The sequence below is a fragment of the Pantoea sp. MBLJ3 genome (assembly GCF_000816655.1).
Classification (GTDB): Bacteria; Pseudomonadota; Gammaproteobacteria; order Enterobacterales; family Enterobacteriaceae; genus Pantoea; species Pantoea eucalypti.
In genome coordinates, this window is the sequence record NZ_JSUT01000029.1 from 172,056 (window position 1) to 287,398 (window position 115,343).

The following is a 115,343-nucleotide window of genomic DNA, read 5'->3' on the forward strand; positions in this document are numbered from 1 at the left end:
GCAGATGCGAGAAGTCAGGTGCCTGACCGAAATTCCACGCCCAGCTACTCTGCCGCGCGAACTGTTCTGTGAAACCCGGCAGGTCGGGCAAGGCTTCAGGCGAAATCATCTCTGGTTCACAACGTTCTCCGTAATGATCGAAAAAGGCGTCAGTCACTGCTGAGCAGATCGCCTGATAGCTGATACCCGGTGCTAATTCTGCCAGATTGGTTACCCTTGCGCGGACCGACGTAATCCCTTTGGCCTGCAATTTTTTCACATCAGGATTAAGGTAGTCCGCCAGCCTGCTTAGATCGGCATCCATCAGGATAGTGCCGTGATGAAAACCCCGGTCCGGTGTTTCGCGGTAGGCGGAACCGGAGATTTTACGCAGTCCCTCAGCGGTGTTGACCACTAAATCGTTACGTCCGGACGCTTCCGCCGGGACATCCAGCGCGTTAAGTGCACGCAGGATAATGGCGGTCGAGACGCTTTTATCATACTCCGGCTTGCCAGCCATGAAGGTAAAACAGCAGTTGCCGAGGTCGTGAAATACCGCGCCACCGCCGCTGCTGCGACGCGCCAGCCGGATACTATCTTCTTCCATACGTCGCGTGTTGCACTCTTTCCACGGATTTTGCGCCCGTCCGATTACCACCGTTTCCGCATTACGCCACAAAAATAGCACGCGCTGGGTGGCGGGCATCTGCCGGAAAATGCACTCTTCTACCGCCAGATTAAACCAGGGGTCGTTAGATTCAGATAGCAGTAAACGCAGCGTGGACATCGGAGACTCCTGTTCCTTAGAGAAGCGGCCCATAGAGCAGGGCAGAAGGAAGAGTGTACCAGCAGGGACGCCGATCCACATGCCAGTTCATGCCGTGACGCGGCGGCAAAAAAATATAAAATGCCGTCTGTAACGCAATCACGGCAGATCACAGCATCGCATTGTGCCAGTATGGTGGTTGAGAGTGCTGATTCTCCTGCTAATTTTCCCCATGATGAGATCAAAAACCCTATGAACGCTTCCGCTGGCATAGCGATGAAGATCACAGCTGCGTTAAGTTCAACGCTGATGCTGGCTTGTGTTAAAGGACTGGATGGCGCAATCCCGGTCGGTGAAGTGATATTTTTCCGTTCAGTGCTGGCATTGGTCCCACTGTTAATCTGGCTGAGTTTTCAGGGCAGCATACTGGATGGCATTCGCACCCGGAATATTCGCGGACATTTTGTGCGAGGACTGGCCGGAACCGGCGGCCTCTATTTCAGTTATCTGTCGCTGCTCTACATTTCCCTGACCGATGCCACCGCGATTAACTATGCTGCGCCGCTTTTTACCGTGCTACTGGCGGCATTGTTTCTGCGTGAAAAAGTCCGGCACCATCGCTGGGTGGCAGTTTTCACCGGTTTTAGCGGCATCCTGGTGATGTTCTCCGGGCATCTTACCCTGACGAGTCAGGCCACATTCTCGCTCTCATCCTCAGTGGGCATTCTGCTGGCGTTAATGGCAGCCTTATGTACTGCCTGTGCACTGGTTCAGATTCGGTTTCTTAACGGGAAAGAGAAGCCCGGTGCTATCGCATTCTGGTTTGCTGTCACCACGGCGCTAACCTCGCTGGTTACGCTTCCGGGCGGCTGGAAAGTCCCTCAGGGTAACCAACTGGCATTACTGGTGGGATGTGGACTGCTGGGCGGTATCACGCAGATCCTGATGACCCTGAGCCTGCGGTACGCAGAAGCCTCACTGCTGGCGCCGTTTGATTACACGACGTTGATCTGGTCGGTGGCGGTGGGCTATCTGCTTTTGGGTAATCTGCCGGCTTCCACCACCGTTATCGGTGCAATTCTGGTGGTGATCGGCGGTCTCTATTCGGTGTTGTATGAGCGATATCGCTTCCGGAAAGCACGGGTGGTTGATGCCACCAGTTGACCTCCCGACACCATCGTCTGGCATCGTTGATACCCGGATGATAACGCTGCGTGAATAATTTGTGATCGGGGCAGGAGAACCTGTTACGGTAATCGATTACTTTCACACCATCAAAAAGTAATCGATTACTTATTCACGAGGTTTCCATGATTGCAACGGTGCAGGCGCGCGCAGGCCAGCGGGTGCAGCATAAGCTGCTGGTGCCGCGACTCTCTCTCATGATGTTTATGCAGTTTTTTATCTGGGGCAGCTGGTCGGTCACGCTGGGGCTGGTGATGACCCGACACAATATGCCGTTGCTGATTGGTGATGCGTTTTCAGCTGGACCTATCGCCTCAATTCTCTCGCCGTTTGTGCTCGGCATGCTGGTGGATCGCTTTTTCCCATCACAAAAAGTCATGGCCGTGATGAACCTGGCGGGCGCAGTCATCCTCTGGTTTGTGCCACAGGCGCTGATTGCGGAGAACGGCGCGCTGCTAATCGCGCTGTTATTTGGCTATACGCTTTGCTTTATGCCGACGCTGGCACTCTCAAATAACATCGCCTTTCACAGTCTCGCCAGCAGTGAGCGGAGTTTCCCCATCGTCAGAGTCTTCGGCACCATCGGCTGGATCGTGGCGGGGATCTTTATCGGCGTGACCGGCATTGCTGACAGCGTGGCGGTGTTTCAGCTGGCGGCGCTCTGCTCGATACTGCTGGCGATTTACAGCCTGACGCTGCCGCATACGCCGGCACCAGCCAAAGGTTTGCCGTTGAAAGTCCGCGATCTCTTCTGTGCGGACGCCTTCGCACTGCTGCGACAGCGTCATTTCATGGTATTTGCTCTGTGCGCCACGCTGATTTCCATTCCGCTGGGCACCTATTACGCCTTCACCGCCTCGTGGCTGGCGGATGCCGGTATCCGGGACGTCAGCACGCTGATGTCACTGGGACAGATGTCTGAAATTCTGTTCATGCTGATCATCCCGCTGCTGTTTCGTCGCCTCGGCGTCAAAACCATGCTGCTGATTGGGATGATGGCGTGGTTTGTTCGCTACGCCCTGTTCGCGCTGGGCATGAGCGATGAGACGCGCACGCTGATCTACCTCGGCATCCTGTTGCATGGTGTCTGTTACGACTTTTTCTTCGTGGTGGGATTTATCTACACCGATCGGATTGCCGGTGAAAAGGTGAAAGGTCAGGCGCAGAGCATGGTGGTGATGTTCACCTACGGCATTGGCATGCTGCTGGGATCCCAAATCTCCGGTTCTCTGTACAACCATCTGGTGGCGGGCAATGCCACAGCCCAGAGCTGGGCGTTATTCTGGTGGATCCCCGCGATTGCTGCAGCGCTGATTGCGATTATCTTCTTCTTCTCGTTCAAATACCGTGATTAGGCGATAGCAGGACACAGGAGTTAATGATGAGAACAATTAAGGGGCCGGGCATCTTCCTGGCACAGTTCATCACCCCGCAGCCGCCGTTTAACTCGCTGGAGGGGCTGGGGAAGTGGGCCGCCGGGCTGGGATATCAGGCACTGCAGATCCCCTGTCATCAGCCTGCTATTTTCGATCTTAAAAAGGCGGCGGAGAGTCAGACGTACTGTGACGAGGTGCGAGGGGTGCTGGCCGGTTTCGGACTGGAGATCAGCGAGCTTTCTACCCATCTTGAAGGTCAACTGGTAGCGGTTAATCCGGCCTACGACCTGGCATTTGATAATTTTGCCCCGGCGGCATTACGTGGCGATCCGGCCCGGCGCACTGAGTGGGCTATTGCCACACTGAAGAGGGCTGCGGCTGCCTCAAAGAAGCTCGGCCTGCGTGCGCATGCCACGTTCTCCGGCTCGCTCGCCTGGCCCTGGTTTTACCCGTGGCCACCGCAGCATGACGCGCTGTTTGATGAGGCGTTTGCTGAGCTGGCGCGCCGCTGGCTGCCGGTGCTGGATCTGTTTGACCATCACGGCATTGACCTCTGTTATGAAATTCATCCCGGCGAAGACCTGCATGACGGTGTCACGTTTGAGCGTTTTCTGGCGGAGGTTAATCACCACCCGCGCTGCAATATCCTGTTCGATCCCAGCCATCTCCTGCTGCAACACATCGATTATCTGCAATTCATCGACCTTTATCATTCGCGCATCAAAGCCTTTCACGTTAAGGATGCTGAGTATCAGCTTAACGGGCGCAGCGGCGTTTACGGCGGCTATCAGCCCTGGCTGGCCCGCGCCGGACGGTTTCGATCGCCTGGCGATGGTCAGATCGACTTCAGCCGTATCTTCAGCAAGCTGGCGCAGTATGGCTATGACGGATGGGCAGTACTGGAGTGGGAGTGTTGCCTGAAGGATAGCGAGACGGGTGCGCGTGAAGGCGCGGAGTTTATCCGCCGGCATATCATTCCGGTGTCTGATCGCGCTTTTGATGATTTTGCTCTGGCAGAGAACGGCCCATCAGTACGCCATCAGTTGGGCCTGGATCGTGACACCTGAGGCCATTTTGCAGATTCAGCGGCTGTGTTATGTGGGCGATCTGCACGGATTCAAACAGAAGGAGCGCTATGTCTATACAGAGAATCGCCCGGATGGCGGGCGTCTCGGTCGCTACCGTTTCCAGAGTGCTGAATAACAGCGACAGCGTGAAACCGGCTAATCGCCAGAAAGTCCTCGCGGCAATTGAAGAGAGCAACTACCAGCCCAATCTGCTGGCACGTCAGCTGCGTACAGCGCGCAGTTCAATGATCCTTGTGCTGGTTTCAGATATCTCCAACCCGTTTTGCGCTGAGGTTGTCAAAGGCATTGAGGAGCAGGCGGAGAAAAACGGCTATCGCATCCTGTTATGTAACTCCGGCGCGGACATCGCCCGTTCACGGTCCAGTCTGCAACTGCTCTCCGGCAAGATGGTGGATGGCATCATCACCATGGATGCCTTCAGCAAACTCCCGGAACTGAGTCAGCTGATAGGTTCGGCACCCTGGGTTCAGTGCGCCGAACATGATGATAACGGCCAGATCTCCTGCGTCGGCATTGATGATGAAGCCGCTGCGCAGTCCGTGGTGCACTATCTTGCCAGGCAGGGACGAAAGCGCATCGCGCTGATCAATCACGACCTGAGCTACCGTTATGCCCGCCTGCGTCAGCAGGGCTACACCACAGAGCTTGATGAACAGCAACTGAGCTGGCAGGCCATCGCGTATGCCAGTGCACTGAGTTTCAGTGCCGGTAAAGCAGCAATGAATCAACTGCTTGCTGCTGAAAGCCGGCCTGACGCGGTGTTTGCGGTTTGCGATACGCTGGCCGCCGGTGCGATGGCGGCGATTCAGCAGGCGGGACTGCGGATCCCTCAGGATATCGCCGTGGTGGGGTTTGACGGCAGCGAACTGGCCAGCATGGTCTCACCGCCGCTGACCACGCTGGCTCAGCCCTCGAAGGAGATAGGTCGTCGCGCCTGTGAGCTGGTGTTGCAGATAATTGCCTGGCCCGACGCGCCGCCGCAATCTGTGATTATGCAGGGTGAGCTGTTGGTGCGAGCCAGCAGCTGAACGCCTCACCCGCATACCCTTCATCGGGATATTGTCGCTCATATTGTCCACCTAAATGAGACAGTGATTGCCAGATCAGGTCATTGTGTGGCACTCAGGTTTACTTATATGCTGTTTCCATCGAAGGGCATTCGCACTTCCCGAATCAACGAAGGGGCAGAATATGATTGAGCAAAGATTGTCAGAGCAACGCGGTGTGGGCGATCACGGCTGGCTGAATTCACGTCACACCTTCTCTTTTGCAAACTACTGGGATCCGAAACAGGCGGGCTTCTCCGATCTGCTGGTGATTAATGATGACCGGGTTGCCAAAGGACGAGGTTTTGGCGCTCATCCGCACAGTAACATGGAGATTATCTCTTATGTGCTGGAAGGGGCGCTTGAGCACAAAGACTCAATGGGAACCGGTTCGGTGATTGTCCCTGGCGATGTGCAACTAATGAGTGCCGGTAGCGGTGTGACCCACAGCGAGTTCAACCACTCCGGCACCGAGGGTGTGCATTTCCTGCAAATCTGGGTGGTACCCGCAGAGAAAAACACTCCGCCAGGTTATCAGCAGATCTCCGTCAGCGAAGCAGATAAGCGCGGTAATCTGCGGCTGATTATTTCGCCGGACGGTGAAAATGGGGCATTACGGGTACGCCAGGATATTCGCATCTATGCAGGACTGTTCCAGGGCGATGAGCAGCAGACTATTACACTCCCGGACGATCGCTACGCCTATATTCATGTGGCGCGTGGCAGTGTCAGAGTCAATGGCCTGCAGTTTAATGCCGGAGATGGTGCGCGGGTTCGCGACGAGAAAACGCTGTCGTTCAGTCATGGTGAAGGCGCAGAGGTGCTGTTATTCGACCTGCGCCCGAATGAAGTGAATCATCCAACCCGATAAAACGAAAACTGCGCGGTGAAAGTCGCGCAGTTTTTTGCATCACTGCGCGTTAAGGAACGCCAGCAGATCCTGATTCAGCTGATCCTGATGCGTCACGGCGAAACCATGTGGCGCATTGTCATAGATCCTGAGTTCAGCACCCTCAATCATCTCCGCCGCAACCTTGCCGGTGGTTTCAAACGGCACGACCTGGTCGTTGCTGCCATGAATGACCAGTGTCGGCACATTCACTTTCGCCACGTCGGCACGGAAATCGGTCTCCGCGAAGGCGGTCACGCAATCCACGGTACTTTTGAGTGAGGCCAGCAGCGCGATGTTCAGCGTCTGCGTCATGACACCATCGGAGACGGTCTGTCCGGCATTAGTGCCGTAGAACGGCGTCGCGAACTCTTTGATAAACTGCGCGCGATCCTTGAGCAGGCCATCACGAATGCCTTCGAACACCGACATATCGACACCCTGCGGATAGTCTGCCGTTTTGCCAAAGATAGGTGTAACGGCACCGAGCAGCACCAGCGCCCCGACGCGATCGCTGCCATAGCTGCCGATATAACGCGTGACGTCACCGCCACCCATAGAGAAGCCCACCAGCGTCACGTTCTGCAGGTCAAGATGGGTGATCAGGTCGTTGATGTCCGACGCAAAGGTATCGTAGTTATTGCCGTTCCAGGGCTGATCTGAGCGGCCAAAGCCACGGCGGTCAAATGCAATCACCCGATAGCCATGGTCGGCCAGAAAGTTCATCTGGCTGTCCCACATGTCGGCATCCAGCGGCCAGCCGTGGCTGAACAAAACAGGCTTACCGGTTCCCCAGTCTTTAAAGTAGATCTGTGTACCGTCGGTCGTTTTAAAGGTGCTCATGGTATTGCCCTCTGTATGACGTGATGAATGATGAGAAGGTGTAGCCAGTCACACTGGCGCCACCAGATAGCGAACCTCGGGGAGATTTTCACCCTGATGAAAAGCGAAAACCCGCCGCTCTATCTTTTTGTCGTTGATGGTGTAGCGCTCTTTCTGACGCAGATGCTCGACCCAGGAGCCGACCACAAACGTCTCGACGAAAATACCGGGCTGCAGGATATCTTCATAAAGTGACCAGTTGATGGCGCCACCACGACGTCTGACCCGCCGCATATCCTGCATGCAGACGGTAAAGGCATGTGCATCATCAATAGTAATCCGGTATTCGTAATTTACCATCACTGGCCCTCGTTCATGACGGATATCCAGTGCAGGCGCATTAACGCCATCGCCAACCATATCGAGATTGAGATCGGGATCCTGATCGAGACGCCAGCGCCAGACGGTGCTGCTGGCGAGCACCATCCCCAGCGCGGCGACGCAGAGCGACAGCGGAATGCCGAAGTGCGAGGCGAGCTGTCCCCAGAGGGCGCTGCCTGCGGTCATCGATCCAAAGAACACTGTCAGATAGACCGCCAGCGCACGCGCTTTCACCCATTTCGCGGCGCTCCGCTGTGCGCCAAGATTCAGCGTCGACAGCACCGCGATCCAGGCAAAGCCGGTGAAGAACTCAAAGGCATTCAGCAGCCAGAAGTGCCGCACAAAGGCCAGCGCCAGCATGGTCAGGGCGAAGAGAAGACTGGCGAGCACCATCAGGCGATCGGAGCTTAAGTGACGACGCAAACGCGGCAGCAGCACCGCGCCGGTAATCGCGCCGACCCCGATGCAGGCCAGCATGATGCCGTAGCCGCCAGGGCCGAGGCCCAGTTCACGACGTGCCACCAGCGGCAGCAATGCCCAGCCCGCGCTGCCAAACAGGAAAAACGAGAAGGTTCGCACCAGTACGTTACGCAAGACCGGTGCCGCATGAACGTAGCGAAGACCGGCCCGTACCGCCGGGAAGAAGTGTTCTGGCGGAAGGCGCTGCACGCTCGGATCCGCTTTCCAGCGCCAGAGCACCCAGGTGACACCCAGCACTGACAGCGCATTAAGCAGGAAGACCATCCAGGGGCCGGCGAACGACAGGATCAGGCCACCCAGTGCCGGTCCGATAGCGCGACTGATATTAATGCCCAGGGAGTTAAGGGCAATGGCAGGCCCGAGCTCCGGTTTGGTCACCAGATCCGGCACGATCGCCTGGAACGGCGGCGAACTCATCGCGGCACCTGCGCTCAGTAAAAAGGCAGCGGCCAGCAGCACGCCGGGTGTCACATGACCGGTCCAGGCCAGTACAGTCAGCCCGGCGGCGGCGGTAAACGTCCACAGTTGGGAAAACAGCAAATATTTACGGCGGTCAACGATGTCCGCCATCACCCCGGAGGGCAGTGCAAAGAGAAACATCGGCAGGCTGCTGGCTGCCTGCACCAGCGCCACGGCCAGAGGATCGGCACTCAGCGTCAGCATGGTCCAGTTCACGCCGACATCATTCATCCATGATCCGATATTTGAAACCACAGTGGCGATCCATAACATACGGAACACCGGCTGACGCAGTGGCTGTAACGGCGAAACCTCATTAGTGGGCCGCACATCAGGCTGTTCCTGCTCAACCTGATGAATATCATTAACCTGTGCCATAACGCCTCCCCTTAGGTTTCGCTGCGCCGATGCGCCAGCCGCCTGGCCCGGTCAGCGCCAGCGTGGTAAAGATAATCAGCAGCAGCCAGCCGAACTGGCCTTCCGCCAGTGACCAGCCAGGGTGGACTACCAGCATCGCAACCAGCAGCACCGCGATGATCGGCAGGCACGCAATCCGGGTTCCCCAGCCGAGAATGATAAAAATCGGGCAGATGACTTCCGCCACGATAGCGGGCAGCAGGCTCATCATCGGTCCCAGCCCGAAGGGATCTTCGATGCGCGTCAGTTCTTCGCTGAAATGCAGAATTTTCGGCAGCCCATGTACCTGTAACAACAGCAGGCTGCCGGTCAGGCGCAGGAAGAACAGCCCCGCGTTGATGCGGGGCGAAAGAGCGATAGCATAGTTCATGATTAAAACGCGAAGCAGCTGCAGCCGAGCGCGCCCCAGAAGGCGTTATCTTCGGCAACGGGTACGCTGGATCCACGGGCGATCTCATGCGAGTGGCGATGAACACCGCACGGGCCGCTGCAGTGGTGGACGGCGGGCATCATGCCTGCACGGCTCTGCGCAACCGGCGGAGCACTGCGATAGTGACCCGGCACATTTACCACCGGTGACCACTCCGGCAGGATCGGAATCGCAGGCGGCGCATCTGCGCTGAACGATCCGGCGGCATAGACGATATTGCCATCCACCACGGTCAGCACTGACTCAATGCCTTTGATCTCCTCTTCCGGGACGCTGAAAAAGTCTTTACTCAGCACCGCCAGGTCCGCCAGTTGTCCAATCTTAAGCTGGCCTTTTTTGCCTTGCTCGCTGGAGAACCAGGCGCTGCCCTGCGTCCAGAGCATCAGCGCCGTTTCACGATCAAGGCGGGCACTGACATCATACATCTGCATGCCGCCCACGGTGCGGCCAGAAACCAGCCAGTAGAGCGCGGTCCAGGGGTTGTAGCTGGCAACGCGGGTCGCATCGGTGCCCAGCCCGACCGGCACGCCGGTCTCCAGCATTTTCTGAACCGGCGGGGTATGGCGGGTGGCTTCTATGCCGTAGCGCTCAGCAAAGTATTCACCCTGGAACGCCATGCGATGCTGCACGGCAATGCCACCGCCCAGCTCTTTAATGCGATCGATATTACGCTGAGTAATGGTTTCCGCATGGTCAAAGAACCAGTGCAGGCCATTGAACGGAATATCACGATTCACTTTTTCGAACACATCCAGCATCCGGCTGATCGACTCGTCATAGGTCGCATGCAGACGGAAAGGCCAGCGATGCTCAACCAGATGACGCACCACGCGCTCCAGCTCGTCTTCCATGCCAGGGGCTAAATCCGGACGAGGCTCCAGGAAATCTTCGAAGTCAGCTGCCGAGAAGACCAGCATTTCCCCTGCGCCGTTGTGACGGAAATAGTCGCTGCCCTGACCTGGCGTCAGCATGTCCGTCCACTTTTCAAAATCTTCCAGCTCATGGCCCGGACGCTGCGTGAAGAGGTTGTAGGCGATACGCAGCGTCATCTGCTTTTTCTGATGCAGCTCAGCAATCACTTCGTAATCTTCGGGATAGTTCTGGAAGCCGCCGCCCGCATCAATGGCGCTGGTCAGACCCAGACGGTTCAGCTCGCGCATAAACTGGCGGGTGGAGTTGACCTGCTGTTCCAGCGGCAGTTTCGGTCCTTTCGCCAGGGTAGCGTAGAGGATCATCGCGTTGGGACGGGCGATCAGCAGACCGGTGGGATTGCCGTTGCTGTCGCGCTGGATTTCGCCACCCGGCGGGTCTGGCGTCTCTTTGGTGTAGCCCACCACTTTCAGAGCGGCGCGATTGAGCAGGGCGCGGTCATAGAGGTGCAGCACGAAAACCGGCGTGTCCGGTGCTGCTTCGTTGATCTCATCCAGCGTCGGCATCCGGCGCTCGGCAAACTGGAATTCAGTCCAGCCTCCTACTACGCGAACCCACTGCGGCGAAGGGGTACGCAGCGCCTGCTCTTTCAGCATCCGCAGCGCATCCGCAACCGATGGCACGCTTTCCCAGCGCAGTTCAAGGTTGTAATTCAGCCCCCCGCGAATCAGATGCAGGTGTGAATCGTTCAGGCCGGGCACGGCCGTGTGGCCCTTAAGATCGACCACTTTGGTGCCGTCGCAGTGAAATTCCATCGCCTCTGCCAGCGTGCCGACCGCCACGAACTTGCCATCGCGAATCGCAACCGCTTCTGCCACTGGATTACTGCGGTCAACGGTATGAAATTTGCCATGGGTCAGTATCAGTTCTGCTTTACCGAGCGTAACCATAGATGCTCCTCATCGGGGGTGTCCGGCTTAGCGCGGGACAGGAAGTGCCGCAGATAACAGGGCACGAATAAGCCGGATTATGGTGAGCAGGCTAACGGGGCGTCTAGTTATACAGAGGGATACCTATACCTTCGTATAGTTATACGCAGAGATAATAGTTTGCTGTTGCAGGTCGCTCTACACTGCGACCAGACAGCCAGCAGCAGGGCGATAAACCTGCACTGACCGTCATTTTGCACACGCCGGTTGGCGGAAATTTCGTTACATAACCTCTATGGGTGAACGCATGTCCAACGCTAAGCTTGAAGTCCTCACGCCACATAACAGCCAGATCATCTTCATTGACCAGCAGCCGCAGATGGCCTTTGGGGTGCAATCCATCGATCGCCAGGTGCTGAAAAACAACACCGTTGCGCTGGCGAAGGCGGCGAAAGTCTTCAGTATCCCCACCATCATCACCACGGTAGAAACCGAAAGCTTCTCGGGTCACACCTATCCGGAGTTACTGGATGTGTTTCCAGGGCTGGATATTCTGGAACGCAGCTCAATGAACTCCTGGGATGATCAGAAAGTGCGTGATGCGCTGGCCGCCAACGGGAAGAAAAAAGTCGTGGTTTCTGGCCTCTGGACCGAAGTGTGCAACAACAGTTTTGCGCTCTGCGCGATGCTGGAAGGCGGCTACGAAATCTACATGGTTGCAGACGCGTCTGGCGGCACGACTAAAGAGGCACACGACTACGCGATGCAGCGCATGATTCAGGCGGGTGTGGTGCCGGTAACCTGGCAGCAGGTGATGCTGGAATGGCAGCGTGACTGGGCCAATCGTGACACTTATGATGCGGTGATGAACATCGCCAAAGAACATTCAGGTGCTTACGGCATTGGTGTCGATTACGCCTACACCATGGTGCATAAAGCACCATCACGTCAGAAAAGTGAACACCGTACCCTGGCACCGGTTCACGCACCGATACGCTAAGGCATCCAGCTGATCGGCGGAAAATCGCCGATCAGCTGAGTGGCATAACAGGAGCTGGTCATGAATCCTCTACTTGTTTCCCTGGCTGCCGGGGTGCTTATTGGCCTGCTATATGGCCTGCTAAAGGTGCGGTCACCGGCACCGCCCGCGATTGCGCTGCTGGGTCTGCTGGGGATGCTGTTGGGTGGGGCGCTGGTGCATGCGGTATCTCCCGCACAAAAGCCTGCAATTGCCTTGCTTCAGCCTGATGTTCATCCCGTTTCATCCTTATTGCGGATAAGCTGAACATGTTGAAATCCTGCGTTATTTCTCTCGCGGTGGGCCTGCTCGCCGGGGTAATCTATGCCCTGATCAACGTCAACTCTCCGGCGCCGCCCGTCATTGCTTTGGCAGGGCTGTCTGGCATGCTGGTGGGTGAACAGTTAATACCGCTGGCTAAACGTCTGTTCAGGCGACAGCCGGTGACGCTGAAGTGGTTCCGCCATGAATGCATGCCAAAAATCAGTGGGACACCGCCACCCGAGGGTGATAACACGCCTTAAGTCCTCGCATGCCACGCGGTGAGGCGTTCCAGAGGATACCTGCATGACGTTTCCCCAGCGTATTGTCATCGTCGATGATGAACGCGCGGTCCGCAGTGGACTGAGCAATCTGTTGCATTCGGACGGCTACGTAACCCGATCATTTGAATCCGGTGAGGCATTACTGGCCGATGACGATGCGCTGGTTGAGGCGGGTATGCTTATTATTGATGTTGGCCTTAAGGGCATGTCCGGGTTTGAGCTTTTTACCCTTCTCAAGGCGCGGGCTGATCTGCCGCCGGTAATTTTTATCTCGGCAGATGTGGAAGAAACCACGCTGTGGTATGCCATTGGGCTCGGGGCCATGACTTTTTTGCGAAAGCCCATTGATGTTGATACGCTGCTGACACTGATCCGATGCGAGTTATCTCAGGGAGATGTGCGCTGATGAGCCTTCTTTCAGTTACTTCCCTGGAGAGTGATGACGCAGGGATCGCGATTGAAAATTTTGACATCCTGATGCCGCTGGCACAGGAGGGATGTCTTCTCTGGATGCTGGCGCGCCGCCAGTCGGGTGAGTCACTGATCATCGCCACGGGTAAAAGTGACGACGTCACTTTTCAGGCCACCCAGCGGCTCAAAAATGAGCGTGCTCTGGCTGCGTATCTGTCACCACGCTGGGCCATCACCGCCACCGGCACGACCCGTTATCTTGATCGTTATGCGCTGATTTATCCCACCTTCCCATTTCGCACCCTGGCTAACAATCTTGCTACGCCTCCCGAAAAAATCGCCGATTTCCTGCAGGTGGCATTGCAGCTTTGCGACACGCTGGGTCAGGCACATCATCAGGGCATCGTGCACGGGGATATCAAGCCAGGCCATTTTTTTATTACTGACGATGGCCGGTTCCGGCTGGGCGGGTTTGGACTCGCCTCCCTGGCGGCGCAGTCGGCTGAGAAAAACAGCCTGCGTGCCTCAGGCGGCACGCTGGCCTATATGTCCCCTGAGCACACCGGTCGCACGCCACATCCGGTCAGCAGCCTCAGCGATCTCTACAGTCTGGGCGTGGTGTTATATGAGTATCTGACCGGCAAGCTACCCTTTGGCTCACCTGACGCAGGTGAAGCAGAGTGGATTCATCATCACATCGCCAGCGCGCCCCGGCCAGCTGAACAGGTCAGAGACGATGTGCCGCCGATGCTCTCGGTGATTCTGCTACGCCTGCTGGCAAAGTCACCCGCTGACGGTTATCAGAGCGTGCAGGGGCTGATGGCCGACCTTCGCCGCTGTCAGGCCACATTGACAGGTGAAAACACCATTGCGCCGTTTACGCCCGGACTGCAGGAGCGTTTTAACACCAGTTTCCGGCCTGAGACTCTGTTCAGTCAGCATCCGCAGGCTCGCGTATTGCTGACGACGCTGGATACGGTCATCCGCACTGGAACACAGAGCCTGGTGATGCTCAGCGGTGTGCCTGGTTCGGGTAAGTCCGCGATTATCGCGAGCGCCCTGAAAACCCTGCAGCACCGACAGATTTTACTGGCCGCCAGCAAGGCCGATCAACATTCGCCGACCGCACCCTTTGCCGCTGTGGCTTCCGCGTTTCGCACGGTCACGCTTTATCTGCTGGGGTTGTCAGCGCCAGAGGTCAGAAAATGGCGGGGCCGGTTGCTGCGTCTGCTGGGCGGCTATGTCGATTTAGCCATTGAGCTGGTGCCTGAATTAAAACAGCTGCTCAATATTGGGAATTTACAGCCAGTGGTGCGCCATGCACTGGACGCCCGCGAGCAGTTCACGCAGATGGCCTCTGCGCTTGTTCAGGCTTTCGCCACGCCGGGCCGTCCGCTGGTTATGCTGATTGATGACGTACATTGGGCAGACCCTGCCACGCTGCAACTGCTGGAAAACCTGATAACCCGAAATGAGCATTTGCCCTTTATGCTGGTGCTCGCCTTTCGGGAGGGTGAATCAATGCCCTGTCCGATGATTGCCGGATTTCTGCTGCGCATCAGGGCCGCCGCACCGCGGGTAGTGGCGCTGACGCCGCAGCCGTTGAGTGTGAAACGCATCGGCCGCTGGCTGGCGCAAATGCTGCATACCCGTCCTGGCGGTAATCGCGAGCTGGCGCAGATCCTTTTCGAGAAAACCGGCGGCAATCCCCTTTCGATGCAGGAGTTCTTCCGGCAGGCGGTAGAGGATGGGGTGATTAACTTTCGTCAAAATCCGCCGAAATGGCATTACGACAGTCAGGCGCTCATGGCGCGTCGTTACACCGACAATGTGGCCACGCTGGTGTTAAGCCAGCTGGCACGGATGCCAGAGACCACGCGGCAGCTCATGGGTTCGCTGGCCTGTTTGGGGGCCAGTGGCGAGCTCTCGCTGTTAGGTCAGTTGAGTGCGATGCCTGTGACGCTGATTCAGCAGCAACTTGAACCGGCTGTCAGCGGTCGTTTTGTCACCCTGACCGGTGGGCACTACGCGTTTACGCACGATCGCGTGCACAACGCGGCGTTATTATTGCCTGACCTGCGGCAGCAACAGCATCTTCATCAGCAGGCAGCGGTCTGGCTATCCGCAGCGGTCGCAAGCGGGGATAACAATGAGACGCTGTTCCGCGCGGTTTATCACATTGGGATGATTGCTGAGCTGCCACTGACTGTGACAGATCGTGAACGTTATTATCCTCTTTGTCTGCGAGCCGCGCAGGCGTCGAAACGCGCCGGAGATTACCTCTCAGCGCTGCGCTATCTGCGCACCGCCCAGCGACTCAGCCTGCGAATGGTGACCGGTAATGACTTTATGCTGGGGTTTGATGAAGCGGAGTGCGAGTTTCTTAACGGTAATCTCACGTCAGCGCAAACGCTCTGTACCCGGCTGCTACGTGAGCCAGGCACGCTCAGTGAAAAATCAAAGGCAGCCTGTCTTTCTGCTGAAATCCATATGCGCCAGTCTGACAACCATCTGGCGCTGGAAACCGCGCTTGCCTGGCTGGCAGTGTTTGGTGTGCATCTCAAAAGGGATCCGGATGATGTGGAGATCGACGCCGCCTGCCTGGCGATTCGGGCGCGAATCGGCGATTCACCGCAGGATACGTTGAACCGGCTGCCGCTTAACAGCGATCCTGATGTTGAGTCGGTGCTAAACCTGATGGCCAGCACCATATTTGTCTCCGCCTATGACTGCCCAAAGCTCCATTTAATCCTGGTCTGTCAGATGCTGCAGATGACGCTGGACCACGGCATAACCGGTGCCTCTGCGTTTGGTCTGGCCTGGTTCAGCGTGCTGACAGGAGAACGGTATCAGACCTGGCATTTTAGTTATGCCTGCGGTCGGGTGGCCCGCGAGCTGGTGGAGCGGTATGACTTTACCCGTTATAAAGCCCGTACTCTGCTGCCGCTGGATCAGGTGGGGATCTGGACACAGCCGCTGGACGTCGCCATTGAATGTGCCCGTGAAAGTTTTCGCGTCGCGGTGAAGTATGGCGATCGCTCTTTTGCCTGTCTTTCGTTGCGTCATCAAATCATGAACACGCTGACACGCGGCGATCACCTGGAGTCCGTGATGACCTCACTTGAGCGCGGACTCGCCTTTACGCGTAAAACGGGTTATCCCGACGTTGAGAACGTGCTGCTGATGCAAAAGCAGCTGGTGATGCAACTGCGTAACAGCAGTGGGTTCAGAGCAGGCGAGCGCGACCAGGCTTTGCCGCTGGTGGCCGGCAGTGAGCCAGGTCCGAACTCCGGCCATAAGGCGATGGTGCAGTTCTGGGCGGGCCTGTATCGGGGAATGGCCCATTACTATGCCGGTGAATATCGTGATGCGCTGCGCTGTCTGGAAGAAATCCAGCCATTGATCAGCGCGGTGCCTGCTTATATCTATATGATGGATATGCATTTTTATACTGCACTCTCCCTGAGTCAGCTGTCTGAAACCACTGATAGCAGCGCGCTGCGCATTCATCTCCACAAGTTTGCTGGCTGGACGGAGCTTAACCCCGGTTTATTTGCAGACAAATATGCCTTGCTGAGGGCAGAGTGCGCCCGGCTTGAGGGCGACACGGGTGAGGCGCTGAAGCAGTATGAAAATGCCATTCGTCTTTCCCGGCAGTCTGGATACCTGCACATTCATGCGCTGGCCAATCAGCTGGCGGGCCGCTACTGCAAAGCCTTGCAACTCGATACCGCGGCAGATGCCTACATCAAAGTAGCAATGACAGGCTGGGACAACTGGGGAGCGCAGGCGATGGTGCGCCAGCTGGAGCAGCACTATCCGCACCTGGCCGCACCGGTGCAAAACAGTGCGCTGGCGACGATTCCGTTTACGCAGGATGCCGCTTTCTACGATCTGGAAAGCGTGCTGACCGCCGTGCGCGCTCTGACGGAAGAGATCAATCTTGATCGGTTGATTCACACCCTAATGCGGATGCTGCTGGAGCGGGCAGGTGCCCAGCGCTGTCGCCTCATCCGGATTCTGGATGGCAACCTGCCAGAGACACAGGCCTGGGCAGAAAGCACGGCTGATGGCGTGCGGGTTCAGATTGTCAAAGAGCGGCCTGACGCAAATGACCTGCCGCTATCGGTGCTGTCAGCAGTGATCCGCACGGGTCAGGAGATTCGCACCAGTAAACCGGAGGTATTCAGTCCGTTCAGTCAGGACCCCTATCTGGTGGCTTCAGGCGCGGCGGTGCTTTGTGTGCCGATGTTCAGGCAGGCCAACATGGTCGGGGTGCTCTATCTGGAAAATCGCCTGATGCCCGATGCGTTCACCGCTGAGCATTCCCACATTGTTAAAACCCTGAGCGCGCAGGCGGCTGTTTCCCTGGAGACGGCGCGACTCTATGCGGAACTGCTGGAGGAGAACAACCATCGGCGTCGGGTTGAGAAACAGCTGCGTGCCAGCAAGACTTCGCTGATGCTGGGCGAGAAAATCAGTCATACCGGCACCTGGCGCTGGGAAGTAGCCGAGGACATGATGATAGTCTCTGAAGAATATGCCCGGATACTGGGACTGCCAGCCGAACAACATGGACTGTCGATGGCAGACTTCCTGACCCGCGTTCATCCTGATGATTATGAATCTATCAGCGAACTGGTGACGCACAGCGTCAGTCAGGGACGCAGCATGCAGGCAGAGTTTCGGGTAATCAGGTCAGACGGTGAATGTCGCTATATCAAAGGTATTGGGGAGCCGGTAAACAATTTCCCTGAGGTGAAAGAGTACTTTGGCACCATTTCAGATATCACCTCGCAGCGTATGGCGGAAGACAGTGCGCGCATGGCGCAGGCGGACCTGGCGCGTGTTACGCGCGCCACGACCGTCGGGCAATTGACAGCCTCCATCGCTCACGAAATCAGCCAGCCGCTGATGTCTATCGTGGCTAATGCGGGTGCCAGCCTGCGCTGGTTGAAGCGTGAGCCGCTGATGCTGGAAAACGCCAGCAGCGGTTTAGATGAGATTATTAAAGAGGGCAAACGTGCCGGGGAGATTATTCGCGGCCTGCAGGCGCTGACCCGTAATCATGAATCGTGCTTTGCTTTGGAAAACCTCCATCTGATCGCCCGTGACATTCTGGCGCTTTCCCGTGTAGAGCTGGAACGGCGGGGTGTCTCGCTGGAACTTAAATTCAGGGCTGCTAAAGCAGAGATTTTCTGCGACCGCGTTCAGATCCAGCAGGTGCTGCTGAATCTGGTGATCAATGCGATCGATGCTATGTCCGACGATCTGCCGCGCGCGGCGCTATTGCGCCTGACGTCAGAGAATCCCACCCCAGATACGCTGCGGTTTGAGGTGCTGGATAGCGGCTGCGGATTAAGTGATGACGTGCGGGAACGGCTTTTTGAGTCATTCTATACCACCAAAAAAAGCGGTATGGGCATGGGATTAACGATCAGCAAAGGGATCATCAAAAAGCATTCTGGTGAGTTAGGCGCAGAAAACCGGCCGGAAGGTGGCAGCCGTTTCTGGTTTACTCTGCCATTGGGTTGAGCGAGAGGAACAGGTCGACTGCCGGGTTTCAGCGGCGTCGGCTATGTTCAATATTGAGCCGCTCTGCCGCCCGCACAAGATCGGTGAGCGAACGCGCATTCATTTTTTCCATTACCCGTCGCTTGTGGACTTTAGCCGTAATTTCACTGACGCCCATCTCTGCAGCAATCTGTTTATTCAACAGACCGCTAATCGCCAGCAGCATCACCTCGGATTCACGCGGCGTCAGGGTCTGATGCCGCTGCACAATTTCCCGCCGTTCCTGAGAAGAGGCCAGATTCTGCTCTGCAATCTCTAAGGCTTCCGCGACCGCCTGCAAAATACGCTCAGGTTCGACGGGCTTAGTCAGGAACTCATAAGCGCCAGTTTTCATCGCCCGCACGGTGACCGGAATGGTCCCGAAGCCGGTCAGGAAAATCGTGGGAATAGCATAGCCACGATCGATCAACGCCTGCGCGACATCAAACCCATCTGCGCCAGGCAGATTAATATCCAGAATCAGGCAACAGGGAAGGGGCGTTAACGCGTGAGACAGGAAATCATCAGCTGAAGAGAAAGAGATAACCGTGTAATCGTCGGCGATGAGGAGATTAGTGAGTGCAGAAGTCACCGCGGCGTCGTCATCAACGATATATACGATGGAATTCATAAAGACCTCATTTCAGCCAGCGTTTTAATGGTCACGGAATTAAGCATGACGCGCAAAGAGACCCGGATAAAAGGGCATCGGGCGGGGTTAAGAGGATATTACCATAACGAAAATCATTATCATCTTATAATTAACAGCTTGTTAAAATTCGGATAACTCACTGATTGAAATGGCTAAAATATACACTAATTACCGTGGCGTGGCTCAGGGCTTTCCGGGTAGAGAACCCATACGTTTTTATTAAAACGCCATATCATTGCAATGTATTCATGATCGGATAATGGCCAGAAGAACTGTGCAGGTCAGGTGCGTAATTAATCCATAAGCTGTTCAAACGGGTTAAACCGTTTCAGCATGCCTTAATACCCAATTCAATGGGGACGGCACTGAATGGATTCAGATATTAACTGGTACAAATTCCAGAGGGATTCGATAGTGGATTAATCGACAGGTTTAATGAGAGAGAACCAGGTTAATGCTGATGTTTGTACGGGGTCAGAAAGGAATATCAAACTGCTCACCATATAGTTACAACATACAAATCATTTCATAGTTAACCTTATCATCAGCCATCGGGTGCTTATCGCTTAGCAATACAAAAATGCCGATAACGGTGATTCCTGCCGTCCTGCCGTAAGGTAAAACATGACGTGGTTCACGTGGTAAGAAGTCATTACATTTAAAAAACCCTTAACAGTCAGTAAGTAACCCTGATAAGCGTAGCGGTATTCATGGCGCGGCTGCTAATCCTCACTAAGCTTGTGAAGCAACCCTCTAAATTCAGGGATATTTTTCCAGCAGGACGCTATTCGCAATGACGCCATGAGGCTTATATGAGTGAAAATTACTGCACCATTCTCTTTAATGGTGAACGGTTAAAAGGGTTAGCTAATCAACCGCTAATCGACTTTCTGGATGCTCACGGGAAAAAACTACCTCATGTCTGTTACCACCCGGCGTTGCCGCCGCTGCAAAGCTGTGATGTCTGTTGGGTGGATGCCAATGGCGAGCGGGTTCGCGGCTGCACGCTTCGCACTGAAGAGGGGCTCTCGGTACAGAGTGAAGGTACTGCGCTGAGGGCCGCGCAACAGGAGGGAATGGATAGACTGCTCAACCGTCACGAGCTTTACTGCACCGTCTGTGAACACAACACCGGTGACTGCACGCTGCATAATACCGTGGCTGATATGCACATTCCGATTCAGTACTATCCTCATCAGCCCAAACCCTACGCCAAAGATCACTCTAACCCGTTTTATACCTACGATCCTGACCAGTGCATTTTATGCGGTCGCTGCGTCGAGGCGTGCCAGAATGTGGAGGTCAATGAGACACTCTCTATTGACTACACCCAGGCACATCCCCGCGTGCTCTGGGATGGCGGCACAGAAATCGCCGGTTCCAGCTGCGTCAGCTGTGGACACTGCGTCACAGTGTGTCCGTGTAATGCATTACTGGAAAAGACCATGCAGCCTGATGCGGGTCCGTTCACTGCAATGGATGAGGGGTTGAAGCGCCCGCTGATCGATTTCGTCAAAACGATGGAAAACAGTATCGGCATGGGGCCGATCACCGGCGTCTCCAACATCGATGTGGCGCTGAGGCAGTCGGAGATTAAACGCACTAAAACGGTCTGCACCTATTGCGGCGTGGGCTGCAGCTTTGAGATCTGGACCCGCGATCGTCACATCCTGAAAATTCAGCCGGTGGCGGACGCGCCCGCTAATGGCATCTCTACTTGTGTTAAGGGTAAGTTCGGCTGGGATTTTGTTAATAGCCCGGCGCGTCTGACGACGCCCTTGATCCGCGAAAATGGCCGGTTCCGGCCCGCCAGCTGGGATGAGGCGTTGCAGCGGGTAGCTGAAGGATTGCAGGGCATCGCGCAGAATTATGGTGGCGATGCGATTGGCTTTATTGGCTCCAGCAAAGCCAGCAACGAAGAAGCCTATCTTACTCAGAAAATCGCCCGCTTAATCTTCGGCACTAACAATGTCGACAACTCCTCGCGCTATTGTCAGAACCCGGCGACAGAAGGGCTGTTTCGCACCGTGGGCTACGGCGGTGATGCGGGAACGATAAAGGATCTGCAGGAGAGCGAACTGATTGTGCTGGTCGGCAGTAATCTGGCCGAGAACCATCCGGTGATTGCGTCCCACATCAAACAGAGCCACAAACATCGCGGTCAGAAACTGCTGGTTGTCGATCCGCGTCGTCATGAAATGGCGGAACGGGCGGACTGCTATCTGCGCATCCGACCTGGCACGGACCTGGTCTGGGCCTCGGCGATGGCGAAATATATGTTCGACCACGGTTATGCCGATGATGCGTTTCTGGCACAGCGGGTTAATCAGCTAGAAGAGTATCGCACCTCGCTTGATACCTTTACGCTCGACTATGCCAGCGAGATTTGCGGTCTGAGTGAAGCCGAACTCAAAGAGTCGGCGGAGATGATCGGACACGCGGGTAGCGCCTGCATATTGTGGGCGATGGGGATTACCCAGCACAGCCACGGAGCAGACACCAGTACCGCGCTATCGAATTTGCTGCTGGTCACCGGCAACTATGGTCGGCCTGGCACGGGCGGCTATCCGATGCGCGGTCACAACAATGTGCAGGGCGCCAGTGATTTCGGCTGCCTCAGCAATCGCTATCCGGGCTATGAAAAAGTCACCGACGCGTCGATCCGGGAAAAATGGGCGCGCGCGTGGGGCGTCTCTCCTGATGCGCTTTCCGATAAGGCTGGCGCCGATAACTTCAAAATGGTGCAGCAGGCCGGTGAAGGTAAAATCCGTGCAATGTACATCACCGGGGAAGAGACAGCGTTTGCGGATGCCGACGCCACATCGGTGCATGCCGCCTTCAGCAAGCTGGAATTTATGGTGGTTCAGGACATCTTTATGTCGCGTACCGCCGAATTTGCCGATGTCGTGCTGCCCGGTGCGCCCAGCGTGGAGAAAGAGGGCACCTTTGTGAATACCGAGCGGCGCATTCAGCATTTTACTCCTGCCATGAAGCCACTGGGTGATTGTCGTCCTGACTGGCAGATTTTTACCGATCTCGCGGCGCGTCTTGGACATCCATGGCATTACCCGAATCCCGGCGCGATTATGGCGGAAGTGGCGGGCATTGCAGAGATTTTCGCGGGTGTGAGTTATGAGCAACTCGCCGGCTGGCAGTCGCAACTCTGGCCGGTCAACGCTGAAGGTGAAAGCACACCCCGTCTCTATACAGAACGGTTCAATTTCCCGGATGGTAAAGCGCGCCTCTATCCGCTGAGCTGGCAGCCGCCCGCTGAGCAGGAGGATGCCGAATACAATCTGCTGCTGAACAATGGCCGAATGCTGGAGCATTTCCAGTCAATGAATCAGACCGGGCAGGGTGGCCGCATGATGTCATTGTCGCCTAATGCCTTTGTTGAGATCTCACCGGAACTTGCAGCCTCGCGCGCGCTCATTGAAGGTGAGTGGGTACGGATTACCTCGCGTCGGGGATCGCTGGATGTGCCAGTGGTTATTACAGACCGTGTGGCGGGTAACGTGCTGTTCATGCCAATTCATCATGGTACTGATGGCGTTAATGCACTGACTGGTGAACATCACGATCCTGACGTCAACACGCCCGCTTACAAAGAGATCGCTGTCAACATGACGCGCGTCGATCGACGCCCGCAGCCTAATCCGGTGCCGCTACACAATTTCCGTCATGGTAGCCGAACACCCCTGGATCACCTGCCGATTGAGCAGAAATGGCAGCAGGCAGGCTATCGTGAACCGCCTGAACATGTCGAAAAACCGGAGAAATTTTAATGGCAGAACGGATGAAGTATCAGGTCCCGCCCACACGCACCGAGCCCACTGCCCGGGAGGCAATGGACGAGTTGCTTGAAAATCTCCACCAGCACGGTTTTCTGCGGCTGGCGAACGATCTCGTTAAATCAAATAACGACGTAGGGAAAATTCTGGTCTCAGGTCTCAATCAGCCCGGCACCCAAAATGCGCTGCAAAACCTGTCACTGTTGATGATGACGCTGGGCAGCGTGCCGCCAGAGCGTTTTAATCACTTACTGCTGGCGGTGCGTGATGCTGCAATGGCCGTTAAGCCGGCTCGGGATGAGGCGCGGCAGGAAAAAGCCGCGCCGGGCATCCGTGGCATCATCCGCTTACTTAATGACGAGGATCTGTGGCGTGGACTGCGGCCACTCTTCGCGGCACTCGAGGTTTTCTCTCAGCAGATTGACCGTGAAGAGGAGAAGCCAATCATACGCTATAGCGGCAAGCCCAGCCGGGAGTAGTAAAGGCAGCGGTGGTTCAGGATTGCGTGGGGGTATAGACCAGATGACCGGCTACACCGCCCGCGCCGCCATCTTTAGGGTGGTTGATACCATCAGAGACCGGCACATCCGTGAAATCAAACGGTGAAACGCCCTCAAGACAGGCGACATTAACCCCAAACTGATCGGGCTGTGAGCGGCTCTGATGAAAAGTATAAATGCCGCAGATGGAGCAGAAGTAGTGGCCCACCTCTTTGCTGTTGAAGCGATATTCAGTGAGGTCCGCTTCACCCTTCGTCAGCTCGACGTTGGTAGCAAACACCACAACCGCACCGCGCATCCGGCAAAACGAGCAGTTGCATCGGCGCACCGTGTTAAAGCCATCCTTTAGCGTCACCTTATAGGCAACGGCACCACAGTGGCATTGCGCTGTCATTTCATTCTGCATCATGATCTCCTGTGTAGTGAAACACCCAGCTTTCAGCCTACGCCAAAGCCCGGGTTTTAGCAGCATCGGAGGCGGATTTGTCCGCATTTCAGACAAAAGGTGTCAGCAGTCTGATCTGGATCTAAGTAAAAACGGTGGGGATGTGAAAGGGTGCTAGCTGAATTTTCTGACCTTTAACCTCAGCAAGGAGCATGACTCACGATGGAATTATCTACCCACACTCTTCCGGAAGGCATTGTGCTGACGCTGCGACAGCCCACAGCGACCACTAAATCCCCGGTGATTATTCTGTGTCACGGCTTTTGCGGAATCCGTGAGATTTTACTGCCTGCGTTCGCAGAGGCGTTTACCCAGGCAGGTTTCGTGACACTGACATTTGACTACCGTGGATTTGGTGACAGCGAAGGCGAGCGGGGTCGTCTGGTGCCTGCGATGCAGATCGCTGATATTCTCTCGGTCATCACATGGGCAAAACAGCAACCGGCGCTGGACCCGAGCAGAATAGGTTTATGGGGCACGTCTTTTGGCGGATGTCACATCTTTGGCGCGGCAGCGAATAACCCGGATGTGAAATGTATTGTCAGCCAGCTCGCCTTCGCGGATGGGGAAGAGATTGTCACCGGGCAACTGGACGCGACGGAGAAGGCGGGCTTTATTGCTACGCTGGAGAAGATGGATCAAAAGCGGCAGAACAGCAGCAAAGAGATGTTTGTGGCCATTACTCGCGTGCTGAACGATGAAGAGTCAAAAGCGTTCTTTGAGGAGAACCGGCATAAGCATCCGAAAATGGACATCAAAATCCCGTTTTTAACCGTACGGGAAACGCTGCACTACAAACCCGCGATCAATGCCGCGAAGGTCACCTGTCCGACACTGGTCGTGGTCGCCGGTCAGGATAGCGTGAATCCGCCGGAACAAGGGCGTGCGCTGTTTGATGCGGTAGCCGCAACCAATAAGCAGCTCTTTGTAGCCGAAGAGGCCCGTCACTACGATATTTACAGCGGTCAGCACTTCGCGTCAGTGATTAAGGTGCAGACGTCGTGGTTCGCGGCGCATTTGTAACCTGAAGCAGGCTCGCTTTTGCGTGGTGTTCGCAGACCTCTGTCGCTCGCCGGCAGGAGCGAGTTGATTCCGTGCTGAACATTGCGCAGGTTCACACCCCTCTCTTCAGCCTCAAACACCTCATGCCGTTCTTTATCACGCTTTTATTCCACGACCCGCGTTGCGATTTCATGCCATTTAGCCACGATAAATCGCGCCGTTAAAACCGGTCAGCCCGGCCTCCGGATTCATGGCACAGCCGCTAATAAATGCCTGATCAGACAGAATTCCCGGGATCTGGTCGATCGCGGTTTGTCCGGCCACGCCGTCCGTGATCTTCTGTCTCTGCCCGCCCGGCATAATCCTGACGGAAACCTGATTGAGCTGGTTGCAGAGTAATAAACAAAGTCATTACTTTCCCAACTGAATCCAGCGGCGTCCGGCCAGCACCGTCAGCGCCACAATAGTAATGCCTGCGGCCAGATGCATAGAGAAATCAATAATATGCAGATGAGTGTCATGACACAGCGACAGCAGCATTGATGAGGTAAACGCGCAGCCGCAGCCGCTCAGCGCGAGACTGCGCGCGGGATAAAGTGAACGGGTGCGTTTCAGGGCGATCACCGACATCAACATCATCGGCACGCTTGCCGACAGCATAAACAGATAGCAGTGTATCCCCTCACCAAACCGACCAGCACCTGCTGGCGGGGCTTCAGGTGACATATTGATCAGATTTAGCCCCAGCCACAAAACAGCCAGCAGTAGCGGCCAGCGCGGACTGATCGGTTTCCTGCCTGCAATGCTCAACGTAAAGGCTGCCGCAAGTGTGCTTCCCGCGATGATGAGAGACAGCAGTACGGCAACCAGCGCGAAAAACGCGCCGGGCTGCGACCAGTCAGTAAACCGGCTGTGAAACGCCCAACTGGTCAACGCGCCACAAGGGAGGGCAAGCGCGATCCAGCCCGCGACGCGCCAGGCCACAGGCCAGACGCGCTGCACCGGCTGCGCAGAGGCGCTGAGCTGATCAATTAACTGGTCATGATTTCTCATGCACACCCCGTCCATATTTTCTAAGATTGACCATTGCGCGATGCAACAGGGATTTAACCGCTGAGAGAGACTGATGGGTTTCAGCAGCTGCCTGCGCCAGACTCTGCTCACGCAGATGTACGGATTCGACAATTTCCCGCTGGCGTAGCGGAAGGATATCCAGATAACCGGAGAGGATATCGTTATCAGACTGGAGTTCACTGCTTTCAGCCGGGCGTTTTTGCAGCGCTTCCTCATCCTGTACTTCCTGACGTCGACCATGCTGACGCAACGTATCAATGGTCCGTGCAGAAGCAATTGCTGCGACCCAGGGCAGTATCGGGCGCTGCGGATCGTAGGTGTGGCGAACCCGATGGATCGCCAGCAGCGTCTCCTGAATCACATCTTCGACCAGCACCTCGTCACGGATTTTTTTGCACACTAATGCACGGATGGCCGGAACCATCGCTTTCAGTAACTGGTTATAGGCTGCTCTGTCGCCCGCCTGCGCCCGTGCCATCAGGGCAGGCCACTGCTGTGCGCGTGGATCAGTCTCTGACATTCGTCATCAGCAGTTCAGCACACAGTGACAGTGGCCTGGAAACGTCCCAGGAAATCGCTTAGTCAATCGTCTCAGGTTTTCTTTCCTTTTTCCGTTGCCTGATCGAGCGCTGAAATGACAATGCCCGGCGTCAGGACCTGCGGTAGTACTACCGGTTTTCCGCCGTCAGCCGGGTAGACCACGTAGAGCGGCAATCCGCCGCGTCCGAAATCACTCAGCGCCTGTTCAACATCAGGATTATATTTGGTGGAGTCTGCAACCATGTAAATGGTATTCGTCCGCGCCATTGCGGCCTTGACCGCCTGCGTCGAAAGTGAAGTGCGATCGTTTACCTGGCAGGTAATACACCATGACGCCGTAAAATTCACCAGGATAGGCTTGCCCTGACCTTTAATAGCGTCGACATTCTGCGGCGACCAGGAGACAGTCGCTGCAGCCTGTGAAGCGGTTTCCGTTTCAGCAGGCGCGCTGGCAAAACGGTTCAGGTTCAGCAATGGCACGACGACGAGAGCCAGGAAGAACACAGTTGCAACATGCAGTACAACATGGCGCTGTCCCATCATACGGCGTTTCTGTGCCATGCCATACAGCCAGGCGGCAAAACTAAACAGCAAACAACAGACCAGAATCGCCGCCAGCGCTGCCGAGCCAGCCTGACGTTCCAGAACCCAAATCAGCCAGCCCACCGCGCCCAGCATAGGAAACGCCAGGCCCTGTTTCAGCGTGATCATCCAGGCCCCCGGTTTAGGCAATATGCGCGCCAGCACCGGGAAGAACGATATCAGGGTAAAAGGCGCAGCAAAGCCCAGCGCCAGCGAAATAAAGATAATGAGACTAATCAGCGGAGGCTGGGTGAGGGCATAACCCACCGCGCTGGCCATGAATGGCGCACTGCAGGGCGTCGCGACGATGATGGCCAGTGCACCGGTCAGGGCTGAACCCATTAACCCTGCACGATTGCCGCCCACTTCGCCCACGCGTTGAACCGACAAGCCGACTTCAAACAGACCGAGCAGATTCAGTGCTGAACCGAGCATCACCAGAATTAACGCGGCGATGACCAGCGGCGATTGCAGCTGAAATCCCCAACCAACGGACGCACCACCTGCTCTGGCCAGCAGTAATAGTGCTGCCAGGGCGACCATCGTCAGGACCACGCCCAGCAGAAATGCCAGGCCCTCTGCGCGGGCGTGAGAGGGCGATTCGTGATGGCGGATCAGGCTCAGTGCTTTCAGCGAGATTACCGGAAACACGCAGGGCATGAGGTTCAGAATAATGCCACCCAGAAAGGCAGCTGCAATCGCAGTCAGCATGATATACCTGCTCAGAAGATGAAGTTATGCCGGATTGGCCTGACGATATTTTTTAACAGCATCCATCGCTTTCTGAATATGCGTATCAGGATTTTTGTCGGTGAAGCTCAGCAGAATCTTGCCATCCGGCGCGATCACATAAGAGGTGCGGTCGGACAGTTTCTGACCTTTCATCTCCATGGTGCTTTTGTATTCAGCCGCCACTTTAGCGCCAGGATCGGCTGCCACGGTGAACTTGTCACGGCATTCCAGCTGAGAGAATTTAGCAATCTGATCGGTATTGCCGGCGGTGACACCAATCACGGTCGCCCCCTGTTTTTTAAATTCATCGGACGCTTCGGCAAAATCATGCGCTTCAAGCGTGCAGCCAGCGCTGAACGCCGCCGGGAAGAAGTAGAGTACAACCGGGCCTTTCTTCAGGGCCTGCTGCAAAGAGAAGGTGGTCGATTTACCCGCCAGTGCGGCGTCAAGTTTGAAGTCTGGCGCTTTTTCACCGACCTGTAACGCCGCAAAGGCAGATGTTGCCGGAACACTCAGTGCCAGCAGTGTAGCGACGGCCAGGGTTTTCAGGGTGTTTTTCATTGGCATTTCTCTCTCCATTGACGAACAGACGGGGTTGCCTGACGTCTCTGATAAAAGGTTCGTTCAAAAATGGAAAAAGTTGCGGGGTTTTGAAATTTTTTTACGATTTATTCGATTTAGGTGGTCTGGCTGAAAGGGTCAGGGAAATGCTCTAAAAGCTGAATCGAATACAGCTAAGTCCGGATTTAACATTAAATTGGTCGCGGTTATTCCTTTTTGGCTGCTTATTTATGTGATTTAACCCGCATTTATTCCTCTGGACGCTGCCGATTTACCGGCAGGTGAGCGTCGTCACGTTTCTGGTGAGCCTCAACCAGTAAATTCCGCTTAACGTATGAAAAAACGATTCAGCAAATGAGGTAAATAATGAAAATTAAACTGGCGTTAACGGTAGTAGCGGTTCTGGTTTCAGGTTCTGCAGCCGCAAAAACATGGGTGCTGACGAGTGCTGAACAGGGCACAGATCAGGGAAACTGGCAGATTTCCAGTAGTGAGCTGAAGTTTCAGGGCAAGCCGTTCAGCATCGAGCAAAAAGTTCTGCACGGCGGCAAACAGGAAGGCAGTAAAACGCTGACGATTCGCAGTCAGGATGGCCTGACTATCACGCTCAGTCCCACCCGTGGCATGAACCTGCTGCGCGTCGAAGGCTTTGGTACGCGTATGGGCTGGGATTCACCGGTCAAAGAGGTGGTCAATCCTGCTTACATCAATCTGGAAAGCCGCAACGGCCTGGGCTGGCTGGACGGTTTCAATGAGATGATGGTGCGCTGCGGCTACGAATGGACCGGTCATCCGGTGACTGACCAGGGCCGCATCTATACCCTGCACGGTAAAGCAGGTAACACGCCGGTTTCACAACTGGAAGTTGAAGTGGCAGATGCAGCGCCCCATGAAATCCGTATTCGTGGCCTGATTAAAGAGAGCACCTTCAAGAAAACCGATTTGCAGACGATGACCGAACTGCGTTACGTGCCGGGCAGTAACAGCTTCAGCCTGCATGATGTGTTAACTAATCACGCTGACTATCCGCACGATTACCAGATCATCTATCACAGCAACTTCGGTAAGCCTATTCTTGAAGAGGGTGCACGTTTCCTGGCACCGATGTCCGGCATCAGCCCGTTTAATGATTACGCAAAAGCCGGATTAAAAGACTGGCAGACTTACAAAGGGCCGACCAAAGACTTCGATGAGATGGTATTCAACATCAAACCCCTTTCTGACAGTAATCATCAGACCGTGGCTGCAGTGATAAATAAAGCCGGAAACAGCGGCGCATCCATTCAGTTTGATACCCGCCAGCTTCCAATGCTTACGCTGTGGAAAAATACCGACACCTTAAAACAGGGCTACGTGACCGGTATTGAGCCGGGCACCAGTTATGCTTATCCGGTCACGATTGAGCGCGAACAGAAACGCGTTAAGCAATTGCAGCCCGGTGCCAGCACCTCGTTTGATCTGACCTATACCTTGCTGCATAACAGCCAGCAGGTGAATGACGTTGAGAAACGCATTAAAACTATTCAGGGTGAGACAAAGATTGATGTGAGTGAGACGCCGATAGCGAAAGAGTAATAGCAGAACGCCCCGGCATATTGTGTCGGGGCTTTTTTCAGGAGAGGGTCAATGATTTCTGTAACTTCATAATTACTACTGCTGGAAGATTCTGACCCGCCATGGTGTATTGTCGCCGCTATCAAGTTTGGATGGCTGCATAATTAACCGCCATTTTTGCACTTTTAAAGACCTGGATCGTGTAAAAGGACGCACCGGTGCCTTGCTGCCCGTTATTAATAGGGCTCATTCATCACAGCAGGGCATTCATCATGTTGTTCAGAGCAGCGTTTATCGCATTATCGGTTTTAATCATCTCTTTGCAGGCTCATGCAACGCCAGGCTTCCGCCAGGTGACATTAAAAGGGGATCAGGGAGTGCCCCTGAACGTAGCCGTTTGGTATCCGGCGGCGGTGCAAAAAGGAGTCAGTGAAACGGTTGGAGGGAACGCCGCCTTTGTCGGCACGGACATTATCCGAGATGCTGTACCCGCATCTGGAAAACATCCACTTTTACTCATTTCACATGGGTTTAATGGCAGCTGGAGGAATCTCTCCTGGCTTGCTTCAGCAATGGCCGCGCAGGGATATATTGTGGCTGCACCTGATCATCCCGGCACGACGACTTTTAACCACAATCCCGAATATGCCAGAAAACTATGGCGGCGCCCTGGTGAAATTTCACGGGTAATTGATTTCGTCAGTCAATCTTCAGAATTAACTGGCACAGCAGACCCGGCGCGCATAGCTGCAGCAGGTCATTCACTTGGCGGATGGACAGTCATGTCGCTGGCTGGTGCACGTTTTGATCCTTTACGCCTCCTGCATGACTGTCAGCGACACGTACTTCGCGGAGACTGTAAACTGACAACCAGGCTTGGAATAGATGACGCTTCAGCCCGCAACGTTTTTTTATCTGACTGGCAAGATAAAAGAATTAAAGCCGTCGTGTCACTTGATGCGGGGTTAGCACCAGGTTTTACGCCCGTAAGCCTTAGCAAAATTAACATACCCGTACTTATTCTGGCGGCAGGCAACGATATGGTGGGCGAACTTCCAGCGCCTGAGGAATCTGAATATCTTGCTAATCAAATGCGTGAATCATTGCGGAAATACATCCTCATTAAAGGCGCAACACACTTCAGTTTTATGCAGATATGTAAACCCGGGGCAGAGAAAATTATTGATGATGAATCTCCGGGCGATGGCATTGTTTGCCATGACGATAAGGACGCGGACAGAACCGCGCTGCATCAGACGATAACGACTGAAATTACAGTTTTTCTGAATTCTGTACTGAATTATCAAGCGCCTGCTGGCGAAATAAACGCGGGGAAAGTCCTGAAAGCCGCTGAAACTCACGATTAAAATTCGATTTAGTCATAAATCCGGACTCCAGCATGATATGGGTAACGGGTAATGATGTGCTAAGCAGGAGTTCTTTTGCCCGTTCAACCCTGAACCCATTGATCCACTGAGAAACGTTGCATTGTTTGACAGAGTTAACCGCTGCAGAAAAATTGCGGGCGGGTACGCCGGTTTTTCTTGCCAGAAGAGCCAGGGTCAGATTGGGATCAAGATAGAGCTCAGATTCATGGATCTTTTTTTCCAGCACAATATATAACTCAGTCATATCAGCTGCTGGCGCTTTTTCATCGGTGGTATCTTTTTCCTGCCTGATATCTGGCTCAAATTGTTGATGCGAATTTATGAAGTTGTAAATAATCACACCAACAATCGGTAAGAGCAAAAGTTGAGTGATGAGAATTATTAAAGCGGCATGCTTTCCGCCACTGATATCAAAATCAATTGCGATGAGAAGATCTGTCAGTGCCGACAGGCAGAGAAAGCTTCCTGCGAAGAACGTCAGGCTAGCTTGCTGAGGGATCTCTTTCAGGCGATTGAATTTTAGTTTTTGCTCATTCACAAAAGCTTTTTTGAGCAGTCCAACGCCGTAGCTGAAAAAAAGCAGGCTGAGAATGAAGTCAGTCACAGGAGCCCAAACCAATCTGATCGCCAGCGATACGAGGACTGGCACAATCATGACGAATAAGTCATGTTTGCGTTTGTTGTCGTTAAGTGGGACAAAAGTGTGCCATGCAATCGCAGGTAATAGCATGGCCATAACAGACTGCAAATCCCTCAGAAAGTGAGAATCGTATTCCCAGCGAATGGTATTCAGTGAAACCAGGATGATGCAGGCCGAAAGGAAACGCAGTGCGCCGTTATTGCATGGTTTGCCAGAAAAGACTGTTGCCATCAGCAAAAATAAAGCAAGCAGGGTAATGACAGGAAAAGGCACTGAGAGCATAGGTACAGAACCAGAGCTGTAAATTTCCTGAATCATTACATAATCGACCACAAGTTGTCTTGTCTGGCCTTGGATGTTAAGTAAGGTCCTGACTAAGAAGAAACCGGCCTTAGTCAGTTTTGAACGTCATTGAGCTATTCAGGTATGGAAGGGTAACAGGAGTCACGCTGGCATCTGTAATTTAACATAAGATAGATTGTGCGCATCAATGGTATAGAGGCAAAGCTGACCTGGCCATCCTGGGCAACCTGCTGATAACCCCCGAACATGAGCTCTGAATGCCCTCTGAAAAAGATTCGTTTTTAAATCCTACTTTCTGCGTAATCTATCTGCTTTGGTAAATCCGCTGCTGCCTGACAAAACAAACCTCTTCTAAAACCAGAATTCTGAATCAGAGCTTTGATTTTTGCTGTCGCCTGACCTGAGCAGGCCCAGACCCTCATCCCGATTTATATCTGAAATTACCATCAGCATTAAGCAAAATTTAACGCCGCACAAAGATTCGCTAACTCACTTAATATTATAAGATTTTACTCTGGATGAATGCTGCTTATCTCTGGTGGGAAATGAACCTGCATGTTATTTGATTAAGGTGTCGTGCTTAAATTCACCAGCCTTCGGAAAATAAAACATGAAAAAGAGCTTATCTCTCGCATTACTGTTTTCGCTTACCGCATTCACCCAGGGTGCATGGGCACAGCAAACGCTGCGCTTTGGTGTGGACCCTACATTCCCGCCGTTTGAATCTAAAGCGGCTGATGGGTCATTACAGGGTTTTGATATCGATATTGGTAATGCCATCTGTGCTCAGGCAAAGGTGAAGTGCCAATGGGTGCAAATGGGTTTTGATAGCAGCATCCCTGCTCTTCAGGCGAAGAAATTTGATGCCATCCTGTCGGCGATGTCGATGACCGATAAGCGCCGTCAGCAGGTGGCGTTTAGCGACATGTTGTATAACACGCCAAGTGCCCTGCTGGCGCCGGCTGACAGCAAGCTGACGACCGACGTTGCTTCTCTGCGCGGTAAGACCATCGGTGTGGCTCAGGGCACCATCCAGGAAACGTACGCCAAAACTAAATGGGAGTCACAAGGCGTCAAAATCGTCTCGTATCCTAATCAGATGGAAGTCTATCCCGATTTGGTCGCCGGACGTCTTGATGGCAGCCTGGCGAATGCGGTCTCCGCTGAACAGGGATTCCTTACCTCACCGGAAGGCAAGACGTACGCCATTAAAGGAACACTGGTGGATAAAGTCATTTTTGGTGATGGCGTAGGTATTGCGTTACGCAAAGGCGATGAAGCGAATCTGAAGATGATCAACACGGCACTGGCCGAGCTTCATAAAAACGGAACTTATGATCAGCTCACTAAAAAGTACTTTAAATTCAAGGTTTATCCCTGATTACTGTTGTGTGACGAATTCTGGAAGGTAGAGACTATGGCATTGCCCGACTACCGGGTTCAGCGTGAACGCTTTCTGGCCGCAGTGGAGCGCAAAGGTGCTGCGATAACCTCATATCGGCATCCTCTTCCGGGTCCGCAGGGCGAAGCGCTATATACGGATGTGGCACGACTGGGACCCGCCAGCGCATCGCGTCTGATGCTGGTCGTCTCTGGCACACATGGCGTTGAAGGCTATTATGGTTCGGATTGTCAGATAGCGTGGCTCAATTCGCTGGATAAAATACCTGCTGACACCGCATTGCTGCTTGTTCATCTGCTCAATCCATGGGGTGCGGCGCATTTACGGCGCGTGAACGAAGACAACATCGACCTCAACCGTAACTTTATCAACTTCAGTCAACCGGTTCCTGATAACCCGGAATATGCGCAGTGGCACGGTATTTATCATGGCGACCGTGTCAGCGCAGACCGGCAACTGGCTGAGGCGATGGACAACGTGGGCTGGCAGTCAGTTAAACGCGTGGTGGAAGCGGGACAATATACGTTTGCAGATGGATTTTTCTTCGGCGGGCATCAGCCCGGCTGGTCTCATCTTACGATGAAGGCGATCATCGAACAGCATCTCTCGGTTGCGAAAATCATTGTCAGCTTCGATCTTCATACCGGCGCTGGCGCATGGGGCCATCCGATGCTGCTCTCAATTGCAGAGCAGCGTTATGCTGCTCACGACTGGGGCAAAGTCATTTACGGGGAGTGGCTGACGTTGTTATTCACCGGTGCCGGACGTGACAGCGTAACGGGCGTGACGGCAACGGCGACCGGATATCTGTCGCAATATCTGCTGACGTCGCTGGCGGAGACGAAAATATTGCCGCTGGTCGTGGAGTGTGGAACTTACGAGGGCCAGGATATGCATCAGCGGGTGCGTGAAGATCACTGGTTGCATCTCTATGGCGAACCCGCCAGTGCGGCAGGTCAGGCAGTGAAGCAACAACTGGTAGAGGGATTCTGGCCCGCCGATGAGGACTGGCGTGCGTTAGTGGCGTTTCGTACGCAGCAGATTTTCCAGCGTGGCTGGCGTGCCCTTACAGACACGCCCCGAGGTTATAATTTGCCGTAGAAAGTCATACGCGCAGTTTCGGATAAAGCAATGTCGGGCTGGGTATTGTAGGCCAGTACCGCCAGCATCCGGGTGACCTCGCCTTCAGTTGGGGTCACCCGGTGCAGTGAATTACGGCCACGAAACAGCACCAAATCCCCGGCATCAATCTCCAGCTCATTAACCGGCTGGCGTTCATCAAGAACGGCTTCAACCCCTGCAAAGTTCATCTCACCGGCATCGGCATCCCGCAAATCTTTCACGTATTGAAATATGCCGCCCGCCAGCGGTTTCTGGACCAGCAAGGTGATAGCAAAGGAGGAGTTGTCGAAGTGCCAGCCCAGCTCCTGTCCGTGAGGCGCATAGTGCAGGTTGATCGAGGAAAGTGGGTCAGCGTAGGGATAGAGCGCGTCCTCACCCAGCACATCGCACAGAAAACGCTGGAACAGGTCATCATTATAAAGCTGACGCAGCGGCGAATCGGCAGCGATTAGATCATCAGTAATACAGCCTTTGGTGCTGAGCACATCCCGATTACGCGGGTGATTGGCTGAGAAAGCCTCATCAGGCTTCATCAGATACACATTGTGTTTGCTGCGGGTATGATAGGCCAGATGACGTTGCGCATTGCCCTCTTCGATGATCGCCTCTAAAGCCTGTGGTTTTAAAAACTGACGCAGTACCAGCGCGCCAGACTGGTTTAATTGCTCACGACAGCGTTGACGCCAGCCGTGGTCGGCCAGCGGATGAAGATCGAGACGAACAAGGGAACCAGACATAGCAACATTTCTCACGATGGGCAGGTGTAATGTTACTCTACCTGTCGCCTGCCACACTGCGTAACGATAAAAATTTACTGCCCTGATAAGGAAGCGTTAATGCCTGCCCAAATGCCAAGGTTGCCAAAAATCAGCGTCATACAGTCATTCAAGGTGGCCGCCGAGCTGGGAAGCCTGGCAAAAGCCGCCGCCCAGCTGGCCTTAACGCCGGCGGCGGTCAGTCAGCAGATTCGCCAGCTGGAGGAGCAACTCGGCAGCGCCCTGTTTTTACGCACGCAGAGCGGTGTCATGCTGACCGAAACCGGAAAAGAGTATCTGCGCTATGTCACCGAGGCCTTTGATATCCTGCATCTTGGCCAGCAAAATATTCGCCATGCGGCCAGTGCACCAAAACTCACGGTTTACGCATTACCGGCGCTGGCATCCAAATGGCTTTTGCCTCAACTGGCGAGCTGGCGCGATCATTGCCCGAATATTGATCTCTCATTACATGGCACGCATTCTCAGGTCGAATTCACCGCCATGCCCGCTGATTTCGTGATCTGTTTCGGTGAAGATCGTTACCCGCAACTGGATAAGCTGAAACTGTTTCATGATGAGGTGCTGCCGGTGGCAAGTCCGGCGCTGCTGCAACGCTTTGCGCCGGAAACGGTTCTGAGTCAGGCACCGCTGATCCATCTCGACTGGGGAAATGAAGGCCGTTTTCTGCCGGACTGGCCGGGTTGGTTTCAGACCAAAGGCATGGACGAACCGCTGCCGCAGCCCGCCTTTAGTTTTAATCTGACTTCACTGGCGATTGATGCGGCTGTTGCGGGTATGGGATTGCTGCTGGGACAACGACGCCTTATCGCGCCCGAACTGGCGCGTGGCGATTTGGTGGTAGTGGATGATCTTTGCCTGCCACTGAGCAAACCCTATTTCCTCGCCTGGCCACAACGCACGATGAGCCAGCCTGGCAGTGAAGCACTGATCGGCTGGTTAAACGAACAGGCTGCAGGTCACTGATAGCCGGTGAACGTAAATGCCTGCGCCCGCCAGAGGTAACCGCCGGCGGGCGCAGGATAGGATTGTCACACCTTTATGTCACTACGCTATAAGCATTGTTACGCATTGTCCTCAGTGATGACTGCCACGCGCTGCCCTGCACGGACTGCGCTGCCTGGCTGTACGCTGACCTGCTGAACAATACCGTCGCACGGGGCCAGAAGCGGGATCTCCATCTTCATCGACTCCAGCACGACCAGGATATCCCCTTCCCGAACCCTGCTGCCCGCCGTCGCCTGTACCTGCCATAAATTGCCGGATACCGGGCTTTCAACCCCCTGCTCACCCGGCTGCAGCGGTGCATCGCCGCCTTCATCCGCCACCGTTTCCTGACTGTCGAAATGCGCCTGGCCGCTGGCTATCCAGCGATCCCGTTCAGCATTGAATGCGTTTTGCTGATGATCGCGAAACTCGCCGATACTCTCCGCTTCACGTATGAGGAAGTCCTGATACTCCGCCAGCCGCAGCGTGCTGTGCTCAATACGCAGCGGATAGCGACCAAGTGGAAAATCGCGGCGAATCTGCAACAGTTCCTCCGCAGAGACCGGATAAAAACGGATCTGATCAAAGAAGCGCAATAGCCAGGGTTTGCCACCGAAATCGGCGACTTCATGATAGCGATTCCACATCTGCAGTGTGCGCCCCACAAACTGATAACCGCCCGGCCCCTCCATGCCATACACACACAGGTACGCGCCGCCGATGCCAACCGAGTTTTCCGCCGTCCAGGTGCGGGCCGGATTATATTTCGTCGTCACCAGACGATGGCGAGGATCCAGTGGTGTGGCGACTGGCGCACCCAGATAGACATCCCCCAGTCCCATCACCAGATAGCTGGCGTCAAACACCGTGTTCCAGACAGCCTGCTCATCCGGCAGATCGTTTATCCGGCGGATAAACTCAAGATTACTCGGGCACCAAGGCGCGTCCGGGCGCACGGTAGTCATATATTTTTCGATGGCTTTCTGACAGGCCGGGTCGTCCCAGGAGATCGGCAGATGCACCACGCGTGTGGGCACCTGCAGGTCATCACTCATGCAGACCGTCTCCCACTCACCCCGCACCCACGTCAGCAGTACGTCAAGCGTGAGCGTTTCCGGCTGGAAGTGGATTTGCAACGAGCGGATCCCTGGCGTGATATCAATAATGCCCGTACGGGATTGCGCTTCCAGCGCCTGCATTAATGCATGAATGCGAAAACGCAGCACCAGATCCAGCTCAGGCTCGCCGGCCTCCAGCAGCAGATGCGTATCGCCAGAGAGACGCGCCACCAGACGTTTATCCGCTTCGCCGCAGGTCATTACGATGGGCGACGTCAGCGGCGCAGGCTGCCACGCTGTCTCGTGTGGCTTAAGCGTTGCGAGCTCGCTGAGACGGCTCTGGGCCAATCGACGTGCTGTCGGGATATCCACGGCTACAAACTGCACTTTGTCACCGGCTTTGAGCTGTCCCAGTTGCCACAGATCCGCTTCAATGACCGTCACCGGACAGACAAACCCGCCGAGACTCGGGCCATCCGGCCCCAGGATTACCGGCATATCGCCGGTAAAATCGACTGCGCCGATGGCGTAAGGGTTGTCATGAATATTCGAGGGATGCAGCCCTGCCTCGCCGCCGCTGTCGCGGGTCCAGATCGGCTTTGGCCCAATCAGACGTACGCCGGTGCGGCTTGAGTTAAAGTGCACTTCCCATTCTGTGGCAAAGAAGGTCGCGATATAATCCGGTGCAAAGAACTCCGGTGCACCGTGAGGGCCATAAATGACACGCAGTGTGCGTACTTTGGCGAGATCTGTGCGCAGTGCAGCGGGCAGTTCTGCGCCGTCTGGGATTGCGGCTTGCGGAGCCAGATGCAGCACGTCGCCGCTACGCAGCGCACGTCCTGCGTGTCCGCCAAACTGGCCCAGAGTAAAGGTGCTTTTGCTGCCCAGATAGTCAGGCACGTGAATGCCACCACGCAGGCAGAGATAGCTTCTGACGCCCCCGGCTTTCATCGCGCCCAGCTTCAGGGTCGAGCCAGCCGGGATGGTAAATGCAGAGTCCATCGCCTGTTCAACACCATCCAGCGTAACACTCAGCGATGCGCCACAAATCACCGCCTGAATCTCTGTATTAAATTTCAGTGTGGGTCCGTTGAGGGTGATCTCCAGCGCGGCGTCACCTTCTGCATTGCCCAGTAGTCGGTTGCCGAGACGCAGAGCACGATCATCCATCGGTCCCGACGGCGGCACGCCGACCGCCCAGTATCCCAGACGTCCGGGATAATCCTGAACACTCGTCTGGGTTCCGGCACTCAGCACTTCAACCGTTGCCGCCTGATAGCTGAGTTGCTCCAGGCAGCGGGTCCAGGGTTCCCCCGCTGTGAAGGGAGAAAAAACTAAAATCTGTAACAGATAGAGGCGGTTGGTTTCAACACCATAGAGACGGGTTTCCGCGAGTGCCTGTGCCAGGGTCGCGATGGCTTCATCGCGTGTCGGTCGCCAGGCGATGGCTTTTGCCAGCATCGGGTCGAAGAATGGCGGAACTTCGCACCCCGCCTCCACCCAGCGGTCAATGCGCAGGTTTTTACCGTCTGCCGCCGGAAAGGCGACCTCGGTTAACAGGCCAGGCGATGGCTGGAACTGGCGGCCCGGATCTTCCGCATAGATTCGTGCCTGAACGGCATGGCCCTGTGGATTCAGCGTGGCGGCTAAAGCAGTCAGTGAGGGGAGATCGCCCGCGGCCAGTTCAATCATCCACTTCACCAGATCAACGCCCCAGACCTGCTCTGTCACGCCATGTTCAACCTGCAGGCGCGTATTCACTTCGAGGAAATAGAATTGCTGCGCCGCGCTGTCATAAACAAACTCCACTGTGCCGGCGCTGCGGTAATTCACCGCTTTTCCCAGGGCGATGGCCGCCGAACACAAGGCCTCAGCCATGCCTGCGGGCAGATTCGGGGCTGGCGTCTCTTCAATCACTTTCTGATTACGTCGCTGAATCGAGCAGTCGCGGACGCCCAGCGCGATGACCTCGCCCTTGCCGTCACCAAATATCTGCACTTCAAGATGCCGGGCACGTTCGATATATTTTTCGAGAAACACCCCGGCATCGCTGAAGTTGTTCTGGCCCAGCCGCTGTACGGTTTCAAACGCATCTGACAGCGCCTGCGCATCACGACAGACGCGCATACCAATGCCGCCGCCGCCCGCTGTGCTTTTGAGCATCACCGGATAGCCAACACTCTCTGCGGCATGATGCGCTTCGCTGACATCTGCCAGTAATTCACTGCCTTCCAGCAACGGCACGCCTTCTGCTCTCGCCAGTTCGCGGGCGGTGTGCTTCAGGCCAAACGTCCGCAGCTGCTGAGGCGCAGGACCGACAAAAATCAGTCCCGCAGCTTCACACGCTTCGGCGAAGGCGGCGTTTTCTGACAGGAAACCGTAGCCAGGATGAATCGCTTTGGCCCCGCTTTGCTTCGCGGCGGCGATAATTTTATCCGTCAACAGATAAGTTTGTGCGGCAGGCCCCTCGCCCAGGCTCAGCGCCACATCGGCTTCGCGGATATGTAAACTGCTCAGGTCAGCTTCGGAGTAAACAGCAACGCCTTTCACCTGCATGGCACGCAGCGTGCGCAGAATACGACAGGCGATAGCACCGCGATTGGCAATCAGTAAGGTATCAAACATAAGCGAACTCTCAGGGATGCGGGTCGTCCCGCAACATTCGATATTCCCTGGGGCCGTCCCCGGGGCTGACTGGCTCAAAACGTGCGGCCGGCAATATGCTCAGCCTCAGCAGGCTGGCTTAGTTCCAGACCAGCACTTCGGCGGGTGTCGGGTTCCAGCCGTTGCAGGGGTTGTTCAGCTGCGGACAGTTGGAGATCAGCACCATCACGTTACACGCCGCCACCAGTTCAACGTATTTGCCGGGCGCAGATAACCCATCCTCAAACGTCAGGCCGCCTTCGGGTGTCACCGGAACGTTCATAAAAAAGTTGATGTTGGCGCCGATATCGCGCTTATGCAGACGACCATCGTGCAGGCAGGCGCAAAGGAAATTATCCCGACAGCTGTGCATATAGCGCTTATCCTGGGCATAGCGCACAGTGTTGCTCTCCTGCGAGCAGGCACCGCCGAGGGTATCGTGGCGACCACAGGTATCAGCAACGATCGTCAGCAGCGGATTACCCAGATTTGAATAGAGTACGCTGCCGGTAGTCAGATAGACTTTTCCCTGACGACGCAGAGTGCGCTGAGGATCGTAGCGTTCCCGCGGGTTATCAGTGTTATAGAAAAGAGTATCAATCGCCTGATTGCCTTCGAGATCGAGCAGGCGCAGCGTTTGCCCTTTTTTCACTTCAAACAACCACGGCTCGCCTGCCGGGATCTCGTGGCGATAGACAGCATCTTCAGGACGACGATCAGAGTGGATTAGTGTCATCGCAGCCTCCTTACAGGGCAAAAAATTGGGTATTTTGAAATGCGCGCTGGTTTTCACCGCGAGTGACCATTGCTTTGCTGACAGTCTGTATATCGTCAGCCTGATACCAGCTCAGCTGGACCGGGCGCGGAAGATAGTCCGTGGCGGGATCCTGCGGATGTGGCACCGCCGTCAGCACCATCAGCACGTCCATCGGCGCATAGAGTTCGACGAAGTCGCCTGCCTGGCTGTTGCGCGCGCTGAACCGAAAGCGGCCCTCTTCATCCACTGTGACCTTGCTGAAAAAGTTAACGACCATCAGCAGGTCTTCAAGGCCCAGATCCCATTTGCCCATTTCCACCAGCAGATTATCTGTACCGTTGCGATAGAAGCCGTTGCGCAATTCCTGGTAGCGGCCTGCTCCATACTTATCCTGTGTTTCCGCCGCGTTGAGTACGCCGCCAAACGGGTCGTGCCAGCCGCAGCTATCCGCGACGATCGCAGCCATCACACGTCCCATGTCTGAATAGAAACAGTGACCGGTGGTCAGGTGCGCGGTGTGCTGACCTTTCAGGGTATCAGGCAGATTCAGCCGTTCACTTTTTTCGTGCGGATTGAGCATCATCATGCTGACGTTCGCGCCGCCCTCGATGTCGGTCAGGCGCAGAATCTGCCCTTTACGCAGAATCAGCGAGGTATGCGCTCCGCCTGGCAGCAGCTCTTCGCGCAGGCTCGGGGCTGAATGAAAAAGTTCTGTCATTGAGCGATCTCCTTAAGGGGATAAATGTTGTTTTTGCTGCCGGTGGCCAGCTGAGAGAGGCGCGTTTCATTGAGCGGGATGTCATAAGTGATACGCGCGCCCCATGCATTGGGGGCTTGTGGATCGATTCGCACTTTGTCGAACACCAGCAGCCGGGTACCCAGATTGAAGCCTTCGGCCAGATCGTGCGTGACCATAAACACCGTCATCCTGGTTTCGCTCCAGAGCTGCAGCAGCAGTGCATGCATATCTTTGCGAATGCCGGGATCCAGTGCGCCAAACGGCTCATCCAGCAGCAGCACGCGCGGCTGCATCACAAATGCCTGAGCAATCGCCAGTCGCTGCTGCATTCCGCCGGAAAGCTGAGCCGGATATTTATCCAGTGAATGGCCCAGACCGACTTTCTCCAGCATCTGTTTTGCCTGGTCACGGGCCTGGCGTTTCCGTGCGCCAAAAAGCCGTCCGGTAAAAGGTGACGCCGGAAGTTCGAGGCCAATGGCGACGTTATCCAGCACGTTGAGATGGGGGAAAACCGAATAGCGTTGAAACACCACGCCACGGCTGCGATCGGGCTCCGCGGAAAGCTGCTCGCCATCCAGCGTGATCGACCCTCGCGTTGGTTTTTCCTGACCAAGCAGCAGGCGTAAAAATGTCGACTTACCGCAGCCGGACGCGCCCACCAGCGAGCAGAACTCACCCTCTTTCACCTGCAGATTGATGCGTTCCAGCACCACGTGATCGCCATACTCCTGCCAGATATTTTTGATATCGATAAAACTCATTCCCGGCCTCCTTCCGCCCAGGGGAAACAGGCTTTGTGCAGCTGACGCAGCGCGAGATCCATCAACCACGCCAGCAGCGTGATCCAGATGACATACGGAATAATGACATCCATCGCCATATAACGGCGGACCAGGAAAATGCGGTATCCCAGCCCGGCGGTCGCGGAAATGGCCTCAGCGGAGATCAAAAAGAGCCACGCGGATCCCAGCAGCAGACGCAGTGAGGTGATCAGTCGTGATAAGAGTTGCGGCAGTACGACCCGCAGCACCACCGTCCAGCTGTTCGCCCCCAGGGTTTGTGCTTTAATAAACAGCTCCGCGGGGATTTCCCTGGCCCGGTGTTCCAGATCGCGCGCCAGCATGGGTGTAATGCCGATAACGATCAGCATTACTTTTGACAGCTCATCCAGCCCGAAGACGATAAACAACATCGGCAGCAGCGCCAGCGGCGGGATCATCGACACGACGGTCATGAACGGTGACAGCGCCGCGCGGGTCATCGGGAAAACGCCCGCCGCAATCCCGATGCAGAGACCAATGAGCGACGAGATCGCCAGGCCTGTCAGTAAACGACTTAAACTAATCCATGTATCCACCCACAGCAGATACTCCCCGCTGCGCTTGTCCGGGGTAAACGCCATCCGGTCTATGGCCGCAATCATCTGCGACAGGCCGGGCAGCAGTTTGTCCTGAGGATTCGCTTCCAGACGCACCGCCGAACTGATAAACCAGACGGCGATTAGCAATACAAAAGGTAACAGCATCAGCGTCAGGCGCATTCCCTGCCGGGGATAGCGGTTGATGTGGCGCATGGCAAAAACTCCTGATATCGGTGATTACAGCTTGCCCGCGGCGGCCATCTTCAGATAGCTGTCGTCGAAGCGCAGTTTGATGTTTGCTGTATCACCGACGGTGATGTTGCCGGGGAAGCTCATGCCGATGAAGTCGGCACTTTGTGCGCCCTCGCCCAGTAATCCCTTATCAAAGGAGAATGCGGCGACGCGCTGCATGGTTTTCGCCAGATCGGGAGATGAGACAAATGTCTCGGTTTCGGCAGGCGTCCAGAACAGATGGGTGGTTTTCAGCTGCGCCTTGTATCCGGCGAGGTCAGTACCGGAATCGGCGGCCATTGCACTCAGCGCCTGTGTATCTCCAGACTGCATTTTCGCCATCATCTCAAACCAGGCGCCGGTCAGCGCCTTGCCTAGCGCGGGGTTGTCTTTCAGGGTGTCGGTATTGACCACCATCATGTCAATCAGTTCGCCTGGTACGGCCGAGGAGCTGAACACTTCAGTGGTTTGCGGGGTTTTCTTAATCACCGAGAGCTGCGGGTTCCAGGCCACGGCGGCTTTGACGTTGCTGGTGCCGAAAGCTGAGACGATATCCGCATCAGAGGTGTTCACAACTTTGACATCTTTCTCCTGCAGTCCGGCTTTTTCCAGCCCGCGAACCAGCAGGTAATGCGACACCGACAGCGCAGGAAGATAGACTGACATTCCTTTCAGATCGCTGAGTTTCTTATTTTCCCCTTTCAGCACCACACCGTCGTTGCCATCGGAATAGCTGCCGGTGATCAGCGCCGTCGAGTCAACGCCACCTGCCGCAGGAATGGTCAGCGCATCCATGTTCGTCATGGTGCAACCATCAAACTGTCCTGCGGTGTACTGGTTAATTGACTCAATATAATCGTTGAGCTGGGTGATATGAATTTTAATGCCATATTTGCTGGCCCATTTATCAATGATCTTCTCATTGCTGATGGTGCCCCACGGCATCCAGCCTGCGTAAATGGTCCAGCAGATGTTGAACTCTTTTTTGACTGCGGCGGAAGACGGCGCGCTGACCAGCAGCGCCAGAGACATAACAAGCGTCAGGAGTGGTGATTTCTTCATGGTTGACCTCTGGTTGGCACAAAAAAACGGGAGCAGCGCAAGACACCAGATGGTGCCGCTGTCTCCCGGGCTTTTGTCCCGCCGTGTAACCTCGCAGAGGTCGCCAGCTCTCGGACCAGCCATTCACCTGCGTGAACCGGAACCCTAGCCAGCTATTTCAATCAATTGTGTCTGACGCTGCTTACTGCTAAGAGTCAGGCAAATGGCGTGCCAGAAATTAAATACTGAAATATCAGCAAAATAGACGAGAAAAAATCCATGAGGCACCGGGATGGTGAGCCAGTAACGGGCGTTGCACATAATCAGTGCTGAGGTGAAAGGCACAATAAAATTTTGACGTACGCCCTTTTGATTATTCCTGCAAAAGATGAGGTGTAACACAGACGGTGACGTCTGCTACGTATCGCTATATAATTCTCTGTATAACGATTTTCGAGGATAGTTAATGAAGCGCTTCTGGCAGGCATGCACACTGAGTTTACTTATACTCCTTCCACTCTCTTCCCATGCGTCACGCCAGATAATCGATCAGACTGGCCGTCAGGTCACGATTCCAGACCATGTTGATCGCGTCGTGGTGCTTCAGCATCAGACGCTGAATCTGCTGGTGCAGATGAACGCCACGGATAAAATTGTGGGTGTAATGGCGAACTGGAAGCAGCAGCTTGGCGATAGCTATGCCCGTCTGGCACCCGGGTTAAACCAGAAAACCACGCTGGGCGATCTGACGCATGTCGATCCCGAAAAACTGGTGGCGCTGCATCCGCAGGTGGTTTTTGTCACCAACTATGCGCCACATGAGATGATCGACAGCATTACTGCACTGGGCATTCCGGTGGTTGCTATCTCGCTGCGTCATGACCAGCCGGGTGAAAAGGCCAAAATGAATCCGACCCTCAGCGATGAGGAAATAGCCTATGACAAAGGGCTGCGGGAAGGTATTACGCTGATCGGCGAGATCATCAATAAACCTGAAGAAGCGAAAGCACTGATTGAGGCTACCGATCAGGGCCGCAAAATCGTCAGCGATCGCCTCCGGGATATTCCGGTGGATAAACGTATTCGCGCTTATATGGCTAATCCGGATCTCACCACCTACGGCTCCGGCAAGTATACCGGGCTGATGATGCTGCATGCTGGTGCGGTCAACGTCGCTGCGGCGACCGTAAAAGGTTTTAAAACCGTGTCTATGGAGCAGGTGATCGCCTGGAATCCACAGGTGATTTTTGTGCAGGATCGTTATCCTTCCGTCGTTAATGAAATCAACAGTTCACCGCAATGTCAGGCGATTGACGCAGTCAAACATCATCGCGTTTATTTAATGCCGGATTACGCCAAAGCCTGGGGCTACCCAATGCCTGAAGCGATGGGGCTCGGCGAATTGTGGATGGCAAAAAAACTCTATCCGCAGAAGTTTACAGATATAAACATGAATAAGCTGGCTAACAGGTGGTATCAACGCTTCTATCGCACCACTTATCAGGGACCAGAGTGATGCGCGTACTGGCGGCGGGTAGCCTGAAAACGGTCTGGCCTGCAATGATGGCGCATTTCCCTCATCCTGTCGAAACCCACTTTGGTCCCGCCGGCTTGCTCCGCGAACGGATCGAGGCGGGTGAGCGCTGTGACCTCTTTGCTTCAGCCAGTGAGGAGCATCCACAGAGACTTCTGGCTGCCGGACGAGCACTGGCGCTGATGTCGTTTGCGACCAATAAGCTCTGCCTCACTGTGCGCAGTGATTGCATTCAGGTGGGGGATGACTGGTATCAGCTGCTCACCCGTGACTCGCTGCGAATCGCAACCTCTACGCCATTAGCCGATCCTTCAGGCGATTATGCTCAGGTTCTTTTTGCCCGGATGGGCCCGGCTGGAGAGGCCGTGCGCCAGCGCGCACAAACGGTGGTGGGCGGACGTGACTCAGCAGCCATTCCCGCAGGCAAGCTGCCGGCGGAGTGGATTATCCAGAGTGATCAGGCGGATCTGTTTATCGGCTACGCCAGCTATCGAAAAGCCCTGAGCCAGATTGCCGGCCTGCGGGTAATTGATATCCCCGAGGCTTTTAATCCTGTTGCGCGTTATGCCTGTGCCGTAATCACGTCTGAGGCAGGACAACTGGCTGCATTTTTAAGATCGGAACCGGCAAAAGCAGTACTTCGGGAAGCGGGGTTTGGTTGTGATTGAAATACCCCTATTGTTCGCAACCTGGAGCCTTGTCACTCTCACTTCAGGTGTGTAAGCAATCGCGAAGGCGAAATGGATTCGGTCTGCAGAGTGGCAGCACGGCAGTGTTTTACGTTGCCGTGCTGTTTCAGGATTTAAAATTCCTCTGGCTCACCCGGCAATGGCTCGGTTAACTCCTGCCCTTTTACACCCGCATAGGTAATCACCAGTTCAGCTGGCTCATTCAGGGTATAGCCCCGATGCGCGCTGTTGACCGTCTCATTGAGGGCTTCACCTGCATGGAAAGTCCGTTGCTCACCGCTCTCTTTATCTTCCACGATCAGTGTGCCGGAAAGAATAAACGCCGCATTTGGCATGGGATGGGTGTGCCACGGCAATGACGTGTGGGCAGGCAGTGACAGCCGCATGACGGTCAGTTCTGGTTCGCCAGCAGGATAGGCTTCGATAACTTCACCGTTCCACGCCTGACTGCTGCGCATCACTTCAACTGCGTTAATCCCGCTATCTTGCTTTGACATGGTTAATCCCTGTTAATAATCAATAAAATGCCAGTTACGACCCATGCCTAAGCGTAGAAGAAAATCACATGGCTGCGTAATACGCGGGTACACAGAAGATTTCATCCAGCAAAATCAGTAATCCAGGCAACCCATTATTGAAAGGTAAGAAGCTGGTTAATTTGTGTTCGAATTACGCGTTGTGGTTATAAGATATATTCCGGCGTCAGTACGCAACCTGTGATTTCTGTATTATCTTTGATTCCATCTACTACCTGAGGGATTTCTGATAATGAAAGGTCTGTTTACGGCATTACTTGCCAGTTCTGTTTTATTATTGTCCGCCTGCTCAAAAGATGACGATAACAAAGTTAAAGTCGCGATCAATACCGGCCCGGACGAAGCGATCTGGCAGGTGGTACAGCAGGTTGCTAAAGATAAATACAAACTTGATGTTGAAGTGCTTAACTTCAATGATTATGTGCTGCCAAATGAAGCGCTGAATAACAAAGAAGTCGATGCCAATGCGTTCCAGAGCCTGCCGTATCTTGAGTCTCAGTCTAAAGAGCGCGGCTATAAATTTGCTGTAGTCGGCAAGACATTCGTTTTCCCGATTGCGGCTTATTCGCACAAAATCAAAAACATCAGTGAACTACAGAATGGCGCCACGATCACCATTTCTAATGAAGCCACCACGCTGGGACGCAGCCTGCTGCTTCTGCAGGCGCAGGGCCTGATTAAACTGAAAGACGGAGTGGGATATTTACCGACTTCGCTGGATATCGTCGAAAACCCAAAAAATCTGAAGCTGGTTGAGGTGGACACGCCCCAGCTGACCCGCACGTTAGATGATCCCAATGTAAGCCTGTCGATTATCAATACTAACTTCTCGGCTCAGGCTGGATTATCAGCACACCGCGATGGCTTATTCATGGAGAGTGCCTCATCGCCTTACGTGAATGCACTGGTATCTCGTGAAGATAATAAAGACAGCGATAAAATTCAGAAGTTAAAGGCTGCGCTGCAGTCACCTGAAGTCGCGGCAAAAGCAGAAGAAGTTTATAAAGGTGATGCGATTAAAGGCTGGTAATTCATCCTGCAATCCATAACGTCGAAAAGGCCGCACTCTGTCGCGGCCTTTTTTGTCTCTGTATTTCAAGCCAGGCTTCAGTTATCGGTACATTTTATATATTTGTCCCTCTGCTCCACCTGCTAAACCAAAGGCGCGGTTATGCGGCTGCGCCTTTAAGTTGAGCAGAAAGATGACCTGCCCAAAGGCTGGCGACCCATTTCACCCCTTTCGACGTAAAGCGAGCCTGAGAGAACGCGTGCTGGTTTTCGCCCGTGCCGGAGTGCAGCGTAAAATAGCCCGCCTGAAGATGGTAGTGCTGCGGGGTAAGTGTTCCCCTGGCACGATACATGATGTTTCGCTCCAGCAGGAACTGGCGGAACGCCGGTTCTTTCACTTTTAACATTTTGCAGAGCTGACGAAAGCCAAGACTCTCATCAACCTCAACGAAATTATCGAAGAACGCTGCCTTGGGTGCTGAGAGAGCCAGTTGCTGCTCAGCCGCCTGACGCTGTTCGAATTGCTCGGCCCAGGCGCGAGCCGCTTCAGCCGGGTTAGTGAAGTCAGGCAGATGTGAGGTTTTTTCGCGATCCTGCCAGCGATCCAGCACCTCAGCTGTGAAGCCTGGCGACAGGCGTGCCACGGCCAGCAGCGAGTCTCGCTTGTTGAGACGGTACTCCTGACGCACTTCCCCTTCCCGCTCATATTCATTCACGCTAAGTGGCTGGGAGAGACGCGCGGCCGTCTCCAGACTTTTGATTAAACGCTTCACTTCTCCATGTGTGATACCGGTCATCTGAGCCAGCTCACGACTGCTCATTGTGACCGATTGTTCCAGAGACCTGAGGCTTTCAGTCGATATCATCATGGATTCACCCCTCACTATCGCTTCCAATACCCGGCGGGCAGTCCATTTATTATACAAATACCTGTTCGGATATCCAGTATTTTATTTAAGCAATTCCGTAACTGGAAGCGGTTACGCAGATCAGGCAATAAGAGGCGGGTGTTGAACGAATAAGTGCGATGGCGTTGAGATTGTCAGCGCGTTATCCGCCTTTGCTGCAGCATATGAGGGTAATTTTCCCTTTGGTTATTTACATATAATCACAATGGTGGACACAGAATCTTTACATTACAGTATAGTGATGATTGTCAGCAGGTTAGTTGCCTGCCAGACTCACTATTTTGATTCGGGGTGCAGGGGCGCAAGCTGGCTCGTTACCACTGGATGTCACCTATAAATGGAGAAAGTCATGCAGCCGTTGAAAGTCGCCTTTATTAAAGCCAACTGGCACAGCGAAATCGTTTCGCAGGTTCTGACAGGATTTGAACAGGAACTGGAGAGCCGTGGGACCTCATACGAAATGAAAACCTGGGATGTGCCAGGGGCTTTTGAAATGCCGTTACTGGCGCAACGCCTTGCGCAGACCGGCAATTTTGATGCCATTGTCTGTGCAGCACTGGTGGTAGATGGTGGCATCTATCGTCATGATTTTGTCGCCCAGGCCGTGGTCAGTGGTCTGATGCAGGCGCAGCTGGCAACCAATGTGCCGGTTTTCTCCGTTTCCCTTACGCCACATAATTTCCAGCCTTCAGCCGAGTTTATCGACTTCTATACACAGCACTTCGTGAAAAAGGGTCAGGAAGCGGCACGTGCTGTCTGCCAGATTCACGCTCTCGAACTCTGATCATCCCGAATAATGATGGGGCTGCAGCCTGCGCGATAAAAGGAAACAACATTGGAAAATTCACGTCCGCCTCTACCGCCCTTTACCCGGCCTGAACAGGCAATTGAAAAAGTCCGTCTGGCCGAGGATGGCTGGAACAGCCGTGATGCTGAGCGGGTCTCTCTGGCCTATTCAGCGGATAGCCAATGGCGTAATCGCGATACCTTCCTGACCGGCCGGGCAGAAATTGTCGCTTTCCTTCAGCAAAAATGGCAGCGGGAGCAGGAATATCGGCTGATTAAGGAGCTGTGGAGTTTTGACCAGAACCGGATTGCGGTTCGGTTTGCTTATGAATGGCATGACGAGCAGCGTCAGTGGTATCGCTCCTATGGCAACGAGAACTGGGCCTTTGACGAGCAGGGATTAATGATGCAGCGCTTTGCCAGCATCAACGATCTTAAAATCGATGAAAAACAGCGATTGTTTCACTGGCCACAGGGGCGGCGTCCGGACGACCACCCCGCGTTGAGTGAGCTCGGTTTATAGTGTGAACGTACCAGCGGAGAGCGCGGCTCTCCGCCGTCATCAAATCAGCCCTGCACACCCTTATTTTCGACAAAGGTAGCTTTGCTGTTTGTAACCGTGTAAGCCACTTTTTTGACATCCTCAGGTGACGTGGTCACTTCTACAGGTGCGATTGTCACTCGACCCATACCAAACAGGGTTGGCACATAGCCGCCAATCTGGTGCTTTCCGGCAGGAACGTGCAGCAGCATGCTTTCGCCATTAGGTAATCTGCCGGCGTCTTTGCCATCTACGGTCAGGAACACACTGGAGCCATCATCTGCACGGGTCTTGATGTGTGAGACATCAATCTGCGTCGGACCAGCCGCAAATTCATCTGGCGCATCGCTGGCGGCATGTTTCGCACAACCAGTCAGTACAGCCGCAACCGTTACCACGGCGAGAGTAAAACGATAACGCATGGGACACTCTTTCTCCTGATCATCAGAACCCGCTATTTTAACGATTTGCCGGGTGGATGTAAGGGGTTAAGCAGTCAGCATGCTCTTAAAAAGGTAACAGGAGATCCGTTCCCGGTATATTTGCGTAAAGAATCTTTACTGAATAAATACACAGTTCTTTTCAAACGGTCCTGGACACTTTTAACTCTCTGATCATCATGAATTTACCGTCAGAATAATTACGAATAAGCGAAGCGTCACGCGGCTTTCTCGCCGATTTTACACGGCTTTTCCCTGTTAATTCGCTGTTATAAGGTTCATAGTAGCTACTCATCCCCGGTTCAATACGGCGGCCTTTCCCTCAACAGAGGGCACGATATGCATTCTTTTACTACCGATACTATTTGCGCATTAACGGGTACGCATCCGGCTAATCTTAAGCGCTGGATTAAACAGGGTTTACTGACGGCGCAGCAGAATCCCGACATCTGGAACGATGATCATCTCAGCGAAATTTATGCCTTAGTGGGATTAACCGCTACTGGCGCGACGCCTGAAGAGATCAGAGAGGGACAGCTGGCCGCATCAACGGTCACGACCTATGGCTGGGCAGCGCGTAAAGGCGACATGCTCTGGCAGCTTGAATTTGGCACACCCTTGTCGCTTGCCCGTCAGATGCACAACATGTCCAGCAACTACAGTGGTGATGATTTTATCATCAATCTTTTGCGACCTCTGAGCGTCTGGCTTCATGCCGATCAGCGTCAGGGTGCATCGCGACGCCTGGCGCGTTTTGAGCAATCTGTGCAGCAGCAGGCGGATAAAGTGATGCGCCTCTCATCGCGAAATAAATCATCAGTCCCTTTATTTCTGGAAGCGGTGAGTGTTCTGGATAAGACTGAAATCTGGCTCGAAGCGATTCGTCTTACTGCCATGGGCTTTAATGTCGAGGTGGATTCACATGCAAGTGGAGAACCTGCACTTAAGACCGAGCTTTACCAGCATCATGTCATGTGGTGTGGTGCCGGGATTTCTCAGGAAATGCAGGACTACTTTGAACAGCAGCATCAGAATGGTCACCCGGTAATGCTCAGCGGCCCGGATCGTAACCTGCATTACTTCCACTCTTCTGCATCATCAGCTGCCTGAAGCAGGCAGCCCTCCATTTCCCTTCTTTTCTTCCACCGCCCGTAAATTTTTTTTCGTTAAGAATCTCATAAGCTGGCTCCGTATACTGGTGCCACGATTCTGACTCATTGACGAGACGATAATGAAAAAGACCTTACTGACCTTCTGCCTCTATCTGTTACCACTTAGTTTGACTGTGGCTCATGCGGCCACGGCCCTGACAGGGTGTGCCGCCAAAAAGCAGGCGATCAAAACTCAGCTCTCTTATGCGCGCCAGCACAATAATACTCATCAGGTTGCTGGCCTTGAAAAGGCGCTGCGCGAAGTCGATCAGCACTGTAGCGAAAGCAGCCTGTCAAAGGAACGCCACGAAAAAGTGACAGAGAAAAAGCGCGAAGTACAGGAACGGGAACAGGAACTGGCAAAAGCAAAAGCAGAAGGACGCAGCGCCAGCAAGATCCAGAAGCGTGAAGATAAACTGGCCGAAGCGCGTCAGGAACTGAATGAAGCTGAACAGGCCCTGAGCCGTTAACCATCTTTTGGGTCAGCCCTTTTACTGGCCCGCTATTTTTGTCTTTTCTGCACGACTCCCTCCCTCTTTTCTAAATCACTGATTAGCCAGCGCTATTAGCGCATGACTCATTACTTTATGTAATACTTTGATTACTTATTCTCATGCACTTAATTGGTGCAACAAAGTCAACACAGATGCGATCAATTATTTAACTTTTTGAGCACCCTCAAAGAATTGAAAGATAGCGATATTTCCCGCCCTATGCAGAAAATACGCACTTAAGCCGCATCATTATTCGCATTAAGCCAGTAACTATAACTAATCTATGCACTCGGGTTGCCCCAAAACAGGGCGTCGCTGCACGTCAGCATGCCTGGCACCGCATCTTATTTGTTTCAGGAGTGTTAGATTATGTCCGCGCAATACACTGCGTTTAACGTCCACGGCTCCACACAATAAATAACTTCATTAAGAAAGGTTTTTTATGGATAAGTTATCTTATGCGTCTGAAAGTAGCACATCTGCCTGGTCCACCTATCTGCAACAAATCGACCGGGTTGCGCCTTATCTGGGCGATCTTTCACGTTGGATAGATACTTTGCGTCATCCAAAACGTGCGTTGATTGTTGATATTCCTCTCCAGATGGATGATGGCTCAATTCGCCACTTCGAAGGCTATCGCGTTCAGCACAACCTGTCGCGCGGGCCAGGTAAAGGCGGTATTCGCTACCATCCGGACGTCGACCTTAATGAAGTCATGGCCCTTTCCGCCTGGATGACCATCAAGTGTGCGGCAGTTAACCTGCCCTATGGTGGTGCCAAAGGGGGTATTCGCGTTGATCCTTTCAAACTGTCCGATGGCGAACTTGAGCGACTGACCCGCCGTTATACCAGCGAGATCGGCATTATAATCGGGCCGCAGAAAGATATTCCGGCACCGGATGTTGGCACCAACAGCAAAGTGATGGCATGGATGATGGATACCTACTCCATGAACCACGGTACAACGATCACCGGCGTCGTCACGGGTAAACCTATTCATCTGGGCGGTTCACTGGGACGTGAAAAAGCCACCGGTCGCGGCGTATTCATTACCGGACGCGAAGTGGCGCGTCGTGCCGGTATCGAAATTGAAGGCGCGCGCGTTGCGGTTCAGGGCTTTGGTAACGTGGGTAGCGAAGCAGCACGCCTGTTTGAAGAGGCCGGCGCACGCGTGGTCGTGATTCAGGATCATACCGCCACGCTGTTTAACGCCGATGGTATCAATATGGCCGCACTGACTGAATGGCAGATCGCCAATAAGCAGATTGCCGGCTTCCCTGGCGCTCAGAACATTGATAAAGAGGCGTTCTGGACCACCGGGATGGATATCCTGATTCCGGCCGCACTGGAAGGACAGATTACCCGCGAGCGTGCTGAAGTCCTGAGTTGCAAAATCGTGCTGGAAGGGGCAAACGGACCAACTTATCCGGATGCCGATGACATGCTGGCAACGCGCGGCATTATCGTGGTACCGGATGTGGTCTGTAACGCGGGTGGCGTAACGGTCAGCTACTTTGAATGGGTGCAGGACATGGCGAGCTTCTTCTGGAGCGAAGATGAGATCAATCGTCGCTCAGATAAAATCATGACGGAAGCGATGGTTCACGTCTGGGAGAAGTCGAAGGAGAAAGATTGCTCGCTCCGCACCGCAGCCTATATCGTGGCGTGTGAGCGCATTCTGATGGCGCGTAAAGATCGCGGTATCTATCCAGGTTGATACGAAAGGCGCTGTTGCCAGCAACAGCGCCTTTTTCCTTGCCTACTTCATCAGCACCTGAAACTGCGGGTTAAATTCATCGAAAATCGGCAAGGCTGCAGCACCCAGCGCAGCGGTATCGCTGCCGGTCATACCAATCTTTAGCCGCATATCAAACAGATAACGACCTCGCACCGACTGATAAAGCGGTGGCAATCGTTTTATCATCTGCTCCAGCAAGGGCGCAGGCATCATCCCACCAATTATTACCGCTTCAGCATCAAACACCGACTCCAGAATATTGATCGCCTGACGCAACGGCGTCATTACACTCTCAATCCAGGCAGTAAAGCGCGCGGGTTCAATCTGCAACAAATCTTCTGGTAACGCTCGCATCGGATCGAGGCCGCAGAATTCATACGCTGCCTGCAATGAGACATACCGCTCCAGACAGCCCTGATTGCCGCAGTAACAGTCCCGACCGCCCGGCTCCACCACGATGTGTCCGATCTCGCCCGCATTTTGAGCGTGGCCGGTATAGATATGGCCATCGGTGAAGATGCCTGCACCCAGACCGGTGCCGATGTAGAGATAGATAAAGGAATTAAGATGCCGCGCCGTGCCGTGAAAGCGCTCGCCGATAGCGGCCACCGTGGCGTCATTTTCCAGCGTGACCGGTAATCCGCTGATAGTGGCGAGCTCCGCCTCGATATCGACCTGCTCCCAGCCGTTCAGTGTCGTGGGGCCTGTTGATGAAATCCCCTCCACGCCAAAAGGCCCCGGCATCACCACGCCAATACCCAGCACTTTTTGCCATTGTGTGCCAAGGAAAGCGCGCATCTCTTCCAGCACGCTGGCAATGCACGCCAGAGTGGCAGCAGGCTGTGGCTTTTGCACCATAAGGAGGCGGCGGAAATGCACTTCGCCGCTAAGATCGACCAGCACCAGTAATAGTGTCTGATGATCAAGATGAATACCGATCGACCACGCACTGGTGGGATTGAGCGTGACCGGAATCGAAGGCTGACCACGGCCGCTGCGGCGCGGCTGTCGGCTGGTCAGCAGCTCGGCCTGCTCAAGCTCCGCTACGATATTCGAGACAGTCTGCGGCGTCAGCGCTGTCATGCGAGCCAGTTCTGCGCGGGTCAGCTCACCGTGAAGTCGAATGGCTTCAATCACCACACGTCGGTTGTGCGCCCGCGCATGTTCAAGGTTGGTACCCGAGGTTTTCATGTTGTTTTCCATTACAGCGGGGCCTGACAGTATTGGTCCCCAGTGTCATTCGGGCAAACAATATCTTTGATGCTGCACGCAATTTCTGCACATCAGAATAGGCAATTTTGCCATAAAGGCGCAGTCTGAGTGTTAGCGTTGTTACGGCTTTGTTGCACAGATCTTCACCACTGTGGCATGCCGTTTGCTTAACTCCTGACAGGTCAGTTTATATGCTGACCAAATTACGCCCCCGATTAAATCAATCAAATTGATTTAATTAACCGACAGCCTGTTGCTGCATAGTGGAGAAGACCATGTCACAGCATTATACCCCCAAACTGAAAGCCGGTTTTGCTGCCTTACTGATGTTAAGCGCAGGCAGCGCGGCGGCGGCCAGCCAGATCAATGCCCTGTTTATGACTCAGGCGGCTTACAGCGAAAACGATATCCGTGCCATGACGCAAAATTTTCAGAAGCAACATCCGGATGTCACTGTCAATCTGGAGTTTGTTCCTTACGAAGCGCTGCACGATAAAATCGTAGCGGCGCGCGGTGCAGGCGGTAATGGCTATGATGTGGTGCTCTTTGATGCCATCTGGCCAGCAGAGTTCGCCCGATTTGACCTGCTGCAGGATGTCAGCGCACGCATTACGCCAGAGGAAAAAGAGAAGGTCTTTCCGGGCGCGATGAACACGGTGGTTTACAAGGGTAAGACGCTGGGTATGCCGTGGATTCTGGATACCAAATACCTTTACTACAACAAAGCGATGCTGGCTAAAGCGGGCATCACCACCCCGCCGCAGACCTGGCAGCAGGTGCTGGATGACGCGAAGATCATCAAAGATAAGAAGATCGTCAACTATCCGCTGGTCTGGAGCTGGTCTCAGGCTGAAGCACTGGTGTGTGACTACACCACGCTGGTGTCAGGCTTTGGTGGAAAGTTCTATCAGAACGGCAAGCTCGACTTCTCCAGTCCTGCCTCGCTTAAGGCGCTGAACCTGATGAAAAGTTCGCTCGATGATGGGCTGAGTAATCCAGCATCCCGTGAATATCTGGAAGAAGATGTGCGTAAATCGTTCTCTAATGGCGATGCGGCTTTCGCGCTGAACTGGACCTACATGTACAACATGGCGAACGATCCTAAGCAGAGCAAAGTGGCGGGCGATGTTGGCATTATGCCAGCGCCGGGCGATGCGCCTGGAAAAGTGGGCGCAGTGAACGGCTCAATGGGACTGGGTATCACCAAAGGCAGTACGCATGCCAATGAGGCGTGGCAGTACATTCAGTACATGACCTCACAGCCTGTCCAGAATCAGTATGCCAAGCTTAGCCTGCCGATCTGGAAATCTTCTTATCAGGATGAGGCGGTGAAAAAGGATCAGGAGAGCCTGATTGCCGCAGCGGATAAATCATTAAACGTGATGCTGTCACGTCCAGAGACTGCTGATTATTCTCGTCTGTCCAATCAGCTACAGCAGCAGTTACAACAGGTCTTGCTGGGAAAAACCCCGGCGCAGGACGCGATGGCAACGATTGATAAAAGCGCTGCCCGGCTGCGTTAAGGAGTCATGATGCTGAGTTTGCGTCAACGCGAACAGCGTCAGGCATGGGTGCTGCTTGCACCCATGCTGCTGGTGATGCTGTTGTTAACCGCCTGGCCTCTGCTGCGCACTATCTGGCTGAGCTTTACTGATGCTGCGCTGATTGGCAGCGGTGAGTCACCCGCCTGGATTGGCCTGGAAAACTATCTCTATGCGCTTACCGATCCCGACTTTCGGGCGTCGATCTGGCGCACGCTCTACTTCACCGTTGTATCCGTCACCTTCGAAGGCATCATCGGTGTGCTGGTCGCGCTGCTTTTGAATCAGAAATTCATCGGGCGAAACGTGCTGCGGGTGTTGGTAATTCTGCCATGGGCGCTACCGACCATTGTCAATGCCATGATGTGGCGGCTGAACTTTAACCCTGATTACGGCAGCATTAACGCCCTGCTCAGTCAGCTCGGTATTATTGATGGCTATCGCAGCTGGCTTGGCTCGCCGGATGCGGCACTCAACGCGGTAATGTTCGCGGATATCTGGAAAAACTATCCACTGGTCACGCTACTGGTGCTGGCGGCACTGCAATCGATCCCTGAGGATCTGTTTGAAGCGGCACGGCTGGATGGCGCATCCGCCTGGCGTCGTTTCCGGGCGATTACCTTCCCGGCAATTGTTGCCCCGCTTGGCGTTGCACTTGTATTACGCACCATCGATGCTTTTAAAATCTTCGACATCATCTATGTCATGACGCGCGGCGGCCCGGTGGACAGCACCAAAACCTTAAGCTTTTTCGTCTATCAGGAGTCGTTCAGCTACCTGCGTGCTGGCAGTGGTGCGGCCTACGCAATATTGATGACCCTGATGTGCGCCCTGCTTATTACGCTTTACCTGCTGATGTTATGGCATCAGCGTCGCCGGAGTTCCGCTTATGAAAACTAAACTGCGGGGTATGCTGCGTTATATGGCGGCGCTGCTGGTCGCCATCAGCATTCTGGCGCCAATGGGCTGGCTGTTTTTAATGAGCGTCAGTTCTGCCAGTGATCTTTCACGCGTTCCGCTGGAGTGGCTGCCGCGTCAGTGGGATTTCAGCCGCTATCAGGGACTGGTTTCACTGGCACCAAACCAGCCGGGCAACATTTTTCTGCATGCACTCGGCAACAGTTTGCTGGTAGCAACGGTGGCAACGGCGATTTCGTTGCTGCTGGCAATACCGGCGGCATTCAGTTTCTCACGCTACAGCGGACGTGATGCCTGGCTCTCCGGTGCACTGGCGATCTATATGGTGCCGCCGGTGGCGTTTGTGCTGCCGCTCTATTTTCTGCTGCAACAGCTGGGGCTGCTCAACACACGCCCCGGTCTGGTGATGGTCTACTGCTCGCTGATCCTGCCGTTTCTGACCTGGATGCTGAAGAACCAGTTTGACTCGCTGCCGCGTGATATCGAACAGGCAGCGCGTCTGGATGGTCTGCGCTTCTGGCAGGTTCTGCTACGCATCACACTGCCGCTGGCGAAACCAGTGCTCGGTGCCGCAGCACTGTTTGGCTGGCTGCTGGCCTGGGATGAGTTTTTCTACGCGCTGCTGTTCACCAGCAACATTTCAGCACAGACACTGCCAGTCGCGATTGCCGGTTTCACCGCCGGACGTGCGACCGATGATGGCCTGATCGCGGCGATTGGTATTCTGGCTTCGGTGCCGCCACTGTTTATTGCCATCTGGTTGCAGAAGACGCTGGTCAGCGGTCTTACCAGCGGTGGAAGTAAGGGATAATTATGGATAAGACCATTGCGTCCACACTTTATGTGGTGGGCAACATTAATGTCGATTTAATCATGGGTACACTCGGCGACTGGCCGGCACGCGGAACGGAAGTGATGCTGCAGCACAGTGCGTTACGTCCCGGTGGCTCAGCGGGTAATTGTGCGCTGGCGCTGGAGGCAATGCAGGTGCCGCATCGGGCTATTGCCAATCAGGGTGACGATGGCTTCAGTCACTGGCTCGCCAGCCATTTTCCCCACAGCGCCGCACACTGGCCACGTTACGCCTGTGAGACCTCGCTCACGGTGGGCATAACCCATCCTGATAACGAACGTTCGTTTTTGAGCAATCACGGTCATATTACCGTGCTCACCGCTGACGATGTGCTGGCGCAGTTACCCCAGCAGGCGACGCAGGGCGATATTGTGCTGCTGTGTGGCACCTTTCTCTGTCATGAACTTTATCGCCGCTATCCGACGTTGCTGGCCGCGCTACAGCACCGAGGCTTTTGTGTCGCCGTGGATACCGGCTGGCCGCCTGCGGGCTGGAGTGATGAGCTTCGCCTGGAAATGGGTAACTGGTTGCCTGACTGTGACTGGCTGTTGCTGAATGAAGTGGAAGCATTGGGTCTGGCGGGCGCAGACCTGCTGGAACAGAGCGGTAAACGGCTGGCGGCTCAGCTCAGTGGTCGCGGTGGTTGCGTGATTAAGTGTGGCGCAGAGGGCGCGCATCTCTGGTCTGCGGCCTCGGTGCAATTTGCCGCCGGTCAGCCGGTGACGGTAGTCGATACCATTGGGGCCGGTGACAGTTTTAATGCCGGTTTTCTGACTGCACTGCTTTACCGCCAGTCATCGCATACCGCGCTGCGCTGGGGCATTGAAGTGGCCTCACAGGCAATAAGCAGCTCTCCGCGCCGCTATCCCAGCTGGCAACAACTCCAACTATCAAATGAGGTGCGCTGAACATGGCCAGTGTTGAACTTGTACAGGTGGCGAAGCGTTATGGTAAACAGAGCGTGCTGCACCCGCTGGATTTAACCATTCCTGATGGCAGTTTTACTGTTCTGGTCGGCCCCTCCGGCTGCGGAAAATCGACGTTGCTGCGGCTGCTTGCCGGGCTTGATACCGTCTCTGATGGGGCGATTATGCTGGATAAAAAGCGGATTAACGATCTCGATCCTGCCGACCGGGATATCGCCATGGTATTCCAGAGCTATGCGCTCTATCCGCACCTCACCGTTGCAGAGAATCTGGCGTTTCACATGCAGGTAAAAAAGGTGAAGCGCGAGGAGCAGAAAAGCAAAATCGCCCGCATCGCCGGCATTCTCGGCATCGATCAGCTCTTACAGCGTTATCCACGGGCCTTGTCCGGCGGACAGCGGCAGCGTGTAGCGATGGGACGGGCCATGGTCCGCAACCCACAGGTATTTCTGTTCGATGAGCCGCTCTCAAACCTGGATGCCCAGTTACGTATGGAGCTTCGTGCCGAAATTAAATCCCTCCATCAGCGTTTCAACACCACGATGGTTTACGTTACCCACGATCAGGTCGAGGCGATGACGCTGGCGGATCAGATTGTGGTAATGAAAGAGGGCGTGATTGTGCAACAGGGCGCGCCGCTGGCGATTTATGATCGGCCGGTTAACACGTTTGTGGCGCGGTTTATCGGTTCGCCGCCAATGAACCTGATGGATGCCTGCTTCCAGTCACGGGATGGCCTGCCTGGTGTTTGCTGTGGTAAGCAGTGGCTGCCATTGCCGCCTCGCTGGCACCGTGCCGCGCAGCAGCAGGCTGGCCAGGCGGTTACGCTGGGCGTGCGCCCTCACGATCTGATTTTTGATGCCAGCGGACAACCCGCTGCGGTAAATATTGTGGAGATCACGGGTGAATCAACGCTGTTGCATCTGAACTGGCAGGGTTTCCCGCTGCATATGCAGTTGAGCGGTCGTAGTGATGCCATGCCTGGCGGTACGCTACCGGTCACCGTAAACCCGGAAAAAATGCACCTGTTTGATGCCAGCAGCGGTGAGCGGCTGACGGAGCAATGATTAATCTGAAGTCAGTAGTGAATGCAGGGGGCAAACCCGCTTAAAGCGGTGGGAGCATACGCCTGTAGCAATGCATCGCGGGCTACGGACAAAAAACTCCCGGCGCTTTTTGAACGACGTAAAGCGTTGGCCCGGCTAAGGGCGCACCTCAGGGCTGAGGTGCGTCATCGCCACGTTGAGTCGCCAGGGATGGCGCTCTTGCGTCTTTGCGTAAGGCGTATGCTCCCTGAGCTGCATCCTTATGCCAGATGGAACTGCTCCACCGTCTGTGACAGCTGCTGCGCCTGATCTTCCAGTGAGCTGGCGGCCGCCGACATCTGCTGCACCAGCGCGGCGTTCTGTTGGGTCACGCCATCCATTTCATTGACGGCAATCGTCACCTGGCTGATGCCACGCGCCTGTTCGCTTGATGCAGTAACAATCTCACCAATGATGCCCTGCACTGAATTGACCGCGTGCATCATCTCCTGCATGGTTTTACCGGCATCGTTTACCAGCCTGACACCACTCTCGACTCGCACGCTCGACTCTTCAATCAGTGCACCAATCTCCTTCACCGCGTTCGCGCTGCGCTGGGCAAGGTTACGCACTTCAGAGGCAACTACCGCAAAACCGCGGCCCTGTTCACCGGCACGTGCGGCTTCCACCGCCGCGTTCAGCGCCAGAATATTGGTCTGAAAGGCAATGCTGTTGATCATCGTGGTAATGTCGCCGATCTTTTTCGAGCTGTCATCGATCTGCGCCATCGTCTGCACCACCTCACCCACCAGCGAGGCACCGCGACTGGCAATATGCGTCGCGTTTTCAGTCAGGCTGGTTGCCTGCTGTGCATTGTCGGCATTCAGACGAATCGTGGCGCTGATCTGCTCCATACTGGCTGCGGTCTGCTCCAGCGCAGCAGCCTGTTCCTCGGTGCGTGATGCCAGATTGAGGTTGCCGCTGGCGATCTCGCCCGCGCCCTGACGTACTGATTCACTGGAATCTTTTATCTGTCCAACAATCTGTCGGAGCTGGCTTTGCATGGTGCTAAGCGCGAAGAACAGGCTGCTGCTATCACCCCTCTTCACCGGGATCCGGTTATCCAGCTTGCCATCAGCAACGGCCAGGGCAATATGCGCCGCTTCAACCGGCTCGCCCCCAATTGGACGCAGCACTTTACGGCTGAACAGCATGCCCAGTACCGCGCCGACCAGCAGAACGCTGACGACCATCAGGATCACCGCCCACATCAGCTGCTGGGTGGATGCGGCCATCACCTGACTGACCGGTGCAACAACGCCCAGATACCAGGCTTTGTCGCTGTTCCCAATCACTACTGGCTGCCAGGTAACCAGGGCATCTTCACCCAGCACGGCATCAAAATGCTGTACGACTTTCGACGTAAAGCCATCTTTTTCCCCTTTCCACGGTTTCCCAGCCTCATCTTTCACCGGCGAGGAGACAACGTTACCGTTACTGGAGAGTAGCAACGCATAGCCGCTGCCCTGCCAGGGTTTAATCTGATTCACTTTCTGTTGCAGTGAAGCCAGGGATATATCAGAGGTGACAACTGCTTTTAAGGTGCCCTGATCCATAATGACGGCCGCTACGGAGGTGAGCAGGGTCGGCACGCCGTTATAGGCATAACTATAGGGTTCGGTAAGCGTGTCTTTTTGTGATTTTTGCGGAACCAGATAGTAATCGCCCTGACCCGGCGTCAGATAAGAGAGCAGCGGATGCATGGCATATTTACCTGCTGCGTCACGATCCACAAAAAAGGCATAGCGCCCCTGTGGCGCCTGTCCCGGCTGTGAGGCGAACTCTGCATCACGGCCATCAAACGCATTCTGTTCAAAGATGACTGACATCGACAGATAGTCAGGATTCGCGCGTAACGCATACTCCATCACTTTATCGACCGCTTTGCGATCGGTAATACCGGCGCGGGGTAACGCGATCAGACTTTGACCGAGAAGGCTGGCAACATCGCGGGCATGGCTCAGCTCCTGCTGCACCTGCAAGGCACGGCTTTGCGCAATCTGCTGCAGATATTTTTCGGCCAGTTGTTTTTGTTCTTTACCTGATTGCCAGCTGAGGACCCCAATTGTCACGGTAAATCCCAGCACTATCGTTAAACCACCCATGATTAACATCTGCGCACGGGTACTCATTTTTTTCTTATGCGTTACCTGACCGGCCATAGTGATTCCCCTGGAATTTACCTGCCTCAATACCTCCCTGTGTTCATGGTGCTCCTGAGATCATTTATCGGCGGCGTTTTTTTGAACTTTAATGGGGCTTATCCTGCCGTGATGGGGGTCTCAACGTGCGCGGTACAGGAAAGTTGATCGCCAGGGGAAGATGGCAAAAAGGCAGAACGGGCTTTTTTTTGATCTGCAACAATATCGCCGTCCGCTATTACTGTCAGTTTATGTCAACAGTTGCTGTAGCCCCCTTATCGCAGTGGAGAGAGAACAATGATCGGTAAATCAGGATTGGCTGTTGGGATGGTTGTCTGGCTAGCGTATATCGCCTGGATCGTTCACTACTATTCAGACACTTTTATGCAGTTCTCCCGCTAGCAAACAGGACCTTCGGGTCCTTTTCTTTGCCTGCCATTCCGCACGGTTGGCCTGTGAGCCAAATATCCGCTATTATCGACTCATCTCATGAGCCGATTAATCACACTTATTCGGCTCATTCTCTTTAACCGTGAGTGGATGATGAGCGTTGACTGGATCTGGCAACAGCCGGAATGGCCCCAATTTCACTGGCAGGATAACGAGCTGCTACCACGCCTGCGCCATTTGCAGCAGCAGCGCGGTTTGCTGCTTGGCCGCGCCAGCCTGCAGTCAGACACTGAATCACAGACGCTGGATACCCTGTTGGGTAATATTCTTTCCTCTTCGGCAATCGAAGAGGAGCGGGTCAACGTGCAGTCAGTTCGCTCGTCTCTGGCGCGCCGGTTAGGCGTTACGGAAACGCAGCCCTATCCGGTCTCCGATCGGTCAGAAGGACTGGCCGCGATGATGCTCGATGCCATCAACAATCGCAGCCAGCCATTAACGCTTGAACGGTTATTTCAGTGGCATCACTGGCTCTTCCCGGCAGATGAATGGACAGTACAGCGCCTGAGCGTCGGGACGCTGCGTGGCAGTGAACCGATGCAGGTGGTTTCAGGACGCATAGATCGTCCCACGGTACATTTTGAAGCCCCACCGCGACACGGACTGGAGCAACAGCTGGCACAGTTCATCGCGTGGTTTAACAGCAGTCAGCATGATGTGATGCTGGACCCGCTGCTGCGGGCCGCCATCTGCCATCTGTGGTTTGTCACGCTACACCCTTTTGATGATGGCAATGGCCGTATCACGCGAGCATTGACCGATTTCGCCCTGGCACAGGCTGACAGCCAGAGCATCCGCCTGTACGCCATGTCTCCGGCAATACTGGCGCAGCGTGCCGGGTATTACCGCATCCTTGAGCAGACGCAGAAAGGCGGCCTTGATATCACCCGTTGGCTGGTGTGGTTTCTGGATATCCTGGATGAGAGCCTGAAACAGGCATTGGATGTTATCGATCGCACACAGTTGAAAGCGCGATTCTGGTTACGACATCAGGGGATGGCATTAAGTCCGGAACAGGTAAAAGTCCTTAACCGGCTGTTAGACGGTGGCGAGCAGGGTTTCGAACAGGGGATAAGCGCCAGCCAGTATCAGAAAGTCGCGAAAGTAAGTAAAGCCACGGCGACCCGTCATCTGGCGGATCTGGTTGAAAAAGGCTGTCTGTTCCGGCTTGAGGGAGGCGGCAGAAGCACCCGCTATCAGGTTAAAACCCGCGAGATACTTACAGATTAATGGGATGAAAGCGGTGATCAAACCGTTATTCAAAAACAGCAACGCCGGAAGGTTCGCTTCCGGCATTGTGGCAATTACGCGGCTTTAACAGCGCGCACTTTCCTGGCCGCAGGCTCTTCAGCCTGATCATCCGCGCCAGCGTCTGACACAGCTTCCGGTTGAGAGACGGAGACTGCCGCTTCCGGCAATTTGCTGGTGCGCAGAATATGCTGAACCGCATCTTTCTGTTCTGCAATCAGCAGGCCCAGGGTTTCAGCCTGAGATTCATCCAGTGCAGGTTGATGCTGTAACAGCCAGTCAGTGAAAGCTTCGGCCATATCGAGCATTTTGTCGTAGGCATCGGCCTCTTTCTTATTGGCAAACGTCATCTTCTCTTCACCCTTTCTGACTACAACAAATTTTGTTTCAACAGCCATCTTTTCGCCCTCAGGTACTGTGTATACATACAGTATATCATGCCGGTTATGCTTTGCCAGCAGAGAATAGAGTTTATCGGTTATGCACCGGCTAACCTTAACCGGGCGCAGGTTTTTTTTATTTTCCTGAGACTTCTCTGCCGGAAACTGCGCTGACTAGACCAGCAGCTCTTCGAGAAACATCGCCAGCGCCTTGCGTGGATCGTCTTCTTCAGAAACGATCACCTCGATCCCCCACTGCCCCAGCACCTCTTTGGCGACCGGGTTATTACGGTTAGTGAACAGATACGATTTTGGTCGCGCCGTCGCCAGCCCGGTGCGGCCCCACATTTTAGTCAGACGGTAAAACAGCAGGCGAATGTTGAAATCACTGATGCTGTAGCCGACAAACAGCACAGAATTGCCCATCACGTCATGGGTCAGTTTAATGTCGAGCGGCGAGTCAAAATAGAGACGTTCGAAATAGCTGCTCTCATCAAGCACGATTGAGGTGTCATCATCGAAGTCACCGTGCAGTTTGATGATGTGGCGCTTATCTTCGGTCAAAGAGACCAGGTCGGCAGCATTGGCCACTTTATAATAGGGTACGCCGTGCGCGTCGTGCGCCGCTTCCAGCCAGCGATCATAGTTAGTAGTGTAAATGCGGGAGAAGTTACCCTGGGTAATCATGGTATGAATTTCAGAAGACCGGACATCGATATCCGGACGGTGCCACTCGCGATCCATCCAGCTGCGCAGCGGGCCTAACGAACCTTTCTTCTGCTTGTAATACTCCGCCAGCGACAGATGCGTGCCATAGGTATTAAAGATTTTGGGATCGTAACCCAGCTCGTTTGCAAGATGCGCAATCAGTTCGTGCCACTCGGGAAGACCAAAATTGCGCGAAATACCGGCACCGGCAAATAGAATCAGTTTGCCGGAATCATAGGCGCGCTTAAGTTCAGGTTTCATGCCACTCCCCGCGAGGTTTTTAAAAAGGTAGCGAAGCGATCCAGCGCAATGCGCCGCATCGAAATCTCATTCTTGAGTTCACCCATTTCCGCAAAGGTCTGGTCATAGCCTTCGGGAATAAACACACAGTCCCACTGAAAGCCACGTGTCCCGGCAGGTTTCGCGGCAATGGTGCCACGCAGTTCGCCAGAAAACTGATACATTTTACGGCCATCGCAATAGCCCAGCACCGTTTTAGCCGTCACCGCCTGGCTGTCGAGCCCCTGTACCAGCGCGGTAAAGCGCTCAGCGTCCAGGCGGTTCCAGAAGATGCGGGTCAGACCGGCGGGGAGACCATTGAGGCCATCCAGATAGAGGCCGGTATGCTCCACAAACAGCGGTCGCCCAATCAGCGAAAACGCCTTGGTGAGTTTGTCGCGCACCAGGTCAAGCTCGTTTTCAGTCTGAATTTCTTCGATGCGACGGGCAATGGGCAGCACTTCGACCCCGATGGGTTCGAGTATCTTGCGCACCTCAGCCAGTTTTGGTTCATTGGCAGAAAGGAATCTGATTTTCATGGGGCTTCCAGGTTAATTACTCCACCAGGCACTGAATGTTAACGGAAACAGGCGGGCAGGATAAATCACTAACGCTGAAGAGTGTAGCTCAATTCGGTGAGGCGCTGCGAGCCGGGGGCGGTCAGACGAGAGAGGCGCGGGAGGAGATCCAACATTGTTCTGGCTCACTTTTTTAATGAAAAGCCGGAACAGCGCCGGCTCTGTGGACTCAGTAAACAATGCCCGGTGGATTTACTGTGGAGTGCGTAATAGCTTCATCCTGTTCGCCCCAGCGGGCCAGCACCTGCTGATACTGACCGCCCGTAATGGTGCCGTCGAGCGCAGCCTGTAGCGCCGGGGCCAGACCATTGCCCTTTTTGGTGGTCACGGCAACCCAGGCGCGAAACGGCCCACTGCCCACCAGCTTTGTCTGACCGCGTGACGCCACTTTCCAGGCCGCCATGGAGTGAGGTCCAAACATCGCATCGGCCCGCCCAGACAGCAGCGTCAGCGTCGCCGATGCATCATCAGTAAGGTAGATCGGCGTTAACGCAGGCAGACCTTGGGTCCGGTTTTGCTGATCCCAGCTCAGCAATATGCGCTCCTGATTGGTGCCCGACGAGACGATAATTCGCTTGCCGGCAATATCCGCCGGGCTATTAATCCGGCTGATTTGACTGTCGCTTTTCACTGCAAAGGCGTGGTTGTCGGCGCGATAGGTCGCAAAATCGAACTTCTTCTTGCGCTCTTCAGTAACGGCTATATTGAACATCGCGACATCATAGCGTCCGGCGCTGATGCCCAGCGGCCAGTCCTCCCATGAAGCCGGAACCAGCTTCAGCTTTAAACCCAGGCTGTCCGCCAGCAGTCTGGCAATATCCGGGTCACTGCCAATCCGTGTCACGTTGTCTGACGCCAGCAGTGACAGCGGCGGTGAGTTGGTGGCTGAGGTCGCAACCGTCAGCGTACCAGCTTCGATAAAATGAAAACCAGCGGGAATTTTAGCGATCGCCTGCGGATTAGCCGGGGCAGGGATCGGCACCTCATTTTTAAGCACATCAAGCTTCTCTGCCGCTGAACAGGTCAGCGCCGGAAGAAGCATCAGCGCGGTAAACGTTAGCCCTCTCATAACACGCGCGCCAGGAAACGGCGGGTGCGTTCATGACGCGGATGATTGAGCACCTGCGTCGTGCTGCCCTGCTCCACAATCCGGCCATCCACCATAAAGACCACGTTATCCGCCACTTCCCGGGCAAAGCCGATCTCATGCGTCACAATCACCAGCGTAGTCCCGGAACGTGCAAGCTTTTTAATCACGTCGAGGACTTCGCCGACCAGCTCCGGGTCCAGCGCCGAGGTCGGCTCATCGAACAGCATGACACGCGGATTAAGCATCAGCGCACGCGCAATAGCGATGCGCTGCTGCTGCCCGCCCGACAGATGTCGTGGCCAGGCATCCGCTTTATGGCGCAGGCCCACAATATCCAGCAGTTCACCGGCGCGCTGTATCGCTTCCGTTTTCGTTAACTGCCGATGCGCAATCGGCGCTTCAATCAGGTTATCCAGCACGCTGAGGTGTGGGAACAGATTGAAATTCTGGAACACATAGCCGACGTTGATGCGCTGGCGCAGAATCGCCTTCTCTTTCAGCTCATAAAGCTTATTGCCGCGTTGCTGATAGCCGATGTAGTCACCATCAATCTGAATAAATCCCTCATCGACCCGCTCCAGATGATTAATGGTGCGCAGCAGCGTGGATTTACCGGAACCGGAGGGGCCAAGAATCACGGTTACTGAACCGGGTTCCAGCGACAGCGAAACATCATCCAGCGCTTTATGTTTACCAAAACGTTTACTGACCCCGGTGATACTGATGGCTCCGGTGGTGTGTGAAGTGCGGTAATCAATGGCTTCTGACATGGCTGATCTCCTCGGTTGGATGAAGGGGTGTGACGCGGTTGCGCCACTGTCGCCAGCGAGAGGGTTGCGGTTCACGCGTGACGCTGCGGGCCATCCAGCGTTCAGCGTTATACTGAATCACGGACAATACGGTGGTAATAATCAGATACCAGGCGGCCCCCACCATCAGTAGCGGGATCACTTCCTGATTACGGTTGTAGATCATCTGGATGGTGTAAAACAGCTCCGGCATCGCCAGCACGTAAACCACGGAAGTGCCCTTCGCCAGGCTGATGATCTCGTTAAAGGCGACAGGAATAATGGCGCGCAGTGCCTGCGGCAGAATGATGCGGAAGGTGCGGCGCGTGGCGGAGAGACCCAACGCGGACGCGGCTTCTACCTGACCGTGATCGACACCGAGGATCCCGCCACGAATAATCTCCGCACTGTAAGCCGCCTGCACCAGCGTCAGACCAATAACGGCAGCCTGGAACTGGCCCAGTACGTTAATCGTCTGATACGCGCCCCACGACAGACCGGTGAACGGAATGCCTATCGACAGGGTGTCGTAGAGATAGGAGAAGTTATAAAGAATAATCAGCACGACAATCAGCGGCAGTGACCTGAACAGCCAGATATAACCCCACGCCAGCGTGCTCAGCAGCCATGACGAGGAAAGTCGCGCCAGCGCCAGCAGACCGCCCAAAAGCAGGCTGAATACTGTGCCCAGCAGGGTCAGCAGCAGCGTCTGACCCAGGCCATGCAGGATCACAGGATCAAAGAACCAGCGGGCAAACACGCTCCACTCCCAGCGTGGGTTAAAGGCCACCGACTGCACCACGCCCGCCAGTATAAACAGCGCCACGATAGCCCCGGCGGTGCGGGCCGGGTAGCGCGCTGGCACCACCTGTAGTTGTTGATGCTTGCTCATCGTCACTCCTTAACTCGCTTCGGCGACGTTATAAACGCCGATGACTTTACTAAAACGCAGTCGTCCGTCATGGGGCGGCTGGCCGTAACGCTCCAGATCGCCGCTGAGATCAAAATGAGGCTGATAGCCGTGGCCGGTATAGAGCCGTACCGCTTCCGGCTGGCGAAAGCCGGTGGTGAGAAACAGCCGCTGATAACCTGCCTGCAGCGCACGCCGCTCCAGCTCCTGCAACACCACCAGTGCCAGCCCCTGACGACGCAGATCGCTGCGTGTCCAGATACGTTTCAGCTCGGCGGTTTGTGGATCACAGGGTTTGTAAGCGCCCATCGCGATAATCTCGCCGTCACGCTCCAGCACAATAAACAGCCCCTGCGGCGGCAGATACCATTCGGTCAGTTCCTGCTCTTTATGCCGGGCAAAGTAGTCACCGTAGCGCGCGGAATATTCATCAAATAGCCCGCCGAGAATCGGCTGGAGCGCTGGTGCATCGGGTGAAACATCGCGAAAAGTGGATTCACTCATGGTCAGCTCCTTAGTCGCCCAGCCCGGCGGGATTGATTTCTGAACGGTCGATCTTCTCAACACCTTCACCCCAGCGGTTCAGCACCTTCTGATAGTCGCCATTGCCGATCACGCCGTTCAGCGCAGTGCTGATCGGTTCCGCCAGGCCGCTGCCTTTCTTCACGGTAACGGCGATGTGTGCCGCTTTTGGCCAGCCACCATCGACACTGCCCACCAGGCGGGTTTTACCCGTCAGTGCCGCTTTCCAGGCTCCAATCACGTTGGGACCGAAGTATGCATCTGCGCGGCCTGCCTGCAGCGCCAGCGTTTGAGCCGCATCATCTTTGGCGTAGATCGGCGTAAAGGCTTTGAGTCCTTTTGCCTGATTCTCTTTATCCCATGCCAGCAGAATCGCCTCCTGATTGGTGCCGGATCCCACGATGATCCGCAGCCCGGCGATATCCTCTGCTTTAGTCAGTGATTTTATCGGGCTGCTGGTTTTGACATAAAAACCCAGGGAGTCTTTACGGTAGGTAGCAAAGTCGAATTTCTCTTTACGATCTTTGGTCACGGTGATGTTGGAGATCGCCGCGTCATACTTGCCTGAGGCCACACCCAGCGGCCAGTCTTCCCACGACGCAGGCACGACGTTGAGTTTCAGTCCCAGGCTGTCAGCGACAAGCCGGGCAATGTCCACTTCACTGCCGAGCAGGGTTTTGTTGTCGTCGGAAAACACGGTGAGCGGTGGCGAATTCAGTGCCGCAACCGCCACGGTAAAGGAACCTGGCACCACAAAGTGATGACCGGCAGGCAACTGAGCGATGGCATCCGGATTCTTCACGGTATTGACTGGCGCTTTATTCGCTTCAAGACTGACCCGCTGGCCGTTATAGGAAACGCGGGTATCTTCCGCCAGCGCATGGCTGCTTGCCGCCAGAATAAGCAGGGCGAGAAGAGGTGATGTTTTTTTCATGGCCTGTGCCCTATTGTGAGGTGAACTGATTAACGGGTTGTTTCAGGGCAAAGCTGTCGCGCAGGGTGCTGCCCGGATAGTCGCGACGCGTCAGCCCGCGAGCCTGCAGAATCGGCACCACGCGGTCGACAAAGCGTTCAAAGGTATCGGGCGTGCCGCCATTGATGATGAAGCCGTCAGCGGCCTGGGTCTCAAACCACTGCTGAAGACCATCGGCGACCTCTTCCGGTGTACCGTGGAACAGCGGGCGCGGCGTGGCGGCTTCCAGCGCCGCCTGACGCAAGGTGTGACCGTGCTCGCTGGCTTTGCGTTTGATCTCGTCGGTGGTGCTGCGGAAACTGTTCTGACCTACGTCGCCAATGTCCGGAAACGGCTGATCCAGCGGGTATTGTGAAAAGTCGTGATGGTCGAAGAAACGCCCCAGGTAATTGAGCGCATCGGTAATTGATACCAGCGCCGCCGTGGTCTGATACTGGCGCTCCACATCCTCTGCATCATCGCCAACAATCACGCTGACACCCTGGAAGATGTGCAGATCCTCTGGCTGACGGCCATTCGCCTCCAGTTGCTGCTTCACATCCTGATAAAAAGCCTGCGCCTCTTCGCGGGTCGGCTGATGGGTAAAGATGGCGTCAGCGTGACGCGCCGCCAGCTTTTTACCGTCCTCAGAGGCCCCGGCCTGGAAGATAATCGGACGGCCCTGCGGCGTGCGGGCAATGTTCAGCGGCCCCTGCACCTGGAAGAAGTCACCGTGATGATCGAGCGTATGTAACTTTGCCGGATCGAAGAACTGCCCACTCGCTTTGTCGCGCACAAAAGCATCCTGCTCCCACGAATCCCATAAGCCTTTCACCACCTGCAGATACTCATCGGCAATGCGGTAACGCAACGCATGCTCAGGATGTTTCTGGCGGGAAAAGTTTTTTGCGGAACCTTCCAGCGGCGAGGTCACCACATTCCACCCCGCGCGACCGCCGCTGAGGTGATCAAGGCTGGCAAACTGACGCGCCACGGTGAACGGCTCGCTGTAGGACGTGGAAACGGTGCCGACCAGTCCCAGATGTTCCGTAACGCCCGCCAGGGCAGACAGGAGTGTCAGCGGTTCAAAGCGATTGAGAAAGTGTGGTATCGATTTCTCATTAATAAATAATCCGTCGGCGACAAACAGGAAGTCGAGCTTGCCCTGCTCCGCTTTACGGGCGATTTTTTTGGCGTAATCCAGGCTGATGCTGGCATCAGCCTGTGCCGCAGGATGGCGCCAGGCGGACATGTTTCCCGATGCGCCATGCAGAATAGTGCCCAGCCGAAGTTGTCTTGTGGTCATGATGCTCTCTCTTTTTTTAGTCGTAGCGGTGCCCGACGACGGTGTTCAGAACCGTCGTGCGTTAGCGGGCTGCAGATGAATTCAGTTCAGAATGGATTCCCGACATCGCGCATTAAGATGTTGCAGCGCCTGGCGGGCCAGTCGGGCAAAGTAGTCGGCGGCGGGGGCAATCAGCGCTTCATCAGGGGTAAAACTGGCGTGATGCAGACCAAAATCACTGGCGCTGCCAATGCTGACAAACGCACCGGGCACCTGTTGCAGATAAAAGGCAAAATCTTCGCCCAGTAGATGCAGATCGGCCGTCTGCACCCGATAACCCGCCTGCTGCGCCACTTCAGTGCTGAAGTTCGCCCAGTGCGCGTCATTGATCAGCACCGGCGGGCCAGGATGCCAGCTCAGGGTTGCCTGCGCGCCATTGGCTTCGGCAACGTGTTCAACCAGCACCCGCACCCGCTGCTCCAGTTCCGCGCGCACCTGTAAATCATGGGTTCTGGCCGTGCCGCCAAACTCAACGCCGCCGGGTAACACGTTCCAGCTTTTACCGCCGTCGATACGCGTAATGCTCAGCACCAGACTGTCCAGGGCACTGAAGCTGCGGCTGGTGAGTCCCTGTAACGCCTGAATGATCTGGCTGGCGGTGACAATGCTGTCGACGCCCTGTTCCGGATACGCAGCGTGTGCGCCTTTGCCAGTCACGCAAATAATAAATTTATCCGTATTGGCGTAGAACGGCCCGCTGCGGGTAGCGAATGTGCCAATGGGCAGCGAGGGTTCATTGTGCATGCCGAAAATGGCCTGTACCTCATCAAGTACACCCACCTCAATAAACTGTCTGGCTCCTCGCGCGATCTCCTCTGCGGGCTGAAACAGAATACGTACCCGGCCAGGCAATTGATCGGACAGCGTGTTGAGCTGCAACGCTGCGCCCAGCATCACCGCGCTGTGCAGGTCGTGACCGCAGGCGTGCATGACGCCAGGATGACGGGAATGAAACCGCACACCGCTCGCCTCATGGATCGGCAGCGCATCGATATCCGCGCGCAGCGCAATCACCGTCTCTCCACTGCCAATCTCCGCCACCACGCCGGTCTCGAGGGGATAATCCAGAATCCTGATGCCCGCTGCGGCTAACCATCCCCGCAGTCGCGTCGTGGTCGCAAACTCCTGACCCGACAGCTCTGGCCAGGTATGCAGTTCACGTCGCCATTCGATCAGTTGTGACTCATGGTTCATGATGACTCTCCACTGAGATTCAGGCTGCGACCAGATGATGCGTAGCCAGCAGTTCAAGTGACGTCAGGCGGGCAACCGGCTCGGTAATCGGCGTGTCGATCACGAACTCATCAATATCAAAGTTATGATGCAGTGCATCCAGTTGAGCATGAACCTGCGCTGATGTGCCTTTTAGCAATGACGGTGTGCGCGGCTCTATTTTGTAATCCTTGTAACCGCCCTGACGCACATAGCGTTCGGCCTGCTCAAGACTGGCGACATTGACGCCTGGGCCCTCTTTCACTGCGACGTGATAATGGCGCAGACCGGAAACCAGCAGGTCTGCGCCGGCGGGTGAATCGGCCACCACCACCTGTACAGCCACCAGTGCGCGCTGACCGTGACTCAGGCGGGAGAAAGTACTTAACGCGCGCTCCAGTAACTGACGATCGCCATTGAGGTGGGCCGCAAACACAAACTGCCAGCCCAGACTGGCGGCGAGCCGGGCGCTCTCTTCACTGGCACCCAACAGAAAACGATTGGCCGGACGTGACGGCAGTGGCGAGGCGGCTAAGCCTTCGTCATCAACATGAGGTTGAGCGGCCGTGAGCCAGCTATCCAGCAGCTGAAGCTGATTAGCAAAGCTCCCTTTTTTAGCGGCATCGACACCCTGTTGCAGTGCATGGGTGGAGAGCGGTAATCCACCTGGCGCTTTGCCTATACCGAGATCGATACGTCCGGGAGCCAGAGAGGCGAGCAGATTAAAGTTTTCTGCCACTTTATAGGGGCTGTAATGCTGCAACATCACTCCGCCCGATCCGACGCGAATATGACGGGTCTGAGCAACGATCCACGCAATTAACACTTCCGGTGAAGGACTGGCGAGCTGCGCGGTGTTGTGATGTTCTGCCAGCCAGAAACGGTGATATCCCCACTCCTCTGCCAGCTGGGCCAGCTGCAGGGTGCGCTGCAGCGCCGCGGTGGGCGTTTCGCCCTGCAGCACGGGTGCTTTATCTAACAGACTCAATCGATATGCCATTCACCTGGTCCTTGTTAATTCCGGTTGCTGACCAGTGTGCTGCGCAGGTGATTATTGGTAAAACATCATATTGTTTTATGCTTTATTGAATTCGTCATAATGGGGAGGGATGAAAGGATAAATGAGGATAACGGCGCTGAAACAGGATTTGATAGCCAGATCTCACGGATAAAACGGCCTGTTACCTGAAAAAAAGGCGATTGAAACCAGCGAGCCGGCAAAGTTATGCAGAAAATCGTCTTAAGTATGGAAAGCTGTTATGCGTTCTGCCGCGGCGCTGCCTTGATAACAGACATCGGGAATACAACACACTGAAGTCCATTCTGTACTGGAGGAAGAAAGCGCAGAACGTCGGGCAATTAAATAAGCATACTGAGCTTTCAATTGAGGAAAGATAAGTGACTAAAACATTATTTTAGTTAAGGTCGCTGCGAGTTTTGTTTCAGAGGAAAATACCGGGTATTGATAATCGCCACATTGACTTCACAGGGAATGCCGTCGTCGAGATAAACCGTTTCATTAAGCTGAATGACCGCATCGCCTTCCGCTAAATTAAGTAACGTAAGTGATTGTGTATCCGCAAGATTGACGGCTGTTAAATGCTGGTCTCTGAGCTGAACTTTTTTACCTGTCACCTCTTCAATATAGGCATATTTGGAGATTTCCAGCTTGCTGAATTCCATGCTGTTGAACAGGTTTACTGGCAGGTGGATATGTTCCAGTGCCACCGGAATATCGTCAAAACACATCAGACGTAAAATTTTATAAATCTGATCGCTGCTCTTGATACGCAGTGCCTGGGCCATGTCCGCTGAAGGAACCCTGACGATACTGACAGAGATAATTTTTCTGACACCTTTATGGCCATTTCTCTGAGCCTGATAATCAAAAGGTGAAAGCACATGATATCGGTGAGCCTGGCTACTTATCTCCGCGGAACCCACAAAAATACCCGATCCTTTTACCCGATATATTCTCTGCTGTTCTACCAGAATACGTGTCGCCTCACGCACCGTTGCGCGTGTAATGCCGATATTTTTGGCAATTGATATTTCGGTATCCAGCTTTTCTCCGGGTTGAAGGCCATCATCCTTAATTTTATTGAGGATGTAATTAACCACCTCTTTTTGCTTTTCAGTAATGCCATCAGCCATTGGCTTTCTTCCCATTTGCGTGAAGGACGGTCTCCCTCTAATCCGTGTCAGTACAGTTCTGCCTGACATTGCCGGATGAGTACCACTACGGCTCGCTGAATATGTGATCAACTTATCAAATTGGCACTGATGTTAAGCCTGTTCAGCCAAATTTTAACTTTACATGTTGTGTCAGTACACGTCGAAGGACATTATCGAGATGACTAGACATCTTTAACATGTACAGATGTACCGGTTAAAGTGAAATTTAATTTTATGTGCACGCTAAGAAACGCGTTATTTCTTAACGGCTTGATAAAACGTTCTTTTACGAATCGGACTGCCTTTATTTTCCCGCACAGTGAGTGGACGCAGGTTGCCTGCAGGTTCAGTCAAAAAGGGATGAAAGGCGTTTTAATAAAAAATGACTGTACATATTCAGGCATTTTCAGCAGGAGCAAGGCGATGTCACACCTGGCTAAGTGGTTAAACAACGAGAAAATCCAGTATGTCGAAAGCGTTGCTGACTGGCAGGAAGCACTCGTCATTGCGGGGCGTCCTCTGCTCAGTGAGGGCGCAATCTCGCAGGATTACATTGATGCGATCATTCAGCAAAAAGAGGAGATCGGGCCCTTTTTCGTCATCGCTCCGCAGATTGCAATGCCTCACGCCCGTCCGGAACAGGGCGCGCACAAACTGGGGTTGTCGATTGTGCTGCTGGGCACAGCCGTGAAATTTGACTCTGAAGAGAACGATCCGGTAAAGGCCATTTTTATGTTTGCCGCGCCGGACAGCAATAGCCATATCGAAATGATTTCTGAGCTTGCAGAAGTTCTGTCTGATGAAGCGATCATGGCCCAACTCTTCAGGGTGACCAGTAAAGAAGCGCTGATAACGATTTTATCGGGCGTCTGAATTGCCCGCTAAAACACGACATGTGATCAACAGTGAATGAGGTGAGATATGAAAATTATGGCGGTTTGTGGTTCAGGTCTGGGCAGCAGCTTCATGATGGAAATGAACATTAAGAAGGTGCTTAAAACTATTGGTGTTGAAGCGGAAGTTGAACATTCTGATCTCGGCTCTGTTACGCCCGATGTGGCGGATGTTTTTGTGATGGCAAAAGATATTGCCTACAGCGCCAACCTTCCTGAACAGAAGGTTATCATCATTAACAACATTATTGACCTGAAAGAAGTGGAACAAAAAATACGCGAGTATTTTGAGAAAAACTGACGCTAATAATTAGATAAACACCTTACCCTCGAGGTTAATATGTTTACTCAAAATCTTTTGCAGTTCGTCGTCGACGTGCTGAAAGTGCCCTCAATATTAGTCGGACTGGTGGCATGTTTCGGACTGATTGCGCAGAAGAAGCCGTTTCCTGACGTTATTAAGGGCACGGTTAAAACCATTCTGGGCTTCCTGGTGCTGGCAGGCGGAGCGACCGTCCTGGTCGGTTCCCTGACACCACTTGGCGACATTTTTAAACATGCATTTGATGTTCAGGGCATCATTCCTAATAACGAAGCAATGGTCTCTATCGCACTGGCAAAATATGGTGCGCCAACCACGATGATCATGGCCTTCGGCATGGTCGCCAACATCGTTGTTGCCCGATTTACCCGACTTAAATATATCTACCTTTCCGGCCATGTGACCTTCTATATGGCCTGTATGATCGCGATTATTTTATCAGTTGCCGGTTTTGAAGGTGTGCAGCTTATTTACACCGGCTCACTGCTTCTGGGTATTCTGATGGCCACCTTCCCGGCAATTGCACAGCCTTATATGCGTAAGATCATCGGGGGCGACCATGTCGCGCTGGCGCATACCGGGACCATTGGCTATGTCTTATCTGGCTGGATCGGCTCTTTAGTGGGTAAAGGTTCTAAATCCACCGAAGAGATGAACATGCCAAAAAACCTCAGTTTTTTGCGCGACAGCACGATCTCCATCTCGCTAACGATGATGATTATTTACTTAATCCTGTCGGTGTCAGCAGGTAAAGAGTATGTAGAGGCCAACTTCAGTCATGGTCAGAACTACCTGGTTTACTCGTTTATTCAGGCCATAACTTTTGCGGCGGGCGTCTTTATTATTCTGCAGGGTGTGCGCTTAATCCTGGCTGAGATCGTTCCGGCCTTTACCGGCTTTTCAGAAAAACTGGTACCGGATGCAAGACCCGCGCTGGATTGCCCGATTGTTTTCCCTTATGCCCCGAATGCGGTGCTGGTCGGCTTTATCTCCAGCTTTGTTGGTGGCCTGGTTGGGCTGTTTGTCCTCGGTCAGCTGCATTGGGTATTAATTCTGCCGGGTGTTGTGCCCCACTTCTTCTGTGGCGCTACGGCGGGCGTATTTGGTAATGCCACCGGTGGCAAACGCGGGGCGATTTGCGGTGCCTTTGCACATGGCCTGCTGATTACCTTCCTGCCCGTCGCGTTGCTACCGGTACTGGGACAGATCGGCCTGACCAACACGACCTTCTCGGATACCGACTTCGGCGTGACCGGCATTCTGCTTGGCAATATGGCTCACTTTATGGACAAGGGAACCATCACAATGATCATCACCGGTATTTTTGGCTTGTTAGTGATTTATAACTTCATGGCCAAAAAGAAGGCACCTGCTGAAACGAATGCAGGGTAAAAAGAAAGTGTACTAACCCAGAAAGGGCGATTAGCCCTTTCTGGGCGTGTGTTTCATCGGCTCTTCATTCCCCTCCTGGTCCTTATCAGAATCCCCCTCACCTGTGCCGACAATAGCCGTAATTTACGCTCGTTACGCTCATCCCTGACCTGAAACGCCTCATCGTCACACAGATTCACTGACATCTTCTGGCACTAATCACACTAAAAAAGGACTATTCCGAACACAAAATGTGATCTATATCACATTTACAACATTAGTCCGGCTAATAGATAAAATTTAACAATAAAACAATTGAATGATAATGATTAACATTTACACTCTCATCCGCATATAACAAAGCGTTAAACGCTGCAAAGTCCACAAATAATATGCGGTATTTATTTTTTTAAGGTTAAAACCCTGGCGTCTTTGGTTGTCAGGATTTTTATCTGGTTAGTCAGATTTATGTTTACTGGAGTTGTTGAGCGCACATCCAACGCTGCTGGCTTAATGCCGGCAGGGTCACTGGTATTAACGCACAGGAACTGAACATGCTTTTACGCTCATCCACACAGGCGGCTCTGGATCTCGCGCCAGCCTCCAACGCCAGCGGTGCCGAAACGGCCATTTTTAACGATCAGCAACTGGCGGCCTGGTCGCAGCAGACTCAGGAAGTGCTAACGCTGATGACGCGCACCGTTACCGGCGTAGAGAAGCCCTTCAGCGGCATTCTGCCCCACGAACTGGCGGCGGAGTTCAGCGAGGTCAATCTCGATCACCCACTCGGCAACAACGAGGATGCACTGGCGGAGCTGAGCCAGCTCTATCTTCGTGACGCCGTCTGGTTTCACCATCCTAAATACCTGGCGCACCTGAACTGCCCGGTGGTGCTGCCCTCGCTGATGGCAGAGCAGATTATGGCGGCAGTCAACAGCTCGGTCGATACCTGGGATCAGAGCGCAGGCGGCACCCTGATTGAGCAGAAGGTGATCGACTGGACGCTTGGCCGTATCGGTCTGCCAGCCGGATCGGATGGGATCTTCACCAGCGGCGGTACCCAATCCAACCTGATGGCAATGCTGCTGGCGCGTGACAGCTGGTGTGCCGCACATCATCCGGGACATTTGATTAAGCATCGTGGCCTGCCTGAAACTGCCTCGAAATGGCGGGTGTTTACCTCGAAACTCAGCCACTTCAGCATCCAGAAATCGATGGCGATTCTCGGTCTGGGCTATGACGCGGTTATCGCCGTCGATCACGATGACCATTACCGCATGGACGCGGGATGTCTGGCACAGGAGATCGCGCGTTGCCGCAGTGAAGGGCTAATCCCGATTGCAGTGGTCGCCACCAGCGGCACCACAGACTTTGGCAGCATCGATCCACTGCCGGAAATCGCCGGTCTCTGTGACGATTACGGTTTATGGATGCACGTTGACGCCGCGTATGGCTGTGGCCTGCTGGTCTCTGAAAATCATCGTTCCCGCCTGAATGGCATTGAGCGCGCGGACTCCGTGACCGTTGATTATCACAAATCGTTCTTCCAGACCGTCAGCTGTGGTGCCTTCTTTGTGCGGGACAGCCAGAATCTGAAGCATGTCACGCACCATGCGGACTACCTCAATCCGCTCAGCGCCCAGCAGGAAGGCACGCCGAACCTGGTCAACAAAAGCATTCAGACCACCCGCCGTTTTGATGCGCTGAAAATGTGGCTGACACTGCGCGTCATGGGCCCGGCGGCGCTGGGTGATGCCTTCGATACCCTGATCGATCTGACACAGGCTGCGCATCAGCTATTAACGGCGCATCCGGCCATTGAAGTGCTGCACGCGCCTGAGCTGACTACCCAGATTTTCCGCTACATTCCCGGCAAACATGCCAGCGACGCGCAGATCGATGAGATCAACGCCGCCATCCGTAAAGCGCTGTTCCGCTCCGGTAATGCGGTGATCGCCGGAACCAAAGTGGATGGACGTCAGTATCTGAAATTCACCCTGTTAAATCCCACTACCACCATTGCCGACCTCGAAGATGTGTTGAGCCTGATTGCGCATTACGGCCGCGAACAGGTTCGTGCTTCTGCGCTGAGCGCGGCGAATCAGGGAGCGATCTGAAATGAATAATCCTGTTTACGATTTTATTGGCATCGGCATTGGCCCTTTCAACCTGAGCCTGGCCTGTCTGAGTGAGCCGGTTGAGGGATTAAACGGTATTTTCCTGGATGAGAATCCCGGCTTTGACTGGCACACCGGCATGATGCTGGAAAACGCCCATCTGCAGACGCCGTTTATGGCCGACCTGGTGACACTTGCCGATCCGACCAGCCCGTACAGCCTGCTTAACTACATGAAGGAGAAAGGAAAACTATACTCTTTTTATATCCGTGAAGACTTCTTCCTGATGCGCAAAGAGTATAACCAGTACTGTCAGTGGGCCAGCTCTCGTCTGTCTAATCTGCGCTGGAACAGCCATGTGGAGTATGTCAGCTACGATGAAGCGGCCGGCATTTATCACCTCCAGGTGACCGACACCCGAAGCGGAGAGAAACAGCGCTATCAGGCGCGTCATCTGGTGCTCGGCACCGGGCCAAAAGCCTGGATGCCGGCGTGCAGCCAGCCGCACCGCCAGCGCCTGACCCACTCCAGCCATTATCTGGCCAACAAAGCGGAGTTGCAGCAGAAGCGTTCGATTACCGTGCTGGGGAGCGGCCAGAGTGCAGCGGAAATCTACTACGATCTGCTGACCGATATCGACCGCTTTGGCTATCAGCTCAACTGGATCACCCGCGCGCCGCGCTTCTATCCGCTGGAGTACACCAAGCTGACGCTGGAGATGACCTCGCCGGAGTGGGTGGACTATTTCCACGCCCTGCCCGCCAGCACACGTGACGAGCTGAATGCCCGTCACAAGAATCTCTACAAGGGAATTAACAGCAGCTTAATCAATGACATTTACGACCTGATGTATGTGAAGCAGCTCGACGGCGATCTCAACGTCAATCTCTTTACTCACTCGGCGCTGACCGCGATGCGCTGGCTGCCACAGGGCGAATTCGAACTGACGCTGCATCAGGAAGAGCAGGATTGCACCTTCACCCGTCGCACCGAAGGACTGGTGATGGCGACCGGTTATCACTACCAGCCACCGATGTTTTTAGAGGGTATCCACGCCCGCCTGCGCTGGGATGACAAAGGCCGCTATGACGTTCAGCGCAACTACAGCATCGATCATCACAATCAGATCTTCGTGCAGAACGCCGAACTGCATACCCACGGTTTTGTCACGCCGGATCTCGGCATGGCCTGCTACCGCAACTCAGTCCTGCTGCGTGAACTGACCGGACGCGAGGTGTATCCCATCGAGCGTCAGATCGCCTTCCAGACTTTCCCGGCTAAATCGGAGCACTGAGATGAGTTCACCAATACTGTTCAGGGCCGATCGTCCCGCAGGCCAGTTTACCCTGAGACCGATCCTTGAGCGCGATGCGTCACTCATCCACAGCTGGGTCACCCGTGATTACGCGCGCTTCTGGGGCATGCAGCAGCAGAGTCTGGAACAGGTCGCGGCGTTTTATCAGACGCTGACCGCATCCAATCCTCATGCCGCGCTGATTGGCTGCTGCAATGACAAGCCCATCTGCCTGATTGAGTGTTATCGCGCCCGCGACGACGAGGTCGGCACGTTTTATCCGGCCGCGCCTGATGATTACGGCATGCACATTCTGATTGCCCCGGCCAGCCAGCCAATCAAAGCCTTTAGCTGGCAGGTCTTCACGCTGGTGATGGACTACATGTTCAGCCGCCCCGAGGTAAACCGTGTCGTGGTAGAGCCGGACGTACGCAATGAAAAAATCCACGTGCTGAATAAACGCGCCGGATTCCGCTATCAGCACACCATCGACATGGGCCATAAAACCGCCTGGCTGGCCTTTTGCCAGCGGGACGATTATCAACACGCGTTACTGCAGGAGTCGCAGACCATGAATACCTCCGCTTCACTGACCGACGGCACACATCTGACGGGCGACAACTGGACACAGGCCAACCGCATGCTGATCCGCAAAGCGATTGCCGAGTTCACGCATGAAAAAATCATCACGCCGCAGGCATCGCAGGATGGCAGCTATCAACTGGCGGTGCCGGGCGGTGAAGCAACGTACCATTTCCAGGCGGCGCGGCTGGCGCTGGATCACTGGGAAATCGACGCGAAGTCACTACGCAAGCAGGAGAACGGTCGCGATCTGCCGCTGGATGCGCTGAAGTTTATTGTGGAATTCAATGGCGAGATTGGCATTCCGCAGGCGTTGCTGGCGACCTATATGGAGGAGATCAGCAGCACACTGTGCAGCAGCGTGTATAAACTTCAGAAGAATAATCCCGACAGCCAGGCGCTGGTCTCAGCCGATTTCCAGACCGTGGAAGCGGCAATGACCGAAGGCCATCCCTGCTTCGTCGCTAACAACGGACGTATCGGTTTCGATGCGCAGGATTATCTGGCCTATGCGCCGGAAGCCGCCGCGCCCGTACACCTTATCTGGGTCGCTGTTCACCGCCGCAATGCCCATTTCTCCAGCCTTAGCGGGCTGAGTTATGAACAGTTGATGCGTGATGAGCTGGGCGACACCACCCTGGAACACTTCAATACGCAGCTGGTGAATAAAGGGCGGGCGGTTGAGGACTATATCCTGATGCCTGTGCATCCGTGGCAGTGGCAGAACAAACTGCTGACCGTGTTTGCGGCGGACATCGCTAATCACGATATTGTTTATCTTGGCAGCGGCGACGATGCTTATCAGGCGCAGCAGTCCATCCGCACCTTCTTTAATCGCAGCCAGCCTTCTAAGCGTTATGTGAAAACCGCACTGTCGGTGCTGAACATGGGCTTTATGCGCGGTCTGTCACCCTACTATATGGCGACAACGCCTGCTATTAACGGCTGGCTGGAACAGCTGGTGGCGGGGGATGCGTGGCTTCAACGCTGTGATTTCCGTATCCTGCGCGAAGTCGCTTCCGTCGGCTATCACAACCGCTACTATGAGCAGGCGATCAAAGGCGATTCCGCCTACAAAAAGATGTTTGCAGCGCTGTGGCGGGATAATCCCGCGGCCAGCCTGCAACCTGGCCAGCGTCTGATGACCATGGCCTCATTCCTGCACGTTGATCACCATCAGCAGGCTCTGCTGCCTGCACTGATTGCCGACTCCGGTTTGCCAGCGAAGCAGTGGATTGATCGCTATCTCACCTGCTACCTCAGCCCGCTGCTGCACTGCTTCTATCAGCATGACCTGGTGTTTATGCCGCATGGTGAAAACCTGATCATGCTGCTGGAGAACAACGTGCCAGTCAGTGCTTACATGAAGGATATCGGCGAAGAGATTGCCGTGATGAACCCGGATGCCGTGCTGCCGGAGGGCGTGCAGCGCCTGGCGGTGGATGTGCCGGAGAACCTCAAATTACTGTCGATCTTTACCGATGTATTTGACTGCATCTTCCGCTTTATCAGCGCGATTCTGCATCAGTCAGGAACGCTGCCGGAAGAGGATTTCTGGCAGGCGGTGGCGCAATGCGTGAAGGATTATCAGCAGGCGCATCCCGAGCATGCCACTAAGTTCGCCCGTTATGACATGTTTGCGCCGGAGTTTACCCGCTCCTGTCTGAACCGCCTGCAGCTGGCGAATAATCAGCAGATGATCAACCTTGCCGATCCCGCCGAGAATCTGAAGTTCGCGGGTACGCTGGTCAACCCGATTGCCCGCTGGCGCTAAGCGTTACACTGTCACTCTGATTTAATGCGGTCACTTCGGTGGCCGCTTTTTAATGGTTATATTGCAGGTATTCATCATGGCTTCTTTTCTGCCGGTGGCGCAACTGACCCGCCGACATCTGATCTTTCCGCTCTCGCTGGTCTTATTCGAGTTCGCCACCTATATCGCCCATGACATGATCCAGCCCGGCATGCTGCTGGTGACACAGGAATTTAAGGTCGGGCCTGAATGGGTTTCTACCTCGCTGACCGCCTATCTGGCGGGTGGCATTCTGCTGCAGTGGCTGCTTGGACCGCTCTCGGATCGCATCGGGCGGCGTCCGGTGCTGCTCAGCGGCGTGGCGTTTTTTATGCTCTCCTGCATCGCGACCCACTGGGTACAGAGTATTGAACAGTTCATCCTGCTGCGGTTTCTTCAGGGGATGAGCCTCTGCTTTATCGGGGCGGTAGGTTACGCGGCGATACAGGAGGCGTTCACAGAGTCGCTCAGCATTAAAATGATGGCGCTGATGGCCAACGTCGCCCTGCTGGCCCCACTGGCCGGGCCGCTGGCGGGCGCAGCTTTTCTTACCGTGGGAGAATGGCGCACCCTGTTCTGGTTGATTGGGGCTGTCGCGGCGCTGGCGCTGGCCGGGCTGTGGTATGCCATGCCTGAAACGGCGGGCGATCGTCAGACACCGCTGTCGCTGCGTTCGATTATTGGCGGTTATGCCTTATTGCTAAAAGAACCTCAGGTGATGCGCGGCTCGCTGGCGATCGGGCTGGTCACCGTGCCCTGCATTGCCTGGGTAGCATTGTCGCCCGTGATTTTGATCCACGGTGCGCAACTGAGCCGCATCGACTATGCGCTGTTACAGCTGCCGGTTTTTGCCGCCATGATTGCAGGTAATCTGACTCTGGGTCGATTATCCAGCCGTCTGCCCATTGAACAGCCTGTAAGACTCGGTGCATGGCCTGTGGTCTGCGGACTGACCATTGCAGCGATCGCCACCATGATTAACCCAGACAGCTATCTGTGGCTGACTGCCGGAATGAGTCTCTACGGTTTTGGCACCGGACTGGTCAACGCCGGGCTCTATCGCATGACGCTTTTTTCCAGCAACGCAGGCAAAGGCAGTGTGGCGGCGATGCTTGGGATGGTGAGCATTCTGATCATTGCACTCGGCATTGAAGCCGCCAAAACCGCGTATTTCAGCTTCGGCAACGGTGGTTTTAGCATAGTGAATCTGATCTGCGGTCTGCTATGGCTGGGTCTGGTCAGCGCATTCCTTCGTGCAGGACAGCGAAAATTATGCGCGGAGTAGTCATTACCCAGCTATAAAAAATTGCGGGATGGCAAAACAGTGTTTGTCATTCCGCACGCTCAGAACACTGATTAAATCTCCTTCACTTCCGCATTGATTTTATTCAGATAAGCTTCGACCAAATCGTTACTTTATCTGCGTGTTGCGTCATTCGATGATGATTCCGCCTGCTGAGGCAATGGATAAATCTTTTATGCCGGAAACACAGGGATACCATGACTTTGCCTTTAACTGAACAACTGGTGCAGTGGCGTCGCGAACTGCACCAGCATCCTGAACTTTCGAATCATGAATATGCCACTACGGAACGGATTACACGCTGGCTGGAACAGGCAGGAATCCGGCTGAAGCCGCTGGGGCTGAAAACCGGCGTCGTGGCAGAAATCGGTCATGGCGAACCGCTGATCGCCCTGCGCGCGGATATTGATGCGTTACCGATTGAAGAAACCACCGAGCGACCGTGGCGATCACAGCAGCCGGGCGTGATGCACGCCTGTGGTCACGACGTTCACAGCGCCGTGATGCTCGGTGTGGCGTTGCAACTGAAACAGCAGGAAGAGACGCTGCCTGGTCGGGTGCGGATTCTGTTTCAGCCCGCCGAAGAGACTTTCAATGGCGCGCGTCAGCTGATTGAAGCCGGTGCGCTGGAAGGCGTTCAGGCGATATTCGGCCTGCACAATGCGCCTGACCTGCCGCTGGGCATGCTTCAAAGCCGGGCGGGTGCGTTTTATGCCAACGTCGACCGCTTTGTGATCCGCATTGAGGGCAAAGGCGCGCATGCCGCACGACCGCAGGAGGGGATCGATTCGATCGTGATTGCCAGTCATATCGTGACGGCACTGCAGACCCTGCCGAGCCGGGTATTCAGCTCGCTGGAAACGGTGGTGCTGAGCGTAACGCGCTTTACCGCCGGTAATACCTGGAACGTGCTGCCGCAAAGCGTTGAGCTGGAGGGCACCGTACGCACTCACAACGGCGAGATTCGGGCGCAGATCCCGCACCGCATGCGGTCACTGATTCAGGGTATCGCCGCCGGGTTTGGTGCGACCGCAGAACTGGAGTGGACCGAGGGACCGCCGGCCCTGATTAATACGCCAGGCTGGGTGGATGTTGCTCTGGACGTTGCAGAACAGAGTGGCTATCTCGCGGAGCATGCTGAGTCGCCACAGATGGGCGGAGAAGATTTTGCCTTCTATCTGCAACAGGTGCCGGGCGCGTTTGTCAGCATCGGCAGTGCCAGCCAGTTTGGGCTGCATCATGCCGCCTTCGATCCGGATGAAGCCCTGATCGGCCCGGCGGTGGCGTACTTCACCCAGCTGGTGCCGCGCGCGTTGCAGATTGTGGCGGCGCAATGACGAAAAAAGGAATGCCGGTGACGGGTGACATCGCATTTCAGGAGCAGCCTGAGGCGATTGTGGTGGAGTCCACTGAAGGTTTTAACCTGGCACTACGTTTTACCTGAGTGCAGACCTGTTATGTTGTGAAAAACGCCTCAAATGAGGCGTTTTTCACAGGCGTTACAACGATACAAATCAGAAAGTGTAGCTGGCGGTCACTGAAAAATTACGCGGTTCGCCGTAGACCACAGAGCTGGCCACGTTGGTGTCATACTCTTTGTCGCACAGATTATTGAGATTGCCCTGCAGTGACAGGTTTTTGTTCACCTGATAGCGGGCGAATAGATCAACCAGTGCATAGCTGCCCTGCCGCGCGCGCCAGGTGCCATTACCTTCCGGGCCGCCGACATCGTTCCAGACGTGCGTCTGCCAGTTTACGCCGCCACCCAGCGTCAGCTGCTGCAGTGTCGGCAGACGATAGCTACTGAACAGGTTAAAACTGGTCTGCGGCAGTTGCGGGTTAAACGTGCTGCCATCGCGATTTTCCGCGATGTAACGCGACCCGCCAAAAGTCATCTGCCAGTTGTCGGTTAATGCACCGTTGACTTCGAACTCCACACCACGACTCACAACCCCTTTGCGGCCAACGTAGGCAACATCTCCAGAGCCCTGAATGGTCTGCGTCGTCGCTTCACCTGCGTTATCCAGCTCCGTGCGGAAAACTGAAACGGAGGTTGTCAGGCGACTGTCCAGCCAGTCAGATTTCACGCCTGCCTCGTAGTTTTTACCGATAACCGGCGACAGGTAAGCACCGCTGGCATCGCGGTAATCCTGGGGCTGGAACACCGAGGTATAGCTGGCGTAAACCGACCAGTTTTCGGCGAAGTCATAAATCAGCCCGCCATACGGCGTAATGTTGTTTTCTTCCGCTTCGCCACTTAAGGTTTCGCGATTCCAGTTGGTGTAACGGGCGCCGAGAATCAGGTGCAGCGGATCAGCAAGTGACAGGCGGGTTGCCATGTAAGTTGATTTCTGGCGAACCAGTTGGGTATCGCTGGCAGGCAGACGCGGTGTCCAGTTGGATTCCGGATACTGGCCGTTGAAGTCGTTATAGTTACCTAACGACGCCGACGAGATATTCTCAAAGGTGCTGAAGTACTTATTATCCTGGCGGGTGTAGTTGACGCCCACCATCAGCTCATGCTGGCGCCCCAGCAGTTCATACGGGCCGCTGGCAAAAGCATCCACTGCATCCACTTTCCGTTTGCCGGTGTTATAACCGGTTCCGCCCACCACCGGATAGTCAGCATAGGAAGAGACACCCGCGCCGGTATTGCGATCGAAAAAGCCATCAAGATAGATCTGCTTACTGTCCAGACGCATCTCGTTGTGCGCCCCGTTCAGGGTGATGTTCCAGCCGTTATCGAAATCCTGCTTCAGGTTTACAAAGAGTTTGCGATTCTCTTTGTCGTTATAGGCCCAATCAGGCGCGGTGTTGTAGCCGCGACGGGTATGAATCTGTGTGCCGTCCGTGTACCAGCGTGGTGCGCCGCCCCACATGGTGGAGTCGGTATTGACCTGACTGAACTCATAACCGACAGAGAGCGTGGCAGAATCCGTCAGATCGGCGTCAACTACGCCATAGATGAACTGTTTTTTAGCGCCGTAGCGTTCGATGAAGCTGTTGTTATCCTGCCAGCCTGCAACCAGTCGGCCACGCACATTACCTGACTCACTGAGCGGCGCCGAAAGATCGGCAACATAACGCTGTTTGTTCCAGCTGCCGTAGCTGGCAGAGACGGTGCCGCCGAATTCTTTGCTGTCCGCATGTTTGCGTACCATATTGATGGCTGCTGAAGGATTGCCTGGCCCGGTCATCAGCCCCGTTGCGCCGCGAACCACTTCAACGCGCTCATACAGGGCCATATCGGTCTGTGCATCGCCCAGGTTCCAGCGTTCGGCAAAAGCAGTGGGAATGCCATCGACCATATAGTTGTCGATCATAAAGCCGCGCGCATAGTAGTTAGTGCGGTCCATATCCCCACTGATGCCGCGGATTCCAGTGGTATTTGCCAGCACATCATTCAGCGACTGAAGTTGCTGATCTGCCATTCGCTGCTTGCTGACAATGCTGACTGACTGCGGCACATCACGCGCAGTGCCCAGCATTTTTGTGCCTGCACGGGTAACCGGGACGCTGTAATCGGTTTCGGGCGAAGAGACCGCAGCAGCATTATCGGCAGCGGTAACGGTCAGAGTCTGGTCAGTGCTGGCAGCGGGTGCCTGAGTCTCTGCGGCATGCGCAATGTTATGTGCCAGTGATGAGGCGACAATCACGGCCAGCAACGAGAAGCGAAATGGACGTTGCAGAGCAATCACGTTCTTAATCCTGGGATGCTGAAGATCGAAGGCGTTCATTAATTCCTCAATTATCTTTATGTTTTTATGCTGCCATTATCACGGCCCTGCATCCTGCGGGCATCGCCTGACTGCTTATGCTCAGAGAAATCAAAAACCCTCTCGTAAGCGTTTACGCGCAAGTGTGAAAAAACTTTAAAGCAAATGAGAAATATACGCATTGCGATTATCAATGCAAGATTTGGTTAACAAACAATGCTGATTCTTTCAAAAAAGTATTTATCGGGTTCGGACTGCTGGAGAGGATCGCCAGCAAGGAAGGGATTTTCACATCAGTGTAAAAGCGAATTTAACCTCGGTAAGCAAATGCTGCTTCATTTTAAATAATTATAAAATCCTGTAATGCCCGTTCATTGAGCTGAAGTTTCCCTTTCTCATGCAACAATCCCCGTCTTGATTCATTTTTTTCCTTATTTAACACCAGATATTGCAGGAATTCGTCAATGCGCAAAATTTTACCTCTTAAAGCGCTGATCATTACGTCCGTTTTCAGTGTATTTTCAGCCTCCGCCGCCACACTTATGCAGAATGTGAGTTCAGGCTGGGAAAATTTCAGCAATAACGTCGCCACCACCTGGCAGCAACCTGAGGGAATCGACTTTTACCTTCCCGCTATTACCTGGCACAACCGTGCAACCTACGATCGGGAACATATTAATAAATATAATGAAAGACCCTGGGGCGCAGGTGGAGGGATTTCCCGTTACGACGAAAAAGGCAACTGGAACGGCATCTATTTAATGGCGTTTAAGGACTCCTTTAATAAATGGGAACCCTTCGGTGGCTATGGCTGGGTGGCAACCTGGCGGCCGCTTGCTGATCAGAGTTTTCACTGGGGCGCAGGTTACACTGTTGGCGTGACCGCACGACACAACTGGGACTATATTCCGGTGCCAGCCGTCCTGCCACTGGCCTCAATCGGCTATGGCGATCTCGATTTCCAGATGACCTATATTCCCGGTACGCATAACAACGGGAACGTCTATTTTGCCTGGCTGCGCTACCACTTCTGATTATCCTGAATGTAAGCGTTAGCGTGACATCGCCATGATAGAGAGATCGTTCAGGGAAAGCGTCTCGCCATCATAGCGATGTCGCAGCAGATAATAACTTTCGCAGTGAATAATCTGCTCAACCGCATCCGAAAAGGTGTTCATCGCGCTGCGCATCTGGCTCAGATAGTCATGAGTGTCATACACCCGGTCGATACCCTCCAGCGCATGATTCATGATTTTGCGGGCCACATCATTAGGCGTGTCGAGCGCGGAAAGTTTAGATCGTGCGGTCCGGCGCAAATCGCGCGGCGTAAAGGCTTCCAGCCCGAGTCCGCGTGGAGCGCGAATCATCCGGCGCAATGCCTGGTTCAGTGCGCCTTTTGACAGTGGCTGTTGCGGATCCCGTGGCGCAGGCACCAGCCAGGGGGAATCGGGATCCGCATCGCGCAGCAATGCTTCAATGCATTGCTTCATCAGGGGTGAAATGGGTAACACATGTTCCCGCTGTGATTTGTTGCGTGTGCCCTGCATCCACAATCCTAACTGCAGATCGAACTCCGTTTTTTGCGCCTGTACGATTTCATCAGGCCGTCGGGCACTGACAAGACACAAACGCAGCGCCCAGCGGACTTGTTCTGATAATGCCCAGTTGTCCAGCCCATGCCAGAAAACCCAAATTTCCGCATCAGTGAGTTGCCGACTGCGCGGCGGCGTTGAGCGACCTGCGACATCCCGTTTCTTCATTGAGGCAATAGGTGAATGATCGAGATAACCCTGCATCTCAGCCCAGGCAAGGAATTGTTTAGTCAGCGCAAAGACCCTTCGCGCCTCCTCTTTTTTACCGTCGGCAATCAGAATGTTGTAGAGCCGGTTGAGCCGTAAACGGTTCAGTGCTTTGAGGGGCAGCAACCCGATGTTGGGCAGAACATGTTTCAGCAGCGATGAAATCGCGATCTCGGGACGCCGCCGGCTGCTTAGCAATGACAGTTTGACCCAGACTTTCATCACCTGCTCAACCGTGCCTTCATCGCCAAAATTATCCAGCTCACTAAGCGTGGCAGTTTTTACCTGCTCCAGCCAGACCAGTACATGACGGCCCACATACGCTGAACGGTCCATGGTCTGAGTCAGATTTGTTGTCACATCGCTACCTGTAGCTAACTTCAAAGCGGGCCATTCTAGTCACAATTTATCTGTGAATCCAGACCTATTAAGTCTGGAGTCACAAAGATGCGTTTTGAGTAAAATTGAAGGCGTTGATGGGGTGTTATGCTGAACCAGAAAAGGGATTTTTACTGGATAAAAATGCGATACAGAAGCGCTTCAGGAGTGAAACATCAACGTAATGATCTTGTGACTCACTTATGTTCCTCAATGCCATCCATGGCGTATAAATTCCAGTCTCAATCGGGCAGCAAGTGATACCAGCCCGGGATGAACGCTGTGCGTCATCAGCTGCCAGCCTGACAGGATAATGATTTACACAGCCCGCTCTTCACCAAAACAGCATGTGCTTTACTGGCAGGCTCACCGTATCCACTATTTGAAATCAACCTGCATCAACTCGGCGATGGTGGAGTCGCGGGTTGTTACTACGCAGCGATCCAGGTAATCGGTAAATCTTGAGGGTTTGTTCATACCCAGTTGCAGCAGTTTGGAATTATCGAATACCACATTCAGGTTTGAGAAATGACCATACAAATTCATGGCGCGCAGCATGATGCGTTCGTTGCAGGGCCCGAACAGATCCTTAAAGGTTCTTCTGCTGTCAGAGAGCTGTTTATAGGACACCTTCTGATAATCAACGCCGAGTGCCCTGCTCCCTGATGCTTTAGCCATCGCTTCGTCAATTTCAGCGAAGGTCACACTGCTCTGTGTGCCAGCAGAGATATGAATCACCTCATTAATGACGTCTTCTGCATCAAGCAGCATCACCAGGGCATCCGCGCAGTAATCAACCGGAACGACATCAATACGATCGTCCAGGTCGCAGGTGAATTTCCCCAATGCCAGCGCCATACGGAATACCCAGAAAATACTGGCTGACGGCAGACAACCCTGATCGGAATGGCCCACGACGATTGATGGCCGGGCGATGACCAGAGGCAGTTCCGGCAGCTTTTCGGTCATCATTTTTTCAATTGAGGCCTTACTCCAGGTGTACTCGACAACATGCTGATCGCGGCTGGAATCGAGTCCGCCTTCAGTCACCAGCGAGCCACGCTCCGGTGCACAAGACATCGCCGTACCCACGTGGATAAATTTCTCAAGTCCCGCGACACGGCTCATGCGTTCAGCGAACTGGAATGTGCCTTCAACATTCACTTTCCAGATAGTGGGATTGTTACCAAAAGAGGCAACGGCAGCACAGTTAATAACGTGGGTGACGTCATTAATCCGGGAGTCATTGATAAAGTTTTCCGTTAATGCCAGATCACCTAAAATGATATTTTCAGGTGTTATCGTGTGAATAACTGACTCACTTAAGCCAAAGTTTTTAAGGTTAGCTTTAAGCCTTTTTAGCCCTTCTTCAACCGTCTCGCCTCTGACCAGCAGCAGCAGCCTATCCTTGACCTTGTTCTGTAATAAATTTGCTACAACAGCCCCGCCTAAAAAACCTGTAGAACCAGTAATAAGGATTTTTTTCATGATAGTGCCATTTAATCTGATTGATCAAAGGAAGCATTACTAAACCGCTTCCCAAACAGGAAACAATTAAAAAATAAATTGTTCAGGTAAATCATTTCTGATGTATGCGCTGGTCAGTTCAGGTTTACTGCTGAGTCCGACGTCAATGCCTTCCAAACCTGTCACTTCGTAAACCCGACCAGTATAAGGCCAGTTTCTATCGCCAGGCTCAACAACACTGCAGATATTTTACGAAACACGTTCGTTGAAGATTTATTTATATTCTACACAGGAGTAATAACTGCTGACCTCCCCACTCTGCGGCTAAGCTGTCGCTTTAATTTGAACCATTTTCCTCAGTCGGGATCAAGCTATATTAGATTTATATTTTGTGAACTTTACAGGTTAGTTATAAATTAAGTTTATTAAGAATCCATTAGGACTGAATTATTTTTCAAAGATTATCTGCAGGTTAAACAAAAACAATTTAAATTATTCATTAAGCAAGCCGTTTAAACAGCGTTTAATTATCATCGTTTTGTCTCTGCCAATCATAATAGTCTTTTTAAAACGCAGGCGCTCTGAGACGTTTCAGTGCCGCGTCAGACAGAAACGGTTTCCCGGCGAGGGAATTTAACGCAAGAACGACACCCGCTCAAAGCATGACCAGTTCTCAACAGGATGCCATGGGTATTTTGTATGAATACGATCAATCCCTGACAACCCAGCCAGCCAAAGGCTCTCTTACTCGCATGAATGGCGTGAAAAGGGTCGAAACAGGCCGATGGGAAAGCGCGCGTCATGTCACGTTTAAAAGTATCGAGCCAAAAGAGCAATCTCTGCGACAGCCGGTTATTCTTCTGGTTCACAGTGACTACATGCCCTCTCACTTTATAAAGGAAAAGAATTCCTGCACGAAATATTATCTGTAAACAGATGCAGATTACTATTCTGAATAAAAACTCGCCATTTTTTCGCCTCACTGGCTGAAAAGCGTAACCACAGGTAACTATCTTCGTGATATCTGTATCCTGACGAGAGAAAAGAGCCAAAAAGGAGCTAAGCTCTGATGAGTTCAACGTGCAACTATGACTACCAGGATATTGAGTAATGAAAAAATTATCAGTTATCGTTATTGCTACCGGCTTGTTTTTGTCAGTAAATTTACAGGCTAATGCTGAGGGATGTCTTAAAGGAGCCGCAGTTGGAGGCGTGGCAGGTCATGTTGCTCATCATGGTGTCGCCGGAGCTGCAGCAGGCTGCGCAGTCGGTCATCATATGGCAAAGAAAAAGCAGAAAGAAGCTGAGAAAAATCAGCAGGCACAGCAGGCTCAGAAATAAGCTGAACTTTGGTGTTGACCTAGACCCGCCAATGGCCGGATAACACTTTATCCGGCTATTGTTGATTTTTATTGTTAACTACCCAGAATAAATACAGGTGTAGCTGTGCATGAACAGCAGGGATTCGCAGCTTATGATTTACGCTGGCTCATAAAATTATCACCTACCAATTCCGCAGTTATTTAAGCATCATGATTTTGACGCCATTCATCGACCATCTGCTTTGAGACCTCTTTTTTATAACAGGTCGGTGCATAACCACCCTGCTTGCTCCATGCGCTTCGTCCGCCACAGCTACTGCCATTTCGCGCAGCACTAAATGGGCATGCACATACACCTGAATATGAGACGATTGAATCCTCGATAATGCGCTGGCGAATGAGATCATCGTTTTGCTTTGATGTCTTCGCTTGAGACGCACCAACCCAAAATATTGTCAGGAAGATAACCAGACTAAAAACGATTCTGTTGTTATTCACGATTTCCTCCAGAAGTGAGGAGGATAATTTAACGCAGTCCAATTCATCTCAATCCTGTGAACAACAGACTATTGTGTGCCTAATCCTGGAAATGTAACCCTCCAGTTATTAAATGAATATCAGTACTATCATCTAAATTATATCTAAATATTAGAATAAAAACCTATATACTTCTTCTTTATACATATAGATTGTCGCAAGCCTTCATCAATGTACAATTCTCAAACCCAGAGCACAGTGATTTGTCATCTCAGATAATGACATCACGTTTTATAGCGTTGCTTGCCTGAGGTTGGTTTTAGGATTCACGCTAAGCTTTATTCATTATGGGAGAAGGTCGTGGAACAAAAAAGAAAAGATAAAGTTATTGAGAAGTAATTTAAACAATGAATATGGCCAGCTGTAGTTGTTGATCGTACAACTCTATACGTTATGAACCTTAATTCTGGCTTGATATTTATAATTGCAATGCTGGATAGCAACCCCTTAATCATGGAATAAATTCAGGAATGCTGGCTTTTTCATTCTATCAGCCAGTACAGGCAAAACGGGTGAAACAGTATTGTGACATTTACTCATGGCCTTCGATCAGGGCTGAGTAATTCTATAAAGTTGGTTTTTTATGATAGTAAAATATACTAATCGGATAATTTCCTGTGTGAGTGCAGCTCTTGTTTTATTGTTATTTTCGCCATCAACTTTCGCCACACCCGTTATTGGCATCGGCAGTATGTATGATGTCCTGACGCCAGGAATGCAAAGTATGACTAAAAGAATATATAACACAGGTGACTCCACCGCATTTGTTCGGGTTGAGATTCTTGAAATACATCCTGAGCGACAGGATAAAAATAATGAGTTACCACAAAAAGAGGTATCCGGAAAAACACTGGAACGTGAGAGACTTATTGTGACACCACAGCGCCTTATTATTCCCCCATCAGGATTTCAGAGTGTCCGTATGCTCTGGCCTGGTGAGCGTAACAGTGAGCGATATTTTCGCATCAGATTCATCCCTGTTATGCCAGAGAGCGACGATGGCTTTGGACTTGATAAGAAAGCAGTGAGTGAATACCGTAAAGAAAACCTGCAGGCAGGACTTAATGTCCTCACCGGGTACGGAACTATTCTAATCGTCCAACCGGAAAAGCCTTTATTTAATACCGTGATACACGATGCGGCGCCAGACTCTTTATCAGTGCGAAATAACGGCAACGCTACGGTGTCACTGGATGCAATACGCCAATGTAAATTTGCGAATACGGATTGTGGTTCCGTAACACGAGAATTCATTCTTCCTGGCCGAACACACGATGTGAAACGGAAGGCAGGATATAAAACGAATTTCACTCTTATTGAGGGAAGCAACAAACGGAATTTGAGTTATTAATTCCGTAAATATCTTCAGGCGAAAGTTTGCCTGTAATTAAAGACCACTTAAAACATTAGGATATTATTAAACATGAAACGCAACCTTTCTATTCTTAAAAAATCCTTTTCTACCGCACTAATTTCCTGTGCAATTTTAGGCGGCGCAGTTGCGCATGCAGCTGACAGCCAAAGCTATACCATCAATTTATCTGCAACTGTTCCTTCAGATACTTTTCAGGTGATCCCTGTTGATTCTGGCTGGATTAACCAGACACAGGATATGGCTTACGACATTTCTACCAGCAAACTTAAAGTCTTTGAGAAAGAGTTTCAGTATAAAAATACCAATGGTGGTATTCAGGCAACACTGACCGGAAACCTCAACTCTGATGGTAAACCGCAGCTATCTAATGGAACAGATGTTATTCCTCTGGCTGTGACATTTAATGGTGTAACCCTTAGCAAAACAGCTACAACTGTTGTTACCAATGAAGATGCCAAAGCCGGTGGTCGAACAATGTTAAAAATCTCTCAGGCTGATGAGAAGGCTCTTGATATGAGTGGTTCGTTCACTGGTTCAGTTGCAATGGTCTTTGAACCTGCTGTCGTTACGCCAGAGTCCTGATAAATATGAGTTAAATATTTCATTGAGCACACCAGATGAGGGCCGCCACAGGATTGTGGCGGTTTTTTATGAAAAAGACTCTTTTTGCACTTATTTTACTTCCGCTTATATCCCATGCTGATGATATGATGCTGGCCGCAAATATGCGGAAATTACCTGAAGATTTCCGCCGGTACTTCTACAACTCTGAGATTATTGTTCAGGTCTATCTGAATGACAGCCGGTTATTTGATGCGGCGGTTGCCTTAAAAGAAAATGGAAATATTCGTCTGCTGCGTATAATCGATGACGCTCAGGATACTGACCCGGAAATTCAGACGCTATGGCGTGATTTACTTGCAAAAGGCGTATCGATTGGTAAATGCGAGAAAAACTGTCCATCCGGCCTGATGGCGGTGCAGTACAAACTTGATAATTCTGTGCTGAAACTTTATACCCAGAATTATGAGACAGCCCGTGCCAGAAGCACATACATTTCCATGCCGGAAGAAACACCCGGTGGAATAATTATGTATAACGATGCATCGGTTACAACCTCGGAGGCATCACGAAGCTGGGGCATAAATTCATCGCTCACTTCATCTCTTGCTAACTGGAGCCAGAAAGCATCCTTTCAGTCATCCGGAACGAACGGTAAATATAACTATAGTAGTTCTAGTCTTTATGAACTCTACACGCAAAAAGAACTTCAGGGCAGTTTTATTCGCCTGGGCTTTTTTACTCCAGACAATGATACCGGTAATGTACAGACATCCGGATTCGGTTACGACACCGTAGTCGGTGCAATGTGGGGAACTTCAGATACACTCCTGGTCAGTACGGACAGTGTCAGCGCCTGGCCTGTTTATGTGACTGGACGTAATCGATCCATCGCAGAAGTCTGGCGTGATAATCGCCTGATTCATACCCAGGAATTACAGGCTGGTGTGCAGGCGCTGGACACCCGTCAGTTGCCTGGTGGCATTTACGATATAACCATTAAAATCATTGAAAATGGGCAAACCGTCGATACTCAGCAGGCGCAGATCTACAAACCTCAGGGATGGAGCGACCCAAACCGACGCTGGCGTATGAATCTCTGGAGTGGCCAGCACAGAACCCTGGCTTCTGGAAAGGGTCGCGTACGAGACGATAACCCTTATGCCGTTGGGGGTGGCATTGATGTGCTGGCACACCCCCGTGCTGTTCTGGGCATTAGCGGAGCGGCGACAGATAAGGAAAATCAGGTCAGAACACGGGCGAATATAACGCTATCCCCTGATGACAGTCTTTTTGCCCAATACACGCTGGGAAACACAGAATATCAAACGAACCAAAATACCGACATTCGCTATTATCGCAATATCTCCGGTGGCAGTTCTGCCAGCATATTCTGGCGCTCAACAACGTCAGATATCTATGGGCACAGAACGTCATCACGCCAGCAGGGCGATACATGGGGAAGCACCCTTTCGCTCCGGCTTCCCTGGTCAACATCCGTCATTGTTAACGGGCAATATATGGATACTGTCTGGCGCCGCGGATTGGGTGCCGATATATCACTGACCACGCTGGCCTCTCTGTCCGGACATGACATAAATTATCGGGTCAGCGCATACGACCGCCCCGGCTTTAATGACAATCGTCGCGACCATGGTATTTCATTTGGTGTCAGCCTCTCACTGGCACCGGCGGCACGGCACATCCTGTCAACTGAAACAGGCATGAACCAGAACCATGGGTATTCCAGTCTGAACTATCAGTGGCAGCCCGGAGAGGACAGTAGCATCCGCACTCTCGGAGGCGGCGTCTCATACAGTCAGCTAAATACCGTCATCAGCGGCAATGCCTCAGTTGATACGCCGTACGTTAGCGGAGATGGTTACGTTCAACATAATACTCAGGGTAATACCAACGTAGCGGGCGGTAATCTGAGCCAGGTTCTGGTTATTGGCGGAGGCAAAATGGCGTCTGTCAACGGAAGTAAAAGTCGTAGCATGGAGTCCGCCCTGATTGTCGACGTGGACTCAGATGATGACACGACGAATATCCTGGCTTCAGGCCGGATGGCTGAGACGCGGTTGAAAGTGGGTCGTAATATTGTACCGGCAGAGTTGTGGAAAAAAGATAACGTCCAGTTTACTGCCAGTGGCGGTGATGCTGTACAGGTCTCACCAGCCTTCGACAGTGTGCAGATGCAACGTGGCAGCGTGAAATACATAAAAGTAAAGGCAGTGAAGACCTTCACTCTCGTAGGGATGCTGCAGGACGAAAATGGCAATGTCCTGAGAAACCGCTATGTGAACACTGATGTAGCCAGTGGCGTGATAAACGCTGAGGGAGTACTGACACTGGACTCCGGAACAGAGAACAGAAAACTTAAGATCAGGGCCGAAGAAGGTTTACCCGCAATGCAGTGTGACCTCCCGACCGGAATCGACAGAAATAAAAAAGTGCAATTCATCAGCGCAATAAAATGCCGGGCTATCGACACGGGAGACAAAAAATGAAGAGCGTAATATTACGGTTTTTGATGAGCACCCTGCTGCTTGCCGGCTGTGCATCGGCCAACGCCGCAACAATGGATATCTCAGCATCGTTTTCACCTTCAATGGATAATCCGGAAAATAATGCGTTCACGAATACCACACCGCAAAGTGGATTTTGTGCCACACACCCAGCAAACTGTGTCGACGGGACAAAAAGTCTGGCGACTGGACTGACACTTACCCCATCCAGAGGGCTGACACCACAGGATGACAAAAGAGAGAGTCTTTTTTTTAAATGGCCCTCGTCTACCCGGAAAATAATGGTTACAAATATAGAAACGGGAAACACGCAGGAGGTGCATTTCAGGGTATCGTCGTTTAGTGGTCGTTATACTGCCAATAGTGACTCAGGAGTATACAATTGGGGTCGGGGAGACGCTGCTTTCAGTCTATATCCTGATGGCGGTTGCAGTAGTTTACATGCAGGTTGGGGCGCTAATGCTTGGCTGGAATGGTTATGGTGGGTCCCAGAAGGAAATTCCGGTTGTTATAAAATAAGCAGTGTTGAACGCCCGGTTGGCGATAGTAAATTCATAAATAAAGTCAATGAGCTAAGTTTTGGATATGACCTCAAAGCCCCAGATCCATTGAAAATGGAATCCGGAATTTATACTGGAAGGCTAGCCCTACGTGTCGGACCTGGAGGCGATATCGATTTCGGTGACAACTTTCAGGCATCAGACAACGAACTCGATATCAATTTTACACTGACCGTGAATCATGAACTCAAACTGACAACGACACCCGAAAACCGGGCAGTGTCCCTGCAGCCCTGTGCGCCCGGCCGCATCTGTAGTGAAGAGGAAGGTTCTGCAAACTGGGAGCGCTGGATGGTGAACCGTATCACTCCTGAACTGACCGGAAAAAGTAACTTTACTCTTTCAAGCTCTGGCGAATTTACGGTTTATCTCCAATGCGAGCAGCAGAGCGGTTCAGACTGCGCCCTTAAAAGCGACAACACGCCTTCGCAGACCGTGCCCGTCCGGACCCTTCTGACCCTGCCGGAGAATATTATTGATCATTCAACAGGCTCAACCGTGTCAAAACGGCGACTGACCACAGGGAAAGATTTAACAAAAAACGTATTCACAACAAAAAGCTTTGGTCAGAACAGAGCTGGAAGCATCGAATTTCTGGTAGGGCAAAAAGACGTTGATACCATGCTAAAAACCCGCCCGGATACGTATCGTGGTGCTGTAACAGTCATCTTTGATCCGGATATTTATTAAAATCAATCTGGCAATGCCGCCGTTTTTATCATGTTGATGGATTAAAAGGCGCTGAAACAGAACGTTTCCGTTGCGGGCAATCAGTTCGCAACGGGAATAATCACGACATCAACGTTTTATCATGACTCTTCATCACAACGATAAAAATGCAGTTAGTAATTCACTTATGTATAGCGCAGTAACTGGCTGATACGCATTCAGGGTGAATGCCGTTCATCCTGTACGGGTTATTCAGTCATCAACAATGGGGCCTGCCCTGCTCCAGGGTTTAAGGGCATGCCTGTATAGGCCAGGTGTCTGTTTTCGGTTCATGGTCTGACTAAACGACATAAAAAATCCGGAAACGAAACGCTTCCGGATTTTTATACAGTTGCTGGATTGTTTAATCGCCAATTATCAAAACGGCATCAACCCGTTTAGTGACTTGCCGGTCAGGTAAAGCACGATACTGATTAAGTCCGCACGCGCAGCGCTGCCTCAATCCTGTCAGCAATTCGGGTGACTAAGTAGGCAATTACCATGTAGAACACCACCGCAATCAGGAAAGCTTCGAGATAATAGAAGTTCAGTGCTGCCGTCAATTGTGCCTGAGCAAAGATATCGACTACTTCGATGGCAAATGCCAGCGACAGCGCTTTCATGATCACCATAAAAGCATTTGCCAGATCGGGAATCGCCGCGACGATAATCTGCGGGAACATCACCCGGCGAAACAGCTGTCCGCCGCTGTAACCGAGTGACAGGGCGGCATCCGACTGGCCGTTGTCAAACGAGTTCAGTGCCCCTTTCCACACTTCAGCCTGGAATGCTGCGACGCAGGCGCTTAACGCCACGATAATGATCACCCAGTTCGGCAGCGAGTGTGCATTGACTTCCACGCCCAGTAACGTGGCAACAAAGTGCAGCGCCGGAGGCAAGCCGTAATAGGCGAGGAAAATGACCACTACCATCGGCACACCTTTGAAGGCGATTTTGTAGATAATCACCAGCTGGCGCAGCACCGGCATGCGGCGATGCTCAATAAAGGCAAACAGCCCGCCCAGTAGTGTCGAACAGATAAAAACTGTAACAGCCATCAACAGCGTCACTGGCACCGCATCAAGAATGCTCCAGAAGTCCGGCAGCAAAACCTCAGCATCAAACATGGTTTTTCTTCCTCACTCAAACGCTGGTGGTGAACTTCACGCGCGCAGCAGACTTCGAGCTGTATTTCGCATGACGTTGTTCAAAGAAGCGGATAACCAGCCATGCGACGCCGCACAGCAGCGAATAAAGTACGGCCAGCACGAGATAGGTGCCGAACTGATACTGGTTGTAATCGCGTTCCATAATCAGGTGCGCGGTCGCCATCACATCTGCTGCACCGATGTACATCACCAGTGCCACGTTGTGAATCAGATAGATGATTGCATTACCGTAACCCGGCAGCGCAAAGTGCACCGCCTGCGGGCCAACGACACGCAGCATTTTCTGGCGGAAACTGTAACCAAGGCTGTCGGTGGCATCGTGCTGACCACGTTCAACCGCGAGGTAAGCCGGGCGCATCACTTCCGATAAATAACCGCCGTGATACAGGCTCAGACCAATCATTGCCGCCACGTTGGCCGTGAAGAAGTCGTTAAAGCCAAAGTTATCGGTGATCAGTGGCATGCCGTAGAAAGCCACAAACAGCTGCAATACAACCGGCACGCTGCGGGCATAAGAAACGTAGAGATCGGCCAGCTGGCTGAGCACGGGAATACGGCGCACGCGGAAAAAGGTCGCGATCAGCGCCAGAAAAAACCCGACAATCATCGCCACAAACATGATGCCGAGCGTTAAAGGCAGTGCCGACAGCAGTTCTGGAATCATGGAGGAAAGATTCACGGTTAAACACTCCTGCTAATAAGGACAGCATGCGCCCGGCTCATCGCCGGACGCAGTGAATCTATTACTTCATGTATTTGGAGACGTCTTCGCCAAACCACTTTTGCGCCAGCTTATCCAGCGTGCCGTCCGCCTTCAGCTCTTTCAGCGTTTTCGTGATGTCATCATTCAGTGCCTGATTCTGAGCAGAGCGGTGGATCAGAACATAGGTATTGTTAATGACCACCGGCTCACTGGCTTTGATAGCCAGCTTCTGGTTGTCGATTACTGTTTGCTCACCGAGGTTTGAAGGCAGGATGAGTGCGTCATATTTACCGTTCTGTACTTCTTTCAGACGATCCGGATAAGGCACCCCGGCGCTGGACGCTTTGATGGTGATCTTGTCGTTCGGGTTATCCTGCTGCCACTGGGTGACGAACTTATACACGCCCCCACCTGCGGTGACAGGCACGATCTTCTTGCCGACCAAATCTTTCATACCATTGATATTGCTATCGCTGCGGCTGTAGATCTTCATCAGGCTGGCACCGATTGGCGCATCAGGTATCAGGAACTGTTTGCTGCGCGCAGGCGCTTTATAGTATCCGCCGGTGGCCATGTCATATTTGCCGGTTACCAGGCCGGTTTCCTGTGCGATATCCGCCGCACCTTCCATCACAAATTTGTACTGTGGCAGTTTCGCGTTGATGGCTTTCAGCACGTCCGGCTCGTATCCCTCGGGTTCGTGACCAATTGCGCCCCATGACAGCGGCTTGGATTCTGCAGCGGTGGCGATTTTGATAGTACGAACGGCGTCAGCAAAGCTGTTACCGCTGATCAGGGCCAGTGCGATGATGCCAGGCGCGGCCAGGCGACGTAATGTGGTTTTGATTGCAGGCATGTTTTTGATTCCTTTAATTATTAGAATACTTTTTCTGAGTTGAGGAACTGGGCAAGGCGCGGCAGCGTTGGGTTATCAAACATCTCTGCTGGCGTCCCCTGCGCCGCCACCACACCCTGATCCATAAACACGATGCGATTCGAAATGCTTTTCGCAAACTGCATTTCGTGCGTCACCAGCAGCGAGGTAATGCCGGATGACGCCACATCTTTAATCACTTTAAGCACTTCACCCACCAGCTCAGGATCGAGCGATGAGGTCGGTTCATCAAACAGCATCACATCCGGACGCACCGCCAACGCACGGGCGATACCGGTCCGCTGTAACTGGCCGCCCGATAACTGCGATGGATAGTGATCGAGCCGGGTTCCCAGGCCTACGCGTTCCAGCTCCTGCACGGCGATGTCGCGCGCTTGCTGTTTGGTTTTACGCTGGATAACAATCAACGGATCCATCACATTTTCCAGCACCGTCATATTTTTAAACACGTTAAACTGCTGAAACACCATGGCAGTGCGCAGACGGATAGCCTGAATCGCTGCTTTGTCGGGTGACTGATAATCCATGCGGATCTGGTCGAGTTGAATCGTCCCCGCTGACGGCTTCGCCAGGTAGTTAATGCAGCGCAGCAGCGTAGTTTTCCCCGTACCACTTGGCCCAATGATCGAAACCACATCGCCGCGTTTTACTGACAGATCGACACCTTTCAGAATCGGGTTACTTCCGTACGCGAGCGTAATATTGTTGAGTTCTAACATCCGGTGCAGCCCTTATTTGTTCAGGTCAGCATGGCCAAGCACATGCATCAGACGGTTGGCCCAGCCAAAGATGGCGATAGCGTGGATCAGATCGATAATCTCCTGATCGTTCATGCCGACGGCGCGAAGTGCGGCAACATCTTCCGGCGTGGCTTCAGACGGTGTGACCGATAAACGACGCGCAAAGTGATAAATAGCCGCGTCGCGTTCACCCAGCACGTCCGCACGGTCGAAATAGATGGCACTGACCACGGCGTCGCTGTCGGCCAGCTGTGCATGACGGCGCGCATGCACCACCGCACAGTAGCGGCAACCGTTAACAATGGAAGCACCCAGTGCGCCAAGTTCACGATCCGCGCGGTTCAGACCACCGTCAACATACATAATGGCGTTGAATAAACCGGTACGCGCAGTGTAGCTCTCTGGATCGTGTACCAGCGTGCGCACATACTCTGAGATCTTCTTGTTGGACGGCGTCACTTTCATCGCATCAAGCTGTGCCGGCGTTGCCTGTTCAACCTCTACGGGTGTGATATAGGGATGCCAGTGCAGCGGCTTGAGATTAACCGACGGAATCATGCGGACCTCATCAGACGTAAGCCAGCCGCGACCCGCGTCTGGAAGTTAAGAAAGGCGATCAGTTCAGAGAGCGCGACAATTTGCGGGTTGCTCAAGCCGGCCTGCTCCAGCAGGCGAATGTGCTGTTCAGTCGCCTGAATCGGGTGCTGTGTCACCATGTCAGCATGGCGTGCAATCGATGCCAGCGGTTCCTCATGCACAGGATTACCGGCCGCGAGCGCCAGTAACGCGTCAGACGGGTTCAACACTGCCAGCTGTGCATGATAATCGCGTTGCAGCGGTTCATCCGCGTTCAAGACCGCCATACGTTGCGCCAGCGCCAGACGGAGAACCGCAGGCAAACCCTGTTCGTCTTCCGGCGTTAACACTGACAGACGGCACGCTTCTGCACCCTCAACAAATTCGGGACGCAGGCGGCGCGTCTGATACAACGCTTCTTCGGGTACTAATCCGGCTGCCTGATCAATAACGTCGCTCACAACGCGTTCTCCTGTTTTAGTCGCGGGGTTGAATCTACCCATTCATCGCCCAGTAATTCCGGGGTGTTAAAAGCCTGTAAGTTGGCATAGTGCTGCCCGACGTCATCGGCGAACAGTGAAGCAGCAATGCCGCGCACCAGGCGTTCCGCTCCTGCACTCACTGCAGGAATATCGCCAGAAACTTTGCCGTGCGTCAGCATCGCAGCATCATTGAAACAGTGAATGTGTGCCAGTATCGGGCAGGCACCCGGCGTCAATTCGCGGAATTCAAACGAAGGTCCGAGATCCGGCGCTTCCAGCAGGCTGTGTCGTGCAGTCCCCATTTCCGGCTGATAGCGTCCGTCGGACCAGCTACGAATATGTGGCGCAATGGCAGCAAACTCCGGACGACCGTGGAAATCGTTGGTGAAGCCGGTGGCGGCGATCAGGAAGTCGTAGCGCAATACGCCCTGGGTCGTTTCGATCAGCAAGCCATCGACTTCCTGCTTAACGGCCTTGATGGCGCAGTCGAGGAAGAAACGTGCATTGTCATGACGGGATACACGCAGGGTTGAAGCACGCGGCGGCGGCGTTTGCGTCGCGGCGGTGTAATCGACAAACTTCCACTTCCAGACGTCGGGGAGTTGATACATGCCATGCACCACGCCCTGACTGCCAATGCCCGTCATCTTATTAATGCGCGGCATTTCTTTACGTCGGATCAGCAGATCGACTGCGGCAGCGCCCTGCTCCAGGGCGGTGGCAGCGTTATCCATCGACGATGCGCCTGCGCCAATCACCGCGACGCGTTTGCCCTGTAATGCGGCAAAATTGATGTTATCGGCGGAGTGTGCCCAGAACTGGCGATCGATACCTTGCAGGAAATCCGGGACGGCAAAACCACCGAGTCCTGAACGCCCGGTAGCCAGCACCAATCGGCGTGTGTAGACGCGCCCGGTTTCGGCACCGTCCAGATCGAGCGCAATGAGATCCCCGGCCTGCGCGATATGGGTGACACGCACGTTGTTCTGCACCGGCAGATTCAATACCCTGCGGTACCAAATCAGGTAATCCATCCACTGCGCTTTAGGAATTTTGTCCAGTGCTTCCCATGCTTCATTCCCCCACTGTGCCGTGAACCATGCACGGAAGGTCAGCTGCGCGAGCCCCAGAGCCGGACCGTGTAGCGTTTTCGGCGAGCGCAGCGTTTCCATGCGCGCAAAAGTAACCCACGGCCCTTCCAGCCCTGCGGGCGCAGCGTCATAGGCCACCACATTGCTAATGCCGGTGAACTGTAATTTAGCGAGCGCTGCCAGACCGCACATGCCCGCACCAATCACCACTACATCGCGAACGGGTGCGCTCTGATAAGTCCGTTCCGGTACCCATGATTTGGCAGGCAGCTCCAGAAACTCCAGATCCTGCTGAAGCTGAGCTTCCAGCGCATCAAGACCTTTGGCGACAAATGTCATAAAGCAATCCCCTGGTGTCAGCGATCGCATGAGAGCGAGCGAAAACGGTCAATGTGCGTCAATGAGACGGCCTTTGATTATCTTCAAAACACATAATAGGCTGCTAACAATCATTAAAACGCATAGTAAGAACTAAGTTTTCGCATAATCCTCTTGCCCTAATTCAGAGTCAATAACTCCGCTCAGGATTCGACCAATGGATTTCTTATATCTTATGCTGAAAAAGCTATAAGCATTGAATATGAAGGGATTTTTTATAAATGGGTGTCTGGTTCTGCCTTAATACCTGTAGTAAAAACGATCTCTATATCGCAGCCTTCCACTTGATAGTGACGTTAAAACGAAAACCGTTATTAATCCTGATTGATGATTCGCATAATGCGAGGGTGTTCACTGGCAGTCAGACGTTTAAATCCAGGCAGCAACTGCGCGGCGGCATCTGCCAGCGCCTCCACCAGCGCCTGCGCCGCGCTGGAAAGCTGGCGGCCCTGAGGCGTGATCACACCAAAAAAGTAAGGGATATCTTCCTGAAGCGGGCGGATCGCCACACCGGCCAGCGGCATGCCCCAGCCTGTAACCGGTTCGAGGATCGCTACACCTAATCCAGCCCGCACGCAGCCCAGAATATTCGCCGACGAATTGGTTTCGATAGTTTCCAGCAGCGGCGCTTTGACCTTCTTCAGCGCTTTATCATAGCGGCCACGCAAACGCTGCGGACTCCAGGGGGCAATTAAACGGCGGCCTGCTAACTGACTCAGCGATAGCGTACTGTTCAATGCCAGCTCATCTTTTTCCGGCAGCGCGACCACGCACTGCGACTGTCCAATCCAGTGCAACTCAACCGCGTGATGTTCAAGCGGCAAACTGCACAAACCGATGTCAGCCTCTGCGGTGATCACCGCATGCGCCGTCTGAACGGCGGATTCACTGATGATTTGCACTTTGTTTTGCAGATTCAGCGCAGCCAGTGCCTGTGGCAATAAGCCGGCAGCGAGCGCGGGCGTAGCCGCAATACTGAGCGGGCGATGCTGCTGATGCGCAATTTCCTGAGCACGCAGGCGTATCTGCTGTAATGACAGCAGCGCTTTTTGCACATACTGATGCAGCTGCAAGGCCTCTTCTGAGGGATGAATGCGCGGACCATTACGAATAAACAGTGGGTAACCCAGCGACTGCTCCAGCTCCTGAATCAGACGGGAAACGGCGGGTTGGGAGCGGTTTAGCACTTTGGCTGCCGCGGTGACGCTGCCCGCAGAGATTACCGCCGAGAAGGCTTCCAGCTGACGCAGATCGAGGTCATTTAACAAAGTCATCGCGAGGATTCTTCCCTAAGTCATTGATCGTTCCCGATAAACACACGGGAAAAAATCCATCATAGAGAGAGTTTGTCAAATTAGCCATAACGACAAAAATCGCGTGGCAGTTGCCGATTCGTCACGGCGTGTATCCGGCGACTGAATGCAGGATATTCATGCCGCCTTAATGTGGCGGCGGCCAGGTCACTCTAATGCTGTTATCGTCTGAACGTGGTGCTGGAAGACGAAAGGATCTGATATCAGTTCAAACTGTTCATCATCAGGATAGGTCACGGCAATCTGGTACTCTTCACCAGCAAACGCTTTGATTGCCTCTAAATCTTCCCAATATGTTGCAAGAAAAAAATGTTCCCATTTCCCTTGCGTCTCTCTTCTCACATAGGCTCCCAGATTACCAGGCGTCCTTTGTGAATGTTCAACGCCGGTCTTCTGCAGATGAATCGCAAAACTCTCTGCATGGATAATTGGTACGCATCCGTGCCATGTCCTGACAATCATTTCACTATCCTCATGTTATGGAAGGGATTTTAACCATAGCATGCCACTCGCTAAACCGGAATTATTTATCAGGAGCGGGTAAATCATGTTTGTGTTAAAACACTCTTTTACGCAAACCGGAACGGAAACCAGCTGGAGCAGAAATGAGAACACAGAAGCGATGTATCGGATACGTGGCAATCGTAGTTGATGACTATGACCGGGCAATTGAGTATTACACGCAAAAACTGGGTTTTACACTTGTTGAAGATACACCACAGCCGGGTAAGCGCTGGGTTGTAGTCACACCCAATCCTGAGAGTGACTGCAATCTTCTTCTGGCTCGCGCATCAAATGAACGACAGAAAAATTTTATCGGCAATCAATGCGGCGGAAGAGTTTTCCTTTTTCTGCAGACAGATGACTTCTGGCGTGACTACAACGCGATGAAATCGAAAGGCGTCACGTTCTGCCAGCTGCCGCGAGAAGAAGAGTATGGCACCGTGGTGGTATTCGAAGATCTTTACGGTAACCGCTGGGACCTTTATCAGAACAGACAAACTTAAAAGCTGTCCTCCAGATAACGCGATGGACCAGCAAAAGCACGAATCCAGACACGATATCTTTGATACTGGATAAGTGCTTATGAATTATTTCCCGGCACGTTGTTATCAGCTAAATATCAGCAAGTAAACCAATAGCGCTTCTATTGCGCTCAGGCTGCAACGTTCAGATCCGCGAATTAGTATCTTTAATCACGCTTATTTTCCGATATTTCCAGCTGCGACCTGGCATTATAAAAACGTCGGTAAGATAAATAGACCGCGATGATTGTTGACAGGCTGGCGGTTCCAATCAGCATGAACGTCACCATAATCTGATACTTAATTGCCTTGAGCGGATCGATTCCTGCGAAGATCAATCCTGACATCATCCCAGGAAGGCTGACCAGTCCGACCGTTTTGGCCGCATCTACCGTGGGGATCAGAGCTGTACGAATGCTGTCAGCAATAATACGGCCCGACGACAACTTCACTGATGCGCCCAGGCTCAGCATCTCCATAATTTTCTGGTGATTATCGCTGAAACGCTGGTTCAGATTGCTGTAACAGAGCCCTACCGCGACCATGGCATTACCGGCAATCATGCCTGAGATGGGAATGACCTGCATCGGCACAAAGGCGATTGCGCCGCTAAGCACCAGAATCGTCAGTGTGATGACGGTGCCACTGAAAATAGCGACAAAGGATATCGCAAAGGCGTTATCGATATTCCGACCGCGCTTGCGTGCATTGATTGCGGCATTTACGCAGATAAACAACACCATCACTACCGTCAGCCAGCTGTTATTAACGTCGAAAATTGACTTCAGCACGAAGCCAACAATAATCAGCTGGATAATCGCCCGGCATACACTCCAGATAATATCTTTGCTCATGCCGAGCTTTTCTTTCTGACTGATTAGCAAAGCAATGACGACCAGCGTCAATGAGAGCAACAGTGAGGTGTCACTGATATTATGTTGATTCACGCTGATGCTCCTCTTCGGGCGCTGCCAGACGAAGCACATTCCCGGCCTGCTGAATGTCATTTACATCGTGACTGATACGCACCACCGCCACCTTGTCTTCAACTGAAATTCTGTTAATCAATGAAAGCACCGCCAGCCTGTTTACGTCATCAAGGGCGCTGGTGACTTCATCCAGTAGCAAAATATCCGGCATAAACTGCAGATTACGAAGCAGCCCGATACGCTGCTTTTCCCCACCGGAGAGCTGTTCAACAGATTTATTCAGCATATCGGGTGAGAGATTGACACTCTCAAGGTGAGCAACAAGCCTTTCCCGATGCGGTTTCTGGCGCCGGATCTGCCAGGGAAGCGCGAGGTTGTCGTAAACCGTCTGACCAAACAGCTGCGGTGTCTGAAAACAGTACGAGACCTGCTGGCGATACGCCTCTGCGTCCAGGGTGGTGATGTCGTGGTTTTTGAAGAAGAGTTGCCCGGAATCTGGCGTAATGAGGGAAGCCATAATTTTTAAAAGTGTGCTTTTTCCACTGCCAGAAGGGCCGGTCAGTAATACGCAATCGCCCTGATGTAACTGCAGAGATACCGGTCGTAGTAGCTGACGATCTCCGACTGAAAAAGTGACCTCCTGCACATCGAGCAGGGGCAAAACTCTGTCCATATTTACGCCTCAGGACCTTAAGAGAAAGTGGCAGGATTTTTGCGTCAGACGGAATCAGACACTGCCTTTCATGGGCCGGATACACGTGGTGTGCTTTGCCGCCCATTTACAGCGCGAATGGCGGGTTAAGCGCATCGGACTGCGAGACATAAGAGTAGTCATTTCAGAACGGCTAATCATCTTCTGAGTTAAAAATGAGTGGATTGAAACAGCTGTGGGTCGTTCCTCCGCAAAAAGCACGAGGGTCAGACAAAGGTGGCTGACCCGCTGCGGCAATTATTTGTTTTCCCAGTGGGTAGAAACGGGGTTTGTGACCGTATTCATTTCCTGTGTATAGGTGCCGTTCTGCTGTGCGATGGCCTCGCCGGTGTCGACAATCGCGTTCTGAATGAAAACGTTCTGCTTTTCACTTTTGATAAACGTTAACTGGTGAAAGGCCGTTTTATTCCCCCAGTCAGCAGAAGGCAGAGAGATAAAACGCACGGTGAACGTTTCATCATCAAACTTGCCCTGCATAACGTAAACGCCGTAGTGGTTTTCGCCCTGAGAAATGATCTTGTAGGTGCCATTGTCGTAATAATAGATCTCAGCGTCCGGAAACGGCTTTTTGTCATACATTTTGCGGTAGTGCAGCACCTGTTTGATGGTGGGCTGCCCGAAACTGACAGTCAGGTTTTTACCATCCGCTGAGGTCGTCAGACCTTCAGCATGAACACTGCTCATCAGCATTAACAGGCTGGTTGTAACCATTGCAGTTGCTTTCACTCTCTTTCTCCTGATCGGATCACGGGAACAACAAACGTATAACACGACAGAACTTACACGGCAGTGCGTGTCGGTTGAAGAGGCAGATAACACCTCATTACACATTGTTATAATCACTAAAGGTGACCAGGTTGTTACAGAATGACAGCTCCGCAAATGATGCCAGGCTGTCACTGGATTTAATTCAGTAAACCAGCCCCGACATTCACCGATAAACCCAGAATAGCCAGATTGAAAATAAAGGAGATAACAGATTGCAGTAATGCGAGTTTACGCATCTCTGTGGTTCCGGTGGCAACGTCCGCAGTTTGTGACGCAACCGCGATGGTGAATGAAAAGTAGAGGAAATCCCAGTAGCCCGGATCCGTCGTTTTATCGGGGAATATCAACGGACTCACATGTTCACTCCGGTTAAGGTAGTGCTGATGAGCATAGTGCATCGCAAATGAACTGGGCAACATGGCCCAGGATGCGATCAATGTCATTGCTGTCAGCAACAAATGCAGGAGTCGTGGTGTGCCGGTCAATCCTTTCAGGGTAGGGAGTTCACTCAGAATAGCCACAATACTGACCATACACGCCACAATCACGATTCCCAGCACCAGCGCGGCACTCTGATCCTGCAGCTGAGCAATACGCTTAATTCCCGTTGCATCGGTTCGCAGCATACGAACCCAGAGAATGCAGAGATAGAGCCAGGCCCACACATTCCAGCTAATCAACAAACGCTGCATCTGACCCAACTGAGCAGAGAGCAAAAAGTAGCACATTAAACCGGCAGCAACAGAGAGCACCAGACGCAAGCGGGTATACAGCGTGGAGGTTAAAGATGTCGGCATCGTAAAGCCATTATGGTTTAGTCAGAATGATATCCACTTTAGCTAAAACCGGGTAAAAATTATAAATAAAGAATCAATACTTACACTTTTTAAGTATCCGCCAGGATTCGGTTCCAGAACGTGAAATGTGTAAAAAGCGCAGCGAATCACTTATGCAGTAAAGTCTGCGGGTATTGAGAGGGTGAATAATCTAACGGTGTTTGTTCCATCAGGTATGGCTGCCGCTTTAGCAGTAGTTTTTTGGTGAATTATCTATTTCGCCTTTACGATTAAAACAGATGTTAATAATTCTCAATCACGCTAACCTGAAGGCAGTGAAAATAAATCTCCACCCTCTTTATTTTTATGGCGATTTCCAGCTCAATCAGGGTAATAAACAGATCGCCAGGCAATATCTGGAAAAAGCACTCAAAGCAGCGCCGCGTCCAGGGCGGGAAATCGCTGACAATGGACGGCATGCCGATATTGAACGTGATCTCAGCAAGCTTGATTAAGGTTTTTTAACGATGGCCCGCCGGTTCCCTCGTTGACTTTCGCCCCGCGTCTATACTTTTTCGAGGGCGACTATTCGAGAGCCAATGACGTCATGATTTACAGATTGAGTGCCTGCTGCGGCCTGCTTTAAAACGTTAACGTCTGACACAAGAGGGATAAACGGTTGATACATGGAGAATCGCACAAAATTTCGCGATCTGGCTGGCTGCGAGCAGCCGTGCTGGGTGCCAATGATGGCATTGTTTCGACGGCAAGCCTTCTCACCGGTGTCGCTGCTGCAAACAGCGCTTTTCATAGTCTGCTTCTGGCAGGCGTAGCTGGCGTGGTGGCCGGTGCCATGTCTATGGCGACAGGTGAGTACGTTTCTGTTTCCTCACAGGCTGACACCGAGCGCGCCGCTATTGCCGAAGAACAGGCCGAACTAGAAAGCAACTATCAGGCTGAAACACACGAGCTGGCAGCAATTTATACTCATCGCGGTTTGAATAAAGAATTAGCGCATGAGGTTGCCACCGCACTCATGAAACATGACGCTCTTGATGCGCATACGCGTGATGAACTTGGCATCTCTGATATCTCCAGCGCCCGGCCGCTTCAGGCTGCACTGTTCTCTGCAGGCAGTTTTACGGTGGGGGCATTAATTCCGCTTATTGTCGCTCTGACTTATTCAGGTATTGCGGGTATTGTTATCTCGGCTCTGCTGGCGCTGATGATTTTAGGGGCTGTAGCCGCCAGAGCCGGCGGAGCACCAGTCATACGCAGCGTCATCCGTGTCAGTTTCTGGAGCAGTCTCGCAATGGCGCTGTCCGGCGTGACTGGCGCTTTGTTTGGCCATTTCGCAGGGTGAATTAAGGTGACGCTTAAGCGTCACCTTAACTACATAAGCTGAATACCAAAGCGCTTTAAAAACAGCGCCCAGAGAACAAAGAGGATGACAGTGATTACGCAGGATATCAGTAGCGTCAGCCAGAAGCCGGTTCGCTGATAGAGGTAAGGAAAAAGAACGAACATCGGCAGTGTCGGCACCACATACCAGAAAGTGTACCAGGCATGAGCGCTGATTTTTTCCTGTGTCTGCCCTTCCAGCTTCATCCAGATCAGCACCAGAAGAGTGACCAGCGGTAAGGCGGCAAGCAGGCCGCCCAGTCGATCGCTGCGCTTCGCCGCTTCTGATATCAGTACGACCATAAACGCCGTAATGGCATATTTCGCTATTAACCAGAGCATGATTCTCCTCAAAATTCCTGTACATCTCACCGACGAGTGCAGGATCGTGAACGATCAACACGCTCTGATTATCAGGCCACGCGCTTACGGCATCATCCTGCGCAACGTGTCATCTTTCAGAAAATAGTGATGGAACAACGCCGCCACCGCATGCAGACCAATTAACCAGTATCCCAGTGGCGCCAGGGTTTCGTGCCAGTCAATTAACATACTGGCAGTGGCAGGGTCCGGAATCGTCGCGACAGGCATGTTAAGCCCAAACAGGGACCACTCTTTTCCGCGCAGGTAACGTGAACTCAGCCCCAGGATCGGTAATACAACAAAAAGTGCATACAGCAAGGTGTGCACCAGATGCGAAATACCCGTCTGCCATGGCGCAACAGGTGGCGTGATCGGCGGGGTTTTCGTGCGGGTGCGCAAAAAAAGACGGGCTATCATCAGGAGCAATATGCAGAAACCTGCTGAAAAGTGAGTAATCATAACCACATTTCGCTGCCAGGTGCCCTTGTCTGCCATCCAGCGCAGCTCAATCGTAGCGTAAGCCACGATGATCAACAGAACCGTAAGCCAGTGAAAAAGAATTTGCGAACCTTTGTATTTGCTCAACATCGATAAACTCCAGTGACTATTTTTTTATGTCACTATACCAGCAAATAATTAGATGTTTATTAGCAATTTACCTGTGATTTTAAAGCTTAATAACTCAGCTACAGAGCAGCCATCCGATGCTTCACAGCATCTGGCTATGGCCTGATTGCACGCTTCGTTAGTTTCACGCTGTAATGCATCCCCTTCACCTTCTCAGACGCATTTGTGGCTGAAAAAACCCTCTATTAACAATCTGATTACATTCATCTACTGCCCAGATGTTTTGCATCTCAGGTTCAGTTTGCATGACGGTAGCGCGTTGTGGCTCTATACACGCTTAACAGGTTAAACAGCTGCTTTGATTGTGTTACGCAGTAAGTAACAATTTTCACGCAATTTACGACAATTTAACACCATGGGGTTCAGGCAATGCGAATTGCGATACTGGCTATTGAGGGCAGCGTTCTCTCAGCCATTTCAGGAATAGCAGACATGTTCTGGATAGCGAATTATGCCGTTGCTTCCAGTCCACAACATGCAGCCCGGTTTGAAAACGACCCTTTCCAGACCGTTATCGTCAGTCCGGATGGTGGCCCCGTATGGGACGTTCAGGGCCGTCTCATTCACATTGACAGCTCCTTTCAGTCAGTTGGTCAACCTGATGTCATTATTGCCCCCGGCATGGTGCTGGGAAACAACCGGGAGCCCGTGAATATGCTGGGCGTAAAAGAGGCCGCCGTCTGGTTAAGGAAGCAATATGACGCCGGTTCTATCGTCGCCTCAACAGGTACAGGTGGGTTCATACTGGGCGAAGCAGGTTTGCTTGACGGAAAGTCTTTTTCAACAACGTGGTGGTTTTATCACACCATGCGGGAACGCTACCCACTTGCTCAGTCTCAATGGGGTAAGGTGCTTGAGGAAGATGGACGGGTATTGACCACCGGCGGATGTTTCTCATGGATTTCGCTGGTTCTGCATATTATTCAGAAAGGCGCTGGAGCCGATGTGGCAAAACTTGCCGCAGGCATGTCGCTAACGGACAACGACTCTTTATGCCAGCACCTTTATGTCCCTCCCGGGCTGGCAGATAATGGCCACCCGCTTTTATTACGTGCTCAGGACATCATACGGTTTAAAAATCCCTCTATCAGCGCGGCTCAACTGGCTGAAG

The 115,343-nt window shown here is 53.4% G+C and carries 106 protein-coding genes and 1 riboswitch (2 of these 107 cut by a window edge); of the genes, 50 read left to right on the forward strand and 56 right to left on the reverse strand.

Annotation, left to right across the window (positions count from 1 at the left end; all coding sequences use genetic code 11):
• Positions 1-766: the 5' portion of a lipoate--protein ligase A gene (locus tag NP77_RS19975; RefSeq protein WP_039661410.1), read on the reverse strand. Its footprint begins 251 nt before the window's first position; 766 of the gene's 1,017 nt are visible here — the first part of the coding sequence; the start codon lies at positions 764-766; its stop codon lies beyond the left edge, outside the window.
• 231 nt (positions 767-997) lie between these two features.
• Between NP77_RS19975 and NP77_RS19980 the strand changes: the two genes are divergently transcribed.
• The 5 genes from NP77_RS19980 (at position 998) to NP77_RS20000 (ending at position 6,311) form a co-directional block, all read left to right on the forward strand.
• A complete protein-coding gene (locus tag NP77_RS19980) occupies positions 998-1,909 on the forward strand; it encodes a DMT family transporter (RefSeq protein ID WP_039661822.1) in 912 nt (303 codons plus the stop codon).
• Positions 1,910-2,055: 146 nt separating this feature from the next.
• The gene (locus NP77_RS19985; protein ID WP_039661411.1) at positions 2,056-3,285 is read left to right on the forward strand and encodes an MFS transporter; all 1,230 of its coding nucleotides are present in this window, start codon (positions 2,056-2,058) and stop codon (positions 3,283-3,285) included.
• Positions 3,286-3,311: 26 nt separating this feature from the next.
• Entirely contained in the window at positions 3,312-4,373 is a 1,062-nt protein-coding gene (locus NP77_RS19990) for a sugar phosphate isomerase/epimerase (RefSeq protein WP_039661412.1), read from the forward strand.
• A 68-nt stretch (positions 4,374-4,441) separates the two neighbouring features.
• The gene (locus NP77_RS19995; RefSeq protein ID WP_039661413.1) at positions 4,442-5,422 is read left to right on the forward strand and encodes a LacI family DNA-binding transcriptional regulator; all 981 of its coding nucleotides are present in this window, start codon (positions 4,442-4,444) and stop codon (positions 5,420-5,422) included.
• 163 nt (positions 5,423-5,585) lie between these two features.
• On the forward strand, positions 5,586-6,311 hold the full coding sequence (locus tag NP77_RS20000) for a pirin family protein (protein WP_003855194.1): 726 nt from the start codon (positions 5,586-5,588) through the stop codon (positions 6,309-6,311).
• Positions 6,312-6,350: 39 nt separating this feature from the next.
• Here NP77_RS20000 and NP77_RS20005 read toward each other — a convergent pair whose 3' ends face one another.
• The 4 genes from NP77_RS20005 to NP77_RS20020 are packed head-to-tail and all read right to left on the reverse strand — an operon-like array spanning position 6,351 to position 11,138.
• Positions 6,351-7,172: an alpha/beta fold hydrolase gene (locus NP77_RS20005; RefSeq protein WP_003855192.1), complete on the reverse strand. Its 822-nt coding sequence runs from the start codon at positions 7,170-7,172 to the stop codon at positions 6,351-6,353.
• A gap of 48 nt (positions 7,173-7,220) precedes the next feature.
• Entirely contained in the window at positions 7,221-8,849 is a 1,629-nt protein-coding gene (locus NP77_RS20010) for an MFS transporter (protein ID WP_003855189.1), read from the reverse strand.
• Complete coding sequence (locus tag NP77_RS20015; protein WP_039661414.1) at positions 8,836-9,258, reverse strand: DoxX family protein; 423 nt, start codon at positions 9,256-9,258, stop codon at positions 8,836-8,838. Before NP77_RS20015 ends, NP77_RS20010 begins: the two co-directional genes overlap by 14 nt.
• A 2-nt stretch (positions 9,259-9,260) precedes the next feature.
• The gene (locus tag NP77_RS20020; protein WP_039661415.1) at positions 9,261-11,138 is read right to left on the reverse strand and encodes an amidohydrolase; all 1,878 of its coding nucleotides are present in this window, start codon (positions 11,136-11,138) and stop codon (positions 9,261-9,263) included.
• Positions 11,139-11,424: 286 nt separating this feature from the next.
• Between NP77_RS20020 and NP77_RS20025 the strand changes: the two genes are divergently transcribed.
• From NP77_RS20025 to NP77_RS20045, 5 genes are read left to right on the forward strand one after another with little or no spacing between them, the layout of a single operon-like run.
• Positions 11,425-12,117 carry a hydrolase gene (locus NP77_RS20025; RefSeq protein WP_033742913.1) on the forward strand — a complete coding sequence of 231 codons (693 nt, stop codon included), beginning with the start codon at positions 11,425-11,427 and terminating at the stop codon, positions 12,115-12,117.
• Between the two features lie 60 nt (positions 12,118-12,177).
• Entirely contained in the window at positions 12,178-12,402 is a 225-nt protein-coding gene (locus NP77_RS20030; RefSeq protein ID WP_008924691.1) for a DUF1427 family protein, read from the forward strand.
• A gap of 2 nt (positions 12,403-12,404) precedes the next feature.
• Positions 12,405-12,659 carry a XapX domain-containing protein gene (locus NP77_RS20035; RefSeq protein ID WP_039661416.1) on the forward strand — a complete coding sequence of 85 codons (255 nt, stop codon included), beginning with the start codon at positions 12,405-12,407 and terminating at the stop codon, positions 12,657-12,659.
• 43 nt (positions 12,660-12,702) lie between these two features.
• Positions 12,703-13,086, forward strand: coding sequence for a response regulator transcription factor (locus NP77_RS20040; RefSeq protein WP_003855179.1), 384 nt, complete (start codon positions 12,703-12,705; stop codon positions 13,084-13,086).
• Positions 13,086-18,626: an AAA family ATPase gene (locus NP77_RS20045; protein ID WP_039661417.1), complete on the forward strand. Its 5,541-nt coding sequence runs from the start codon at positions 13,086-13,088 to the stop codon at positions 18,624-18,626. Before NP77_RS20040 ends, NP77_RS20045 begins: the two co-directional genes overlap by 1 nt.
• A gap of 28 nt (positions 18,627-18,654) precedes the next feature.
• Here NP77_RS20045 and NP77_RS20050 read toward each other — a convergent pair whose 3' ends face one another.
• Positions 18,655-19,275 (reverse strand): response regulator transcription factor, encoded by a 621-nt coding sequence (locus tag NP77_RS20050; protein ID WP_003855175.1) that lies wholly within the window; start codon positions 19,273-19,275, stop codon positions 18,655-18,657.
• An 833-nt stretch (positions 19,276-20,108) separates the two neighbouring features.
• Here NP77_RS20050 and fdhF point away from each other — a divergent pair.
• Complete coding sequence (gene fdhF, locus NP77_RS20055) at positions 20,109-23,081, forward strand: formate dehydrogenase subunit alpha (protein WP_039661418.1); 2,973 nt, start codon at positions 20,109-20,111, stop codon at positions 23,079-23,081.
• Complete coding sequence (locus tag NP77_RS20060) at positions 23,081-23,566, forward strand: DUF1641 domain-containing protein (protein WP_039661419.1); 486 nt, start codon at positions 23,081-23,083, stop codon at positions 23,564-23,566. Before fdhF ends, NP77_RS20060 begins: the two co-directional genes overlap by 1 nt.
• Before the next feature lie 16 nt (positions 23,567-23,582).
• On the opposite strand, the gene NP77_RS20065 is transcribed toward NP77_RS20060, so the two are convergent.
• Entirely contained in the window at positions 23,583-23,993 is a 411-nt protein-coding gene (locus NP77_RS20065) for a GFA family protein (RefSeq protein WP_039661420.1), read from the reverse strand.
• Between the two features lie 201 nt (positions 23,994-24,194).
• On the opposite strand from NP77_RS20065, the gene NP77_RS20070 reads away from it, so the two are divergent.
• On the forward strand, positions 24,195-25,055 hold the full coding sequence (locus NP77_RS20070; protein ID WP_039661421.1) for an alpha/beta hydrolase: 861 nt from the start codon (positions 24,195-24,197) through the stop codon (positions 25,053-25,055).
• A 177-nt stretch (positions 25,056-25,232) separates the two neighbouring features.
• Here NP77_RS20070 and NP77_RS20075 read toward each other — a convergent pair whose 3' ends face one another.
• From NP77_RS20075 to NP77_RS20095, 5 genes are all read right to left on the reverse strand, one after another.
• Entirely contained in the window at positions 25,233-25,358 is a 126-nt protein-coding gene (locus NP77_RS20075; protein WP_223296432.1) for a DeoR family transcriptional regulator, read from the reverse strand.
• A gap of 87 nt (positions 25,359-25,445) precedes the next feature.
• Positions 25,446-26,087, reverse strand: coding sequence for a DUF1109 domain-containing protein (locus tag NP77_RS20080; RefSeq protein ID WP_003855164.1), 642 nt, complete (start codon positions 26,085-26,087; stop codon positions 25,446-25,448).
• On the reverse strand, positions 26,074-26,628 hold the full coding sequence (locus NP77_RS20085) for a sigma-70 family RNA polymerase sigma factor (RefSeq protein WP_008924684.1): 555 nt from the start codon (positions 26,626-26,628) through the stop codon (positions 26,074-26,076). Before NP77_RS20085 ends, NP77_RS20080 begins: the two co-directional genes overlap by 14 nt.
• A 71-nt stretch (positions 26,629-26,699) precedes the next feature.
• Positions 26,700-27,941 carry a protein-disulfide reductase DsbD gene (locus tag NP77_RS20090; RefSeq protein ID WP_008924683.1) on the reverse strand — a complete coding sequence of 414 codons (1,242 nt, stop codon included), beginning with the start codon at positions 27,939-27,941 and terminating at the stop codon, positions 26,700-26,702.
• Between the two features lie 24 nt (positions 27,942-27,965).
• A complete protein-coding gene (locus tag NP77_RS20095; protein WP_003855159.1) occupies positions 27,966-28,529 on the reverse strand; it encodes a peroxiredoxin in 564 nt (187 codons plus the stop codon).
• Between the two features lie 360 nt (positions 28,530-28,889).
• Here NP77_RS20095 and NP77_RS20100 point away from each other — a divergent pair, with 360 nt between their 5' ends.
• Positions 28,890-30,098: an aldose 1-epimerase family protein gene (locus NP77_RS20100; RefSeq protein WP_039661422.1), complete on the forward strand. Its 1,209-nt coding sequence runs from the start codon at positions 28,890-28,892 to the stop codon at positions 30,096-30,098.
• Between the two features lie 251 nt (positions 30,099-30,349).
• On the forward strand, positions 30,350-31,444 hold the full coding sequence (locus NP77_RS20105; protein WP_039661423.1) for an alpha/beta fold hydrolase: 1,095 nt from the start codon (positions 30,350-30,352) through the stop codon (positions 31,442-31,444).
• Here NP77_RS20105 and NP77_RS20110 read toward each other — a convergent pair.
• Complete coding sequence (locus NP77_RS20110; protein WP_080601082.1) at positions 31,350-32,423, reverse strand: AraC family transcriptional regulator; 1,074 nt, start codon at positions 32,421-32,423, stop codon at positions 31,350-31,352. The two genes, NP77_RS20105 and NP77_RS20110, sit on opposite strands and share 95 nt — an antisense overlap.
• A 595-nt stretch (positions 32,424-33,018) precedes the next feature.
• Between NP77_RS20110 and NP77_RS20115 the strand changes: the two genes are divergently transcribed.
• Together NP77_RS20115 and NP77_RS20120 are read left to right on the forward strand one after the other, a co-directional pair.
• Positions 33,019-33,789, forward strand: coding sequence for an ABC transporter substrate-binding protein (locus NP77_RS20115; RefSeq protein ID WP_003855153.1), 771 nt, complete (start codon positions 33,019-33,021; stop codon positions 33,787-33,789).
• Positions 33,790-33,825: 36 nt separating this feature from the next.
• Positions 33,826-34,911, forward strand: a complete 1,086-nt coding sequence (locus NP77_RS20120; RefSeq protein WP_039661424.1) for a DUF2817 domain-containing protein — start codon at positions 33,826-33,828, stop codon at positions 34,909-34,911.
• Here NP77_RS20120 and NP77_RS20125 read toward each other — a convergent pair.
• On the reverse strand, positions 34,896-35,669 hold the full coding sequence (locus tag NP77_RS20125) for a 2OG-Fe(II) oxygenase (RefSeq protein WP_008924677.1): 774 nt from the start codon (positions 35,667-35,669) through the stop codon (positions 34,896-34,898). The two genes, NP77_RS20120 and NP77_RS20125, sit on opposite strands and share 16 nt — an antisense overlap.
• Before the next feature lie 99 nt (positions 35,670-35,768).
• On the opposite strand from NP77_RS20125, the gene NP77_RS20130 reads away from it, so the two are divergent.
• A complete protein-coding gene (locus NP77_RS20130) occupies positions 35,769-36,674 on the forward strand; it encodes a LysR substrate-binding domain-containing protein (protein ID WP_039661425.1) in 906 nt (301 codons plus the stop codon).
• A gap of 98 nt (positions 36,675-36,772) precedes the next feature.
• Here NP77_RS20130 and uca read toward each other — a convergent pair whose 3' ends face one another.
• The 6 genes from uca to NP77_RS20160 form a co-directional block, all read right to left on the reverse strand.
• The gene (gene uca, locus NP77_RS20135) at positions 36,773-40,378 is read right to left on the reverse strand and encodes an urea carboxylase (protein WP_039661426.1); all 3,606 of its coding nucleotides are present in this window, start codon (positions 40,376-40,378) and stop codon (positions 36,773-36,775) included.
• A gap of 118 nt (positions 40,379-40,496) precedes the next feature.
• Positions 40,497-41,132 (reverse strand): urea amidolyase associated protein UAAP2, encoded by a 636-nt coding sequence (locus NP77_RS20140; RefSeq protein ID WP_039661427.1) that lies wholly within the window; start codon positions 41,130-41,132, stop codon positions 40,497-40,499.
• Positions 41,133-41,142: 10 nt separating this feature from the next.
• Complete coding sequence (locus NP77_RS20145; protein WP_039661428.1) at positions 41,143-41,871, reverse strand: urea amidolyase associated protein UAAP1; 729 nt, start codon at positions 41,869-41,871, stop codon at positions 41,143-41,145.
• On the reverse strand, positions 41,868-42,653 hold the full coding sequence (locus NP77_RS20150; RefSeq protein ID WP_003855148.1) for an ABC transporter ATP-binding protein: 786 nt from the start codon (positions 42,651-42,653) through the stop codon (positions 41,868-41,870). The genes NP77_RS20145 and NP77_RS20150 overlap by 4 nt, the downstream gene beginning before the upstream one ends.
• On the reverse strand, positions 42,650-43,465 hold the full coding sequence (locus NP77_RS20155) for an ABC transporter permease (RefSeq protein ID WP_003855145.1): 816 nt from the start codon (positions 43,463-43,465) through the stop codon (positions 42,650-42,652). The genes NP77_RS20150 and NP77_RS20155 overlap by 4 nt, the downstream gene beginning before the upstream one ends.
• A 24-nt stretch (positions 43,466-43,489) precedes the next feature.
• Positions 43,490-44,545, reverse strand: coding sequence for a putative urea ABC transporter substrate-binding protein (locus NP77_RS20160; RefSeq protein WP_008924671.1), 1,056 nt, complete (start codon positions 44,543-44,545; stop codon positions 43,490-43,492).
• A 60-nt stretch (positions 44,546-44,605) separates the two neighbouring features.
• Positions 44,606-44,704, reverse strand: a riboswitch (guanidine-I (ykkC/yxkD leader).
• Positions 44,705-44,990: 286 nt separating this feature from the next.
• Between NP77_RS20160 and NP77_RS20165 the strand changes: the two genes are divergently transcribed.
• On the forward strand, positions 44,991-46,040 hold the full coding sequence (locus NP77_RS20165) for an ABC transporter substrate-binding protein (RefSeq protein ID WP_039661429.1): 1,050 nt from the start codon (positions 44,991-44,993) through the stop codon (positions 46,038-46,040).
• Positions 46,040-46,726, forward strand: coding sequence for a molybdate ABC transporter substrate-binding protein (locus NP77_RS20170; protein WP_039661430.1), 687 nt, complete (start codon positions 46,040-46,042; stop codon positions 46,724-46,726). The genes NP77_RS20165 and NP77_RS20170 overlap by 1 nt, the downstream gene beginning before the upstream one ends.
• A gap of 134 nt (positions 46,727-46,860) precedes the next feature.
• On the opposite strand, the gene NP77_RS20175 is transcribed toward NP77_RS20170, so the two are convergent.
• On the reverse strand, positions 46,861-47,244 hold the full coding sequence (locus tag NP77_RS20175; RefSeq protein ID WP_039661431.1) for a cupin domain-containing protein: 384 nt from the start codon (positions 47,242-47,244) through the stop codon (positions 46,861-46,863).
• Positions 47,245-47,515: 271 nt separating this feature from the next.
• Here NP77_RS20175 and NP77_RS20180 point away from each other — a divergent pair, with 271 nt between their 5' ends.
• Entirely contained in the window at positions 47,516-48,313 is a 798-nt protein-coding gene (locus NP77_RS20180; RefSeq protein ID WP_003855132.1) for a MetQ/NlpA family ABC transporter substrate-binding protein, read from the forward strand.
• 139 nt (positions 48,314-48,452) lie between these two features.
• On the opposite strand, the gene NP77_RS20185 is transcribed toward NP77_RS20180, so the two are convergent.
• Positions 48,453-49,160 (reverse strand): phage antirepressor KilAC domain-containing protein, encoded by a 708-nt coding sequence (locus NP77_RS20185; protein ID WP_008924668.1) that lies wholly within the window; start codon positions 49,158-49,160, stop codon positions 48,453-48,455.
• Between the two features lie 388 nt (positions 49,161-49,548).
• On the opposite strand from NP77_RS20185, the gene NP77_RS20190 reads away from it, so the two are divergent.
• Both NP77_RS20190 and NP77_RS20195 read left to right on the forward strand, forming a co-directional pair.
• Positions 49,549-49,983, forward strand: a complete 435-nt coding sequence (locus NP77_RS20190; protein ID WP_008924667.1) for a 6,7-dimethyl-8-ribityllumazine synthase — start codon at positions 49,549-49,551, stop codon at positions 49,981-49,983.
• Between the two features lie 51 nt (positions 49,984-50,034).
• A complete protein-coding gene (locus NP77_RS20195; RefSeq protein ID WP_003855128.1) occupies positions 50,035-50,508 on the forward strand; it encodes a nuclear transport factor 2 family protein in 474 nt (157 codons plus the stop codon).
• Between the two features lie 44 nt (positions 50,509-50,552).
• Here NP77_RS20195 and NP77_RS20200 read toward each other — a convergent pair whose 3' ends face one another.
• Positions 50,553-50,948, reverse strand: coding sequence for a hypothetical protein (locus NP77_RS20200; RefSeq protein ID WP_003855127.1), 396 nt, complete (start codon positions 50,946-50,948; stop codon positions 50,553-50,555).
• A gap of 357 nt (positions 50,949-51,305) precedes the next feature.
• Here NP77_RS20200 and NP77_RS20205 point away from each other — a divergent pair, with 357 nt between their 5' ends.
• The 3 genes from NP77_RS20205 (at position 51,306) to NP77_RS20215 (ending at position 54,328) form a co-directional block, all read left to right on the forward strand.
• Positions 51,306-52,076 carry a transcriptional regulator gene (locus NP77_RS20205; RefSeq protein ID WP_008924665.1) on the forward strand — a complete coding sequence of 257 codons (771 nt, stop codon included), beginning with the start codon at positions 51,306-51,308 and terminating at the stop codon, positions 52,074-52,076.
• Between the two features lie 121 nt (positions 52,077-52,197).
• A complete protein-coding gene (locus tag NP77_RS20210; protein WP_039661432.1) occupies positions 52,198-52,587 on the forward strand; it encodes a DUF1090 domain-containing protein in 390 nt (129 codons plus the stop codon).
• A gap of 466 nt (positions 52,588-53,053) precedes the next feature.
• Positions 53,054-54,328: a Glu/Leu/Phe/Val dehydrogenase gene (locus NP77_RS20215; protein WP_003855119.1), complete on the forward strand. Its 1,275-nt coding sequence runs from the start codon at positions 53,054-53,056 to the stop codon at positions 54,326-54,328.
• Between the two features lie 42 nt (positions 54,329-54,370).
• Here the strand turns inward: NP77_RS20215 and NP77_RS20220 are convergent, their stop codons facing one another.
• Positions 54,371-55,540 (reverse strand): ROK family transcriptional regulator, encoded by a 1,170-nt coding sequence (locus NP77_RS20220; RefSeq protein WP_033763325.1) that lies wholly within the window; start codon positions 55,538-55,540, stop codon positions 54,371-54,373.
• 296 nt (positions 55,541-55,836) lie between these two features.
• Here NP77_RS20220 and NP77_RS20225 point away from each other — a divergent pair, with 296 nt between their 5' ends.
• Genes NP77_RS20225 through NP77_RS20245 form a run of 5 tightly spaced genes read left to right on the forward strand, consistent with a single transcriptional unit; the run spans position 55,837 to position 60,866 of the window.
• Positions 55,837-57,084 (forward strand): extracellular solute-binding protein, encoded by a 1,248-nt coding sequence (locus NP77_RS20225; RefSeq protein ID WP_039661433.1) that lies wholly within the window; start codon positions 55,837-55,839, stop codon positions 57,082-57,084.
• 9 nt (positions 57,085-57,093) lie between these two features.
• Positions 57,094-58,002 carry a carbohydrate ABC transporter permease gene (locus NP77_RS20230; protein WP_003855113.1) on the forward strand — a complete coding sequence of 303 codons (909 nt, stop codon included), beginning with the start codon at positions 57,094-57,096 and terminating at the stop codon, positions 58,000-58,002.
• Positions 57,992-58,831 (forward strand): carbohydrate ABC transporter permease, encoded by an 840-nt coding sequence (locus NP77_RS20235; protein WP_003855111.1) that lies wholly within the window; start codon positions 57,992-57,994, stop codon positions 58,829-58,831. Before NP77_RS20230 ends, NP77_RS20235 begins: the two co-directional genes overlap by 11 nt.
• 2 nt (positions 58,832-58,833) lie before the next feature.
• Complete coding sequence (locus NP77_RS20240) at positions 58,834-59,781, forward strand: carbohydrate kinase family protein (RefSeq protein WP_003855110.1); 948 nt, start codon at positions 58,834-58,836, stop codon at positions 59,779-59,781.
• A gap of 2 nt (positions 59,782-59,783) precedes the next feature.
• Positions 59,784-60,866 carry an ABC transporter ATP-binding protein gene (locus NP77_RS20245; protein WP_003855109.1) on the forward strand — a complete coding sequence of 361 codons (1,083 nt, stop codon included), beginning with the start codon at positions 59,784-59,786 and terminating at the stop codon, positions 60,864-60,866.
• A 239-nt stretch (positions 60,867-61,105) separates the two neighbouring features.
• On the opposite strand, the gene NP77_RS20250 is transcribed toward NP77_RS20245, so the two are convergent.
• Positions 61,106-63,046, reverse strand: a complete 1,941-nt coding sequence (locus tag NP77_RS20250) for a methyl-accepting chemotaxis protein (RefSeq protein WP_003855106.1) — start codon at positions 63,044-63,046, stop codon at positions 61,106-61,108.
• A gap of 522 nt (positions 63,047-63,568) precedes the next feature.
• Here NP77_RS20250 and NP77_RS20255 point away from each other — a divergent pair.
• Positions 63,569-64,702, forward strand: a complete 1,134-nt coding sequence (locus NP77_RS20255; protein ID WP_039661434.1) for a Fic family protein — start codon at positions 63,569-63,571, stop codon at positions 64,700-64,702.
• Between the two features lie 74 nt (positions 64,703-64,776).
• On the opposite strand, the gene NP77_RS20260 is transcribed toward NP77_RS20255, so the two are convergent.
• The 12 genes from NP77_RS20260 to NP77_RS20315 all read right to left on the reverse strand — a co-directional run bounded on the left by NP77_RS20260 (position 64,777) and on the right by NP77_RS20315 (position 75,638).
• Positions 64,777-65,118: a YebG family protein gene (locus NP77_RS20260; protein ID WP_003855102.1), complete on the reverse strand. Its 342-nt coding sequence runs from the start codon at positions 65,116-65,118 to the stop codon at positions 64,777-64,779.
• Positions 65,119-65,274: 156 nt separating this feature from the next.
• Positions 65,275-66,069 (reverse strand): SIR2 family protein, encoded by a 795-nt coding sequence (locus NP77_RS20265; protein WP_003855101.1) that lies wholly within the window; start codon positions 66,067-66,069, stop codon positions 65,275-65,277.
• Positions 66,066-66,626: a non-canonical purine NTP pyrophosphatase gene (locus NP77_RS20270; protein ID WP_003855100.1), complete on the reverse strand. Its 561-nt coding sequence runs from the start codon at positions 66,624-66,626 to the stop codon at positions 66,066-66,068. Before NP77_RS20270 ends, NP77_RS20265 begins: the two co-directional genes overlap by 4 nt.
• A gap of 208 nt (positions 66,627-66,834) precedes the next feature.
• Positions 66,835-67,734 carry an ABC transporter substrate-binding protein gene (locus tag NP77_RS20275; protein ID WP_039661435.1) on the reverse strand — a complete coding sequence of 300 codons (900 nt, stop codon included), beginning with the start codon at positions 67,732-67,734 and terminating at the stop codon, positions 66,835-66,837.
• Positions 67,731-68,525 carry an amino acid ABC transporter ATP-binding protein gene (locus NP77_RS20280; RefSeq protein WP_008924653.1) on the reverse strand — a complete coding sequence of 265 codons (795 nt, stop codon included), beginning with the start codon at positions 68,523-68,525 and terminating at the stop codon, positions 67,731-67,733. Before NP77_RS20280 ends, NP77_RS20275 begins: the two co-directional genes overlap by 4 nt.
• Entirely contained in the window at positions 68,509-69,435 is a 927-nt protein-coding gene (locus NP77_RS20285; RefSeq protein WP_008924652.1) for an amino acid ABC transporter permease, read from the reverse strand. The genes NP77_RS20280 and NP77_RS20285 overlap by 17 nt, the downstream gene beginning before the upstream one ends.
• Before the next feature lie 9 nt (positions 69,436-69,444).
• On the reverse strand, positions 69,445-69,957 hold the full coding sequence (locus NP77_RS20290; RefSeq protein ID WP_003855096.1) for a GNAT family N-acetyltransferase: 513 nt from the start codon (positions 69,955-69,957) through the stop codon (positions 69,445-69,447).
• Between the two features lie 10 nt (positions 69,958-69,967).
• Complete coding sequence (locus tag NP77_RS20295; RefSeq protein ID WP_008924650.1) at positions 69,968-70,909, reverse strand: ABC transporter substrate-binding protein; 942 nt, start codon at positions 70,907-70,909, stop codon at positions 69,968-69,970.
• Between the two features lie 10 nt (positions 70,910-70,919).
• Positions 70,920-72,233 carry an LLM class flavin-dependent oxidoreductase gene (locus NP77_RS20300; protein ID WP_039661436.1) on the reverse strand — a complete coding sequence of 438 codons (1,314 nt, stop codon included), beginning with the start codon at positions 72,231-72,233 and terminating at the stop codon, positions 70,920-70,922.
• A gap of 81 nt (positions 72,234-72,314) precedes the next feature.
• Positions 72,315-73,466 carry an amidohydrolase gene (locus NP77_RS20305; protein ID WP_039661437.1) on the reverse strand — a complete coding sequence of 384 codons (1,152 nt, stop codon included), beginning with the start codon at positions 73,464-73,466 and terminating at the stop codon, positions 72,315-72,317.
• 19 nt (positions 73,467-73,485) lie between these two features.
• Complete coding sequence (locus NP77_RS20310; RefSeq protein WP_039661438.1) at positions 73,486-74,484, reverse strand: MsnO8 family LLM class oxidoreductase; 999 nt, start codon at positions 74,482-74,484, stop codon at positions 73,486-73,488.
• A gap of 419 nt (positions 74,485-74,903) precedes the next feature.
• Positions 74,904-75,638, reverse strand: coding sequence for a GntR family transcriptional regulator (locus NP77_RS20315; protein WP_003855087.1), 735 nt, complete (start codon positions 75,636-75,638; stop codon positions 74,904-74,906).
• 444 nt (positions 75,639-76,082) lie between these two features.
• Between NP77_RS20315 and NP77_RS20320 the strand changes: the two genes are divergently transcribed.
• The 8 genes from NP77_RS20320 (at position 76,083) to NP77_RS20355 (ending at position 86,670) form a co-directional block, all read left to right on the forward strand.
• Entirely contained in the window at positions 76,083-76,532 is a 450-nt protein-coding gene (locus tag NP77_RS20320; RefSeq protein ID WP_039661439.1) for a PTS sugar transporter subunit IIA, read from the forward strand.
• A gap of 48 nt (positions 76,533-76,580) precedes the next feature.
• The gene (locus NP77_RS20325; RefSeq protein ID WP_003855084.1) at positions 76,581-76,853 is read left to right on the forward strand and encodes a PTS sugar transporter subunit IIB; all 273 of its coding nucleotides are present in this window, start codon (positions 76,581-76,583) and stop codon (positions 76,851-76,853) included.
• 39 nt (positions 76,854-76,892) lie between these two features.
• Positions 76,893-78,266, forward strand: coding sequence for a PTS ascorbate transporter subunit IIC (locus NP77_RS20330; RefSeq protein WP_008924645.1), 1,374 nt, complete (start codon positions 76,893-76,895; stop codon positions 78,264-78,266).
• Between the two features lie 533 nt (positions 78,267-78,799).
• Complete coding sequence (locus tag NP77_RS20335; protein WP_039661440.1) at positions 78,800-80,362, forward strand: aspartate aminotransferase family protein; 1,563 nt, start codon at positions 78,800-78,802, stop codon at positions 80,360-80,362.
• A gap of 1 nt (position 80,363) precedes the next feature.
• Entirely contained in the window at positions 80,364-81,656 is a 1,293-nt protein-coding gene (locus tag NP77_RS20340; RefSeq protein WP_039661441.1) for a lysine N(6)-hydroxylase/L-ornithine N(5)-oxygenase family protein, read from the forward strand.
• 1 nt (position 81,657) lies between these two features.
• Entirely contained in the window at positions 81,658-84,012 is a 2,355-nt protein-coding gene (locus NP77_RS20345) for a GNAT family N-acetyltransferase (RefSeq protein ID WP_039661442.1), read from the forward strand.
• Positions 84,013-84,088: 76 nt separating this feature from the next.
• Positions 84,089-85,315, forward strand: coding sequence for an MFS transporter (locus NP77_RS20350; RefSeq protein ID WP_039661443.1), 1,227 nt, complete (start codon positions 84,089-84,091; stop codon positions 85,313-85,315).
• A gap of 215 nt (positions 85,316-85,530) precedes the next feature.
• Positions 85,531-86,670 carry an amidohydrolase gene (locus NP77_RS20355; protein WP_039661444.1) on the forward strand — a complete coding sequence of 380 codons (1,140 nt, stop codon included), beginning with the start codon at positions 85,531-85,533 and terminating at the stop codon, positions 86,668-86,670.
• A 177-nt stretch (positions 86,671-86,847) separates the two neighbouring features.
• Here the strand turns inward: NP77_RS20355 and fhuE are convergent, their stop codons facing one another.
• The gene (gene fhuE, locus NP77_RS20360) at positions 86,848-89,070 is read right to left on the reverse strand and encodes a ferric-rhodotorulic acid/ferric-coprogen receptor FhuE (protein WP_039661445.1); all 2,223 of its coding nucleotides are present in this window, start codon (positions 89,068-89,070) and stop codon (positions 86,848-86,850) included.
• 443 nt (positions 89,071-89,513) lie between these two features.
• Here fhuE and pagP point away from each other — a divergent pair, with 443 nt between their 5' ends.
• Complete coding sequence (gene pagP / locus NP77_RS20365) at positions 89,514-90,083, forward strand: lipid IV(A) palmitoyltransferase PagP (RefSeq protein ID WP_039661446.1); 570 nt, start codon at positions 89,514-89,516, stop codon at positions 90,081-90,083.
• An 18-nt stretch (positions 90,084-90,101) separates the two neighbouring features.
• On the opposite strand, the gene NP77_RS20370 is transcribed toward pagP, so the two are convergent.
• Entirely contained in the window at positions 90,102-91,184 is a 1,083-nt protein-coding gene (locus NP77_RS20370) for a site-specific integrase (RefSeq protein WP_181405302.1), read from the reverse strand.
• 420 nt (positions 91,185-91,604) lie between these two features.
• Positions 91,605-92,714, reverse strand: coding sequence for an SDR family oxidoreductase (locus NP77_RS20375; protein WP_003855059.1), 1,110 nt, complete (start codon positions 92,712-92,714; stop codon positions 91,605-91,607).
• Positions 92,715-93,803: 1,089 nt separating this feature from the next.
• Between NP77_RS20375 and NP77_RS20385 the strand changes: the two genes are divergently transcribed.
• Complete coding sequence (locus tag NP77_RS20385; protein ID WP_003855058.1) at positions 93,804-94,034, forward strand: hypothetical protein; 231 nt, start codon at positions 93,804-93,806, stop codon at positions 94,032-94,034.
• 182 nt (positions 94,035-94,216) lie between these two features.
• Here NP77_RS20385 and NP77_RS20390 read toward each other — a convergent pair whose 3' ends face one another.
• Positions 94,217-94,480, reverse strand: coding sequence for a hypothetical protein (locus tag NP77_RS20390; RefSeq protein WP_369700130.1), 264 nt, complete (start codon positions 94,478-94,480; stop codon positions 94,217-94,219).
• 691 nt (positions 94,481-95,171) lie between these two features.
• On the opposite strand from NP77_RS20390, the gene NP77_RS20395 reads away from it, so the two are divergent.
• The 4 genes from NP77_RS20395 to NP77_RS20410 all read left to right on the forward strand — a co-directional run bounded on the left by NP77_RS20395 (position 95,172) and on the right by NP77_RS20410 (position 100,266).
• Complete coding sequence (locus NP77_RS20395; RefSeq protein ID WP_231572349.1) at positions 95,172-95,903, forward strand: hypothetical protein; 732 nt, start codon at positions 95,172-95,174, stop codon at positions 95,901-95,903.
• A gap of 72 nt (positions 95,904-95,975) precedes the next feature.
• Entirely contained in the window at positions 95,976-96,509 is a 534-nt protein-coding gene (locus NP77_RS20400; RefSeq protein WP_008924634.1) for a CS1 type fimbrial major subunit, read from the forward strand.
• A 68-nt stretch (positions 96,510-96,577) separates the two neighbouring features.
• On the forward strand, positions 96,578-98,998 hold the full coding sequence (locus tag NP77_RS20405) for a TcfC E-set like domain-containing protein (RefSeq protein ID WP_039661449.1): 2,421 nt from the start codon (positions 96,578-96,580) through the stop codon (positions 98,996-98,998).
• A complete protein-coding gene (locus NP77_RS20410) occupies positions 98,995-100,266 on the forward strand; it encodes a hypothetical protein (RefSeq protein ID WP_039661450.1) in 1,272 nt (423 codons plus the stop codon). Before NP77_RS20405 ends, NP77_RS20410 begins: the two co-directional genes overlap by 4 nt.
• Positions 100,267-100,718: 452 nt before the next feature.
• On the opposite strand, the gene NP77_RS20415 is transcribed toward NP77_RS20410, so the two are convergent.
• The 9 genes from NP77_RS20415 to NP77_RS20455 form a co-directional block, all read right to left on the reverse strand.
• Complete coding sequence (locus tag NP77_RS20415; protein WP_003855051.1) at positions 100,719-101,411, reverse strand: amino acid ABC transporter permease; 693 nt, start codon at positions 101,409-101,411, stop codon at positions 100,719-100,721.
• Positions 101,412-101,427: 16 nt separating this feature from the next.
• Positions 101,428-102,117, reverse strand: coding sequence for an amino acid ABC transporter permease (locus NP77_RS20420; RefSeq protein ID WP_197066380.1), 690 nt, complete (start codon positions 102,115-102,117; stop codon positions 101,428-101,430).
• A 79-nt stretch (positions 102,118-102,196) separates the two neighbouring features.
• Positions 102,197-103,012 (reverse strand): transporter substrate-binding domain-containing protein, encoded by an 816-nt coding sequence (locus tag NP77_RS20425; protein WP_003855047.1) that lies wholly within the window; start codon positions 103,010-103,012, stop codon positions 102,197-102,199.
• 20 nt (positions 103,013-103,032) lie between these two features.
• Complete coding sequence (locus NP77_RS20430) at positions 103,033-103,770, reverse strand: amino acid ABC transporter ATP-binding protein (protein ID WP_003855046.1); 738 nt, start codon at positions 103,768-103,770, stop codon at positions 103,033-103,035.
• Positions 103,771-103,782: 12 nt separating this feature from the next.
• Positions 103,783-104,349 (reverse strand): peroxidase-related enzyme, encoded by a 567-nt coding sequence (locus NP77_RS20435; protein ID WP_008924630.1) that lies wholly within the window; start codon positions 104,347-104,349, stop codon positions 103,783-103,785.
• Positions 104,346-104,828, reverse strand: a complete 483-nt coding sequence (locus NP77_RS20440; RefSeq protein ID WP_003855044.1) for a CMD domain-containing protein — start codon at positions 104,826-104,828, stop codon at positions 104,346-104,348. Before NP77_RS20440 ends, NP77_RS20435 begins: the two co-directional genes overlap by 4 nt.
• Positions 104,825-106,279: an NAD(P)-binding domain-containing protein gene (locus NP77_RS20445; RefSeq protein WP_039661451.1), complete on the reverse strand. Its 1,455-nt coding sequence runs from the start codon at positions 106,277-106,279 to the stop codon at positions 104,825-104,827. Before NP77_RS20445 ends, NP77_RS20440 begins: the two co-directional genes overlap by 4 nt.
• A gap of 353 nt (positions 106,280-106,632) precedes the next feature.
• Complete coding sequence (locus NP77_RS20450) at positions 106,633-107,592, reverse strand: LysR family transcriptional regulator (RefSeq protein WP_003855042.1); 960 nt, start codon at positions 107,590-107,592, stop codon at positions 106,633-106,635.
• 186 nt (positions 107,593-107,778) lie between these two features.
• Positions 107,779-108,093: an antibiotic biosynthesis monooxygenase gene (locus NP77_RS20455; RefSeq protein ID WP_039661452.1), complete on the reverse strand. Its 315-nt coding sequence runs from the start codon at positions 108,091-108,093 to the stop codon at positions 107,779-107,781.
• A 143-nt stretch (positions 108,094-108,236) separates the two neighbouring features.
• Here NP77_RS20455 and NP77_RS20460 point away from each other — a divergent pair, with 143 nt between their 5' ends.
• Positions 108,237-108,638, forward strand: coding sequence for a VOC family protein (locus NP77_RS20460; protein ID WP_039661453.1), 402 nt, complete (start codon positions 108,237-108,239; stop codon positions 108,636-108,638).
• Between the two features lie 185 nt (positions 108,639-108,823).
• Here the strand turns inward: NP77_RS20460 and fetB are convergent, their stop codons facing one another.
• The 4 genes from fetB to NP77_RS20480 all read right to left on the reverse strand — a co-directional run bounded on the left by fetB (position 108,824) and on the right by NP77_RS20480 (position 111,862).
• Entirely contained in the window at positions 108,824-109,603 is a 780-nt protein-coding gene (fetB, locus tag NP77_RS20465) for an iron export ABC transporter permease subunit FetB (protein WP_039661454.1), read from the reverse strand.
• Positions 109,590-110,258, reverse strand: coding sequence for an ATP-binding cassette domain-containing protein (locus NP77_RS20470; protein WP_039661455.1), 669 nt, complete (start codon positions 110,256-110,258; stop codon positions 109,590-109,592). Before NP77_RS20470 ends, fetB begins: the two co-directional genes overlap by 14 nt.
• Positions 110,259-110,534: 276 nt before the next feature.
• Positions 110,535-111,023, reverse strand: coding sequence for a hypothetical protein (locus tag NP77_RS20475; protein WP_003855038.1), 489 nt, complete (start codon positions 111,021-111,023; stop codon positions 110,535-110,537).
• A gap of 179 nt (positions 111,024-111,202) precedes the next feature.
• Positions 111,203-111,862, reverse strand: a complete 660-nt coding sequence (locus NP77_RS20480; RefSeq protein WP_039661456.1) for a DUF1345 domain-containing protein — start codon at positions 111,860-111,862, stop codon at positions 111,203-111,205.
• Positions 111,863-112,176: 314 nt separating this feature from the next.
• On the opposite strand from NP77_RS20480, the gene NP77_RS20485 reads away from it, so the two are divergent.
• Together NP77_RS20485 and NP77_RS20490 are read left to right on the forward strand one after the other, a co-directional pair.
• The gene (locus NP77_RS20485; RefSeq protein WP_156137312.1) at positions 112,177-112,356 is read left to right on the forward strand and encodes a hypothetical protein; all 180 of its coding nucleotides are present in this window, start codon (positions 112,177-112,179) and stop codon (positions 112,354-112,356) included.
• Between the two features lie 167 nt (positions 112,357-112,523).
• Complete coding sequence (locus tag NP77_RS20490) at positions 112,524-113,204, forward strand: VIT family protein (RefSeq protein ID WP_039661827.1); 681 nt, start codon at positions 112,524-112,526, stop codon at positions 113,202-113,204.
• A gap of 29 nt (positions 113,205-113,233) precedes the next feature.
• Here NP77_RS20490 and NP77_RS20495 read toward each other — a convergent pair whose 3' ends face one another.
• Positions 113,234-113,584: a DUF3147 family protein gene (locus NP77_RS20495; protein WP_008924623.1), complete on the reverse strand. Its 351-nt coding sequence runs from the start codon at positions 113,582-113,584 to the stop codon at positions 113,234-113,236.
• 84 nt (positions 113,585-113,668) lie between these two features.
• The gene (cybB, locus tag NP77_RS20500; protein ID WP_003855033.1) at positions 113,669-114,193 is read right to left on the reverse strand and encodes a cytochrome b561; all 525 of its coding nucleotides are present in this window, start codon (positions 114,191-114,193) and stop codon (positions 113,669-113,671) included.
• A gap of 408 nt (positions 114,194-114,601) precedes the next feature.
• Between cybB and NP77_RS20505 the strand changes: the two genes are divergently transcribed.
• A protein-coding gene (locus tag NP77_RS20505) for a GlxA family transcriptional regulator (RefSeq protein WP_033742853.1) crosses the window boundary here: on the forward strand, positions 114,602-115,343 show its 5' portion. Its footprint extends 260 nt past the window's final position; 742 of the gene's 1,002 nt are visible here — the first part of the coding sequence; the start codon lies at positions 114,602-114,604; its stop codon lies beyond the right edge, outside the window.

Coding starts and splice junctions, on each gene's coding strand:
- NP77_RS19980 (WP_039661822.1), top strand. CDS start 998: ATGAACGCTTCCGCTGGCATAGCGATGAAGATCACAGCTGCGTTAAGT.
- NP77_RS20215 (WP_003855119.1), top strand. CDS start 53,054: ATGGATAAGTTATCTTATGCGTCTGAAAGTAGCACATCTGCCTGGTCC.
- NP77_RS20340 (WP_039661441.1), top strand. CDS start 80,364: ATGAATAATCCTGTTTACGATTTTATTGGCATCGGCATTGGCCCTTTC.
- NP77_RS20040 (WP_003855179.1), top strand. CDS start 12,703: ATGACGTTTCCCCAGCGTATTGTCATCGTCGATGATGAACGCGCGGTC.
- NP77_RS20275 (WP_039661435.1), bottom strand. CDS start 67,734: ATGAGAGGGCTAACGTTTACCGCGCTGATGCTTCTTCCGGCGCTGACC.
- pagP (WP_039661446.1), top strand. CDS start 89,514: ATGCGCAAAATTTTACCTCTTAAAGCGCTGATCATTACGTCCGTTTTC.
- NP77_RS20430 (WP_003855046.1), bottom strand. CDS start 103,770: ATGTTAGAACTCAACAATATTACGCTCGCGTACGGAAGTAACCCGATT.
- NP77_RS20405 (WP_039661449.1), top strand. CDS start 96,578: ATGAAAAAGACTCTTTTTGCACTTATTTTACTTCCGCTTATATCCCAT.
- NP77_RS20050 (WP_003855175.1), bottom strand. CDS start 19,275: ATGAATTCCATCGTATATATCGTTGATGACGACGCCGCGGTGACTTCT.
- NP77_RS20025 (WP_033742913.1), top strand. CDS start 11,425: ATGTCCAACGCTAAGCTTGAAGTCCTCACGCCACATAACAGCCAGATC.
- NP77_RS20455 (WP_039661452.1), bottom strand. CDS start 108,093: ATGATTGTCAGGACATGGCACGGATGCGTACCAATTATCCATGCAGAG.
- NP77_RS20385 (WP_003855058.1), top strand. CDS start 93,804: ATGAAAAAATTATCAGTTATCGTTATTGCTACCGGCTTGTTTTTGTCA.
- NP77_RS20220 (WP_033763325.1), bottom strand. CDS start 55,540: ATGAAAACCTCGGGTACCAACCTTGAACATGCGCGGGCGCACAACCGA.
- NP77_RS20185 (WP_008924668.1), bottom strand. CDS start 49,160: ATGATGATATCGACTGAAAGCCTCAGGTCTCTGGAACAATCGGTCACA.
- NP77_RS20105 (WP_039661423.1), top strand. CDS start 30,350: ATGTTGTTCAGAGCAGCGTTTATCGCATTATCGGTTTTAATCATCTCT.
- NP77_RS20010 (WP_003855189.1), bottom strand. CDS start 8,849: ATGGCACAGGTTAATGATATTCATCAGGTTGAGCAGGAACAGCCTGAT.
- NP77_RS20095 (WP_003855159.1), bottom strand. CDS start 28,529: ATGCCAATGAAAAACACCCTGAAAACCCTGGCCGTCGCTACACTGCTG.
- NP77_RS20120 (WP_039661424.1), top strand. CDS start 33,826: ATGGCATTGCCCGACTACCGGGTTCAGCGTGAACGCTTTCTGGCCGCA.
- NP77_RS20230 (WP_003855113.1), top strand. CDS start 57,094: ATGCTGAGTTTGCGTCAACGCGAACAGCGTCAGGCATGGGTGCTGCTT.
- NP77_RS19990 (WP_039661412.1), top strand. CDS start 3,312: ATGAGAACAATTAAGGGGCCGGGCATCTTCCTGGCACAGTTCATCACC.
- NP77_RS20300 (WP_039661436.1), bottom strand. CDS start 72,233: ATGACCACAAGACAACTTCGGCTGGGCACTATTCTGCATGGCGCATCG.
- NP77_RS20140 (WP_039661427.1), bottom strand. CDS start 41,132: ATGACACTAATCCACTCTGATCGTCGTCCTGAAGATGCTGTCTATCGC.
- NP77_RS20160 (WP_008924671.1), bottom strand. CDS start 44,545: ATGAAGAAATCACCACTCCTGACGCTTGTTATGTCTCTGGCGCTGCTG.
- NP77_RS20260 (WP_003855102.1), bottom strand. CDS start 65,118: ATGGCTGTTGAAACAAAATTTGTTGTAGTCAGAAAGGGTGAAGAGAAG.
- NP77_RS20100 (WP_039661422.1), top strand. CDS start 28,890: ATGAAAATTAAACTGGCGTTAACGGTAGTAGCGGTTCTGGTTTCAGGT.
- NP77_RS20415 (WP_003855051.1), bottom strand. CDS start 101,411: ATGTTTGATGCTGAGGTTTTGCTGCCGGACTTCTGGAGCATTCTTGAT.
- NP77_RS20410 (WP_039661450.1), top strand. CDS start 98,995: ATGAAGAGCGTAATATTACGGTTTTTGATGAGCACCCTGCTGCTTGCC.
- NP77_RS20335 (WP_039661440.1), top strand. CDS start 78,800: ATGCTTTTACGCTCATCCACACAGGCGGCTCTGGATCTCGCGCCAGCC.
- NP77_RS20190 (WP_008924667.1), top strand. CDS start 49,549: ATGCAGCCGTTGAAAGTCGCCTTTATTAAAGCCAACTGGCACAGCGAA.
- NP77_RS20210 (WP_039661432.1), top strand. CDS start 52,198: ATGAAAAAGACCTTACTGACCTTCTGCCTCTATCTGTTACCACTTAGT.
- NP77_RS20240 (WP_003855110.1), top strand. CDS start 58,834: ATGGATAAGACCATTGCGTCCACACTTTATGTGGTGGGCAACATTAAT.
- NP77_RS20015 (WP_039661414.1), bottom strand. CDS start 9,258: ATGAACTATGCTATCGCTCTTTCGCCCCGCATCAACGCGGGGCTGTTC.
- NP77_RS20070 (WP_039661421.1), top strand. CDS start 24,195: ATGGAATTATCTACCCACACTCTTCCGGAAGGCATTGTGCTGACGCTG.
- NP77_RS20175 (WP_039661431.1), bottom strand. CDS start 47,244: ATGTCAAAGCAAGATAGCGGGATTAACGCAGTTGAAGTGATGCGCAGC.
- NP77_RS20305 (WP_039661437.1), bottom strand. CDS start 73,466: ATGAACCATGAGTCACAACTGATCGAATGGCGACGTGAACTGCATACC.
- fhuE (WP_039661445.1), bottom strand. CDS start 89,070: ATGAACGCCTTCGATCTTCAGCATCCCAGGATTAAGAACGTGATTGCT.
- NP77_RS20425 (WP_003855047.1), bottom strand. CDS start 103,012: ATGCCTGCAATCAAAACCACATTACGTCGCCTGGCCGCGCCTGGCATC.
- NP77_RS20170 (WP_039661430.1), top strand. CDS start 46,040: ATGCGCGTACTGGCGGCGGGTAGCCTGAAAACGGTCTGGCCTGCAATG.
- NP77_RS20235 (WP_003855111.1), top strand. CDS start 57,992: ATGAAAACTAAACTGCGGGGTATGCTGCGTTATATGGCGGCGCTGCTG.
- NP77_RS20255 (WP_039661434.1), top strand. CDS start 63,569: ATGAGCGTTGACTGGATCTGGCAACAGCCGGAATGGCCCCAATTTCAC.
- NP77_RS20445 (WP_039661451.1), bottom strand. CDS start 106,279: ATGACATTTGTCGCCAAAGGTCTTGATGCGCTGGAAGCTCAGCTTCAG.
- NP77_RS20310 (WP_039661438.1), bottom strand. CDS start 74,484: ATGGCATATCGATTGAGTCTGTTAGATAAAGCACCCGTGCTGCAGGGC.
- fdhF (WP_039661418.1), top strand. CDS start 20,109: ATGAGTGAAAATTACTGCACCATTCTCTTTAATGGTGAACGGTTAAAA.
- cybB (WP_003855033.1), bottom strand. CDS start 114,193: ATGTTGAGCAAATACAAAGGTTCGCAAATTCTTTTTCACTGGCTTACG.
- NP77_RS20200 (WP_003855127.1), bottom strand. CDS start 50,948: ATGCGTTATCGTTTTACTCTCGCCGTGGTAACGGTTGCGGCTGTACTG.
- NP77_RS20085 (WP_008924684.1), bottom strand. CDS start 26,628: ATGTCAGAGACTGATCCACGCGCACAGCAGTGGCCTGCCCTGATGGCA.
- NP77_RS20115 (WP_003855153.1), top strand. CDS start 33,019: ATGAAAAAGAGCTTATCTCTCGCATTACTGTTTTCGCTTACCGCATTC.
- NP77_RS20080 (WP_003855164.1), bottom strand. CDS start 26,087: ATGAGAAATCATGACCAGTTAATTGATCAGCTCAGCGCCTCTGCGCAG.
- NP77_RS20005 (WP_003855192.1), bottom strand. CDS start 7,172: ATGAGCACCTTTAAAACGACCGACGGTACACAGATCTACTTTAAAGAC.
- NP77_RS20065 (WP_039661420.1), bottom strand. CDS start 23,993: ATGCAGAATGAAATGACAGCGCAATGCCACTGTGGTGCCGTTGCCTAT.
- NP77_RS20470 (WP_039661455.1), bottom strand. CDS start 110,258: ATGGACAGAGTTTTGCCCCTGCTCGATGTGCAGGAGGTCACTTTTTCA.
- NP77_RS20125 (WP_008924677.1), bottom strand. CDS start 35,669: ATGTCTGGTTCCCTTGTTCGTCTCGATCTTCATCCGCTGGCCGACCAC.
- NP77_RS20205 (WP_008924665.1), top strand. CDS start 51,306: ATGCATTCTTTTACTACCGATACTATTTGCGCATTAACGGGTACGCAT.
- NP77_RS20155 (WP_003855145.1), bottom strand. CDS start 43,465: ATGCGCCACATCAACCGCTATCCCCGGCAGGGAATGCGCCTGACGCTG.
- NP77_RS20400 (WP_008924634.1), top strand. CDS start 95,976: ATGAAACGCAACCTTTCTATTCTTAAAAAATCCTTTTCTACCGCACTA.
- NP77_RS20285 (WP_008924652.1), bottom strand. CDS start 69,435: ATGAGCAAGCATCAACAACTACAGGTGGTGCCAGCGCGCTACCCGGCC.
- NP77_RS20090 (WP_008924683.1), bottom strand. CDS start 27,941: ATGCTGACTGCGATTGCAGCTGCCTTTCTGGGTGGCATTATTCTGAAC.
- NP77_RS20270 (WP_003855100.1), bottom strand. CDS start 66,626: ATGAAAATCAGATTCCTTTCTGCCAATGAACCAAAACTGGCTGAGGTG.
- NP77_RS20060 (WP_039661419.1), top strand. CDS start 23,081: ATGGCAGAACGGATGAAGTATCAGGTCCCGCCCACACGCACCGAGCCC.
- NP77_RS20180 (WP_003855132.1), top strand. CDS start 47,516: ATGAAAGGTCTGTTTACGGCATTACTTGCCAGTTCTGTTTTATTATTG.
- NP77_RS20345 (WP_039661442.1), top strand. CDS start 81,658: ATGAGTTCACCAATACTGTTCAGGGCCGATCGTCCCGCAGGCCAGTTT.
- NP77_RS20045 (WP_039661417.1), top strand. CDS start 13,086: ATGAGCCTTCTTTCAGTTACTTCCCTGGAGAGTGATGACGCAGGGATC.
- NP77_RS20480 (WP_039661456.1), bottom strand. CDS start 111,862: ATGCCGACATCTTTAACCTCCACGCTGTATACCCGCTTGCGTCTGGTG.
- NP77_RS20435 (WP_008924630.1), bottom strand. CDS start 104,349: ATGATTCCGTCGGTTAATCTCAAGCCGCTGCACTGGCATCCCTATATC.
- NP77_RS20150 (WP_003855148.1), bottom strand. CDS start 42,653: ATGAGTTTTATCGATATCAAAAATATCTGGCAGGAGTATGGCGATCAC.
- NP77_RS20370 (WP_181405302.1), bottom strand. CDS start 91,184: ATGGACCGTTCAGCGTATGTGGGCCGTCATGTACTGGTCTGGCTGGAG.
- NP77_RS20250 (WP_003855106.1), bottom strand. CDS start 63,046: ATGGCCGGTCAGGTAACGCATAAGAAAAAAATGAGTACCCGTGCGCAG.
- NP77_RS20280 (WP_008924653.1), bottom strand. CDS start 68,525: ATGTCAGAAGCCATTGATTACCGCACTTCACACACCACCGGAGCCATC.
- NP77_RS20000 (WP_003855194.1), top strand. CDS start 5,586: ATGATTGAGCAAAGATTGTCAGAGCAACGCGGTGTGGGCGATCACGGC.
- NP77_RS20460 (WP_039661453.1), top strand. CDS start 108,237: ATGAGAACACAGAAGCGATGTATCGGATACGTGGCAATCGTAGTTGAT.
- NP77_RS19995 (WP_039661413.1), top strand. CDS start 4,442: ATGTCTATACAGAGAATCGCCCGGATGGCGGGCGTCTCGGTCGCTACC.
- NP77_RS20355 (WP_039661444.1), top strand. CDS start 85,531: ATGACTTTGCCTTTAACTGAACAACTGGTGCAGTGGCGTCGCGAACTG.
- NP77_RS20295 (WP_008924650.1), bottom strand. CDS start 70,909: ATGAAAAAAACATCACCTCTTCTCGCCCTGCTTATTCTGGCGGCAAGC.
- NP77_RS20350 (WP_039661443.1), top strand. CDS start 84,089: ATGGCTTCTTTTCTGCCGGTGGCGCAACTGACCCGCCGACATCTGATC.
- NP77_RS20320 (WP_039661439.1), top strand. CDS start 76,083: ATGTCACACCTGGCTAAGTGGTTAAACAACGAGAAAATCCAGTATGTC.
- NP77_RS20130 (WP_039661425.1), top strand. CDS start 35,769: ATGCCTGCCCAAATGCCAAGGTTGCCAAAAATCAGCGTCATACAGTCA.
- NP77_RS20330 (WP_008924645.1), top strand. CDS start 76,893: ATGTTTACTCAAAATCTTTTGCAGTTCGTCGTCGACGTGCTGAAAGTG.
- NP77_RS20145 (WP_039661428.1), bottom strand. CDS start 41,871: ATGACAGAACTTTTTCATTCAGCCCCGAGCCTGCGCGAAGAGCTGCTG.
- NP77_RS20165 (WP_039661429.1), top strand. CDS start 44,991: ATGAAGCGCTTCTGGCAGGCATGCACACTGAGTTTACTTATACTCCTT.
- NP77_RS20375 (WP_003855059.1), bottom strand. CDS start 92,714: ATGAAAAAAATCCTTATTACTGGTTCTACAGGTTTTTTAGGCGGGGCT.
- NP77_RS20030 (WP_008924691.1), top strand. CDS start 12,178: ATGAATCCTCTACTTGTTTCCCTGGCTGCCGGGGTGCTTATTGGCCTG.
- NP77_RS20245 (WP_003855109.1), top strand. CDS start 59,784: ATGGCCAGTGTTGAACTTGTACAGGTGGCGAAGCGTTATGGTAAACAG.
- NP77_RS20420 (WP_197066380.1), bottom strand. CDS start 102,117: ATGATTCCAGAACTGCTGTCGGCACTGCCTTTAACGCTCGGCATCATG.
- NP77_RS20265 (WP_003855101.1), bottom strand. CDS start 66,069: ATGAAACCTGAACTTAAGCGCGCCTATGATTCCGGCAAACTGATTCTA.
- uca (WP_039661426.1), bottom strand. CDS start 40,378: ATGTTTGATACCTTACTGATTGCCAATCGCGGTGCTATCGCCTGTCGT.
- NP77_RS20495 (WP_008924623.1), bottom strand. CDS start 113,584: ATGCTCTGGTTAATAGCGAAATATGCCATTACGGCGTTTATGGTCGTA.
- NP77_RS19985 (WP_039661411.1), top strand. CDS start 2,056: ATGATTGCAACGGTGCAGGCGCGCGCAGGCCAGCGGGTGCAGCATAAG.
- NP77_RS20035 (WP_039661416.1), top strand. CDS start 12,405: ATGTTGAAATCCTGCGTTATTTCTCTCGCGGTGGGCCTGCTCGCCGGG.
- NP77_RS20315 (WP_003855087.1), bottom strand. CDS start 75,638: ATGGCTGATGGCATTACTGAAAAGCAAAAAGAGGTGGTTAATTACATC.
- NP77_RS20450 (WP_003855042.1), bottom strand. CDS start 107,592: ATGACTTTGTTAAATGACCTCGATCTGCGTCAGCTGGAAGCCTTCTCG.
- NP77_RS20290 (WP_003855096.1), bottom strand. CDS start 69,957: ATGAGTGAATCCACTTTTCGCGATGTTTCACCCGATGCACCAGCGCTC.
- NP77_RS20325 (WP_003855084.1), top strand. CDS start 76,581: ATGAAAATTATGGCGGTTTGTGGTTCAGGTCTGGGCAGCAGCTTCATG.
- NP77_RS20225 (WP_039661433.1), top strand. CDS start 55,837: ATGTCACAGCATTATACCCCCAAACTGAAAGCCGGTTTTGCTGCCTTA.
- NP77_RS20110 (WP_080601082.1), bottom strand. CDS start 32,423: ATGATTCAGGAAATTTACAGCTCTGGTTCTGTACCTATGCTCTCAGTG.
- NP77_RS20020 (WP_039661415.1), bottom strand. CDS start 11,138: ATGGTTACGCTCGGTAAAGCAGAACTGATACTGACCCATGGCAAATTT.